Origin of the sequence: Streptacidiphilus cavernicola (genome assembly GCF_042510955.1) — a bacterium.
Lineage (GTDB): Bacteria > Actinomycetota > Actinomycetes > Streptomycetales > Streptomycetaceae > Streptacidiphilus > Streptacidiphilus cavernicola.
In genome coordinates, this window is the sequence record NZ_JBHFAB010000003.1 from 1 (window position 1) to 111,403 (window position 111,403).

Here is a 111,403-nt window from a genome sequence, read left to right on the forward strand (position 1 = left end):
GGCGATGGGTTGCAGGGGGACGTGGTGGGTGGTGTGGGGGGCGAAGCGGATGGTGGATCCGGCGGGGATGGCCAGGCGGGTGCCGTAGGCGGCGGCGCGGTCGAAGGCCAGGCGGGGGTTGGCTTCGAAGAAGTGGAAGTGGGAGGTGACGCTGATCGGGACCGGTGCGGTGTTGTGGACCGGCAGCCGCAGCACCGGCTCGACGGGTTCATAGCCGGTACCCGGGCCCGGCAGGGTGGCGCCGGGGGCCTCGGGGCCCAGCGACCCGGCACCGCCGAACGGGTCGTTGACCACACACAGACGGGTGCCGTCGTCGAAGACCGCCTCGACCTGCAACGTGGTCACCACGTCCACCACCCCCGGCAACACCTCCGCCGCCGACAGCACCCCGCGCCCGGCCTCGACTGCTTCCGCCAGCCGCAGCCCGTCCCGCGCCGCCTCGCAGACCGTGTCCGCGATCAACGCCGTCGCCTCGGGCACATTCAACCGCACCCCCCGCGCCCGCCGCGCCCGCGCCAACTCCGCCGCAGTGAACAACAACAACCGATCCCGCTCAGTAGGTGAAAGTCGCACAGTGCCTCTCCGGATCGAGTAGTGCCCGACTGACTGTCGGAGCCCAACTCTGTCACTGACTGAAAGTTCAGTCAAGAATCTGCGCTACCGCTCCAGCTCGGCGTCGATGGCGTCCCTGAGCAGTTGCCGGGCGTGCTCCAGTGGGATGGATCCGCTCAGCCAACGGATGCTGAGCCCCTCCAGTAGTGCGGTCAGCCGTTCCGCGGCGGCCGTGTGGTCGGGGGCGGTGCCGCCGGGGTGGGCTCGGCCGAACAGCTCGGCGGTCTCGTGCACCCAGCTTGTCGTGGTCTTGGTCAGGTCCTCGCGGAGGTCGGGCTCGAAGATCGCGCTGGCGCGCAACTCGCCCCAGGCGGTGCTGTTCTCGCGCACCTCGGGACTGTCCTGCAGTTCGAGCAGCAGCGCCTGTCGCAGGTCTTCGCGGGGGTCGAGCGGCCTGGTGTCGGGGTCGCGTTCGGCCGTGTAGCGGTCCGCCCGGTCGTTGATGAACTCCAGGGTCCGGCGCAGGATTCCGGCCCGGTCGGTGAAGTGGTAGTAGACCAGCGAGGTGGACACTCCTGCCTCCGCTGCCAGCTCGCCCACGCGCAGTCCGCGCACTCCGCGGCGGGTGATGACACGGGTGGCGGCTCTGAGTATTTCCGTTTGACGGTCCGACATGAGCCGAGACTGTACCGCTGGAGCTGCCGATCCTGACTCTCCTTTCAGAATCTTGACGCCTGCGCGGCTCGGCGAGCAGGTGTCTCCGGCCTGCCGGCCACACGCCCGATGGCAGTTACGCCCATTTGCCCGGTTCTTGAGGGATGGATCTCCACTCTGAAAGTATTGACTGAAGTTTCAGTTCGATGGAGGATGCGGGGCATCGAAGCATCAGAGCAACAGAGAAGAGTCGCCATGACGTTCCGTATGCCGGCCGAGTGGACTGAGCACGAGCGCTGCCTGATGGCCTGGCCGACCCGGCCCGAGCTGTGGGGCGCAGTCCTGGACGAGGTACGGCAGGAGTACGCGCAGGTGGCACGTGCTATCGCGCAGTTCGAGCCGGTGACCATGGTCGCCCGGCCAGGTCAGGGCGAGGACGCTCGGGCCCGTTGCGGCGATTCCGTCGAGGTCGTCGAGCTGCCGATCGACGACTCGTGGTTCCGCGACTCCGGGCCGATCTTCGTCCTGGACCAGGACGGCGGGCGCGCGGGTGTGGACTTCCGCTTCAACGCCTGGGGGGAGAAGCACTTCCCCTGGGACACCGACGACCGGATCTCCGCCGCGCTGCTGCAGCGGTTGGGCGTCCCGCGGATCGCCTCCTCGATGATCCTGGAGGGCGGCTCGATCACGGTCGACGGAGAGGGCACGCTGATCACCACCGAGCAGTGCCTGCTGCACCCCAACCGCAACCCGGGGATGACCAAGCAGCAGATCGAGTCGGAGCTGGTCGCCCGCCTCGGCGTCACCAAGGTCATCTGGCTGCCCTACGGCGGCCTGGAGGACGCCGAGACCGACGGGCACGTGGACGGCGTCTGCGCCTTCGTCGCGCCGGGCCGGGTCGTGGTCCAGTTGCCGAGCGATCCGGAGCACCCGGACTACGAGCGGATGCGCGCCAACCGCGCCGTACTGGAGGCCGCGACCGACGCGCGCGGCAACCGGTTGGAGATCGTCGACCTGCCGCAGAGCGCGTTCGTCGAGGTCGACGGGAAGCCCACGGAGGTCGGTTACCTCAACTTCTACGTCGCCAACGGCGGCGTTGTCGTGCCGGTCGCGGACATCGACGCCGACGCGGGGGCGCTCGCGGTCATCGCCGAGGCCTTCCCGGACCGCAAGGTCGTCGGGGTGCGGTCCCGGGTGATCGCCTTCGGCGGCGGGGGCGTTCACTGCATCACCCAGCAGATGCCGGTGGCAGTCCGTCCCACCACCTGACCGGAAGCTATATGACCAGCCGTCACCTGACCATCCGTCACTTGATCAGCCGTCATCCGACCGGACCCGTCGTCTGCCGGTGCTGCCCACCGGTCCCCGAACGAGCCCTCCCCGCCCCCGCCGTTGAGCACGGAAGAGAGCGCACCGATGGCAAGAATCCTCCCCCCGTCCGAGTCCCGTCGCCGTAGACCCCCGCGCCCTGACTCTCACCCCTCCCGCCGCCCCCGCCGCCCCCGCCGCCTCGCCGTAGCGTCCGCCGCCGCAGCGGCCCTCGCGCTGGCCGCTGCCTGTGCCGGGCCGCCCGCCGCGGCGCCCGGCGGCTCGGCCGCCGCCTACCGGCTCTCCGCCGGGACCCCCGCCGCCAAGGGTGACCTGGCCTCCTTCACCTGGGCGCTCTACGCGGAGCCGCCGACGCTGGACTACATCTACTCGTTCGACTACGAGCAGAACATGATCCTCTCGAACGTCTGCGAGAGCCTGCTGCGCTGGACGCCGCAGCTCAAGGAAGAACCCGGCCTGGCGCAGAAGGTGGAGACCCCCGACCCCACCACCTTCGTCTTCGACCTGCGCTCCGGCGTCCGCTTCCACGACGGCGGCGTGATGACCGCCGACGACGTGGTCTACAGCCTCAAGCGGCAGATGGACCCGGCGCTCGGCTCGTACTGGATCCAGTCCTTCCAGAACGTGGCGTCGGTGACGAAGACCGGCCCGCTTCAGGTCACCGTCAAGCTCAAGCGGCCCGACTCGCAGTTCCCCCAGTACATGGCCACCGCCGCGGGCGTCGTCGCCAGCGAGGCGGGGATCAAGGCCGCGGGCAAGAACTACGGCACCAGCGGAAGCCTCGACTGCACCGGCCCCTACCGGCTCGGCACCTGGACCAAGGGCCAGTCGGTCGAACTCGACCGCTTCGACGGCTACTGGGGCAGGCCCGCCAAGTCCGCCAAGGTCGTCTTCGACATCCTCACCGACCCCTCGGCCCTCACCAACGCGCTGCTCAGCGGCGAGGCGGACGGCAGCTACCTGGTCCCCACCGAGAGCTACAACCGGCTGCGCGGCAGCGGCGTCGGCACGCTCTACTTCGGCGAGGGCCTGACCACCGTCAATGTGAACGTCACCAGCCTGAAGGGCGCCCTCGGGGACGTCCGGGTGCGGCGGGCGCTCTCGATGGCGCTGGACCGGCCCGGGTTCGTCAAGGCAGGCCTGGCCGGCGTCGGCACGGTCAGCAACTCCGTCTCCCCGCGCGCCGCTTGGGACGCCGCCCCGCCCGCGGTGCAGAAGTCCGCGTTCGCCGACCTGCCCTCAGCGGACCAGGACCTGGCCCAGGCCAAGGCGCTGATCAAGGCGGCGGGCGCGACCGGAAAGACGGTGACCATCGCCACCAGCCCGATCGGCCAGGACGTCTCCCTGCTCGCCACCGCCGTCCAGGCCGCGGGCACCGAGATCGGACTGAACGTCACACTCAAGACCATCGCGCCGAACGCCTACACCGCGCTGTTCTCCGACCCCAAGGCCCGCGCCGGCCTGGACATGTTCCCGGAGACCTACTACCTCTCCATCACCGACCCGATGGACGTGCTGTCCAACTTCCAGAGCAGCGGCTTCCAGAACTACGCCGGGTACAGCAACCCCGCCTACGACAAGCTCGTCGAACAGGCCGACGCGACCTACGACCCGGCCGCGCGGCTCGCCGTCGAGGCCAAGCTGCAGAAGATCGCCGCCGACCAGGTGCTGTGGATGCCCGCCGCGGAGTGGCCCACGTCCGTCTTCCTCAACAAGCGGCTCACCGGCGCCCCCACCACCATCTCCTACCTGTACTACCCCTGGGCGGCGGACGTCGGGGCGGCGGACACAGCGTCCTCGGGCGCCGGGGCGGCGGGATGAGCTTCCTCAGGTTCGCCGCCCGCCGCCTGGCCGAGATGGTCGCGACCCTGCTGGGCGCCTCGTTCGTGATCTTCGGTGCGCTGTACCTGGCGCCAGGCAACCCGGCGAGCTTCCTGCTGTCCGGACGCTCCGCCACACCCGAGGCGGTCAAGGCCATCGACGACCAGTACCACCTGAACGACCCGTTCGTGGTGCAGTACCTGCGCTGGCTCGGCAATGTGCTGCACGGCGACTTCGGCCGCTCGATCGAATACCGCACCAGCGTCTCCAGCCTGCTCGCCGCCCGGCTGCCGAGCACCCTGCTGCTGGTCGCCATGGCCCTGCTGCTGGTCCTCGGCATCGGGCTGGCGCTGGGCTGGATCAGCTCCGTGCGCGGCGGCGCCACCGACTCCACCGTCCTGGTCGCCACCGCCTTCGCGGTCGGCACGCCCTCGTTCGTGGCCGCCGTGCTGCTGCAGGGGCTGTTCTCGGTCAAGCTGCACTGGTTCCCCAGCAGCGGCAGCGGCACCGGGTTCGTGCAGATGCTCTGGCACCTCACCCTGCCCGCGGTGGCGCTCGCCCTCTACCTGATCGGGATGCTGGCCCGGGTCACCCGCAGCGCCATGCTCGAAGCGATGGGCCACGAGCACGTCACCGTCGCCCGCAGCCGGGGCGTGCCGGAGAACCGGGTGATCCGCCGTCATGTGTTCCGCAACTCGCTGGGCACCGTGCTCACCATGGGCGGACTGATCGTCTCCACCCTGCTGATCTGCACCGTCCTGGTGGAGTCGGCCTTCAGCGTCAACGGCATCGGGCAGTTGCTCGACCTGTCCACGACCACCAAGGACTTTCCGGTGGTCCAAGCCATCTCCCTGATCATCGTCGGACTCTTCATGACCGTGAACCTCGTGGTCGACCTGCTGTATCCGCTGGTCGACCCCAGGGTCGCGCTGGGCGCGAGGGGGTCCGCCGGATGAGCACCGCACGTACCGTCCCCAGGAGCGCCGTCGAGGGCGCGGGTGTGCTGCCGCGCCGCCGGGTGCTGTCCCGGATCCGGACCGGCAATCCGCTGCTCCACCTGCTCTGCCTCGGCCTGGCCGGTGCGGTCGTGCTGGCCGCGCTGCTCGCCCCCTGGCTGGCGCCGCATCCGCCCAACGCCGTCGACCTCGGCAACGCCCTGGCCGGGCCGTCCGGCGCGCACCCGTTCGGCGTCGACGCCTCCGGCCGGGACACCCTCTCCCGGCTGGTCATCGGCGCCCGCACCTCGCTGCTCGGCCCGCTCGGCGTGGTGATCTTCTCCACCGTCGCCGGGGTCGCGGTCGGCGTCACCGCGGGCTGGCGCGGCGGCTGGCTGGACTCGCTGCTCTCCCGCGGCTCCGAACTGATCTTCGCGTTCCCCGGGCTGCTGCTCGCGATCCTGATCGTCTCCGTCTACGGGGACGGGCTCACCGCCCCCGTGGTCGCGCTCGGCGTCGCCTACCTCCCCTACGTCAGCCGGCTCACCCGCTCGCTGGTGCTGGCCGAACGCGAACGCCCCTACATCGAGGCCTACCGGGTCCAAGGGCACTCCGGCCTGCAGATCTGCCTGCGCCACGTCCTCCCCAACATCGCCCCGGTGGTGCTGGCCCAGTCCACCGTCAACTTCGGCTACGCCCTGATCGACCTGGCCGGCCTCTCCTTCCTCGGCCTCGGCGTCCCGCCGCTGACACCCGACTGGGGCCGGATGGTCTTCGACGGCGAGAGCGCCATCCAGAGCGGCTACCCGCTGTCGGCGGTGCTGCCCTGCGTCGCGATCGTGCTGACCGTGGTCGCCTTCAACGTCGTCGGCGAGCACTGGGCCGACCGGGTCGCCAGGAGGGACCGATGAACACCCTCGACATCCAGCAGTTGCGGCTGCGCCTGCCCGGAACCGCACGGCCCGTCCTGGACGGCGTCGACCTGACCGTCGCCGCCGAGGAGACCGTCGCCCTGGTCGGCGAGTCCGGCTCCGGCAAGACCCTCACCTCGCGCAGCGTGCTGCGGCTGCTGCCCAAGGGCGCCACCGCGCAGGGCAGCGTCCTGGTCGAGGGCGAGGACGTGCTGGCGATGACCCCGGCCCGGCTGCGCCGCCTGCGCACGCACACCGCGGCCATGATCTTCCAGGACCCCCGGGCGGCCATCAACCCGCTGCGCCGCATCGGCGACTTCCTCACCGAGAGCCTGCGCCTGGACGGCGGCACGGACGCGGCGGACGCCGACCGGCGCGCGGGCAGCATGCTCGAAGCCGTCGGCCTGACCGGGGGTGTACTGCGCCAGTACCCGGACCGGCTCTCCGGCGGCATGCTGCAACGGGTCATGATCGCCGCGGCGCTGATGGGCGACCCGGCGCTGATCCTCGCCGACGAGCCCACCACCGCGCTGGACGTCACCACCCAGGCCGAGGTGGTCGCCCTGCTGGGCGACCTGCAACGGCGCTTCGGCACCGGGTTGCTTTTCGTCACCCACGACCTGGGCCTGGCCGCGGCGATCAGTGACCGGGTGTATGTGATGTATGCCGGGCAGATCGCCGAGACCGGCCCGGCCGACACCCTGTTCAACCGTCCGCGCCATCCTTACACCGCGGCCCTGCTCGCCTCGACCCCGCGGTTGGACGCTCCGCGGTCGGATCTGGGCCCGGACGCTCCGCGGGGGAGCGGCTCCGGTGGGCGGTTCGCTGCGCGGCTCGCTGCGATCGAGGGTCAGCCGCCCAGCCTGCGCGAGGCGCTGGCCGGCTGCCCGTTCGCCCCCCGCTGCCGCTATGCGACGGCCGTCTGCACCGAGGAACTGCCGGAGCAGCTCCCGGTTGCGGGCGACCCGGTCCACCGCGTCGCCTGCCACCACAGCGACCAGGTCGCGGGCGGCGAGCCCCGATGAGCAGACCCGGCTTGGAGGCCGCCGACATGACCGACCCTCAGCCCCGGCCAGGGGCGGAGCCGCAGGCTGACCCTGGTCCGACGACACACATTGACCGACCGTCAGGGGATGCCGTCCTCCTCGACGTCGTCGGCCTGCACCGCGCCTACGGGAGCGTGCGGGCCGTGGACGACGTCTCGTTCACCCTCGCCGAGGGCGGCTCGCTGGGGATCGTCGGCGAGTCCGGCTCCGGCAAGACCACCACCGCCCGGATCATCGTCGGCCTGGAGCGCGCCGACTCCGGCCAGGTCCGCGTCCACGGCCGGGAGCGGGCCCCGGCCCGCGGCGCGGGACGCGGACACGCCCAGCGGCTGCGGCGGGCCCGCGAGATCCAGATGGTCTTCCAGGACCCGTTCCTTTCCCTGGACCCGCGCGTCAGCGTGGGCGCGGTGCTGCGGGAGACGCTGCGGCTGCACTTCCCGGGCGCCGACCACGCCCGGCGCACCGCGGAACTGCTCGACCAGGTGGGCCTGGGCGCCCGCGAGGCAGGAGCGCTGCCGCGGCAGCTCTCCGGCGGACAGCGCCAACGCGTCGCCATCGCCCGCGCGCTGGCGGTGGAGCCCGCGGTGCTGGTCCTGGACGAGGCGGTGGCGGCGCTGGACGTGTCGGTGCAGGCACAGATCCTCAATCTGCTCGCCGACATCCGCGCGCAGACCGGGATCGCGTACCTGTTCATCACCCACGACCTGGGCGTGGTGCGCTGCGTCACCGACGACGTCATCGTCATGCGCCGGGGCGGCGTGGTCGAGTCCGGGCGCACCGCGCGGGTCCTGGCGGAGCCTCAGCACCCTTACACCCGGCTGCTGCTGGACTCGGTGCCGCGACCCGGCTGGGACCCGAACCGCATCGCCGCGGCGCGGCGTGCGCTGTGACGGGTGTGCGCGCTGACCGCTGCGCGCGCCGTGTCCCGGTCTCAGCCCTGGGCCGCCGTGGCGGCTGTCGTGAGCCCGTGCACCAGGGTCCGGATCACCGCGGCCCCGTCCACCTCGGCGTTCAGCGACTTGATCGCGGCCAGTCCGTCCGCCGCGGCGGCGACGGCGTCACCGAGCGGCTGCGGGTCCAGGCCGTTGCCGAGTTCGTCCGCGAGCACCTGGAACAGCCGGACGAACGCGGCCCGCCAGCGCCGGTACTCGGCCTCCCAGACCGCGCGGACGCGCTCGTCGTTGACCGCGATCCAGTGCACCGCGGAGTACAGGCGGGCCAGGTCCGGGCCCTCGGTCTCGCCCAGGAACGCGATCACGCGCTCGGCCCGCTCGGCAAAGGGGCCGGGGGCGTCGACCATCTCCTCGACCGGCAGGATCCACTCCGGGCGGATGTCCTCGATGACCGCGACGACCAGGTCGGTGCGGTTCGCGAAGTGGTAGTGGCACATCCCGTGGGTCACCCCGCTGAGCGCGGCGACGTTCCGGGTGGTGAACGGGGTGTCCCCGGCCCCGCTCAGCAACGTCCTCGCCGCGGCGATCAGGCGCCTGCGCGTCTGCTCGCCCTTGGCGGAGGTCCGAGGCTTCGACGCCCGGACGACCCCGCCCGCGGCCGTACCGCCCTCAGCGCCGACGGCCCGGACCTCGCTCGAACTGGTAGCCACACGCCCAACTCTATCCGCAGCCCCGCCCCGACCAGGAAGCCGAGGCCGCACCGCCGCCGGAGCGTCGGTCACCGCGTTCCGGTCACGGGCGGACCAGGACTTTCAGGTGGGTGCGGGTGTCCATGCCCTGGTAGGCGTCGGCGACGTCGTCGAGGGCGAGCAGGGAGGGCAGCAGCGCCGGGTCCACCTCGCCGGGGAGCTTGACCAGGGTGCCGGCGGCCTGTAGCCGTGGGACATGCCCATCGCGCCCAGGCCGATCCGGCCGACCTCCAGGTCACCGAGGGTGATGTGCCTCTTCCTGCACTCCGCCGCCCACGAGGTCTTCACCGACTGGGCCGGCCAGGTCCGCGGCTGCGTCGCCCGTCTGCGCGCCCTGGCCGGGACCGACCCGGACGCCCCCGACCTGGCCCAGCTCGTCGGCGAACTCCTGCTCAAGAGCCCCGACTTCGCCAGACTGTGGGACCGCTACGAGGTCACCGGACGCAAGCTCGCCGCCAAGACCTTCCACCACCCCCGGGTCGGCACCCTCACCCTCGCCTTCCAGGGCATGGCCCTCGAAGGCACTCCCGGCCACCGCCTGGGCGTCTACACCGCGGAACCCGGCACCCCCGACCACGACGCCATGCTCCTGCTCGACATGCTCGCCCCGACCCCGCGGTCACAGCCCCCCGAACTCGCCGAGCCCTCCGGGCCCTCTGAACAGCAGAAGCGCTAGCAGACCAGCGCAGCACCCGCACCAGGCCGCCGACCGATGTCACATATCGAGTCGCCGACCGGTCCTCCAGGGGAACGGAACCCCGCAGCGAATCCCGCGGCGGGGCCGCCCAGCAACACTGTCCCCACAGAACGGAGATACGGGTGTTCGCCGCCTACGTCACGGTCACCATCCTCGGCGCGGTCTTCAACGGCGCCGCCGCCGTCACCTACCTGATCGGCCATGAATACCCCAAGACCCAGGCTGACATGAAGGGCCTGCCCCGGAAGTGGGTGCCGGTCCTGGGCACGCTGCTGGCGGCGGGCACCGTCGGGCTGCTGGCCGGATTCGCCGTCCCGCTGCTGGGAACCCTCGCCGCCGCCGGGCTCATCCTGTACTTCATCGGCGCGATCATCGCCCACCTGCGGGTGGGCTCCCGCAACATCGTGGGCGGCATCGTCTTCCTCGCCACCGCAGTGGCCGCCCTGATCCTGGGCCTGCTCCACCACTGACCCCGGCGGCCTAGTCCTCGGTGCCGAGTCCGAGGATGCGGATCAGGTCGATGGCCTCAAGGATGATCGGCTTCATCCGGTCCGGAAGGGTGAGCGCCGTCATGCCGGGGAGTACGGCGCGTCCGCCCAACTCGTCCTCGGTGGAGGTCAGTCCCTTGATGACGAGGTCGCCGGTCTCGGTGTCGAGCCACACACAGGCGGGACCGCCGAGTGGGTCCTGGCCGACCAGGTGAAGGGGCACGGGAGCCTCCTGGGTCGTGGCGGACGGACTGTATGTCTGAACGCTTCCGCAGGGCGGACGGTCCGTCAAGGGCGGGTAACGGGTGGCTTGGGGCGCTGCCCCTGCGCCCCTCTGCGCTCCCGTGCGCTCGACGTGCGAGGGGAGGGCTTCGGATCGCCGCTGCTCGGACGGGGGTAGATCCGTCGGCATTGGTCCAGACCTATTGACGCGCCCTGCCGCCCCTCCTACGATCCGGTTCGGCACAGCCCCCACATGTCCCCACCTCACCCAGAGCCGGGCGTCACGCCCCCACGCGTCGGTCATGTCCATGGCGCTCGGCGGGAAAGGGAGCGCAGCATGTTCCGTCGTAGGTCGCGTACTCCACGCCTGTCAGTGCCGGGTGACCTCCGCCCGGCTTCGGAGCCGGGTCGCCCCGAAGGCGACCCGGCCGGCCGCGCCAAGCACGGATCGACCGTCCTCAGACGTTCCCTGGCCGGGGTGAGCGCCACCGCCGTCATCGGCGCCGGTCTCGTCGCGGTCGGCTCCGGCGCGGCCGGGGCCGCCACCACCAACCTGGTGGCCAACCCCGGATTCGAGAGCGGACTCTCCGGCTGGACCTGCTCCAGCGGCTCCGGAGCGGCCGTCAGCAGCCCGGTCCACTCCGGCAGTTCCGCTCTCAAGGCCACGCCGACCGGTTCGGACAGCGCCCAGTGCAGCCAGACCGTCAGCGTGCAGCCCAACTCCGCGTACACGCTGAGCGCCTACGTCCAGGGCAGCTACGTCTACCTCGGCGCCACCGGCACCGGCGGCACCGACCCGTCCACCTGGACGCCGAGCAGTGCGTCGTACAGCCAGCTCAGCGTCGGCTTCACCACCGGGGCGAGCACCACCTCGGTGACCGTCTACCTGCACGGCTGGTACGCGCAGCCCGCCTACTACGCGGACGACGTGTCGCTCACCGGCCCCGGCGGCAGCACCCCGCCGCCGACCACCGCGCCGCCGACGACCACCCCGCCCACCACCGCGCCGCCGACCACGGCCCCGCCGACGACCACCCCGCCGACCACGGCCCCGCCGACCACCACGCCGCCCACGACCACCCCGCCCGGCAGTGACACCTGCGCCACCAAGCCCCGGCCGACCGGCAAGGTGCTCCAGGGCTACTGGGAGAACTGGGACGGCGCGCTGAACGGCGTGCACCCCGGCCTGGGCTGGATCCCCATCACCGACAGCCGCATCGCCGCGCACGGCTACAACGTCATCAACGCCGCCTTCCCGGTGATCCTCTCCGACGGCACCGTCGAGTGGCAGGACGGCATGGACACCAACGTCAAGGTCGCGACGCCTGCCGAGATGTGCCAGGCCAAGGCGGCCGGGGAGACGATCCTGATGTCGATCGGCGGTGCCACCGCGGGCATCGACCTGAGCTCCAGCGCCGTCGCCGACAAGTTCGTGGCGACCGTCGTCCCGATCCTCAAGAAGTACAACTTCGACGGGATCGACATCGACATCGAGACCGGCCTGACCGGCAGCGGCAACATCAACACGCTGTCCACCTCCCAGGCCAACCTGGAGCGCATCATCGACGGGGTCCTGTCCCAGATGCCCGCCGGCTTCGGCCTGACGATGGCCCCCGAGACCGCGTACGTCACCGGCGGAAGCATCACCTACGGATCGATCTGGGGCTCCTATCTCCCGATCATCAAGAAGTACGCCGACAACGGGCAGCTGTGGTGGCTGAACATGCAGTACTACAACGGCAGCATGTACGGCTGCTCCGGCGACTCCTACCAGGCCGGTACCGTCCAGGGCTTCACCGCGCAGACCACCTGCCTGAACAACGGACTGACCATCCAGGGCACCACCGTCAAGGTGCCGTACGACAAGCAGGTCCCCGGCCTGCCGGCCCAGCCCGGCGCGGGCGGCGGCTACATGGCGCCGAGCCTGGTCGGCCAGTCGTGGAACGCCTTCAGCGGTTCGCTGAAGGGGCTGATGACGTGGTCGATCAACTGGGACGGCTCCCTGGGCTGGACCTTCGGAAACAACGTCAAATCCCTCCAGGGCCGTTGACGCCCCCGCAGATTCCTCCTCGCTGATTCCTTCCCGCTGATCGAAGACACCCCTGTGGACGTACCGAGCCCGAACCCCCGGGCCCGGGTCGTCCACGGGGGTGTCTTCGTTGTGATCGCCTGCGGCGCTTGCGTTCTGACGGGTAATAAGTTTTTGTAAATCTTATTAACGAGATTCTTGCGCGGCCGGGGCCGAGGATGCTTCGATTAGTTAAACAGTCTTACTAGCGATTGACGGAGGCCCCCACCGCCATGTCATCGAACCGTATGCGCTTCGCTGTCGCAGCTGCCGCAGCTCTCGCGCTCGCCACCCCGCTCGCCATCGCGAACGCCGATGCCGCGACGACCCCCACCGCCGCCACGGCCGCCGCGCCGGCCGCCACCTCGTACACCGCGGCCGAGGTGCTGGCCGGTGTCAAGAAGAACTCGACATCCGCGACCCAGGTCAACACCAAGCCCCACATCAACACCCAGACCCGGGCCCAGAACGTGAACGTGTACCAGGTCGCGACCGGCGTCTACGCCTACACCTCCAGCATGGCCATCGACACCGACGGCAGCGACCCCGATCCCGATCCGGACCACCAGGGCGACACGACCTGGACGGACAGCAGCGGCAAGGCCCTCGGCGCGCACCACGTGCCGTTCTACGTGCTGGGCGACGACTGCTGGGACCGCACGTCCCCCTGTCCGCACTTCTACTACAAGGAACGCGGCATGTCGGGCCGGCAGTTCGCGCTGATGTTCTACAACGGCAAGGTGATCGGCTCGATCTTCGGCGACACGCAGACCGCGAACAACCAGACCACCTCGGACAACGACTCCCGCGAGCTGGGCGAGGCCTCGGTCAAGGCGGCCCAGCTGCTCGGCATCCCCAGCAGCGGCACCACCGGTGGGGTGGACAACGGCGTGACCGTGGTGATGTTCTCCGGCTCGTCCTGGGTCGTGAACGGCACCAACGCCACCCTGAACGACAACGCCCAGGCCCTGGTCCAGAAGGCCCTGGACAGCCTCGGCGCCAGCATGGCGGGCACGACTCCGCCCAGCTCTCCGCCGCCGTCCAGCCCCCCGCCGTCGACGACTCCGCCGACCGGCGGGAACAAGTCGTACGAGGCCGAGGCGGCGACCCTGGCCGGTGGCACGACCGTCACCCACTGCGCGCACTGCTCGGGCGGCGAGAAGATCAGCTACCTGGGCAACGGCGGCACCGCGACCTTCACCGGGATATCGGAGCCGACGGCGGGCAGCTACACCATGACCGTCTCCTTCATGAGCGTCGGTCAGGCCCGCACCGCTGTCGTCACCGTCAACGGCGTCAAGCAGACCGTCAGCTTCCCGGAGACCCCGGACTACAACACCGTGGTCACCAGGACCGTCACCGTGCAGCTCAAGGCGGGCAGCGGCAACACCATCGAGTTCTCCAACCCCTCGGCTGGAGCACCCAACCTCGACCGCATCGTCGTCTGAGCTCTGAGGTCTGAGCTCTGAGGTGTGACTGACAGTCATGGCCGGTGGCCTGCCCCGAACGGGCCGCCGGCCGTGACTGTCAGCCGGCGGCCCGCAGGTAGTGCGCCCAGTAGCCCTGCAGCTCGCCGTAGCCGGAGGCGAGTCGGCGGAACTCCGGCTCGTCGACCTGGTGCCCGTACGCCCGGGAGACGGCGCGGGCCATCTCCCGGTCGTAGCCGATGCGCTCCATCCGGCCGAGGCCGCGGATCAGCAGGAACGACGCCGACCAGGGGCCGATGCCGGGCAGTTCGAGGACGCGTTCGTGGACCGCGTCGTAGTCGCCGGTGCGGAGGAAGCCCTCGTCCAGCTCCAGCCAGCGGAGGATCGAGCCGTGCAGGAAGCCTGCCTTGCGCCGGTTGCCGATCAGGTCGGTCAGCTCGTCCTCGTCCAGGGCCGCCAGCTGCTCGGCGTCCGGGAAGGCCCACAGCACCCGCCCGTCCAGTTCGCTCCGATTGCCCACGGCTTCCACCAGCGACTGCTTCATGGCCCGCGCCACCGGCATCGGGACGCGCTGACACAGGATCGCCCAGCACAGCAGCTCGAACGGCGAAGGGAACTTGACCTGGTGGTAGCCGTGCAGCTGTTCGGTCACCCGGTGGAACGCCGGGTCGTGCCGGGCGGCGGCGTACAGCGCTGACAGGTCGTCGTCGAGGCCGAGGTGGAAGCCCAGCCGGTCGGCGGCGGAACTGGCGGTCGTCCCGTCGATCGGGGCGTCCGCCGTCAGCTCGCAGTCCAGGCCGGCGCCTCCGGCCGCGGCGGTGAGCCGGGCGGCCAGTGTGGTGGAGTTCTCGCGCAGGGCGAGCGTCAGTGCCGCCCCCGACGTGCCCTGCTGCCCGGTCATCGCCGGAAAGGAGCCGATGAAGGCGAGCGAGGCGCCGAAGTCGAAGGGCTGCCGTGCCGGGAGGCGCAGGCTGACGGTGTTGCTGCTGCTCATGGGGCTCTCCTCCAGAGGTGTCGATGCTTGCTGGAACCACCGTCGCGCTGAAACCTGACATCGCCCGTCAGGTTTTATCCTTGGTCCATGAAGGCCGACCGGCTGCTCTCGATCATGCTGCTGCTGCAGACCCGGGGCCGGGTCACGGCCGCGGAACTGGCTGAACGGCTGGAGGTCTCGGTCCGCACCGTCTACCGGGACATCGAGGCGCTCTCCAGCGCCGGTGTGCCGGTGTGGACCGAGCGCGGGCGCAACGGCGGCATCCGGCTGCTGGCGGGCTACCGCACCGACGTGACCGGACTGACCCATGACGAGGCACGGGCGCTGTTCGTGCTCACCGCCGACGGGACGCATGACGCGCTCGGCCTCGGCGGGGCCATCGACTCGGCGCTGCGCAAGGTCATGGCGGCGCTCCCCGCCCCGCACCGGGCGGACGCGGAACGCACCAGTGAACGCATCCTGGTCGATCCGGCCCGCTGGCGTGCCGCCGCCGCGTCCACGGCGGTCGAACTGGCCGAACTCCAGCAGGCCGTCTTCGCCGACCGCCGACTGGAGCTGGTGTACCACCACAGCGGCAGCACTGAGCCCGTCGGCTACACCGTCGACCCCTACGGCCTGGTCAGCAAGGCCGGGGTCTGGTACCTGGTGGCCGATCGGGACGGCGAGCCGCAGCTGTTCCGGGCGGACCGGGTGCGGTCCGCGGCGACCTCGGCCGAGCCGGTCCGCCGTCGCCGGGGCCAGGGCCTGGCCGAGGTCTGGTCCGACCTGCGCGAACAGGTCGAGCGCAGCACCGAGGAGGTGCTGGTCCGTTGCCTGGTCCGGAGCACCCGGCTGGACAGGTTCCTGCGGATCCAGGCCGCCAACCTGCTCGGCAGGCCCGAACGGCCGACCCCCGGCGCCGCGTGGGCGGCGCTGGACCTCGGCTTCCCCGCGCTGCCCGCGGTCCGCGCCCTGCTGGTCCACGGAGCCGACGTCGAGGTCCTCGACCCGCCCGAGGCCCGAGCCGAACTCGCGGCCGCAGCCGCCGAGGTCGCCGCCCTCTACCGAGGCTGAACGGCAAGCGCGGCTGAACGGCACGGACCGCGTCCCCGGCCGAGGAAACCTCCTCTGCCGGGGCCGCGGTCCGCTCGGGCTTGTTCGGGCCGATCGGGGCGTCAGGCCCGACCGCGCCGCCGGTGCCGTCCGGTCTGGTGCAGGACCAGGCCGGCCAGCAGCAGGGCCACAGCGGTCGCGGCCGACAGGACGGTCAGGCTGTCGTCGCCGCCGGTCCTGGCCAGGTCGCCGGAGCCGCCGCCGTGCGGGACCGGGGCCGGGAAGGTGTTGGTGACCTCGACGCTGTCACTGCCGTGCACCGTGACCGAGCCGTCGCTGCTCCCGCCGGAAGCGGTGTAGGAGACCTGGTCCCCGGCGGGCAGGTCCTTCTCGGTGACCTTGCAGAAGGCTCCCGCGGGCACCAGGACGGCGCGGCTCTCGCCGTCCTTCAGGCGGAACGCCCAGTCGTCCGGGGCCAGCTCCACCGGGCCCCGGACGGTGCTGCAGGCCAGCTCGAAGGAGTACGGACCGGCCGCGCCGTTCACCACGTGCTTGGTGACCGTGATCTGCCCGGCCGGGTAGGTGTTGGTGACGGTGATCCGGGCTGTGCCGCCCGCGCTGATCACGGCCGGGTCGTCGGCCGAGCCGTGGTCGACGGTGATCGTCGCCGCGCCCTCGCTGTCGGTCTCCTGGGCCCAGCAGCGGCTGTTCACTGGAAGCGGCTTGATGGTGACCGGCGTTCCCGGGGTCACCTGGTAGGTCTTGTGCAGCACGAGGTTGCTCGCGGACCCGTCGCCGTTCGGCAGGGCGCAGGAGACCTCGATCGGGAAGCTCTGCCCCCCGGCGTAGCCGGCCGCGGCCCCGTCCAGGGACTTCACCAGCTCCAGCGCGCCGAAGGCGAAGGTGTTGGCGACGGACACGGTCTGCACCGACTCGTTGCCGAGGCCGGGCTTGATGGTGACCTGTGCCGGGTTGGCCGCGGGGTGGTCGGTGCTGCCCCCGCGCGCGGAGGTCTCCCAGACCGAGCACTCGGCGCCGGCCGGGATGCCGGTCACCGTCTCCGGCTGCTTCGTGGTGACCCGGTAGTCCTGGTCCAGCACGGTCTGCCGCGGGTGGCCCTGTGGGCTGATGGTGCAGGTGACGTGGAAGGTGAACAGCACCCGCGACAGGGCCGCGCTGATCTGCCCGCTGGGCGCGGTGATCTTCTTCTCCAGCTTCAGCGAGCCGTAGGCCAGCGCCACGCCGACCTGGAGCGGCTCGTTCGGCTGGAGCACGCGGGGCGCTCCGGCCCGGTCGGTGGTCTCGTTGTGGGCGAAGGAGTTCCAGGCGATGGTGGGGTCGCCGTTGCGGGCGACGTCCAGCGGGGAACCGACTTCGGCCAGCTCACCGAGCCCGCTCGCCTGCCGTCGGCAGGCCCAATGGCTTCGACGGCGAGACCGTCAGTTTTGTTTCCGGTGCGTATCCAGGTGGCGTTTGGCCGCCTCCGCAGCCGCGGCATCCCGCACGCCGAGCCATCGCAGCTTCGGCGGCTCGGGAGACAGCCGGCGACGGTGCGCCTCCCAGCGAACACCGGCCCCGGCGAGTTGCAGTTCCCGGGAGAGCGCCGCGTCGTCGAGACGGGGCACGTTGCGCGCCCGGCCCTTGAGACGGCTGCCCACCGCCTGCTCGATCCAGGCTTCAAGCAGCTCCGGGTTGCGGTGGGAGGAGGCGCCGACGCCGGGGAACCTGCTGGGCAGGTCGGCGACGCCGGTCAGCCGACTTCGGCGCAGTGCCCCACGGGAACTGCCCCAGTACACATGGTTGCCCCGTACGCCGATCACATCGCGGATGCGGACGCGCCTGTTTCGGACAAGTCCCCGGATCACGATCTCCTCTGGCTGGCAGTGCACAGCCGCCCGCTCGGTGCGGACTGCCAGCACGAGCCCGAGCAACACCGCACCGCTGACGACCACGATCCGGGCGGCCAGTGCCAGGGGAGCCCCTGCTGTGAGGAGAACGGGTATCCCGCCCACCAAGAGCAGCACGGTGATCGCGGCCCCGTGTCGGGCCATCGGTTCGCGCTCCAGCCACAAGGCTTCCATCAGCGCTTTCTCTCAGTTTTAGGGACAGGTCGTGGCTGTCTCGCGACAAGCCGGGCCAGCATAGACCAGGTTTCTGCGCGGGCTCGAACGCCTCGGCGTCCGGCCCGAGCGAGGGCGGGTCACAGCCGAGTCGCCGTGCGGATCAGCCCGGCGAGGGCGAGGGAGCGGCTGTGCGCGGGCCAGGCGATGTGGGTGACGACGGGGGGTGCGTCGGTCAGGGGGACGGCGGTGTGCTCGGCCCACAGCCAGGCTCGGGCCGAGTCGGGGAAGACGGCCGCGGTGCGTCCGAGGGCGATCAGCTGGGCCAGTTGCGTCTGGTCGTGGATCTCGGGGCCAGGGCCGGGCGGGTAGACGCCGTTGCGGGACCAGCGGGCCAGCGGAAGATCGGGGATGTCGCCGACGTCGGCCAGGGACAGAGTCCTCCGCGCGGCGAGGGGGTGCCCGGCGGGCAGGACGGCGATCTGCCCCTCGGCCATCAGCTCCTCGCTGTCGAACCCGGCGAGGGAGTTGAACGGCGCGTGCATGAGCGCCACGTCAGCGCGGCCGTCGCGCAGCATCCCTTCCTGCTCGCAGGTGCCGCTCGGGAGCACCTCGATCTCGGCGGCGTCGGGCTCGGCCGCGTAGGCGTCGAGGAGCTTGTGCAGCAGCTCGTGGGACGCGCCGGCCTTCACCGCCAGCACCAGGCGGTTGCGGGGGCCGCCCGGACCGTCGGCGCCACCGGCGCCACCGGCGCCACCCGCGCTACCGGCGCCACCCGCGCGACGGGTGCGGCGAGCGGCAGCGGTGGTCGCGTCGAGGGCTGCGCGGCCCTCGTGCAGCAGCATCTCCCCGGCGCCGGTCAGGGATACGCCGCGGCGGTTGCGTTTCAGCAGACAGACGCCGAGGCGCCGTTCGAGCTGCTGGATCGCCCGGGACAGCGGCGGCTGGGCCATGCCGAGGCGCTCGGCGGCACGACCGAAGTGCAGCTCCTCCGCGACGGCCAGGAAGTACCTCAGCTCGCGGGTCTCCAAGGTGTCCATGGCCACAGCCTACCCCGGTGATACCTACCGGGTATGACAGGGCACTGTATCGGTATTGGCTGCGCCGCTCGTCCGCGAGCGAGCATCGACGGCATGAGCGAAACCATGAACAATGCACCCTCCGCGTCACCGACCGGCGGCACCTGGGCCCTGGGCGATCTGACCGTCACCCGCTTCGGCTACGGCGCCATGCAGCTCGCCGGACCCGGGGTGATGGGCCCGCCCGCCGACCACGACGGCGCGCTCGCCGTCCTGCGCGAGGCCGCCGGCCTCGGAATCACCCACATCGACACCGCCGGCGCCTACGGACCACGCGTCACCAACCAGCTGATCCGTGAAGCGCTGCACCCCTACCCCGCGTCGCTGCACATCGTGACCAAGGTCGGCGCGGTCCGCGACCAGCAGGGCGGCTGGATCCCCGCCCGGCAGTCCGAGGAACTGCGCAGCGCCGTCCGCGAGAACCTTGAGGACCTCGGCCTCGATGCGCTCGACGTGGTCAACCTCCGGCTCGGCGACGCTCAGGGCCCCCGGCCCGGCTCGCTCGCCGAGCCCTTCGAAACCCTCGTCGAACTCCAGCGGCAGGGCCTGATCCGGCACCTCGGCGTGAGCAATGCGACGGCCGAACAGGTCGCCGAGGCACAGGCGATCGCGCCGATCGTGTGCGTGCAGAACATGTACAACCTCGCCTACCGTCAGGACGACGAGCTGATCGACGAACTCGCCGAGAAGGGCATCGCCTACGTGCCCTTCTTCCCGCTCGGCGGCTTCACCCCGCTGCAGTCCACGGCGCTCTCCGCCGTGGCCACCCGGCTGGATGCGACGCCGATGTCGGTCGCCCTGGCCTGGTTGCTGCGGCGGTCGCCGAACATCCTGCTCATTCCCGGCACCTCGTCCGTGGCACACCTGCGCGAGAACGTCGCCGGCGCGGAACTCTCGCTCTCCGACGGGGAACTCGCCGAGCTGGACAAGATCGGCCACTAGGACGTGAGGGTTGGGGCTGATGCCGCCAAGGTCCTGACCGAGGTCAAGAACCGCGGGGTGAAGACATCCTGACGGTCGTCTGCGACGGTCTGACCGGCCGTCCGGGCGCGGTGAACACGGTCCGGCCCAGCGGCGGGACATCGGTCAGATCGAGGCTGCGAGCCCGTGCTCCAGAACGTGCGCGGCACGTCTGACGTCCGCGGCGATTGCTGCTCGTAGGTCCTTGGGGGAGGTGGTGTGTTCCAGGTGTCGGCAGGAGGCGTCGGCTTGGACTGGCCACAGGCCGGCCAATGCGGCTGCGGCGATGCGGAGTTCGGGGTCGTGTGTCGGCTTTCCGGTCCTTGCGGCCAGGGCTTCCCTGGCGGTGTCCGTGACGCGGCTGAGCAGGCGCAGGTAGTGGGCCTGGAGGGTTGGCGTGTCGCGGGCCATGGCTTCGAACCGGAGGGCTGTCTGTGCTGCCTGGGCCTCGTTGCCTTGGTCGGTGAGCCAGACGACCAGGTCGTCCAGAACTCCGTCCAGGATGACCAGCATGCCCTCGACCGCGCTACTGGCCGGGTTGACCAGCGCTGCTCGGAGCCTGTCCAGCAGAGGGTCCGGGATGTCGAAGATCAGTGACTCCTTCGACGGGAAGTAGTTGTAGACCGTGGCTGTCGCGACGCCGCACGCGCGGGCGATCTCGACGACCCTGACCTCGTCGAAGCCGCGCTCCATGGACATCCGTGTCGCGGTGTCGATCAGCAGCTCGCGAGTAGCGCGCTTGCGCAACTCTCGCCGTCCGACCGGGCCGGCGTCGTCTGCGACGGCGTGACGTCGCGCGGTCCAGTTCACCTGCTGGGCTGACATAACGGACACAGTAGTCGAACTATCCGAAATGGGATGTTAGGCTGAATCTATGAACTTGGAATGATTCCAAGTTTGAGGGCGGGGTCCTCCCGCACCTGACCAGGCCCTAAGGATCGGAGCACCTCATGTCGGATCTTGAGCGCAACAAGCAGGTCGTCGTGGACTACTACCAGACGGCGTTCGGCGGGAACCCGGAGAAGGCGATCGCGGACCACTTCGGACCGACCTACCGCCAGCACAACCCCGACGCCCAGGACGGCCCCGAGGCCTTCATCGGCTTCGTGCGCTGGTTGCGCGGCGAGTACCCGAACGTGCGGTTGAACATCAAGCGCGTCGTCGCCGAGGGCGACCTGGTCGCCACCCACTCCCACCTGGACCTGGAGCCGGGCAGTCCGGACAACCCCGGCCGCGCACTGGCGGACTTCTTCCGCCTGGAGAACGGCAAGGTCGTGGAGCACTGGGACGTGATTCAGGAGGTCCCGACGAAGTCCGCCAACGACAACGGCATGTTCTGACGACCGGGGTTGATCCCGGCCGCACCCCGGCGCAGACCGTGCGGCAGCAGTACCTGGCTTCGGCCACCGGGGACATGGACCTGTGGCGGTCGGTGGTGGCCGCGGACGTGGAGTGGACCGAGTCTGCGGGCTTCCCGCCGGCCGGTACCTACCGCACACCCGAGGGCACCGTCGACGGCGTCTTCACCAGGCTCGCTGACGAGTGGGACGACTGGACCACCCACGACGACACCTATGTCCATGTCACCGTTACGGTGGGACGGGGCGCCCGGCCGGTGCGGCGGGGCAGCCGGTGTCGTCCGGTTGCGGCGGCTCACTGACCAGCCGTCAGCTCGGTACCGGCGCGGCGCCAGGCGCCGTCTCGCAGCAGGCGCAGGCCGTTGAGGCCGACGATGACCGTGGAGCCCTCGTGGCCCAGCACACCGAGGGGCAGCGGCAGGTAACCGGCCAGGTCCCAGACCACCAGGCCGCTGATGAACACCGAGGCGATGACCAGGTTCTGCACCACGAGCTTGCGCGTGCGGCGGGACAGGGCGATCACGGTGGGGACGGTGGCGAGTTCGTCGCGGACGATGACCGCGTCGGCGGTCTCCAGGGCGAGGTCGGATCCGGCACGGCCCATGGCGATCCCGGTGTGCGCGGCGGCAAGCGCCGGGGCGTCGTTGACGCCGTCGCCGATGACCATCGTGCGGCGGCCCGCCCGCTCCTGCTCGGCCACGGCCGCGACCTTGTCCTGCGGCAGCAGCCCGGCGCGCACATCGGTGATGCCGACCTCGGCGGCCAGACGGGCGGCGGCACGGGGGTTGTCGCCGGTCAGAAGGGTCGGGGTCCGCCCGGTCAGGGCCCCCAGGCGGGCGACGGTCGCGGCGGCATCCGCCCGCAGCCGGTCGGCGATGCCGAGCACACCGACCGGGGCGCCGTCGAGCAGGACGACCACCGCGGTGTGCCCGCTGTCCTCCAGCTCGGCGGCGAGGACCGCGGCGCCCGCCTCCGTCCGGCCGTTGGTCTCCTCCAGCAAGCGGGCCGGTGCGCCGACAGCGACCTTGCGGCCGTCGATCGTGGCGGTCACACCGACACCGGGGGCGGAGGTGAAGTCCTCCGCAGTGGCCAGGTCGAGGCCGCGGGCACGGGCGGCGTCGACGACGGCGCGAGCGAGCGGGTGCTCGCTGTGGTGCTCCGCGGCGGCGGCGAGGGCAAGCAGGGTGTCCTCGGTCAGGCCGCTGGCGGCGAGCGGGCGCAGGTCCGTGACCCGCGGGGCGCCTTCGGTCAGGGTGCCGGTCTTGTCCAGCGCCACGGCCTGGACCTGGCTCAACTGCTCCATGACGACCGCGGACTTGACCAGCACGCCGTGCCGTCCGGCGTTGGCGATCGCGGAGAGCAGCGGCGGCATGGTGGCGAGTACGACGGCGCACGGCGAGGCGACGATCATGAACGTCATGGCGCGCAGCAGCGCGCCGGACAGGCCCGCGCCGAAGGCGAGCGGAATCGCGAAGACGAGCAGGGTGGCGGTGACCATGCCGATCGAGTAGCGCTGTTCGACCTTCTCGATGAACAGCTGCGTGGGGCCCTTGGTCTCCGAGGCCTCCTCGACCATGGCGACGATGCGGGCGATGACGGAGTCGGAGGCGTCCCGTTCGACCCTGACCCTCAGGGCGCCGGTGCTGTTGAGCGTTCCGGCGAAAACCTCGTCGCCCTCCTGCTTGGCGACCGGCAGCGGCTCGCCGGTGATGGTGGCCTGGTCGACGTCGCTCGCGCCGTCCAGCACACGGCCGTCGGCGCCGATCCGCTCACCTGGGCGGACCAGGACGGTGTCGCCGACCGCGAGCACCTCCGCGGCCACGGTCTCCTCGGTGCCGTCCTCCAGCAGACGGGTGGCCGTGGCGGGGGCGAGGTCGAGCAGGCCGTGCACGGAGTCGGCGGTGCGGGCGGTCGCGAGGGCCTCCAGCGCGCCGGAGGTGGCGAAGATGACGATCAGTAGCCCGCCGTCCATCACCTGCCCGATCGCCGCAGCGCCGAGCGCCGCGACGATCATCAGCAGGTCGACGTCGAGGGTCCTCTCTCGCAGCGCGGTCAGCCCCGCCCAGCCGGGCTCCCAGCCGCCGGCGGCGTAGCACAGTGCGTACAGCGGGCCCCACACCCAGGCGGTGACGCCGGTCAGCTGGAGCGGCAGCGCGACCGTGAGGAGCACCAGCGCGGCCAGTGCCCTGCGCGCCTCGGCCAGCGCCAGCACGCGCGTCTTGCGCCGCGGCGCGGCAGACGCAGCCGCTGGCGCTGGCGCGGCGGGGCGTTCAAGAAGGGTGGTCGACATGTGGGGCTCTTCCAAGCGGAGGGACAGGCTTCGACTCCGTCCACCACTATACGTGAATACTTGAATGCCTCTTCACGTGTTCTCGATAGGATGGACGCATGGGCCACGGGATGAACAACAGCAGCACCGCACGCGAGCGCCTCGACGCCGTCGGCGCGAGCGCCGTCGCCACCACGTTGCAGGCGCTCGCCACCCCGTCGCGCCTGCTGATCCTGGCCCAGCTCCAGGAGGGCCCCTGCGCCGCCACTGACCTCGCCGACGCCGTCGGCATGGAACGCTCAGCCTGCTCCCACCAGCTCCGGCTGCTGCGCAACCTCGGCCTGGTCAACTCTGAACGTCACGGCCGCTCGATCGTCTACTCCCTCTACGACAACCACGTCGCCGACCTCCTCGACCAGGCCCTCGGCCACGTCGAACACCTCCGCGCGCCAGGCGCCCACGGCAGCGAACCGGTGGACGTGATGCTGAACGCCGGTCGATGAGCTCGGCATTCAGCAGCGCGTTCCTCACTGACTGCCGCCGTCGGGTCTGCCTCCGTCGTCCGGTGGCACGGATTGAGCACGTGTAGAGGATGAGAAATGATGGGCAACGTTGAGATCTACTGAGAGTGATCTCAGCAGCTCAGCGACCACCTCGCCGCCGCATGTTGCAAGTCAGCGGTGGGGTCGAAGGTGGGGAGGGGGATGTCGGTGGCGACGCTGACGACGGTGGGGGCGACGGCGAGGTAGGCGGTGCCTTCGATCAGGCGCTTGCGCTGGGCGGGGGTGAGTTTGCTGTCGAGGTCGACGGCTGCGGCTTGGATGCCGGCGAGGTCGCCGTACTGGTCGATCAGCTTGGTGGCGGTCTTCTCGCCGATGCCGACGACGCCGGGGAGGCCGTCGCTGGGGTCGCCGCGGAGGACGGCGAAGTCGACGTACAGGGCGCCGGTGACGCCGTACTTCTCCGTCAGCACGGCGTCGTCGGTGAGTTGGAGCGTCCCGACGCTCTTGATCGGGTAGAGCACCCTGGCCTGCCGCGCGTCGTCGACGAGTTGGAACAGGTTCCCGGTCGCCGGATCTGCCAGATTCTCAAAATGCGATACCGGGCTTGACCTGCAAGGATTCAATCCTGCTCAGAGCTGTTGTCGGTGCGCGCGCGTCTATGCTGTTCCGCTGCTCCTCACAGTTCCTGAATGGGCTTTCAGTAGTGGCATCGGGAGTCGGACTCCTTCCTAACAGCGCCTTCGTTGATAGGCGCGATCAGTAGATGAACTCCGGTGAAGGGGTCGAGATGGGTGCTGAGGATCCTCGCCTTCTTGATTTGAGCGAAAGGGCGAGAATCCCGCTCAGGGTGAGACGCAAGCTACGCGCAAAGCAGGGGTCGCATACCACAGGTGTTTTGCTCTTCTCGGAACTGCGCGAGCCGGCCAAGGGGGTCGGCGGGGAATGGAGCGTTGTATCGATACGCGAGAACGAAACCTTGCACTGCATGTGCTCGCGGACGTCAAAGCGACCAAAGTTTGTACCGCTGGCACCAGGGCAACATCTCCTACGGCTCGGAGTAGCACGAACCAGTGGAGGGACATCGTTCAAACTGGCTATGGAAATCCCGGAAGGTGGAATTTTTGTGGCGATATGTGAGCCAATTCAGGCAAATGTATTCTATCGACGTAGTCCTCAATTCGACACTTGGTGGACTGGCATTATTTGATAAGAGCTCTTAATGCGATCTGGCGGAGCGGTTCGGGTGAGCCGTAACCGGTAGACGATTGAGCCGTTCGTGATGGCGTGAGTGTCAAGCCGTGGCTCGTGGACGACGAGTTGTGGCGATGGTCGAGCCGGTGCTGCCCTCATGGCCAGAGCGGTCACCGGGTGGACCTGACCACTTTGGCAGACAGTCCGACTATGGCCTCGATCGTGCCGTTGACCTCCATGCATGAGCAAAAACATGTGACCGCGCGGGCAGCTAAAGTCGAGCAGGGTGGTCGGCTGGACGCGGGACCTTGTCAGAGTTCTGGCGCCTGAGAATCGATTTTCGAGTGCCGGGAGATGATCTACCGGTGGGCCTTCTTGCCAGGCATGCGACTTTCATCAATACCCCCGAGATGCGGCCAACCTCGGCGATTCCCTCCTCCGTGTCGACGAGGCTGGTGAGGACATCCGATCCGTCGAATCGGACGACCTTCACCCGAACATCGAGCGCTTCGCCGCCCGCGAGGGCCTGACCGTTCAGTGGATTCCCGACTGACCGCGCCCTGAACCGGACCGCCTCGCCGGACGCCCCTGGGCGCCACGGTCTCCCGGTGCGGGTCAGTGGTGGTGCCCTTCGGGGTGGTCGGTCGGGTGGTCGCTGTGGCTGTGGTCTGGGTGCGCGCTGTGGGAGCCGTGCTGATCCTCGACGGGCGCCTGACCGTGATCGTGAGGGTGATCGTGGTCGTGGGTGTGGTCGACGTCGGGTGAGCCGCCCATCATGGCGAGCATCTCGCGGCCCCCGGTGCGCAGGAACCGCGCCAGCAGGGCTGCGGCCAGCAGCAGGAAGGCGATGTTGAGGAAGGTGGTGTAGTTCCAGCTCACCCCGTCCATGGGGATCTTGGCGGTGGCCTGGTCGGGGATCAGGCCGAGCCCGCCGAAGGCGAGCTCCACGACGTAGCCGGCGATGACCATGGCGGTGTAGAACATGGCGGTCAGGAAGAGGGTCATGCGCCAGCCGTAGTACTTCTTGTAGATGCTGAGGATGGGCAGGATCAGCAGGTCGGCGAAGATGAACGCGACGACGCCGCCGAAGCTGATGCCGCCCTTCCACAGCACCACTGCCAGCGGGACGTTGCCGATCGAGCAGACGAAGGACACCACCGCGACCAGGGGGCCGATGATCGGGCCCCAGAGCTTGGACGCCAGGGGGTGGCCGTCGAAGAAGAAGGTGCGCCAGAAGCTGTCGGGGACCCAAGCGGCGATGGCTCCGGCGATGAGCAGGCCGATCACCAGGTCGCGCAGGATCGCGGCCCACTCCATGACGAAGACGTGGGCGACCGAGGTGTAGCCCTCGCGGGAGAACAGCCGACGGGCGAAGGAGCCCTCGCCCTTGACGGACATGTCCATCGCCGCGTGGCCCTCCATGGACCCGGCGGCCCCGCGGTCGGCCTGCCCGCGGGCTTCGCGCAGGAGCTTATCGCGCAGGAAGATCCGGAACAGCACTGCCAGGACCACGATCATGATGGGTCCGCCGACGAACTCGGCGGCGGTGAACTGCCAGCCCATCAGCAGCGCCAGGATCACACCGAGTTCGACCACCAGGTTGGTCGAGGCGATCTCGAAGGCCATGGCGGCGGTGAAGTTCGCGCCTTTGCGGAACAGCGAGCGCGCCAGCGCGGCGGCGGCGTAGGAGCACGAGGAGGAGGCCGCACCCAGCAGCGAGGCCAGCGCCAGCGTGCGGGGGTGGTCATCGCCCAGCAGGCGGATGATCGTGGAGCGGCGCACCACGGCCTGCACGACCGCGGACAGGGCGAAGCCCAGGATCAGGGCCCAGGTGATCTCCCAGGTCATCGAGCCGGTGATGGACAGTGCGTGCCAGATCGCGTGCATTGTCGCCCCTGGATGGTGTCGTGAGCCTGGTCGTGCCGGTCAGGAACAGCAACGAAAATACCCCCTGGGGGTATTTCTATAGTCGGACAAGCGGGCCGGGGTGCTGTCGTTCGGGCAGTGCCCCGGCCCGCATGGTGTCAGCTCACGTGCACGGTGATGGCGGTGGTGTGGAGTTGGCCGGCGGTCTGGAACTGGAGGAACAGCCGCCAGCTGCCGGGCTTGGCGAGTTCGGCGTGGAAGGCGAGGGTCGGGCCGCCGTGGTCACTGGTCACCGCGGTGGTGGGGTGCAGGTGCGCGAACGCACTGTCCTCGGCGTGGAAGGCGGTGAGGTGGGCGTAGGTGTCAAGGTAGGGCTGAAGGTCGGTGACGGGCTTGCCGCCCCGGGTGACGGTGACGGTCAGCGGGTGGGCCATGCCGGCCATCAGGTCACCGGTCAGGGTGACGGTGTAGCCGTCGACAGTGGTGCTGGTGGAGGCGGCCGGCAGGGCGGTGTCCATCGGCATGCCGGGGACGGTGACGGTGCGGCTCAGCACGTAGTTGGTGCCCTTGCCCGCGCCGGTATCGGGGGTGAAGGTGGCGAACAGTCGCCAGGTCCCGGCGGTCAGGGCGGCCAGCGGTGCGGTCCAGGTTCCGTCGGAGGCCATGGTCGGGTGGACGTGCTGGAACCCGGTCAGATCCGAGCGGATCGCGTAGAAGTGCAGCTTCTTGGTCTGGTCGACGGTGAAGCCGGTGACGGGCTTGCCGTCCGGGCCGGTGATCGTGAACCGGTAGCCGGACGCCTTGCCTGCGGGCAGCGTCGTGGTGGTGGAGGTCAGGGTGTAGCCGTTGCTGGTGGCGGCCAGGCCGTCGCCGGTGGACATCGCGCCCATGCCGCTCATCAAGGGCATCGGGGTGGCGGTGCCGGTGGCGGACATCGACGGCACGGCGCTGGTGCTGTCCATGCCCGGCATGGCGGGCATGGACGAGGAGGAGCCGCAGGCGACCACGGTCAACGCGAGCGCGCCGCCGGTCAAGGTGGCGGCCAGCAGGCGGCGGGTGGGCAGGGCGAACGAGGACATGGCGGTGGTCTTTCGGGTGGGCCGCCACAGCAGCGGCGGCGCGCGGAAGTCGGGCAGGAACCAGACCCGGAGCCCTTGCTGGCAAGGGTCCGGTGGTCCTGTCAGGTCCGCGCGATGCACACCCGCAGCAGTATCTGCCGCCCAGCGCCCGGTGGACCGCCCCGCCTGGCCCGCATGAAGGGGCCGAGGACACCGGCCTCGAGCAGTGCCGCGAACACCACCACCAGGGCCAGGGCCACCAGCGAGGCGGGAGAGACGTCGAGGTGGTCGCGGGTTCCGGTGGACAGGCATAGCCCGTTCATCGCGCCCATACCGCTTGCGCTCGCGCGCGGGACCAGCACCGTGCTACCGGCAACCGACTTGCTCAACACCGGTGTGGCGGCCATCGGCTGGACGGACATGGGCTGGACTGCGGGAAGGGTGGCGCTCGCGGCGTCGTGGCAGTCGCCCGTCGCGGAGGTCGGGGCGCCGTGCATGAGGAACATCCCGACCAGTACCGCCAGGACAGCCAGCATTCGGGCCGCGCCCGTTCGCCGCTGCCTGCGCTCGTCCACGGCCGCCGATCCCCTTCTGCCCCTCGCACACGCCCTTCCCAGGAACCTACCAGGCACTTCGGAACCACCGGGACGGTGCGGACCCGGTGCCCGCGGTCCGATGAGGTGGTGGATCACGCGGTTGCCGCAGACGTGGTTGGTGCCGGGTCGCGTAGTTGTCCGCTGCGGGCCAGGGTCGCGACGCCGGCCGCGCCCAGGACGCCGACCGTGGTCAGCGCGAGCCAGGGCAGGCGCGGATGGCCGGCGCGGACCGCGGTGTCCCACAGGGCGCCGGTGGCGATGTTGCCCACGGTGATGCCGACCCCGGAGACCGTGTTGTACAGGCCGTAGTAGGTGGCCACGAGCCTGCCGCCAGCCAGACGCACGATTGTGTCTATCTCGAACGTGTAGACGAGCGCGGCCCCCCGAGCCAGCCCGATGACCATCAGGCAATAAGCTGGCAACACCGGCACAACCGGGACGGGCAAGGGAGCGGCCGGCGGCGAATCGCAGCAGCAACCGCATCCTGATCATGTGGGCCTCCCGCCCCTCTACAGTGGGTCGTTGCTCGTCTGGCGGAGAGCCTGGCAGTTGACCGTTGTCGCCCCCGGTCCCGAAGTTGTTGTGGATGCTGTGGTTCTGGGGCCGGTGGATACTCTCGCTATCGGAGACTAGGACGGACCCGGTCGGCACCTGATCGAGCAGAGCTCTGATCCACAGCCGGTGCCGCCGACCGTGGCTGCCGCCGAGCAGCTTCCCCAGGTCGGATTCGTTGTTGATTCAGCCGCTCTGGCCGATGCGAGAACGCTCGACGGCTGGAACCAAATCACGACGACTTGTTGGACGGCTCCGTGCCATCCGAACGCGGTGCTGCGTTAGCTTGCGAGCAGAGGCAGACGCCATCCCGTCCCAGGTTCTTGCTCGGGTCGGTGTCGTGCCCCGCAGGCCGGGTCTGGCGACGTCTTCATCAGTCATGGCTGGCCTCAGCTGCTTCGGGGGGTCTGTTGCAACTTGGCCAGTCGCGTGAGAATGCGCCTCGGGAGCTCCGTGCCCTTGTGTGTCACGAGATCTGCGACTTGGCGTCGGCGAGGGTGTCGAGGAGGCGCTTGACCGGAGTTCCGAGGCCCCAGCGGTCGGTGAGTTCTTCGAGGGTGACGGGGTCGAGGGGTTCGGTGGGGAGCGCGGGGTCGAAGGTGGGGAGGGGGATGTCGGTGGCGACGCTGACGACGGTGGGGGCGACGGCGAGGTAGGCGGCGCCTTCGATCAGGCGCTTGCGCTGGGCGGGGGTGAGTTTGCTGTCGAGGTCGACGGCGGCGGCTTGGATGCCGGCGAGGTCGCCGTACTGGGCGATGAGCTTGGTGGCGGTCTTCTCGCCGATGCCGACGACGCCGGGGAGGCCGTCGCTGGGGTCGCCGCGGAGGACGGCGAAGTCGACGTACTGGGCGCCGTTCACGCCGTACTTCTCCACCAGTAGCGCGTCGTCGGTGATCTGCAGGGTCCCCACGCCCTTGATCGGGTACAGGACCTGTACGCCCCGCGCGTCGTCCACCAGTTGGAACAGGTCCCGGTCGCCGGTGACGACGTCGACCGGGCCCGGGTGGTGGGTGGCGAGGGTGCCGATGACGTCGTCGGCCTCGTAGTCGGGGACGCCGACGCGGGCGATGCCGAGGGCGTCGAGGACCGCGGCGATGACCGGGACCTGGGGGGAGAGGGTGTCCGGGATCTCCTCCTGGCCCTCGGTGTCGGGTTCGGCGGCGAGCCGGTGGGTCTTGTAGGTGGGGATCAGGTCCACCCGCCACTGCGGCCGCCAGTCCGCGTCCCAGCAGGCGACCAGGTGGTCCGGGTGGTGGTCCTGGATCAGCCGGGTGATGAACTCCAGCAGCCCGCGGACGGCGTTGACCGGCTGCCCGTCCGGGGAGCGGACCGAGTCGGGGACGCCGAAGTAGGCGCGGAAGTAGAGGCTGGCGGTGTCCAGCAGCATCAACCGGGGCTGGTTCGACGACGGGGCAACGGGCGTGGTCGCGGTCATGCTGGGCATCATCCCGTACGGGTGTGACAACGCCCCCCATTGACCTTTCTTGACACTCATTTCGGGTCGAACCAAGCTGAGGGGCGCTGTCCCCGAACGAAGATCGTCCCCTCAGGAGGGCCCCATGGCCTGGACCGCCGCCGATGTGCCCGACCAGACCGGACGGGTCGCCCTGGTCACCGGGGCCAACACCGGCCTCGGCCTGGAGACCGCCACCGTGCTCGCACAGCAGGGCGCGACCGTGGTCCTGGCCTGCCGGAACACGGCGAAGGCCGAGGCGGCGGCGAAGCAGATCGGCGGCGACACCCGGCTGCTCGCCCTGGACCTGGCTTCGCTGGCCTCGGTACGGGCGGCGGCGGCCGAGGCGCACCAGCGCTTCGACCGGCTGGACCTGCTGATCAACAACGCCGGGGTGATGATCCCGCCGCACCAGCGCACCGCCGACGGCTTCGAGCTCCAGTTCGGCACCAACCACCTGGGCCACTTCGCCCTCACCGGGCTGCTGCTCGACCTGCTCCGGGACACCGAGGGCTCGCGCGTGGTGGTCGTCAGCAGCCTGGCCCACAAGCGGGCCAGGTCCGGGATCAATTTCGACGACCTGCAGTCCGAGCGCCACTACAGCCGGATGGGCGCCTACGTGCAGTCCAAAATGGCCAACCTGATGTTCATGTACGCGCTGCAGCGCCGCCTGGCCGGCTCCGACGCGAGGACCATCGCCCTGGCCGCCCACCCGGGCTTCTCGGCCACCGAGCTGACCCGCTATGTCCCCGGCCCGCTGCAGTCGCTGAACACCCTGGTCGGGACCCCCTTCGCGCAGCCCCCGGCGCTGGGCGCGCTGCCGGCGCTGCGGGCGGCCACCGACCCGTCGGCGATGGGGGCGCACTACTACGGTCCCGACGGTCCGTTCGAAACCAGGGGGCTCCCGGTGCTCAAGGCGAGTATCGCGGTCGCGCACAACCGCGCCGCGCAGGAGCGGCTGTGGGCCGTCTCGGAGGCGCTGACCGGGGTGACCTTCGCGGTCTGAGTAGCTGTCAGCCCGAGGTGCTGCGCCGTAGTGCTGCCAGGCCGTCAGTGCCGTCAGGTGCTGTCGGGCAGGCTGCCCAGGTATTCCGGCGGGACGGTGTCGGTGAGCCAGACGCCGTTGGCACTGACCCGGAACCGGTGGCCGTCCGCGGCCATCCGGGCGGCGTCCACGGTCAGGACGACCGGACGGCCCCGGCGGGCGCCGACCCGGACGGCGGTCCCGGCGTCGGGGGAGAGGTGGACGTCGTGCCGCTGCATCGGGCGCAGTCCCTCGCGCCGGATGGTGTCCAGCACGCTCGGATGGGTGCCGTGGAAGAGCAGTGCGGGCGGTTCCGCGTCGGTGTAGCCGAGCTCGACCGGCACGCTGTGGCCCTGGCTGGCCCGGATCCGGCTGCCGCTGCCGTCGAAGGCGAACCGCTTCTTGTCGTTCTCGGCGACTACCTGGTCGAGTTCGGCCCGGCTCATCGGCCGCCCGTGCGCGGCGAGCGCGTCCAGCAGCACCGGTACGTCGACCCAGCCGGCCGCATCGAGAGTGATGCCGACGGCGCCCGGGTTGTGACGGAGGATCAGCGAGAGGAACTTCGATCTCTTCACCGACCGCTTGCCGCGGTCGGGCTCGTGGGTGTGTGTCTCAGACATGCTCGGGACGATAGCGCCGGGGCCGCGCGGCCGTCCTCTGACTTTCCACTCAACCGCGGGCGGCGGTTCAACCGCGGGCGGCGGCGATCAGCGCCTCGGCCAGCCGCAGGTCCGTCCCCTGCTCCGGGTGCCACTGCACGGCCAGCATGAATCCGTCCGCCCGGACATCGGCCCGTTCGAACGCCTCGACCGTGCCGTCCGGGTGGTGCGCGCTCGCGGTCAGGCCCGCGCCCAGGCGGCGGACGGCCTGGTGGTGGTAGGTGGGGACGTCCACGGCGGCGGTGCCGAGCAGTTCCGCCAGCCGGGTGCCGGGGACGGCGGTGACCGGGTGGCCTGCGTAGGCGCCGTGGGTGGGGGAGTGGCCCTCGTGGCCGACCGCGTCGGGCAGGTGCTGGACCAGGTCGCCGCCGCAGGCCACGTTCAGCAGCTGCATGCCGCGACAGATGCCGAGCAGCGGCAGCCCGCGTTCCAGCGCGGCGGCGACCAGGGCCAGCTCCCAGGCGTCCCGTTCCGGCGTCGGCGGGTCGGTGCGCGGGTGGGGTTCCGCGCCGTAGCGGGACGGGTCGACGTCCGGGCCGCCGCTGACGACCAGTCCGTCCAGCCGGGCCACCACGGCGGCGGCGACGTCCGGATCGTCCGGCGGCAGCAGGGCGGCGATGCCGCCGGAGGACTGGATCAGGCCGGCGTACTCGACCGGCAGCAGGGCGGCGCGCTGCTTGGTCCAGACTCCCCAGTCGGCGGGCACGAGGTAGGTGGTCACACCGATGAGCGGACGGGCCAGGAACGGGGACGGGGACGGGGACACGGAGCGGACCTCCCGGAGGATGCGGCAACGGACGGGCAAAGCGCGGGTGCGGGCCGCGGGTGCGAGCGCGGGTGCGGAGCGCGGATGCGGACGGACGTGGTGCCGGTAGCGACGCGGGCCGGGCGGCAGCCGACTCGCGGACGACCCGCTGGGTCAGGCCAGGAACCCGCGGAGCAGGGCCGCCGTTCCGGCCAGGTGTTCGCGCATCACCGCGCGGGCCCGGTCCGGCTCGCCGCCGAGGATCGCGGCGACCAGCTCACGGTGCTGCCGCTCGCTGTGTTCGAGGTTGGGCGGCAGCAGCGGGATGCCGCCGAGCAGGTCGTTGACGGTGGCGCGGACTCCGGCGTACTGGGTGGCGACCGAGACCGAGCCGCACAGTTCGGCGATGGCGAGGTGCAGCAGGGTGTCCTGGCGGCGGTAGCCGTCGAGCGGGGCGGCCGAGGTCGCGGCCAGGCAGTCGCGCAGCCGCTGCGCCGCCGACGGGTCCAGCTGTCGTGCGGCCTGGCGGGCGGCGCAGAGTTCGGCGGCGCCGACCTCCAGCACCTCGCGGAACAGCAGGGTGTCCTCCAGCCGGTCGCCGAGCAGTTCGGCCCGCCGGCGCAGCTCGGTACCGTCGGCCGCGGCGGGTCCGGCCCCCGGGCCGACGTCGGGACGGCGGACGAAGGCGCCGCCGTAGCGACCGCGGCGGACCTCCAGCAGCTCGGCGTCCTGCAGCACCTTCAGCGCCTCGCGCAGGGTGACCCGGCTGACCTGGAGCCGTTCGGCGAGGTCCCGTTCCGGGGGCAGCCGCTCGCCTTCGGGCACCAGGCCGAGCCGGATCAGCTGCAGCAGTCGCTGAACCGTTTCCTCAAAGGTGTTCCCCGAACGCACCGGCCGCAGCACCGCCCCCAGCGGATCCCCCTCCGCCACGTCGCCCGGCACGCCCGTCGCCTCGCCCGCTTCGCTCATCGATCCCCCTTCCCTTTCAATGGTACAAGGACATACCTTTGACTCGCTCGGCAGCCCGTAGCATGCATGACAGCAGTCGGAGGCAAGCCCGTGACAGACCGTCAACCCCCGCTCAGTGTCCCGGAGCTGCGCCGCATGATCGCGGCCGGGGAGATCCACACCGTTGCCCTCGCCTTCACCGACATGCAGGGCAGGCTCCAGGGCAAGCGCTTCGCCGCCGGATTCTTCCTGGACGACGTGCTCGCCCACGGCGGCGAGGGCTGCGCCTACCTGCTCGCCGTGGACGTCGAACTGAACACCGTGGACGGCTATCCGATGGCCTCCTGGGACACCGGCTACGGCGACTTCGCCCTGGTCCCCGACCTGGCCACGCTGCGGCTCACCCCCTGGCAGCCCGGCACCGCCCTGGTCACCGCCGACCTCGCCTGGCTGGACGGCAGCCCGGTCCCGGCCTCGCCCCGGCAGATCCTGCGCCGCCAGCTGGACCGGCTCGCCGAACGCGGCCTCAGCGCCTGGGTCGGCACCGAGCTGGAGTTCATCGTCTTCAAGGACACCTACGAGGACGCCTGGGACCGCGGCTACCGCGGACTGACCCCGGCGAACCAGTACAACGCCGACTACTCCCTCCTCGCCACCGCCCGGATCGAACCGCTGCTGGCCCGGATCCGCAACGAGATGGGCGCGGCCGGGATGGTGGTCGAGTCGGCGAAGGGCGAGTGCAACCTCGGCCAGCACGAGATCGCCTTCCGCTACGACGAGGCGCTGACCACCTGCGACCAGCACAGCGTCTACAAGACCGGGGCCAAGGAGATCGCGGCGCAGGAGGGCCAGTCGCTGACCTTCATGGCCAAGTACAACGAGCGCGAGGGCAACAGCTGCCACGTCCACCTCTCGCTCCGCAACGCCGAGGGCCGACCGGCCTTCGCCGCGGCGGACGGCGGGATGGCTCCGCTGATGCGGCACTTCCTGGCCGGTCAGCTGGCCGCGATGCGCGAGCTGACGCTGCTCTACGCGCCCAACATCAACTCCTACAAGCGCTTCCGCCCCGGCTCCTTCGCCCCGACCGCGGTCGCCTGGGGCCGGGACAACCGCACCTGCTCGCTCCGCGTGGTCGGCCACGGCCCCTCGCTGCGCTTCGAGAACCGCGCCCCCGGCGGGGACGTCAACCCGTACCTCGCCGTGGCGGCGATGGTCGCGGCCGGGCTGCACGGCGTCGAACACGAGCTTGAGCTGCCTGAACCCTGCACCGGCAACGCCTACGACGCCGACTACGACCACCTCCCGGGCACCCTGCGCGAGGCGGCCGGGCTCTGGTCCGGCAGCAAGCTCGCCGAGGAGGCCTTCGGCAGCGACGTGGTGCGGCACTACCTGCGGATGGCCGAGGTCGAGCAGGACGCCTACGACACCGCCGTCACCGACTGGGAGCGGTTCCGCTCCTTCGAGCGAATGTGAGCCCCCAGCAGATGACCCACGAGCCGCCGACCCACGAGCCGTCAGCCCACGAGCCGCCGACCTACAGTCCGCCGACCTACAGTCCGCCGACCGAAAGTCCGCTGACCGTGCTCAACCCGGCCACCGAGGAGGTGGTCGCCACCGTCCCCGCCACCACCGCGGACCAGGTGGACGCCGCCGTCGCCCGCGCCGCCAAGGCGCAGCAGAGCTGGGCCGCCCTCGCCCCGGCCGACCGCGCCCGGCTGCTGCGCCGCTTTGCCGACGCGGTGGACGGCGCACTGGACGAACTGGCCGCGCTGGAGGTGCGCCAGGCCGGGCACACCGTCGGCAACGCCCGCTGGGAGGCTGGCAACGTCCGCGACCTGCTGGAGTACGCCGCGGGCGGGGTCGAACGGCTGACCGGGCGACAGATCCCGGTGTCCGGCGGCCTGGACGTCACCTTCCATGAGCCGCTCGGCGTGGTCGCCGTGATCGCGCCCTGGAACTTCCCGATGCCGATCGCCGCCTGGGGCTTCGCCCCGGCCCTGGCGGCCGGCAACGCGGTGCTGCTGAAACCGGCCGAGACCACCCCGCTGACCGCGCTGCGGCTGGCCGACCTCGCCCTCGCCGCCGGGCTGCCCGAAGGCCTGTTCCAGGTGCTGCCCGGGTACGGGCCGGTCACCGGACGGGCGCTGGTGGACCACCCGGGCGTGCGGAAGGTGGTCTTCACCGGCTCCACCGCGGTCGGCAAGGAGATCATGGCCCGCTGCGCCGGGCAGTTGAAGCGGGTCACCCTGGAACTCGGCGGCAAGAGCCCCAACCTGGTCTTCGCCGACGCCGACCTGGCCCGTGCCGCCGCCACCGCGCCGATGGCCTTCCTGGACAACGCCGGGCAGGACTGCTGCGCCCGGACCAGGATCCTGGTCCAGCGCGAGGTCTACGACGACTTCCTGGCGCTGCTCGCCCCGGCCCTGGCCGCGGTCCGGGTCGGCGACCCGGCCGATCCGGCGACCGAGATGGGCCCGCTGATCTCCGCGGTCCAACGGGAGCGGGTGCGCGGCTACCTGACGTCTGATCAGCGGGTGGTGGCGCGGGGTGAGGCCCCGTCAGGGCCGGGCTTCTGGCTCCCGCCGACGCTGCTCGCCCCGGACGACCCGGACAGCCCGGCCGCGACCGAGGAGATCTTCGGCCCGGTCGCCGTGGTCCTCCCGTTCACCGACGAGGCGGACGCGCTGCGGCTGGCCAACGGCACCCGCTACGGGCTGTCGGGCTCGATCTGGACCCGCGACCTGGGCCGGGCGATGCGTCTTGCCCGCGGCGTCGAGGCGGGCAACCTGTCGGTGAACTCGCACAGCTCGGTCCGCTACTGGACGCCCTTCGGCGGCTTCGGCGAATCGGGCCTGGGCCGTGAGCTGGGCCCGGACGCGCTGACCCACTTCACCGAGACCAAGAACGTCTTCTTTTCCACCGAGGAGTAGCAGAGCCGTGAGCAGCAACGAAGAATCCATCTGCCGCCGCCTGGTCGGCCGCACCGCCGTGGTCACCGGCGCCGGCAGCGGCATCGGCCTGGCCACCGCCCGTCGGCTGGCGAGCGAGGGCGCCCACGTCGTCTGCGGCGACGTGGACGAGACCGCGGGCAAGGCCGCCGCCGAGGAGGTCGGCGGGCTGTTCGCCAAGGTCGACGTGACTGACGCCGAGCAGGTCGAGGCCCTGTTCAAGGCCGCGTTCGACACCTACGGCAGCGTCGACGTCGCCTTCAACAACGCCGGGATCTCGCCGCCCGACGACGACTCGATCCTGACCACCGGGCTCGACGCCTGGCGCCGGGTCCAGGAGGTCAACCTGACCTCGGTCTTCCTCTGCTGCAAGGCGGCGCTGCCGTACATGCAGCGGCAGGGGCGGGGCTCGATCATCAACACCGCCAGCTTCGTCGCGGTGATGGGGGCGGCGACCTCGCAGATCTCGTACACCGCGTCCAAGGGCGGGGTGCTGGCGATGTCCCGGGAGCTGGGCGTGCAGTTCGCCCGCGAGGGCATCCGGGTGAACGCGCTGTGCCCGGGGCCGGTGGACACCCCGCTGCTGCGCGAGCTGTTCGCCAAGGACCCGGAGCGCGCGGCCCGGCGGCTGGTGCACATCCCGCTGGGACGGTTCGCCCGCCCGGAGGAGATCGCCGCCGCGGTGGCCTTCCTGGCCAGCGACGACTCGTCGTTCATGACGGCCAACGAGTTTCTGGTGGACGGCGGCATCGGCGGAGCCTACGTGACCCCGATGTAGCCGACGCAACGACGTAGCCGACGCAACCCCGGCGCGGACGGGACCCCCTTCGGCCCAACCTCCGGCCCGACCGGATCGGAGCGCGGGCGGGGTCGCTCATGAGTACGGGTGCCACCTTCCACACGTCAATCTCAGCCGATCCTCAGAACCGGTTGATCGCACGTTTATCGAATTGGCCGTAGATTGCGGCTGTGAGTACGACGACCCCGGCCGGCTGGTACCCGGACCCCAAGCCCCTTGACCCTGCCCACCCCGGTCAGCGCTGGTGGAACGGTTCCGAATGGACCGTCAGCACCAAGCCCGACGAGGTGCTGCCCGCTGTCCCGGCCAAACGGCCCCGCCCCCGGCGGGCCACCGTCGTGGCCGGTACGGTGGCGGCCCTGGTCGGCCTCGGCGTCGGCAGCCTGACCACCTACCTGATCATGGACAACAACAAGTCGAGCAGCAATGCCTCCGCACCCTCCCAGCGCTTCGGGTCGGGCAACGGCCAGCTCGGCGGCGGCACCGGCGGCGAGGGCGGCAACGGCGGCTCCGGCGGCTCCCAGGGCGGCGGCTCCGGCGGCCTCCCCGGCACCGGCGGCGGCTCAGGCGGCAGCGGGGGTTCCGGCGGCAGCGGCGGCAATGGCGGCTCCGGCGGCCTCCCCGGCAACGGGGGCAACAGCACCACCGCGCTGGACCTGATCGACGGCGTCTCGCTGCCCATCCCCAGCGGCTGGACCGGCGGCACCACCCAGGACGGCTACGCCTCCCTCTACGTCGGCCAGTACACCTGCGCCCAGTCCAGCAACGGCTGCACCCTCGGCGGCGCCAACACGGCGACCCTGAAGGCCTCGGTCAGCGCCGGCGCCAAGGCCGCCGCCGAGGCCGACATCGCCGGTGCGGTGAAGGACGCCTACGGCGACATCACCGGACACCAGCAGCTGGAGTCCCAGGCGGTCACCGTGGCCGGCCGCTCCGGCTACCTGATCCGCTGGAAGGTCGACGCCAAGGTCGGCAACAGCGGCACGGTGGAGACCGTGGTCTTCCCGACCAGCGACAACAAGTCCCTGGTCGCCCTGCACATGGGCTTCGACACCGCGGCCAAGGCGCCCGCGGTCTCGGTGATGGACACCATCGTCTCCGGCATCGCCGACGTCGACACCGCGAGCCTGGGCGGCGGCAGCGGCGCGAGCGGCTCCGGCGGAACGAGCGGCAGCAACTCCTGACCACGCCTTCCTCCCCGCAGACGAGAGCCCCCGCCGAAGTCCTTCGGCGGGGGCTCTCGTCGGTACGGCCGCCCGTGCCGCCACCAGAGCGAGAGTTCAGAGGAAGGTCATGCCCTCGCCGCGGTAGGTCGGCACCGTCTCCACGATCCGGTCGCCCTCGATCAGCCGCAGTTCGGCGAAGCGCTCGCACAGCTCCCCGGCCTTGGCGTGCCGGAACCACACCTTGTCGCCGATCAGCAGATCGTCCGCGGCCGAGCCCAGCAGCGGCGTCTGCACCTCGCCCGCGCCCTCCTGCGGGTCGTAGCGCAGCCCCTCCGGCAGGTAGGGGACGGGGGAGCGGTCCGCCCCGGCCGCGCCCGACGCCGGGTAGCCGCCGCCGAGCACCGTCACCACGCCCACCCCGGGCCGCCGTACCACCGGCTGCGCGAACAGCGCCGCCGGACGGCCGGTGAACGACCGGTAGTTGTCGAACAGCCGGGGGACGTAGAGGCCGGAGCCGGCCGCGACCTCGGTCACCGAGGCCTCCGCGACGGTGCTCTCCACGCTGCCGGTGCCGCCGCCGTTGACGTACTCCAGGTCGGCGACGCGCCGGACCGCGGCCACCACGTCGGCGCGGCGCTGCGCCAGCTCGGCGCGGGCCTTGCGCTGCATGGCCTGGATCGCCCGGGACCGGAACGGGCGCCCGGCGATCCGGTCGCCCACGCCCGCGATGTGCCCCTCGTACGCCATCAGGCCGACCACCCGGAAGCCGGGACGGTTCTGCACCAGCCCGGCGAACGCCGCCAGCGCCTCGGGGGTGCGCAGCGGGGAGCGCCGGGCGCCGACCCGGACCCGTCCGCCGAACAGCTGCAGCGCGGTGTCCAGCTCCAGGCAGACCCGGATCTCCTCGGTCCCCGCTCCGTGCGCGGCGTCGATCAGGTCGAGCTGGGCCGGGTCGTCCACCAGTACCGAGACCGCCCCGGCCAGCTTGGGGTCGGCCGCCAGCTCGGCGTATCCGGCCCGGTCGGCGGAGGGGTAGGCGAGCAGGATGTCGTCGAAGCCGGCTCTGGCCAGCCAGATCGACTCGGCCAGGGTGAAGCTCATGATCCCCTGGAAGCCGTCCGTCCGGAGCACCCGCTCCAGCAGGGCCCGGCAGCGCACCGACTTGCTGGCCACCCGGATCGGCTTGCCGCCCGCGCGTCGGACCAGGTCCTGGGCGTTCGCGTCGAAGGCTTCCAGGTCCACGATCGCCAGCGGGGCGTCGAGGCCGACGGTGGCGCGGTCGTAGCGGGCGCGGTCTGCGGAGGGTGTCACCATGCGCGAAGACTGCCACACCGCGCCTACCTGTCGGTAGGGGGACCCGGCCCGATCGACTAGGCTCGCCGGGTGCAGCGCAAGAACATCCCCGACCCGGGGTTCTCGGGTGACGACGGTGCGGCGGACCCCCGGCTCGCGGAGGCGCTGGCCCGGCACGCCGCGCAGCCCTCGGCGGACACCGAGCGGCAACTGCTCGACGCGCTGGTCGGCGCCCGGCTGATGGTCCCGATCGTGGCGATCCTCGGCGAGGCCGAGACCGGCGCCGACGGCCTGACGCACGAGAAGTCCAGCGACATGGCCGTCCCGACCGTGCAGACCCCGGACGGACGCCGCGGCCTGCCCGCCTTCACCTCTCTGGACGCGCTGGCCCGCTGGCGCGCGGACGCCCGCCCCGCGCCGGTCCCGGCCGCGCAGGCGGTCCGGGCGGCCTGGTCGGAGCAGGCCGACGCGCTGCTGATCGACCTGGCCGGTCCCGCCTTCTACGAACTGTCGGGCGCGGCCATGCGCGCGGTGGCCGAGGGCAGGGCCCGGATCGACCCGCTGCGCGACCCGGAGGTCGCCGAGGCGGTGCGCGGAGTGCTGGCGCGGCACCCCGAGGTACTGCGGGCGCATCTGCTCCCCAGCGCGGAGACGGACGCGCTGCTGGCGCTGATCCCGGACCCGGCCGCCGACCCGGCCGGGCTCGGCCGGTCGGTCCAGCGGCTGGCCGCGGCGCTGGCCGAGCACGAGCTGCTGCGGATCCGGCTGGACCGCGGCCTGGACCTGGCCGTCGTGCCCGCCTCCAGGGCGGAGCCGGCCGAGCCGCTGTACGCCCGCTGAGCCGGACCTGACGGGCCGCTGACGCCGCCTCAACCCTCAACCCTCACCCTAAGCTAGAGCTTCAGCCGACCGTCTCCGCCGCGGCCTTGGCCACCGACTCGACCAGGGTGATGCCCTGGCTCTCGGACAGATTGCCGTCGGAGAGCACGGAGATCAGTAGCTGGTGGCCGTCGTGGTCGACCAGCCCGGTGCTGTTGATCACCCACAGCCCGGTGGCGGAGCGGGGCAGCCAGCCGTTCTTGAGCTGGTAGTCGCCGGTGGCCGCGGCGCTGACGCCCCAGCGCTGGTCGGTCTCGACCTGGCGGAGCAGGCCCTGGACGTACTCCCGGGAGGCGGCGTCCAGCAGCGAGGAGCCGGTGAACACCTGGCGCAGCAGCTTCACCTGGTCCGCCGCGGTGGTCGTGGTCAGACCCCAGTAGTCGTCGGTGCCGCCCTGGGTCGAGCCGAGCCCGAAGCGCTTGTTGGCGGCGTCCAGGCCGCTGTGTGCGCCGATGGCGAGGTAGAGGCTGTTCGCGGCGTCGTTGTCGCTGTTCTCGATCATGCTGGTGGCCAGCGCGCGCTGGGAGGTGCTGAGTCCGCCCTGCCCCTGGGTCTGCAGCAGCAGGGTGGCCAGGATGTCCAGCTTGACGATGCTGGCGGTGACGAAGGAGTGTCCGGCCGCGCCGTAGTCCAGCGAGGCTCCGGTGGTCAGGTCGACCACGGAGACCGAGGCGTTGCCCGAGGCCCGCGCCACCGCGTCCTTCAGTGCGTCCATGCCGTCTCCCGAATCGGTCGGACGCGTGGAGGCGGGCGCGCTCGGCGTCGCGGTCACCGTAGCCGACGGGGCGCCGGTGGGCGAGAGGGTGGCGGACGGGGTGGGCGAGGCGCTGCCGGGGGACGGCGCGGCCACCGCCGACCCGGCGCCCGAGCCGGTCGCCGCCGCCGAGGTCGACGCCCGCGCCGAGCCGCCGTGCACCGCCAGCGTCGTCGTCCCGGCCACCGCCAGCACCCCGGCGACCGTGCAGATGACGGCGGTCCGGGGCCGGACGCGGTGGTCGGTCCCCTCGCGCGGCCGTGCCGCGAATCTGCTCCACATGCACCGGCACGTTAGGCAGCGTTCCTCTGACCGCCCTAGGAGCAGCCTGGCCGTTCCCTGGCAACCGCCGCCGGGGCTGTCGCCGGGATGGCGTCCCGGTCAGCCGTAGACCGGGCCGGTGAACTTCTCGCCGGGGCCGGTGCCCGGGGCGTCCGGGACCAGCGAGGCCTCGCGGAAGGCGAGCTGAAGCGACTTCAGCCCGTCCCGGAGCGGGGCGGCGTGGTAGGTGCTGAGGTCCGGCGCGGCGGCGGTGAGCAGCCCGGCCAGGGCGTTGATCAGCTTGCGCGCCTCGTCCAGGTCCTTGTGCTGCTCGCCGTCCTCGGCCAGGCCCAGGTTGACCGCCGCCGCGCTCAGCAGGTGCACGGCGGTGGTGGTGATCAGCTCCACGGCCGGCACGTCGGCGATGTCCCGGGTCAGGTCGTCGATGTCGGGGGTCTCGGGCTGGGTGGTCATCTGGGGCTCGCCTCGCTGGTCCTGGCTGATCATGGATGTCGGTCCGACTGTTCTGTCCGAGAGTCTGCCCGAAGCTTGCCGAACCGGGGAATTCTGCGCTACGCCGGAACGCTGCTATGGTTGGACACTGACCGGCCAGGTCGTCATGCCCGTGGGGTGTGGTGCCAGGCCCGCAAGTGGAGGCTCCTTCTCCCACCCGCATCGACCCCCGGGTCGTCGGGTTCCGGTCCGGTGGTTCACGCCTACCAGCGTGACACCACCCAGCGCGTACCGCGGACACTCAGCTCCGCAGCAGCGTGCCCGGTTTCCGTGGAGCCCCGCCTGTGTGTCATGCGGGGCTTTTTTCGTGCCCGCGGTGAAACGCCCGGCGCGTTGTTCCCACCGCGGTACGAATGAAGTCCTGTATGGCGGTAAACCAGTCCGCATAACGCGGCTGCCGGGTCGGCAGCCGCGAGGTGCAACCGAGGAGGATCCATCAGCACTGAGCCCCGCATCAACGACCGGATTCGCGTCCCTGAGGTGCGACTCGTCGGTCCCAGCGGCGAGCAGGTCGGCATCGTGCCGCTTGCCAAGGCCCTGGAACTTGCGCAGGAGTACGACCTGGACCTGGTCGAGGTCGCGGCGACCGCCCGGCCGCCGGTGTGCAAGCTCATGGACTACGGCAAGTTCAAGTACGAGTCCGCCATGAAGGCCCGTGAGGCGCGCAAGAACCAGGCGCACACGGTCATCAAGGAGATGAAGCTCCGGCCGAAGATCGACCCGCACGACTACGACACCAAGAAGGGTCACGTCGTCCGGTTCCTCAAGCAGGGTGACAAGGTCAAGATCACGATCATGTTCCGCGGTCGTGAGCAGTCCCGCCCCGAGCTCGGCTTCCGGCTGTTGCAGCGCCTCGCCTCGGACGTGGAGGAGTTGGGCTTCATCGAGTCCAACCCCAAGCAGGACGGCCGAAACATGATCATGGTGCTCGGCCCGCACAAGAAGAAGACCGAGGCCATGGCCGAGGCCCGCGAGGCAGCCGCCGCGCGCAAGGCCGAGCGTCAGGGCCGCCCGGCCGACGACGAGGACGTCCTCTCGGCCGACGAAGCCCCCGAGGCCGACGAGCCGCAGGAGCTCGACGACGCAGCGGAGGCCGCCGACGAGGCTGCCGCCGATGCCGACGTCGCCCCCGCGGACGCCGAGGTCGCGGACAACCAGGAGGTGGCGGCCAGCTAGGCTGCCACGTCCGCCCGGCCCCCCGGCACCCGCCGGAGGGCCCTGGAGAACCACAGCGCTCCCGCTCGCGCCCCGGCGCACGGGCGGGCAGCGGACCGACGAGGAGAGTACGGCGACATGCCGAAGAACAAGACGCACTCCGGTGCCAGCAAGCGCTTCAAGATCACTGGCTCCGGCAAGGTGCTGCGCCAGCGCGCCGGCCGCCGTCACCTGCTCGAGCACAAGTCGTCCACGCTGACCCGTCGCCTGGCCGGCACGGTCGAGGTGTCCCCGGCTGACGTCAAGAAGGTCAAGAAGCTTCTCGGCAAGTGATCCTGCGCCCTGCGCAGCCGATCCCCTCGAACCATTCGTCACCGGACCGCGTGAGACTGACCGCGGTCCTCATCAAGGAGTAACAACGTGGCACGCGTCAAGCGGGCAGTAAACGCCCACAAGAAGCGCCGGGTCGTCCTCGAGCGCGCCAGCGGTTACCGCGGCCAGCGCTCGCGCCTGTACCGCAAGGCGAAGGAGCAGCTGCTGCACTCCTTCACCTACAACTACAACGACCGGAAGAAGCGCAAGGGCGACTTCCGTCAGCTGTGGATCCAGCGCATCAACGCCGCGGCGCGTGCCAACGGCATGACGTACAACCGCCTGATCCAGGGTCTGAAGCTGGCCAACGTCGAGATCGACCGGAAGATGCTGGCCGAGCTGGCCGTGCACGACGCCGGCGCCTTCGCCACGCTGGTCGAGGTCGCGCAGAAGGCCCTCCCGGCCGACGTGAACGCGCCCCGCGTCGCCGCCGACGCCGCCTGAGCAGTCGACTCCGTCGCCGTGCTGTGAGCTGGACCCGCAGGGAATGACGCCCTGCGGGTCCAGTGTCGTTTTCAGCCCAGCCCACCCGAAGTGAGAACCGCGATGCCCCAGCAGCCGTCCCCCGAGCTCACCTCGCTGCGCTCGACCCGGGTCAGCGCCGCCCGCCGGCTCTCCCGCCGCGCCCAGCGCGGCAAGGAGCGCCGCTTCGTCGCCGAGGGCCCGCAGGCGGTCCGCGAGGCCGTGGCCCACGGGACGCTGCCCGGCGGCGAGCACGCCGTGGTGGAGATCTACACCACCGCCGAGGCCGCCGAGCGGCACCCGGAGCTGCTGGACCACGCCCGTGCCGCCCGGATCCCGGTGCTCACCGCGACCGACGAGGTGATCGAGGCGGTCTGCCAGACCGTCACCCCGCAGGGCATCGCCGCCGTCTGCCGCTTCGTCGACACCGGCTTCGAGCAGGTGCTGGCCGCCCGGCCGCGGCTGGTCGCGGTGCTCGCGCACGTCCGCGACCCCGGCAACGCCGGGACGGTGCTGCGCACCGCCGACGCCGCCGGCGCGGACGCGGTGGTGCTCACCGACGGCTCGGTGGACCTCTACAACCCCAAGGCGGTCCGGGCCTCGGTCGGCAGCCTCTACCACCTCCCGGTCGCGGTCGGGGTCCCGGTGGAGCTGGCGGTCAAGGGCCTGCGCGACGCCGGGGTGCGGATCCTGGCGGCGGACGGCGCGGGCGCCCGCGACCTCGACGCCGAGCTGGACGACGGCGCCCTGGGCGGGCCCACCGCCTGGGTCTTCGGCAACGAGGCCTGGGGCCTGCCGGAGGCCACCCGCGCACTGGCGGACGAGGTGGTGCGGGTCCCGATCCACGGACACGCCGAGAGCCTGAATCTCGCCACGGCCGCCGCCGTGTGCCTCTACGCCTCCGCGCGCGCCCAACGCGCCTCCGGCGGGTGCCGCGAGCAGCCGGTCATTCGCTAGGGTGACCGGAGGATCGCGGGTGACGGCGGGATCCGGAGGGAGGGCGGTCATGACCGACACGCGGCAGGCCGGCGTGGTCGTTCCGACTGCCGTGCCCCGGGGCGCCGGGGTCGGCCTGGGCTGGCTCGATCCGGAGGAGCTCCCGGACGGCCTGGTGGTGGCCGACGCCGACCAGCGGGTGGTCTGCTTCAACGCCGCGGCGGTGCGGATCAGCGGCATCCCGGCCGCGCTCGCCCTGGGTCGGACCCTGGCCGAGGCGCTGCCGCTGGAGGACCTGGAGGGCCGACGCTGGTGGCAGCTCACCGACCCCTACGGCGGCCTGCGGATACGCACCCGTCAGCCCGAGCGCAACCTGCTGCTGCCCGGCGGCCGGGAGGTCCTGGTCTCGGCCCGCTACCTGCGCGCCGACGGCGGCACCGGGCCGGTCACCCGGGTGGTGGTCACCCTGCGCGGCACCGAGGCCAGGCGGCGTACCGAGCGCAGCCACGCCGAGCTGATCGCCACCGTCGCCCATGAGCTGCGCAGCCCGCTGACCAGCGTCAAGGGCTTCACCGCGACCCTGCTGCAGAAGTGGGAGCGGTTCACCGACGACCAGAAGAAGCTGATGCTGGAGACGGTCGACGCCGACGCCAACCGGGTCACCCGGCTGATCGCCGAGCTGCTCGACATCTCCAGGATCGACGCCGGACGGCTGGAGGTCCGGCGGCAGAAGGTCGACCTCCCGGCCGCGATCCGGCACCACGTGGACGGCAAGATCGCCGCGGGCACCGCGCCGGAGCGCTTCGTGGTGCAGGTCCACGAGCCGCTGCCGCCGCTGTGGGCGGACGCGGACAAGGTGGACCAGGTGCTGGGCAACCTGCTGGAAAACGCGGTGCGGCACGGTGAGGGAACTGTCACCATCGAGGTCCGGTCCGAGCAGGCGGTCCTCGCCTCCGGCCAGCTCCGGGAGGTGACGGCGGTGACGGTCTCGGACCAGGGCCCCGGCATCCCCGAGGAATCGATTCCGCGGGTCTTCACCCGGTTCTGGCGCGGCAGCAAGCGCGGCGGGACCGGCCTCGGCCTCTACATCGTCAAGGGCATCGTCGAGGCGCACGGCGGCAGCATCGCGGTGGACCGGATGCCCGAGGGCGGCGCCAGGTTCCGATTCGTGCTGCCCGCGGGCCTGCCCGAGTTCATGCTCTGAGCCGCGCGGGCGTCGTCACCTCCAGAACCTCAGTAGACTCGTCCACTGGCGTGGTGCGATGCCACATACCCGCACGATCCACGCAGGAGCACGGGAAGAGAGAGATGTCCGCACCGAACAAGTCCTATGACCCGGTCGAGGTAGAGGCGTTGAAGCCGGAAGAGATCGAGCGCCTGCGCGACGCGGCCCTGGCCGCGTTCACCGCCGCCGGCGACCTCGCCGCGCTGCAGGAGGCCAAGGTCGCCCACACCGGTGACCGCTCCCCGCTGGCCCTCGCCAACCGGGAGATCGGCGCGCTGCCCCCGCAGGCCAAGGCCGAGGCCGGCAAGCGGGTCGGCCAGGCCCGCGGCGCCGTCAACAAGGCGCTGGCCGAGCGCCGGGTCGAGCTGGAGGCCGAGCGGGACGCCCGCGTGCTCACCGAGGAGGCCGTGGACGTCACCCTCCCGTACGACCGCGCCCCGCGCGGCGGCCGGCACCCGCTGACCACGCTCTCCGAGCGGCTCGGCGACATCTTCACGTCGATGGGCTACGCCATCGCCGAGGGTCCCGAGGTCGAGGCCGAGTGGCTGAACTTCGACGCCCTCAACATGGGCCCGGACCACCCCGCGCGCTCCACCCAGGACACCTTCTTCCTGCGCGACTCCGCGGGCGAGCCGACCGACGGCGTGGTGCTCCGGACGCACACCTCGGGCGTGCAGATCCGCTCGATGCTGGCCGCCTCCGAGCCGCCGATCTACGTGATCTGCCCCGGCCGGGTGTTCCGCTCGGACGAGCTGGACGCCACCCACACCCCGGTCTTCAGCCAGATCGAGCTGCTGGCCGTGGACGAGGGCCTGACCATGGCGGACCTCAAGGGCACCCTGGACCACATGGTGGTGTCGCTGTTCGGCGCGGGGATGGCGACGCGGCTGCGTCCGAACTACTTCCCGTTCACCGAGCCGTCCGCCGAGATGGACATGGTGTGCTTCTCCTGCCGCGGCGAGTCCGTCGGCAACCCGGACCGCCCCTGCCGGACCTGCTCCTCCGAGGGCTGGATCGAGCTGGGCGGCTGCGGGATGGTCAACCCCCGGGTGCTGGTCGCCTGCGGGATCGACCCCAACCGGTACAGCGGCTTCGCGTTCGGCTTCGGCATCGAGCGCCTGCTGATGTTCCGCCACAACGTCGAAGACATGCGAGACATCGTGGAGGGTGACGTGCGCTTCACCCTTCCGTTCGGGATGGAGATCTGATGCGCGTCCCGCTTTCCTGGCTGCGGGAGTACGTCGACCTGCCCGCGGGTGAGACCGGCCGTGACGTGGCCGACCGGCTGGTCCGGGCTGGCCTGGAGGTCGAGACCGTCGAGCAGGTCGGCGCCGACCTCAAGGGCCCGCTGGTGGTGGGTCGCGTCCTCGCCATCGAGGAGCTGACCGGCTTCAAGAAGCCCATCCGCTACTGCCAGGTCGACGTCGGCGACGCGAACGGCCACGGCGGCCCGCAGAACATCGTCTGCGGCGCCCGGAACTTCGCGGTCGGCGACAAGGTGGTCGTGGTGCTGCCCGGCGCCGTCCTGCCCGGACCGTTCCCGATCGCCGCCCGGCAGACCTACGGCCACACCTCCGAGGGCATGATCTGCTCCGCCCGCGAGCTGGGCATGGGCGACGACCACGACGGCATCATCGTGCTGCCGCCCGAGTTCGAGCCCGGCACCGACGCGGTCGAGCTGCTGGAGCTGGTCGACGAGGTGCTGGACATCGCGGTCACCGCCGACCGCGGCTACTGCCTGTCGGTGCGCGGCGTGGCCCGCGAGGCCGCCATCGCCTACGGGCTGCCGCTGAGCGACCCGGCGCTGCTGGACGTCCCCCCGGCCAACTCCTACGGCCCGCTGGTCAAGGTCGAGGACCCGTTCGGCTGCGACCGCTTCGTGGCCCGCGGCGTCACCGGCGTCGACCCGACCGCGCTGTCCCCGCTGTGGATGCAGCGGCGGATCCAGAAGGCCGGGATGCGCCCGATCTCGCTGGCCGTCGACATCACCAACTACGTGATGCTGGAGCTCGGCCAGCCGCTGCACGCCTACGACCGCAGCCGGATCGACGGTGCGATCACCGTCCGCCGCGCCCTGGCCGGGGAGAAGCTGCGCACGCTGGACGGCGTGGAGCGCACCCTCGACCCCGAGGACCTGCTGATCTGCGACAACTCCGGGCCGATCGGCCTGGCCGGGGTGATGGGCGGCGCGGGCACCGAGATCGCCACCGCGGTCGAGGATCCGGAGACCGGCCGGATCACCGGCACCACCGAGATCGTGGTCGAGGCCGCGCACTTCGCGCCGGTCTCGATCGCCCGCAGCGTCCGCCGGCACAAGCTGCCGTCCGAGGCCGCCAAGCGCTTCGAGCGCGGGGTGGACCCGGAGGCGGGCAAGGCTGCCGCACAGCGCGCGGTGGACCTGCTGGTCCTGGTCGCGGGCGGGACGGCGGAGGCCGGGGTCACCGACATCGCCGCCGCGCACCCGGTGCACAGCATCACCATCAGCGCCGACCACCCCGACCGGGTGGCCGGGCAGGAGTACGGCCGGGAGACCGTGGTCCGCCGGCTGCAGGAGGTCGGCTGCACCGTCGCGGGCGGGGACGTCCTGGTGGTCACCCCGCCGAGCTGGCGGCCCGACCTGACCGACCCCAACGACCTCGCCGAGGAGGTCATCCGGCTGGAGGGCTACGAGGAGCTGCCCTCCACGCTGCCGCAGGTCCCGGCCGGGCGCGGGCTCACCGAGGCCCAGCGGCTGCGGCGCAGGACCGGTCTTGCGCTGGCCGGGGCCGGCTACGTCGAGGTGCTGAACTACCCGTTCCTCGGCGAGACGGCCCTGGACGCGCTCGGCCTGGAGCCGGACGACGACCGTCGGAGGACGGTCACGCTCGCCAACCCCATCTCCGACGAGGAGCCGTCGCTGCGCACCACGCTGCTGCCGGGCCTGCTCGCGGCGCTGCGCCGGAACGTCGGCCGGGGCGCGGTGGACGTGGCGCTGTTCGAGCAGGGCCTGGTGTTCCGGGTCGACGGCACCGACCAGAAGGCGCTGTTCCAGGCGCCCCGGCTGCCGGTCGACCGCCGTCCCACCGACGAGGAGATCGCGCTGCTGAACGCGGCGCTGCCGCGTCAGCCGCACCGCGTCGCCACCGTCCTCGCGGGCTCCCGCGAGCCCGACGGCTGGTGGGGCCAGAGCCGCGCGGCGACCTGGGCCGACGCGGTCGAGTCGGCCCGTACCGTGGCCGCCGCCGCGGGCGTGGAGCTGACGGTCCGCCAGGCGCAGCACGCGCCCTGGCACCCGGGCCGCTGCGCCGCGCTGTACGTGGGCGACCGGCTGGTCGGCCACGCCGGTGAGCTGCACCCGCGCACGGTCAAGGCGCTGCACCTGCCGGAGCGCACCTGCGCGATGGAGTTGGACGTCGACCTGCTCACCGCCGATGGGGTGCGCCAGGCCGAGGGGCCGAGGATCTCCGGCTTCCCGGTCGCCACCCAGGACGTCGCGCTGGTGGTCGCCGACTCCGTCCCGGCCGCCGAGGTCGAGGCGGCGCTGCGGGCCGGCGCCGGCCCGCTGCTGGAGTCGCTGCGGCTGTTCGACGTCTACACCGGCGAGCAGCTCGGCGCGGACCGGAAGTCGCTGGCCTACGCGCTGCGCTTCCGCGCCGCCGACCGGACGCTGACCGCGGAGGAGGCGACCGCGGCCCGTGAGGCCGCCATCGCCGAGGCGGTGGCCCGCACCGGGGCGGCCCTGCGCGGCTGACGGACAGTCTGGAGCCCGGACGATCGGCGGCCTGCCACCCCCCGGACGGGGGGTGGCAGGCCGCCGCCGGTTTGAGCGGGCCGCTCCGGCGACAGGATGCAGGGCAGAGGGCCGAGCGCCGCCGTCCGGCCCTGTCCCGTGCTCAGGTTCCGTGCTTCGGTTCCGTGCTCCAGGAGGTCGAACGCCGACATGCCCGACGCCCCGATACGCCTGTCCCGCGAGGTCCGAGACGCCGTGGAGCGCGGGCGTCCGGTGGTCGCGCTGGAGTCGACGATCATCTCGCACGGGCTGCCGCGCCCGCGCAACCTGGCGGTGGCACAGGAGTTGGAGGCGGCCGTCCGGGAGGGCGGGGCGGTGCCGGCCACCATCGCGGTGCTGGACGGGGTGGCCCGGGTCGGCCTCGGCAAGGGCGGCCTTGAGCGGGTCGCCGAGGACACCGGGATGCGCAAGCTGGGCTTCCGGGACCTGGCCCCGGCCGTGGCCCTCGGCGCGAGCGGGGCGACCACGGTGTCGGCGACCGCCTTTCTGGCCCATGCGGCGGGAATCGCGGTGTTCGCCACCGGCGGCCTCGGCGGCGTGCACCGCGACTGGGTGACGCTGCAGGACGAGTCGGCGGACCTGGGGCTGCTGGCCCGGGTGCCGGTCACCGTGGTCTGCGCCGGGGTGAAGTCCATCCTGGACGTACCGGCCACGCTGCAGCGGCTGGAGACCCTCAACGTGGGCGTGGTCGGCTACCGGACCGCCGAGTTCCCCGGCTTCTACCTGCGCTCGTCCGGGCTGCCGGTGGACTGGACCGTGGACAGCCCGGAGCAGGTCGCGGCGCTGATGCGGGCCCGCTGGCAGCTGAACACCGACCTGACCGCGCTGATCGTGGCCAACCCGGTGCCGGAGCGGCAGCAGTTGGACCCGGCGCTGCACGACCGGGTGCTGGCCGAGGCGCTGGCCGCGGCCGGCAGGGCCGGGGTGACCGGACAGGCCGTCACCCCGTTCCTGCTCGGCTACCTGGTGGAGCACACCGGCGGGGCCTCGCTGGAGGCCAACCTCGCCGCGGTGCGCGGCAATGTCGCGCTGGCGGCGAAGATCGCCCGCAGCCACGCCGCACTGCGCTGATGGCGGCCGAGCCGTCCGTCCCGTCCGTCCCCGGGCTGCTGGTCGTCGGCGACCTGGTCACCGACGTGGTCGCGCTGCACGCCACCCCGCTCACCGCGGACACCGACACCGCGGCCGGGATCGCCCTGCGGCCGGGCGGGTCGGCCGCCAACACGGCCGCCTGGGCCGCCCGCGCGGTTGACGGCGGATCCGAACGGGTGACGCTGCTGTCCCGGGTGGGCGAGGACTCCGCCGACTGGCACCGGGACGCGCTCGAACGCGTCGGCGTGCGCCCCTGCCTGCGGGTGGACCGGGAGCGGCCGACGGCGGTGGTGATCGTGCTGGTGAACGCGGCGGGGGAGCGCACCTTCGTCACCGACCGGGGCGCCAGCGGGGCGCTCGGCCCGGCGGACTGGGACGACGCGCTGCTGGACCGGGTCGGTCGGCTGCACCTCTCCGGCTACCTGCTGTTCGGTGCGCCGGGACGAGCGCTCGCGGCGCAGGCCGTGGTCCGGGCGGCGGCGCGCGGCATCGCGGTCAGCGTGGACCCGGCGTCGGTCGGCTTCCTGCGCGAGCACGGCCCGTCCCGGTTCCTCGACCTGCTCGGCGGGGTGGAGCTGCTGCTGCCCAACCTGGACGAGGCGCGGGAGCTGACCGGGGTTACCGACCCCGAGGACGCGGCGCGGGCGCTGAGCGCCCGGTGCCACTGCGTGGTGGCGCTGAAGCTCGGCGCGGCCGGGGCGCTGGTCGCCGACCACGGCACGCTGCTGGGTGCGGTGCCGGGCCTGCCGACCGCGCCGCTGGACAGCACCGGCGCGGGCGACGCCTTCGCCGGCGGGCTGCTGGCCGCGAGGCTCGCGGGCGCGGACTGGCTGGAGGCGGCGGCAGCGGGGTGCCGCGCGGGCGCCCACGCGGTCGGCCTGGTCGGCGGCAGGCCGCCGGCGCGGTGAGCCCTGCCGGGGCCCTGGTGGAAGCCGCACCGGAGGCAGGCCCCTGGCGCGGTGAGCCCTGCGGGAGCCCGGCCGAAGGTCAACCGGCGTGCTGGGCCGCTCGCGGCGCGTCCGCTTCCGCGCCGGGGCTGTCGTCGCGGCCTGCGCTGCTGTCGCTGTCGTCGGCCGTGATCGGGGCGGACCGGCCACGGATGATCCCCCAGCCGACGAGCAGGGCGGCGACCACGGTGAGGGTGAGACCGGCGACGGTGGCTGCTTGCTGGAACTCCGCGGTCTGCCGGGCGGTCCAGTGCGAGGCGGCGAGGTCGCCGGTGAACAGTGCGGCGAGAACCGTGCCGGTGACGGCGATGCCGATGCCCGAGGTGACCTCGGAGGCGGTGTCGACCAGGGCCGCGCCGATCGTGGTCCGCTCCTTCGGCAGCCCGCGCAGCACATTGGTCCCGGCGGCCACGCCGACCACCCGCATCCCCGCTGCCACCAGCACCAGGGCGAGCGCGACCCAGACATAGCCGAACCGGCCCAGCAGGCTGTAGACGGCGAGCCCGCCGACCACCGCCGCGGCACTGATCGCCGCGGCCCGTTCGAGGCCGACCCGCTCGACGAACGGACTGACCAGCGAGCCGCCCGCGATCAGGACGACCACCTGCGGCAGCATCCCGACCGCGGCCAGCGCGGGCGACCAGCCCCAGTCGAGCTGCAGCTGCAGCGTCACCAGGTAGCCGAGCCCGGCGGTGGCCAGCCCGGTCGCCGCCTTGAACGCCAGACCGCTGGAGACCAGCGGACGGGCGACCAGCCTGAGGTCGAGCAGCGGGTGCCGGGCCGAACGCTCGCGGAGGACGAAGAGGACCGCCGCGGGTACGGCCGCCGCGGTGACCGCCCACGGGACCCACGAGCCCGTGCCCGCATCGACGAACAGCGTGGGCGCGACCAGCGCGAGCACGATCGCCGCGGTGCCCAGGACCGCGCCCGCGACGTCCACCGGATCGCGGTGCAGTTCGTCCGCGGCGTCCGCGGCGATGCCGAACCGGATCCCGATCATCGCCAGCACCGCGACCGGCACGTTCACCAGCAGCAGGACCTGCCAGGGCGCGACCGCGAGCACGAGGCCGCCCGCGGTCGGGCCGATCGCCAGCCCGACCAGGCCCACGGTCGAGATCAGGGTGATCGCCCTGACCCGCAGGCCGTCCGCGCCGAACAGCCGGAAGGCCAGCGCCATCGACCCCGGGGTCGTCATCGCGGCGGCGACCCCCGTCGCCGCCCGGACCGCGATCAGCTGTTCCGCTGTGCTGACGAAGGCGGTCGCCAGGCTCGCCACGCCCAGCAGGGCCAGCCCGATGAGCATGGTCCGCCGTCGGCCGAAGCGGTCGGCGACCGCGCCGAAGGCCAGCATCAGCCCGCCGAACACCACTGCGTACGCGCCGGTCACCCACTGCAGCGCGGTGGTCGAGGCATGCAGCTCGCGTCCGATGGTGGGCAGCGCGACATTCAGGATCGAGTTGTCCAGCATCTCGAAGAGGAACACCGCGGACAGTCCGGCCAGGGCCAACCACGCCTCCCGCAGCGAGCGGGGGGAGCGGGCCGGGTCGGTGGCGGCGTCCACAATGGCTGTGGTCTGTTCTGGGGAGGACATACCACTAGGTTAAGTGACTAAGTTTAGTTGCGCAAGGAAGTGAGGACCGGATGCCCAGGACCAGCGAGCGAGGCGGCCCGCAGACGCGCGCGAGGATCTCGGAGGTCGCGGGTCGGCTGTTCCTCGACCGCGGATTCGACGCGGTGACGGTCGCCGAGATCGCCCGGGAGGCCGGGGTGTCGAGCGTGACGGTCTTCAACCACTTCCCGCGCAAGGAGGACCTCTATCTGGACCGGGCCGACGACGCCGTCGAGCTGCTGCGCTCGGCGGTGCGCGACCGCGCCCCCGGCACCGACGTGCTGGCGTCGCTGCGCGACGCGACCCTCGGCCTGGTCGAGGAGCGCCATCCGCTCTCCGGCCTCAATGACCGCTCGGTCTCCTTCTTCCGGACCGTCGCGGCGTCGTCGGCCCTGGTCGCGCGGGCGCGGGAGATCGCCGCCGAGCTCCAGCGGATCCTGGCCGAGGAGCTCGACCGCGACCCGGCCTTCACCGGCGAAGGGGCGCTGCTCGCCGCCTTCTTCATCGCCGGTTACGGCACCGTGCTGCTGGAGACCGCGCGCCGCCGCATCGCCGGGGAGCCGCCGAGCGCGGTGGCGGACGACCACCGCGCGCGCCTGGAGCGGCTGTTCAGCGCCCTCCGCGGCGGGGTGCTGCCCCGCGGGTGACCGTCAGCGCGCCCAGGGTCAGCGTGCCCAGGCCAGGACCGAGCGGTTGAGGGTGGCGTGGAAGCCGCCGCCGTCGGACAGCGCGCGCTGTTCGGCGAGCAGGGCCTCGGCCTGGTGCTCCGTCAGGCTCCCTGCCGCGCAGGCGCGTTCGGCGGCACGACGGAGCGAGATGATCAGATCCAGCTCGTCCAGGCCGGTGTAGACCGCGAGTTCGACCTCGACCCGGATCGCGCCGAAGCCGGCGCCGACCAGCAGCCGGCGCAGCTGCCGGCCGATGTCGCGCTGCGCGATCTGTGCCCCGACCTGGGCGGACACCGCCGCCGCGGCCTCCCGCAGGGAGGAGGCCAGGGTGAACGAGGACCAGTCGGGCTCGCACACGCCGAGGACCCCGCCGGGGCGCAGCACCCGGCGGGCCTCGGCCAGCACCGCGGCCGGGTCGGCGACGTGCTGGAGCACCCGCTCGATCCGGCAGGCGTCGAACACCCCGGCCCGGAACGGCAGTCGGGCCCCGTCCGCCTGGGCCAGCCGGGCCGGGAGGTCGTCGTCGGTCAGTCGGGAGTGGCTGGCCTGCAGCATCACCGCGCTGCTGTCGATGCCGAAGGCCACCGCGCCGTCCTCCTCCAGCCGGGCCAGCTCGTGGCCCGAGCCGCAGCCGAGGTCGAGCACCCGGTGGCCGGGGCGGATCGGCAGGCCCTGCTGCAGGCGCAGCTTGGGGGCGTGCAGGCCGGTGTGGGCGTGGTCGAGGTAGTCGACCAGCTCCTGCGGGCGGGGGCTGGCGTCGACGTCGGAGAAGGCGCTCATGGCGGAAGGCTCCTCTGCGGGGGCCCAGGCGGACGGCCCTCGCGGGGCTGCTTCCCGGTGGTTTTCGCCCACCCCTGACCCGCCAGTCGCGTTGCAGCGGATTATGCCGGGCGGAGCGCGGTCGCGGGGGATACTTTGACACTCCTTGAGTGCGCAAGCATCTGTTAGGCTGCCGGGCATGAGCGACGTGAGCGAGGAGATGAGCGAGGCGCTGGCGGTGTCGCTGCGGCTGGTCCGGGCCCAGGCGGCGCTGGTCAGGCGGTTCGACGCGACCCTGTCCGGGCTGCACGGCGTCAGCTTCGCCGACCTGGCGGTGCTGCGGCAGCTCGGACGGGCGCCCGGCGGCCGGATGCGCCGGGTGGACCTGGCGAACGCGCTGGGGATGTCCGCGTCCGGGGTGACCCGGGGCCTGATCCCGCTGGAGCGGATCGGCCTGGTGGTCCGCGAGCCCGACCCGCGTGACGCCCGGGTCGCCTACGCGGCGCTGACCGGCACCGGACGCGAGCGGCTGGCCCAGATGCTGGCCGCCGCCGAGGAGGTCGCGGCCGACGTCTTCGCCGGCGGGGTCTGGTCCGACGGCGGCCTCGGACAGCTGTCCGCGCTGCTGGAGGCGCTCGCCGGGAAGGAATCGGCGGGCCTGCGGAGTGGTTGACCTGGCAGGGTCGCAGGGATCGCGGAGAAGGGCGGAGCGGGTGACGGGACTGGCCGAGGTGACGGCGCTGCACTACCTCACCCCGCTGCGCACCGGCGGCTCCGTCCCCGGCGTGGTGGAGACCGACGACCTGGGCACCTACGTGGTGAAGTTCACCGGTGCGGCGCAGGGCCGCAAGGCGCTGGTCGCCGAGGTGATCGTGGGGGAGCTGGGGCGGCGGCTCGGGCTGCCGGTGCCGGAGCTGGTGCTGGTCCGGTTCGACCCCCGGGTCGCCGAGGAGGAGCCGGATCCGGAGGTGCAGGACATCCTGCGCGGCAGCACGGGGCTCAACCTGGGCATGGACTTCCTGCCCGGCGCGCACGACTTCGCCCCGCTGCGGCAGCCGCCGCAGGTCGCGGTGACCCCGGCCGAGGCCGGGCGGGTGGTCTGGTTCGACGCCCTGGTCGGCAATGTGGACCGGACCGTGCACAGCCCCAACCTGATGGTCTGGCACGGCCGGCTCCGGCTGATCGACCACGGCGCGGCGCTGATCTTCCATCACCGCTGGTCCGGCGCGGACGAGGCGGTGGCCCGGCGCTACCCGATGACCGAGCACGCGCTCGGCGGCTTCGCCCCGGACGTCCCGGCCGCCGACGCCGCGCTCGCGCCGCTGGTCACCGCGGCGCTGCTGCGCGAGGTGGTCGGCCTGGTCCCGGACGCCTGGCTGGCCGACGAGCCCGGATTCGACACCCCGGAGCAGCAGCGCGAGGCCTATGTCGCGCACCTGGCCGCCCGCGCCGCCCGCTCCGCCGAGTGGCTGCCGGAGGGCTTCGCCGACGCCGGGGAACTGGCCAGGGCCGAGGCCGCCAGGACCGCCGCGACCCTGGCCGGGCGGCCCGCCTGGCTCCAGCACGTACGGGGCTGACCCGGGCACGGTACGGGGCTGGCCCGGCCTGGTGCGCCGGAGCCCCGGCGGGTTAGGTTCGGGCCCATGCGGATCTGTGTGCTGGGAGCGGGAGCGGTCGGCGGTCTGATCGGGGCGCGGCTGGCGGCAGCCGGAACGGAGGTCTCGGCGCTGGCGCGCGGGGCGACGCTGGCCTCGCTGCGCGCGCACGGCTGGCGGCTGGAGCAGCCGGACGGCGGCCTGCTCACCGCGCCGGTGCCGGCCACCGGCGACCCGGCCGAACTGGGCGTCCAGGACCTGGTGGTGCTCGCGGTGAAGGCACATGCGCTGGAGGCCGCGCTGCCGGTGCTGGCGCCGCTGGTCGGCCCGGACACCGCCGTGGTCGCCGCGATGAACGGGGTGCCCTGGTGGTTCTTCGAGGGCTTCGGCGGCCCCTGCGCCGGCCGGCGGCTGGCGAGCGTGGACCCGGACGGGCGGATCGCCGCCACCGTCCCGGTCGGCAACACCGTCGGCTGCGTGGTGCACCTCAGCGCCAGCACCCCGGAGCCGGGCCTGGTCCGGCACCACGGCGGCGGCCGGCTGATCCTCGGTGAGCCGGACGGCGCGGAGTCGCCCCGGGTCCGCGAGCTGGCAGCGCTGTTCGCCGCGGCCGGGTTCGAGGCCGAGGTGTCCACCGAGATCCAGCACGGCGTCTGGTACAAGCTCTGGGGCAACATGACCATGAACCCGGTCTCCGCCCTCACCGGCGCGACCGGGGACCTGATCCTGGACGACGAACTGGTCATGGCCTTCTGCCACGACGCGATGCGGGAGGCCGCCGCGATCGGCGAGCGGATCGGCTGCCCGATCGCCGAACGCCCCGAGGACCGCAGCCAGGTCACCCGCAAGCTCGGCCTGACCCGCACCTCGATGCTGCAGGACGCCGAGGCCGGACGGCGGTTGGAGCTGGACGCGCTGGTCGGCGCGGTGCGCGAGATCGGCGGCCTGGTCGGCGTGCCGACCCCGAACATCGACGCGCTGCTCGGGCTGACCCGGCTCAGCGCCCGGGTCCGCGGCCTGCTCTGAGCCTGTCCTGACGGGACGTTAGCGGACCGGGTAACGGGGTACGCGCTGCGGCAGACGTCAACCAGGACGCACTGTCGAATGGGGTGTAACCAGTCATGCTGCTGCTCGGACTGCTGATCGTGGCCGTCGCGGTCGCCTTCGCGATCGTGGTGACCGCGGACAACCTCGGCGGAGGGCCGCACTACTCGGTGCGCCTCTTCGACCACCATCTCGCCAACGTCAACACACTCGGCGCGTTCCTGGCCGGGATAGCGCTGACCCTGCTGCTCTGCCTCGGCCTGCTGATGCTGACGGCGGGCGCCCGGCGCGAGCGCCGGCGCAGCTCCGAGCTGCGCGCCGCCCGGCGCGAGCGCAAGGCCGCGGCCAAGGCCGACACCGGCGGCGGGTTCGCCGACCCGGTCGAGGGGGACGCGGACACCGTGGCGAGCCCGGTGCTCACCAAGCGCCGTCTGCACACGCCCAACCTGTTCAGCCGCTGACCGCGGCCGGTCCGCCCGGTCCCGGCGGCCCGCTCCGTCCCGGTGGTGCGCTTGGGGCGTACGGGACGGGGTAGGCGGAACGCATGAGCGAGGCACTGGTGGAGAACGACCCCGGGCACATCGATCCGGAGGACATGGCGGCGATCGTGGCCGCCCTCGACGGCATCGCCGTCGGGGCGGCTCCGACCAGGGAGCACCCGGCCGAGGACGCGGACGACTGGACCCTCTGCCTGCACTGGCTGCAGCAGGGGCCGGTGTCCGCCGACACCGAGGCCGCGCTGCCCTTGGTGCTGGCCCGGGTCCGCGAGCACTACGCCCTGCACCGGCGCACCCCGCCGGTCCGGCTGGACGTGCACGGTCCTGACGGCGGTGTGCTGCTGTCGGTCAGTGCGGGATCGCGTTGATGACCTCGTGCGCGCCCTGCCGCAGCAGCGTCGCGGCCACCGAGGTGCCCAGCGCGTGCGCGTTGCGGTCCCACTCGTGGGCGTCCAGCACGGTCTTGCCGTCGGCGCTGAACACCCGGGCGCGGAGCGAGAGCCGGCCGTCGAACTCGGTGGTGGCGTAGGCCGCGATCGGCGAGTTGCAGTGCCCCTGCAGCACGTGCAGCAGCATCCGCTCGGCGGTGGTCTGCCGGTAGGTCTCCGCGTCGTTGAGCGCGCCGACCGCCTCGATCACCCGCTCGTCCCCGGCCCGGCACTGCAGCACCAGGGTGCCGGAGCCGACCGCGGGCATCATCTGCTCCACGTCCAGGATCTGGGTGATCCGGTCGGCCAGGCCGATCCGCTCCAGCCCGGAGACGGCCAGCAGCACCGCGTCCACCTCGCCCGCGTCCAGTTTCGCCAGTCGGCTGTTGGCGTTGCCGCGGAACGGCACCGGCTCCAGCTCCGGGTAGCGCTGTGCCAGTTGGGCGATCCGGCGGACCGAGGAGGTGCCGATCCTGGTGCCGGCGGGCAGGTCGGCGAGGGTGGCGCCGCCGAGCCGGGCGCCGGGGTGGCCGACCGGCAGCACCAGCGCGTCGCGCAGGTCGTCCCGCTTGAGGTAGGCGGCGAACTGCGTCCCGGCCGGGACCGGGCGGTCGCCGGGGACGTCCTTGACGCAGTGCACCGCCAGGTCGACGGCGCCGGACAGCAGCGCCTCGTCGATCTCCCGGGTGAACGCGCCCTTGCCGCCGAGCTCCACCAGCGCACCGGACCAGCGGTCGCCCGAGGTGGTGAACGGCACCACCTCGGTGGCCGTCCCCGGGTGCGCGGCGGCGAGTTCGGCGCGCACCCGGCGCACCTGGGCCAGCGACATCGGGGACGAACGCGCACCGATGCGGATCAGTTGAGGATCTGACATGGAATCAGGGTAGGGGGTACCCGCGGCGGCCCCGGTAGCGCCCCGGTGGTGCGCCGGATCAGTACTGGTAGAACCCCCGGCCGGACTTGCGTCCGAGCAGGCCGGCGTCGACCATCCGCTGCAGCAGCGGCGGCGCGGAGAACAGCGGCTCCTTGTACTCGTGGTACATCGACTCGGCGATGGAGACGATGGTGTCCAGGCCGATCAGGTCGCACAGCCGCAGCGGGCCCATCGGGTGGGCGCAGCCGGCCTCCATGCCCTTGTCGATGTCCTCGGCCGTGGCGACGCCGGACTCGAACATCCGGACCGCGGACAGCAGATAGGGCACCAGCAGCGCGTTCACCACGAATCCGGCCCGGTCCCTGGCCCGGATCGGCTCCTTGGCCAGCACCTCGCGGGCGAAGGCCTCGGCCCGGGTGACCGTCTCGGCCGAGGTGGTCAGCGTCGGGATCACCTCGACCAGCTTCTGCACCGGCGCCGGGTTGAAGAAGTGGACGCCGAGGACCTGCTCCGGGCGCGAGGTCGCCGAGGCGAGCTTGACGATCGGGATGGAGGAGGTGTTGGACGCCAGGATCGCGTCGCGCCGCTCCACCACCTGGTCCAGCGTCCGGAAGATCGCGGTCTTGACGTCCTCGCGCTCGGCGACCGCCTCGATCACCAGGTCGCGGTCGGCGAAGTCGGCCAGGTCGGTGGTGAACGAGATCCGGGCCAGCGCCTCGTCCCGGTCGGCCTCGGCGAGCTTGCCGCGGCGGACCGCGGTGTCCAGCGAGCCGGTGAGCCGGGTGCGGCCGATCTCCAGCGCCTCGCCGTTCGCCTCGGATACCTTGACCTCCAGGCCCGCCCGCGCGAACACCTCGGCGATCCCCGACCCCATCAGGCCGCAGCCGACGACCCCTACCCGCACGATGTCGCTCACGTCACTGTCCTCACGTCTCGGATCTTCCGGGGTCCTGTGATCTTTCGGCCCGACGTTACCCCGCAGGAGTATCGTCCCGGTAGCGCGATTGCATGAATGTGCCTTCCTTCGTATAGTTATCCCGAAGCGGAGGAGGAGTCATGGCACATCCCGCCAAGGCGTTCAGAGCAGCGGTGGCCGGGGCGAGCGGGTACGCGGGCGGCGAGGTGCTGCGCCTGCTGCTGTCCCACCCGCGGATCGAGATCGGCGCGCTCACCGGCGGCTCCAACGCCGGGGCCCGCCTCGGCGAGCTGCAGCCGCACCTGCTGCCGCTCGCCGACCGGGTGCTCCAGCCCACCGACCCGGCCACGCTGGCCGGCCACGACATCGTCTTCCTCGGCCTGCCGCACGGCCAGTCCGCGGCCGTCGCCGAGCAGCTGGGCGAGGACGTACTGGTCGTCGACTGCGGCGCCGACTTCCGGCTCAAGGACCCGGCCGACTGGGAGAAGTTCTACGGCTCCCCGCACGCGGGCACCTGGCCGTACGGGCTGCCCGAGCTGCCCGGCGCCAGGGCGGCGCTCAAGGGCAGCGCCCGGATCGCAGTGCCCGGCTGCTACCCCACCGCGGTCACCCTGGCGCTGCTCCCCGCGTACACCGCCGGGCTGGCCGAGCCCGAGGCGGTGGTGGTCGCCGCCTCCGGCACCTCGGGCGCGGGCAAGGCCGCCAGGACGCACCTGCTGGGCAGCGAGGTGATGGGCAGCATGAGCCCCTACGGCGTCGGCGGCGTGCACCGGCACACCCCGGAGATGACCCAGAACCTCTCCCTCGCCGCGGGGGAGCGGGTCGCGGTCTCGTTCACCCCGACCCTGGCCCCGATGTCCCGGGGCATCCTCGCCACCTGCAGCGTCAAGGCCCGCCCCGGCGTCACCGCCCGGCAGGTCCGCGACGCCTACACCGCCGCCTACGCCGCCGAGCCCTTCGCGCACCTGCTGCCCGAGGGCCAGTGGCCCGCCACCGCCTCGGTCCTCGGCTCCAACCACGCCCTGGTGCAGGTCGCACTGGACCAGGGCGTGGGCCGGATCACCGTGGTCAGCGCCATCGACAACCTGGTCAAGGGCACCGCCGGCGGCGCCGTCCAGAGCATGAACATCGCCCTCGGCCTCCCCGAGGAACTCGGCCTTCCGCAGACTGGAGTCGCACCGTGACGAACCACCTCCCCGGCGTCGGCGTCACGGCGGCCAAGGGCTTCCGCGCCGCCGGCGTCACCGCGGGCATCAAGGCCTCCGGCAGCCCGGACCTGGCCCTGGTCGTCAACGACGGGCCCTCGCTGGCCGCGGCCGGCGTCTTCACCTCCAACCGGGTCAAGGCCGCCCCGGTGCTCTGGTCCGAGCAGGTGCTGAAGGACGGCCACCTCTCCGCCGTCGTCCTCAACTCCGGTGGCGCCAACGCCTGCACCGGCCCGCTCGGGTTCCAGGACACCCACGCCACCGCCGAGAAGGTCGCCGAGACGCTGGGCCTCAACGCGGCCGACGTCGCGGTCGCCTCCACCGGCCTGATCGGGGTCCGGCTGCCGATGGAGCTGCTGCTCCCCGGCGTCGAGCTGGCCGCCGCCGAGCTGGCCGAGGACGGCGGCGAGGCCGCCGCCGTCGCCATCAAGACCACCGACACCGTGCACAAGACCGCCGTCGCGGCCCATCCGGACGGCTGGACCGTCGGCGGCATGGCCAAGGGCGCCGGAATGCTCGCCCCCGGCCTGGCCACCATGCTGGTCGTACTCACCACCGACGCCGCGGTGGACGCCGCCGACCTGGACGCCGCGCTGCGCGCCGCCACCAGGACCACCTTCGACCGGGTCGACTCCGACGGCTGCATGTCCACCAACGACACCGTGCTGCTGCTGGCCTCCGCCGCCAGCGGGGTGACGCCCGGTCAGGACGCCTTCGCCGAGGCCGTCCGCACGGTCTGCGCCGACCTCGCGCTGCAACTGGTCGGCGACGCCGAGGGGGCCAGCAAGGACGTCAGGATCGACGTGGTCAACGCCGCCACCGAGGCCGACGCGGTCGAGGTCGCCCGCAGCATCGCCCGCAACAACCTGCTCAAGTGCGCCATCCACGGCGAGGACCCCAACTGGGGCCGGGTGCTGGCCGCCATCGGCACCACCGCCGCCGCCTTCGACCCGGACGCCCTGGACGTCGCCATCAACGGCGTCTGGGTCTGCCGCGGCGGCAGCGTCGGCGAGGACCGCGACCTGGTCAGCATGAAGGACCGCCAGGTGGTCGTCACCGCCGACCTGAATGCCGGCTCCGACCGGGCCACGGTCTGGACCAACGACCTCACCGCCGACTACGTCCACGAGAACAGCGCCTACTCCAGCTGAAGGGGCCCCACGGCCGTGCACATCGCACCCACGGGCGAACAGGCCCGCAACAACACCGCGCTCCCCAAGGCGCTCACCCTGGTCGAGGCGCTGCCCTGGCTGGAGCGCTTCCACGGCAAGACCGTCGTGATCAAGTTCGGCGGCAACGCCATGGTCGACGAGTCGCTCAAGGCCGCCTTCGCCCAGGACGTGGTCTTCCTGCGCTACGCCGGGCTGCGCCCGGTCATCGTGCACGGCGGCGGCCCGCAGATCAACACCCAGCTGGAGAAGCTCGGCCTGACCTCCTCCTTCACCGCGGGGCTGCGGGTGACCACCCCGGAGACCATGGACGTGGTCCGGATGGTGCTGGCCGGGCAGGTCCAGCGCGAGCTGGTCGGCCTGCTCAACGAGCACGGCCCGTTCGCGGTCGGGATGACCGGCGAGGACGCCCACACCATGACCGCGGTCAAGCGCTACGCGGACGTCGACGGCGAGCAGGTCGACATCGGCCTGGTCGGCGACATCGCCCACGTCGAGCCGGGGGCGGTCCACGCGCTGCTCGACAACGGGCGCATCCCGGTCATCTCCTCCATCGCCCGCAGCAACGACGGCCACGTCTACAACATCAACGCCGACACCGCCGCCGCCGCGATGGCGATGGCGCTGGACGCCGAGATGCTGGTGGTGCTCACCGACGTCGAGGGCCTCTACGCCGACTGGCCCGCCAGCGACGCTGTGATCAGCCACCTCACCGTGAGCGAGTTGGAGAAGCTGCTGCCGACCCTGGCCAGCGGCATGCTCCCGAAGATGGAGGGCTGCCTGCGCGCGGTCCGGGCGGGCGTCGGCACGGCCCGGGTACTCGACGGCCGGGTCCAGCACAGCCTGCTGCTGGAGATCTTCACCGACGAGGGCATCGGCACCATGGTCGTGCCCGACGCCGACAACGACGACACCGATCCGATCATCACCGGGGGGCTCGCATGACCGGCAACCAGGAACTCACCCAGCGCTGGCAGCACACGCTGATGAACAACTTCGGCACCCCGCGGATCCCGCTGGTCCGCGGCGAGGGCGTGCACCTCTGGGACGCCGACGGCAAGCGCTACACCGACTTCCTCGGCGGCATCGCGGTCAACGCCCTCGGCACCGCCCACCCGGCGATCGTCGCCGCGGTCACCGAGCAGATCAGCACCCTGGGCCACATCTCCAACTTCTTCCTGGCCGAGCCCACGGTCCGGCTCGCCGAGCGGCTGGTGGCCCTCTCCGGGCGGCAGGACGGCCGGGTCTACTTCTCCAACTCCGGCGCCGAGGCCAACGAGGCCGCCTTCAAGATCGGCCGGCTCACCGGCCGCACCCACATGGTCTCCGCCCACGGCGGCTTCCACGGCCGGACCATGGGCGCGCTGGCGCTCACCGCCCAGCCCGGCAAGCAGGACCCGTTCCGCCCGCTGCCCGGCGACGTCAGCCACGTCCCGTTCGGGGACGTCGAGGCGCTGCGGGCCGCGGTCAGCACCGACACCGCGCTGGTGGTGCTGGAGCCGATGCAGGGCGAGAACGGCGTGGTCGTCCCCCCGGCCGGCTACCTGCGCGCGGCCCGGGAGATCACCCGCGCCACCGGCACCCTGCTGGTCCTGGACGAGATCCAGACCGGCATCGGCCGCACCGGCCACTGGTTCGCCCACCAGGCCGAGGAGGGCGTCGACCCGGACCTGGTCACCCTGGCCAAGGGCCTCGGCGGCGGGCTGCCGATCGGCGCCACCCTCGCCTTCGGCGACGCCGCCGAACTGCTGCACCCCGGCCACCACGGCAGCACCTTCTCCGGCAACCCAGTGGTCTGCGCTGCCGCCAACGCGGTGCTCGACACCATCGAGCGCGAAGGCCTGCTGGACCAGGCCGCCAAGGTCGGCGAACGGCTCAGGGCCGGCATCGAGGCCATCGGCGACCCGCTGGTGGACCACGTCCGCGGCGCCGGGCTGCTGCTCGGCATCGTGCTCACCCGGCCGCTGTCGGCCCCGCTCCAGGCCGCCGCCCAGCGGGCCGGATTCCTGGTCAACGCCGCCGTTCCGGACGCGGTCCGGCTGGCGCCGCCGCTGATCATCACCGAGCGCGACGTCGACGCGCTGCTCGCGGTGCTCCCCGGCATCCTGCGATCCGTACGAGAGGCCGGCTGACCCACCATGGCCGATCACCAGCCCCCGCCCGCCACCGGCCCGCTGTTCCAGCTGCCGCAGACCCGGACCGCGCGGCACCGGCGGATCGTGGACCTGCTGACCCGTCAGCCCATCCGGTCGCAGAGCCAGTTGGCCAAACTGCTCGCGGACGACGGCCTCGCGGTCACCCAGGCCACGCTCTCCCGGGACCTGGACGAGCTGGGGGCTGTGAAGATCCGCAGCCAGGACGGCGCGCTGATCTACGCGGTCCCGGCCGAGGGCGGGGACCGCACCCCGCAGGCGCCGATGGGGGAGTCGGCCAACGAGGGCCGGCTGGCCCGGCTCGCCGCCGAGCTGATGGTCTCCGCCACCGCCTCGGGCAACCTGGTGGTGCTCCGCACCCCGCCCGGCGCGGCCCAGTTCCTGGCGTCGGCGATCGACCAGTCCGGCATCCACGAGATCATCGGCACCATCGCCGGGGACGACACCGTGCTGCTGATCAGCCGGGACCCGGACGGCGGCCAGGCCCTGGCGGAGCACCTGCTGCGGCTGGCCCAGTCCTGAGCGCCCGCCCGACCCCGGCACGCTGGGTGACCGATTGACGCCACTGCGCGCCCTCTTCCATACTGGCGCGAGCGCGAGGCGAGGGGGAAGCCATGGCGGTCAACAGCCGAGGACTGCTCGGGGGAGCAGCGGCGCTCACGGTGACGGCACTGCTGGCGGCATGCGGTGGCGGTGGCGGGTCCCCGGGCCCGGTGGCGGCCACCCTGCCCAAGCCGAGCACCTCGCCGCCGACCTATCTGACGGACGCCCAGTACGCCGCGCAGCTCGCCGCGATCGACAAGCCGGTCTCGGCCGCGCTCGCGAAGATCGCCGCGGGCGGCGGCTGGTCCACACTGACCGCCACCTCGACGGCGGCCAGCGGCGCGGCCGAGAAGCTCAAGGAACTGGCGGTGTCGGACGCGCAGAGCGACGACAACTCGACCCTGTCCCAGGACCTGCTGGCCCTCTCCACCGACCTCAACGCCCTGAACTCGGGCTCCGACGGCGAGGGCGACAAGGCCTGCGCGGCCGCGGTGCCCGGGGTGCAGGTCGGCCGGACGGCGAGCGTCACCGCGCTCGCCGCGGACGTCGGCAGGCTGGCCGCGTCCGGCCGGGCCACCGGGCTGACCGTGCCGAAGTTCCCCAAGCAGCAGAACCGCACCCTGGCCACCGGCACCTACCTGCGGAACACCGACTGCACCGGGAACGGCAAGCTGACCATCGAGAACGGCAGCAGTGGCAGTGCGGTGGTCACCCTGAAGCGCAACGGGGCCCGGTCGTTCGCGGTCTACCTGCGCAAGAACGGCAAGTTCACGGTCAAGGGCGTGCGCGACGGCAGCTACACCGTCTACTTCGCGACCGGCACCGACTGGGACGCCAAGCACCGGGGCTTCACCACCGGCTGCGACTACGAGAAGTTCGACAAGTCGCTGAGCTTCACCACCAAGTACACCTCGTCGTACGTCGAGTACACCACCTACACGATCAGCCTCTACGGCGTCGTCGGCGGCACCGCGAGCACCACCGGCGTCCCGCCGAACCAGTTCCCGGCCCCCTGAGCCGCCGCTGACCTCTCCGACCCGCGCCGACGCGGCCCGGTTGGCATTCCATGCGGAGTAGTGCATAATTATGCCTGTCGCTGCATGGTTGCCCGCGTCTCGCGTGAGCACTGGTGTTGAGGGAGAGAGACATGGCTGAGCGCGTCGTACTTGCCTACTCGGGCGGTCTGGACACGTCCGTGTGCATCGGTTGGATCGCCGAGGAGACCGGCGCCGAGGTCATCGCCGTCGCGGTGGACGTCGGCCAGGGCGGCGAGGACCTGGACGCCATCCGGCAGCGCGCGCTGGACTGCGGCGCGGTCGAGGCCGAGGTCGCCGACGCCCGCCAGGAGTTCGCGGACGAGTACTGCCTGCCCGCGCTCAAGGCCAACGCCCTCTACCAGGGCCAGTACCCGCTGGTGTCCGCGCTCTCGCGGCCGGTCATCGTCAAGCACCTGGTCGCCGCCGCGCAGAAGCACGGCGCGTCCACGGTCGCCCACGGCTGCACCGGCAAGGGCAACGACCAGGTCCGGTTCGAGGTCGGGATCAACTCCCTGGCCCCCGGCCTCAAGTGCATCGCCCCGGTCCGCGACTACGCGATGACCCGGGACAAGGCGATCGCCTTCGCCGAGGCCAAGAACCTCCCCATCGTCACCACCAAGAAGAACCCCTACTCGATCGACCAGAACGTCTTCGGCCGCGCGGTCGAGACCGGCTTCCTCGAGGACATCTGGAACGCCCCGATCGAGGACGTCTACGAGTACACCCAGAACCCGGCCGACCCGCGCGAGGCCGACGAGGTCGTCATCTCCTTCGAGGCCGGCGTCCCGGTCGCGATCGACGGCCGCAAGGTGACCGTGCTCCAGGCCATCGAGGAGCTGAACAAGCGGGCCGGCGCCCAGGGCATCGGCCGGCTGGACATGGTCGAGGACCGCCTGGTCGGCATCAAGTCCCGGGAGATCTACGAGGCCCCCGGCGCGATCGCGCTGATCACCGCGCACCAGGCGCTGGAGAACGTCACCGTCGAGCGCGAGCTGGCCCGCTACAAGCGGCAGGTCGAGCAGCGCTGGGCCGAGCTGGTCTACGACGGCCTGTGGTTCTCGCCGCTCAAGCGCGCCCTGGACGGCTTCGTCAACGAGGCCAACCAGAGCGTCACCGGCGACATCCGGATGGCCATGCACGGCGGGCGCGCGGTCGTGAACGGCCGGGCCTCGCAGAAGTCGCTCTACGACTTCAACCTCGCCACCTACGACACCGGCGACACCTTCGACCAGTCGCTGTCCAAGGGCTTCATCGAGATCTTCGGCATGTCCTCCAAGATCGCCGCCAAGCGGGACCTGCAGGGCTGATCGACGATGAGCGGCAACAAGACGAACAACGACAACCTGCGGCTCTGGGGCGCCCGCTTCGCCGACGGCCCGTCGGAGGCACTGGCGGCGCTCTCCGCCTCGGTCCACTTCGACTGGCGGCTGGCCCCGTACGACATCGCCGGATCCCGGGCCCACGCCAAGGTGCTGCACCGGGCCGGTCACCTCAGCGCGGACGAGCTCTCCCGGATGCTGGACGGCCTGGACCTGCTCCTCGCCGACGTCGAGTCGGGCGCCTTCACCGGCACCGTCGCCGACGAGGACGTGCACACCGCGCTGGAGCGCGGCCTGCTGGAGCGCCTCGGCGCGGAGCTGGGCGGCAAGCTGCGGGCCGGCCGCTCCCGCAACGACCAGATCGCCACCCTGGGCCGGCTGTTCCTCCGGGACCACGCCCGGATCATCGGCGGCCTGGTGCTGGACCTCCAGCAGGCCCTGGTCGGCCTCGCCGAGAGCCACCCGGACACCGCCATGCCGGGTCGGACGCACCTCCAGCACGCCCAGCCGGTGCTGTTCGCGCACCATGTGCTGGCCCACGTCCAGGCGCTGGGCCGGGACGCCGAGCGGCTGCGCCAGTGGGACGTCCGCACCGCCGTCTCCGGCTACGGCTCCGGCGCGCTGGCCGGCTCCTCGCTGGGGCTCGACCCGGAGTTCGTCGCCGCCGAGCTGGGCTTCGAGGGCGGCTCGGCCGGCAACTCGATCGACGGCACCGCGTCCCGGGACTACGTGGCCGAGTTCGCCTTCGTCACCGCGATGATCGGGATCAACCTCTCCCGGATCGCCGAGGAGGTGATCATCTGGAACACCCGTGAGTTCGGCTTCATCACCCTGCACGACGCCTTCTCCACCGGCTCCTCGATCATGCCGCAGAAGAAGAACCCGGACATCGCCGAGCTGGCCCGGGGCAAGTCGGGGCGCCTGATCGGCAATCTGACCGGGCTGCTGGCCACCCTCAAGGCGCTGCCGCTCGCCTACAACCGGGATCTGCAGGAGGACAAGGAGCCGGTCTTCGACTCCTGCGACACCCTGGAGGTGCTGCTGCCCGCCTTCACCGGGATGATGGCCACGCTGACCGTGCACGACGAGCGGCTGGAGGAGCTGGCCCCGGCCGGCTTCTCGCTGGCCACGGACATCGCCGAATGGCTGGTCAAGCAGGGCACCCCGTTCCGGGTGGCGCACGAGGTGGCCGGCGCCTGCGTGAAGTTCTGCGAGCCGCGCGGCCTTGAGCTGTCCGACCTGACGGACGCCCAGTTCGCGGAGATCTCACCGGCGCTGACGCCCGGGGTGCGCGAGGTGCTCACCGTGCACGGCGCGATCGCCTCCCGGGACGGCCGGGGCGGCACCGCGCCCTCCGCGGTCGCGGTGCAGCTCGCCGAGGTCAAGGCGGACCTCGCGGTCCAGCAGCAGTGGGTCGAAGCCGCGCGCTGACCGGCAGTCAGACCAGCAGGGGCCGGGATCGGAACGTCGATCCCGGCCCCTGCTGCGAGCAGTGACCTAGATCCACCAGGATGCAGTGACAAAGATCACCGGGGCCCGGACGGTGTCACCCGTGCGGGTGGAGCCGTGGCCGGTGCGGATCCGGGGCAGGGCGTTTCGGCGTCGTCGGCAGGGACCGTTCGCCACCCGCCCCCCGGGAGAGCCCTTGACACCCACCGCCGCGGATCCCGCCCTGCGCCACGCCTTCCTCGGCCTGCTCCGCGGCCTGGCCGGGGCCCACGGCCTGGATCCGGAGGATCTGGAGCAGCGGGTCTGGCTGCGGGCCGCGGCCGAGGCGCGGGTCTCCCGGCCGGAGTCCCGGCTGCGGGCGCTCACCCTCCAGGAGTTCCGCCTCGCCCTGGCAGAGGAGGCCGAGTACGCCGCGGCGCGCCGGGCGGCCGGGCCCGGCGGCGTTCCGGCCGAGCCGGAGCCGCTCGCCCTCGCCGCCGAGCAGGCACGGGAGTTGCGCCGCGCGGTGGCCCGGCTGCCGTCCCGCTGCCCGGCGCTGATGACCGCCCTGCTGGAGTCGCCGCCGTTCAGCTACCGGGAGTTGGCCGAGGAACTGGCGATGCCGCGCGGCAGCATCGGCCCGACCCGCTCCCGCTGCCTCGGCTGCCTCCGGCGGCTGCTCGCGGATCGACGGGGCAGCCGCGGCCATAGCGGCGATTTGACCGGAATTCAACCGGATTTTGACCGTCGTTCAACCACGCCCCGGGCGCCGGGTGGCGGACCCGGGGAGGTGCGCCGAGAATTCGAGGATTGGGAAGGGTGAGCGCATGGGTAGTGGGCCCTAAACGTACGCCCGGTCCCGACGGCTCTCCGTCGGCACCGACCCACCTCCGGTCAGGGCAACCCGGTCGCATCCCCTCATCCTCGCGGCCGGGGTACACAAGAAAGGGAGGAACGCGCGCATGGGCATGAGCGTGACCACCTCGATCGCCACCGAGGACGAAGCAGAACGGATTCTCAAGCTCCAGTACCTCTGCTACCAGAGCGAAGCAGAACTCTACGGTGACTGGGCCATCGACCCCCTCACCCAGACCCTCGACAGCCTCCGCACCGAGCTGAAGGAGCACCACGTCCTGGTCGCCCGCCTGGGCGACGAGGTCGTGGGCAGCGTCCGCGGCTGGGTCGACAGCGACGGCGTGGGCCGGATAGGCCGGCTCTGCGTCCACCCCCGGATGCAGCGGCACGGACTGGGCTCCCGGCTGGTCCGCAGCATGGAGCAGACGCTGGCCGCCGGCGACGCGTCGGTGCGCTCGTTCCGCCTGTTCAGCGGGCACCGCAGCATCGGCAACCTGCGGCTCTACCAGCGCCTCGGCTACCGGCAGACCGACGTGGAGCAGGTCACCGGCAGCCTCAGCTTCATCGCCCTGGAGAAGCAGGTGGAACAGCACCTGGCCGCGACCGGCTGAACCGTCCGCGTGCGCGTCCGTCGCCCCCGCCCCGCCGCCCCCGGACGGCAGGGCGGGGGCGACCGGTCTGTCCGGGTGATTTCCCATACCGCCCCCGGTTCGGGCACGGTGTGGCGCAGCGAATCGGAGGGGTGACGGCAGCGCCCTTCCTGGAGCATGATCGTTCCATCAGCCCCGCCGAGGAGCGGCGACAGGCAGGAGCCCGTTGATGACGTCCACCTTTCCCGAGATCTCGATCAGCACCGATCGGCTGGTGCTACGAGCGTTCGAACCGGAGGACGTCCCCGCGCTGACCGATCTGATGAGCGACGAACTGGTCCGCACCTGGACCACCGTGCCGCTGTCCTACTCCGCCGAGGACGCCCGCGGCTGGATCGCCCTCGGCGCCCCCGCCGAGCGGGCCCAGGGCCGGGGCATCGTGCTCGCCGTCCACGAGTTCCTGACCCAGCGCCTGGTCGGCTGCGTCCGGCTGCGCCGGACCGACTGGCGGCTGCGCGCCACCGAGGCGACGGTCGCGGTCGGGCCTTGGGCCCGCGGCGAGGGCTACGCCGCGGAGGCCCTGCTCGGGGTCGCCCACTGGCTGTTCGAGGACCAGAAGTTCGAACGCCTGGAGCTGCGCACCGCGGCCGGGAACACCGCCGCCCAGCTGGTGGCCCAGAAGATCGGCTGCATCAGCGAGGGCGTGCTGCGCAGCGCCTGGATCGTCAGGGACGGGGACGCGGCCGGTCAGGGCCGCAGCGACCTGATCCTGTGGAGCCTGCTGCCGGAGGATCTGGACGGCCTCGCTCCGAACTGGTGACCGGACCCGATACGCTCGCCCGGCGTAGACGCTCCAATTCATCGAGCGGCGTGACGAACCACGAAGAGGGGGAGCAGCCTCGATGGCTGACCGGGTCACGGTGATCGGCTGGGACGGTTCGCCGCTCTCGCAGACGGCACAGGCCGCGCTGGACGCGGCGACACTCGTCGCGGGCGGGACGTACCAGTTGCAGAACCTGAGAATCCCCGCAGGGGCCGACCGGATGGCCCTCGGCAGCGTCGAGCTGGTCGCCCGGCGGGTCGCCGACCACCGCGGCGCCGCGGTGGTGGTCGCCGAGGGCGATCCGGGCTTCTTCGGCGTGGTGCGGACCCTGCGCCGGCCCGAGCACGGTCTTGAGCTGGAGGTGCTGCCGGCGGTCTCCTCGGTCGCCGCGGCCTTCGCCCGGGCCGGGATGCCCTGGGACGACGCCCAGGTGGTCAGCACCCACGGGCGCGGCCTCCGACGGGCCGTCAACGTCTGCCGGGCGCACGCCAAGGTCGCGGTGCTGACCGCGCCCGGCGCCGGGCCGTCCGAGCTGGCGCTGATGATGCGGGACGTGCCGCGCACCTTCGTGGTCTGCGAGGCGATGGGCACCTCCGACGAGAACATCACCGTGCTCACCTCGGACCGGGTCCCGGACCACCTCTGGCGCGACCCCAACGTGGTGCTGGTGATCGGCGGCAGCCCGCGCGAGCCGGTCCCGCCGTCCGGCTGGATGGCCGGGCGCCCGCTCGACTTCCCCGGCCACGACCGCGGCTGGGCCCTGGAGAGCCAGCCGGGCGGCGCCCGCTCCTACAGCGAACTCCCGGCCGCGGTAAGGGCCCTGGTCCTGGCCAGGCTCGGCCCGCGCCCCGGCGACCTGCTCTGGGACGTCGCCGCGGGCACCGGCAGCATCGCCCTGGACGCGGTCCGGGCCGGCGCCGCCGTCATCGCGGTCGACCAGGACGAGGACGCCTGCTCCCGGTTGGACGCCGAGGCCCGCAGGCACGGCCTGGAACTGCAGGTGGTGCACGGCACGGCTCCGGCCGCGCTGGCCGACCTGCCGGAGCCGGACGTGGTGCTGGTCCGCGGCGGCGCGGAGATCCTGCGCGACTGCCTCGGCCGACGGCCGGAACGCGTGGTCGCCCTGCCCGGGACGCTGCAGGAGGTGGAGGAGGTCCGCCGGGCCTTCGCCGAGGTCCGCTACACCGTGGACGGCACCCTGCTGCACGCGTCTCCGCTGGTCGAACACACGCTGCGGGCCGCCGCGCCGGTGTTCGTGCTGTGGGGCAACCGCTGATCCAGCGGCCGGCCTGAGACCCCGTCGGGGGCCCGGCGGATGCCCGCTGTTCGAGACCGCCGCCCGGGTTGTCACAGGCGGCCGGTAGGCTGACGCCTGGTTCTCGCGAGCCGGACGCCGTCTCTGTCGAACGTGGCGCAGGCCACATCGGGAGTGCGCGTACGGGTTCGCATCCGGGCCGGACGAACCGGGAGAATGCCGGTATGTCCGGGGTCGATCGTGCCGGTTGCCCCGGTTCAGTCGTTGTTGTTGGGAGCAGACCGGTGCCTGCCGGTCCGTCACAGCGAGGCGAGGACCGGAACGATGGGTGCTGCGGTCCTTGATCGCGCCGCCAAGGACGCCGCGCGGCCCTGGAAGGAGCCAGTGACATGAGCGATACCGGCCACGTCCCTACGGGGGGGCTGACCGAGCCGCCGCTCGCCACGACCGTGGAGCCGACCCCGCCCGGGGCGACGCCCCCGGGCGGCGAGCAGCCCGTCCGCGACCCCTTCGGTGCCGACCCGTCCCAGGGACACGGCCAGGTCTACGCCCCGGCCTTCGAGACCCCCGGGTACCAGGCTTCCGGGTACGAGAGCCCGGCCTACGGCACGTCGACCTACCAGACCGGGGCCTTCGAGGCCCCGGGGTACGAGCAGGGCGGCTACCCGGCGGAGACGCCGGCGCCCGGCCCGGCCCGGCCCGCCTACACCTTCCTCGACCTGCCCGACGAGGAGGACGAGGACGAACTGCTGATGCCCGGTCCGACCGGCTCCTGGAGCGAGCCGGTCCAGCGCGAAGCGGCGCAGTCGGCCGCGCCGGTCCTGCCGGAGCAGCAGCGGGCCGAGGACTCCGCGGCAGTCGGCTCGGGGCCGGCCGGCTTCGCGTCTGCCGAGTTCGGTTCCGACTCCGGGTCGGCTCCGGCCGAGCCCGTGGGCGAGCCGGTCCCGCCGTCCTGGCCGACGCTCACCCCGCCCGCGGCGCCCGCCCCGGCGGAGCCGGCGGCCGGGGCTGCGGCGCAGCAGCCCGCCGCGGCCCAGCCGGTCGCCGCCGAGCAGTCGGCAGCCGCACCGCGGCGCCCGCTGCACGCCGGACCGCCCATCCCCGACCCGTCCCTGATGACCGGCCAGGTTCCGGTGCGCTCGCTGGCCGACCGCGGCCCGTCCGGCCGCGGCGACTCGCCGTTCACCGTCCCGGCCCCGCCGACGCCGCCGTACGGCGTGCCCTCGACCCCCACCGGCCAGCACCCGGGCCCGGAGTACCTGGACCAGCCGGACGACCGCGGTTCGGCGCTGCGCACGGCGGTCGAGACCGCGCAGGCGGCGGAGCCCGGGCCGCCCGCGGCGCTGGTCGCCCCGACCGTCCCGCCGCAGATGCCCTCCCCGGAGAGCACCCTCGGCGCGAACGCCGCGGAGCCCGCGACCCCCGCGGTCACGGAGACGGCCGCTCCTGCCGAGGCCGCTCCTGCGCAGGCGGTGGCCGAAGCCGTGGCCCTGCCCGAGACGGAGACGGTGGCGCCCGAGGCCGGGAGCACGGCTGAGCCGGAACCGGTCGTGGAGCAGGCGGTCGGCGCGCTGCCCGCCGCGCTGCCGCTGGAACAGGCCGCCGAGGTGCCGGTGGAACAGGCCGCCGAGCCGGTGGCCGAAGCGACGCCGGTCGCGCCGCAGCAGCCCGAACCGGCCATCCCGGCCCAGGGGAGCGGTGCCCACTCCGGTGGGACCAGCCGGATCTCTGCCTTCATGGCAGCTCCGATGTCCCGTCACCTGATCCTCCCGGAGGAGCCCGCAGCGGCTCCGGCGGACCCGGTCGCCACGGCACCGGCCAGTGCCGCCCCCGAGTCGCCCGGCTTCGAGCCGGACCACACCTCCCTCGGCACCGGCGAGTTGGCCCTGGACCCCCAGGCCACCGCCCACCCGACCGAAACCCCTGACGTTCTCGACACCACGTCTCCCGAGACCGCCGCAGTCGACGCCCCCGACGCACCGGAATCCGCCCTGGTCACCGCTGCGACGGCCCCGACCACGCAGGACGCCACCGTGCAGGCCCCCGCAGAGCCGACCACCGCACAGGACGCCACCGATCCGGACGCCGCCACCCAGGCCCCCGGGCCCGTCGCCGACGCGGATCCGTCGCCCCTGGCCGCCGAGGCCGACGCCGTCGCCGTGGCCGCGCAGGCCCCCGCGCAGGCCCCCGCGCCGCAGGCCGAGGACCGTCCCCCTGTCGAGCCGGAAGCCGAACCCGCCGAGTTTCCGGTACCTCAGCCCGTGATGGAGCCCCTCGTGCAGCCCTCCACGCAGTCCGCCGCCATAGAACTCGCTGCCCCGGCCCCGGCGGAGCCCTCCGCCCCCGTCGAGCCGTCCGCCGCAGCGGACCACCCCGACGTAGCAGAAAACCCCGCCGCAGCGGACCCCCCCGCCCCCGGCTACGACGACGACATGCGGGACGCCGTCCACCGGGTGATGCGCGAGCGCCGGGACATCCGCAACGGCTTCCGTCCCGACCCGATCCCGCACGAGGTGCTGATCCGGGTGCTGGAGGCGGCGCACACCGCGCCCAGCGTCGGCTACTCCCAGCCCTGGGACTTCGTGGTGATCCGCTCCGCGAAGACCCGGGCCCGGATGCACGAGCTGGCGGAGCGTCAGCGCGAGGCCTACGCGGCGTCACTTCCCAAGGGCCGGGCCAAGCAGTTCAAGGAACTGAAGATCGAGGCCATCGTCGAGACCCCGGTCAACATCGTGGTCACCGCCGACCGCACCCGCGGCGGCCGGCACACCCTGGGCCGGCACACCCAGCCGCAGATGGCCCCGTACTCGGCCGCCCTCGCGGTGGAGAACCTCTGGCTCGCGGCCCGCGCCGAGGGCCTCGGCATCGGCTGGGTCAGCTTCTTCGACGAGCAGGAGATGGTCCGCGAACTGGGCCTGCCCGAGCACCTGGACGTGGTCGCCTACCTCTGCGTCGGCTACGTCAACGAGTTCCCGGTCGAACCCGAGCTGGCGCAGGCCGGCTGGGCCAAGAAGCGCCCGCTGTCCTGGGTGGTGCACGAGGAGACCTACGGCCGCCGCGCGCTCCCCGGCGAGGAGCCGCACAGCGTGCTCCAGGAGACCCTGCGCGGGATCAGGCCGCTGGACGCCAAGGCGCTCGGCGAGGCCTGGGACCGGCAGAAGCGGATGACCAAGCCGGCCGGCTCGCTCGGCATGCTGGAGATAATCTCCGCGCAGCTCTGCGGCCTCTCCCGGAAGTGCCCGCCGCCGATCCCCGAGCCCGCCTGCGTGGCGGTCTTCGCGGGTGACCACGGCGTGCACGCGCAGGGCGTCACCCACTGGCCGCAGGAGGTCACCGCGCAGATGGTGGCGAACTTCCTCTCCGGCGGCGCGGTGGTCAACGCCTTCGCCGCCCAGGTCGGCGCCGAGGTCTGCGTGGTGGACGTGGGCGTGGCCTCCGAGCTGCCCCCGGCCGTCGAGTCCGGCCGTACCACCGGCCTGCTGCCGCGCAAGGTGCGCCCCGGCACCGCCGACATGACCGTCGAGCCGGCGATGACCCGCGAGGAGGCGCTGCGCGCGGTCGAGGTCGGCATCGAGACCGCCCGCGACCTGGTCGCGGCCGGCAACAAGGCGCTGATCACCGGTGACATGGGGATCGCCAACACCACCGCCGCCGCCGCGCTGATCTGCGTCTTCACCGGCGAGGACCCGTCCGTGGTGACCGGCCGCGGCACCGGCATCGACGACGAGACCCACGCCCGCAAGGTCTCCGTGGTCCGCACCGCGCTCGACCTGCACCGGCCGGACCCGGCCGACCCGATCGGCGTCCTGGCCGCGGTCGGCGGCCTGGAGCACGCGGCCCTGGCCGGCTTCCTGCTGGGCGCGGCCAGCCTGCGCACCCCGGTGATCCTGGACGGGGTGATCGCCGGCTCCGCCGCGCTGGTCGCCAAGGCGATCGCCCCCGAGGTGCTGGCCGCGTGCGTGGCCGGGCACAGGTCGGCCGAGCCGGGGCACAAGGCGGCCCTCGCCAAGCTCGGACTGCGTCCGCTGATCGACCTCGACCTGCGGCTCGGCGAGGGGACGGGCGCGCTGCTGGCCCTCCCCCTGGTCCAGTCCGCTGCGCGGGCGATGCACGACGTTGCTACGTTCGACTCAGCCGGGGTCACCGAGAAGCACTGACGCCCGGCGCCGCCGTGGCTCGCGTTCGCGCAGTTCCCCGCGCCCCCAGAAGGTGCAGCTGACCGCAGGCTGCACCCCCTCAGGGGCGCGGGGAACCGCGCGAACGGCAACCACCCCCAACCCGCACACCGACGCCCCCCAGGAGCCACCGCATGCCTGCCGACGACGCCCCCCCGCCGTACCCGGTGGGCCTCCGCCTGGAGCACCGCCGCGTCGTCGTCCTCGGCGGCGGAACCGTCGCCCAACGCCGCCTCCCCGCTCTCCTGGCCGCCGGCGCCGACGTCCACCTGATAGCCCCGGACACCACCCCCGCCGTGCAGGCGATGGCCGACGCCGCTGAACTGACCTGGCACCGCCGCCGCTACACCGCGGGCGACCTCGCCGACGCCTGGTACGTCCTGGTCGCCACCGACGACCCGGCGACCAACGCCGCCGCCTCCGCCGAGGCCGAGACGCACCGCGTCTTCTGCGCCCGCAGCGACGACGCCTCCGCCGCCACCGCCTGGACCCCGGCCACCGGCCGCCAGGACGGCACCACCGTCGCGGTCCTCTCCGGCGACCCGCGCCGCTCCGCCGCGCTGCGCGACGCCGTGGTCAACGGCCTGCGCGACGGCAGCCTCGCCGCGGCCCACCACCGCGGCCGGACCCCCGGCGTCGCCCTGGTCGGCGGCGGCCCCGGCGACCCGGACCTGATCACCGTCCGCGGTCGCCGTCTGCTGGCCGAGGCGGACGTGGTGATCGCCGACCGGCTGGCCCCGCGCGAACTGCTGGACCAACTGCCGCCGCAGGTCGAGGTGATCGACGCGTCCAAGATCCCCTACGGCCGGTTCATGGCCCAGGAGGCGATCAACGACGCGTTGATCCAGCACGCCAGGGCCGGGAAGTTCGTGGTCCGGCTCAAGGGCGGCGACCCCTACGTCTTCGGCCGCGGCATGGAGGAGCTGATCGCCTGCACCGAGGCGGGCGTCCCGGTCACCGTCGTCCCCGGCATCTCCAGCTCCATCAGCGTGCCCGCCGCCGCCGGGATCCCGGTCACCCATCGCGGCGTGACCCATGAGTTCAGTGTGGTCTCCGGCCATGTCGCCCCGGAGGACCCGCGCTCCCTGGTCGACTGGGACGCCGCCGCCAGGATGCGCGGCACCCTGGTCCTGCTGATGGCGGTGGAGCGGATCGGCGCCATCGCCGCCGCCCTGATCGCGGGCGGACGCGCCGCCGAGACGCCGGTCGCCGTGGTCCAGGAGGGCACCACCGCCGCCCAGCGCCGGGTGGACGCCACCCTGGCGACCGTCGCCGCCGTGGTCGAGGCCGAGCGGATCCGCCCCCCGGCGGTCGTGGTGGTCGGCGACGTGGTGGCGGTCAACACCGCCGCCTTGGCACACCGGGACTGAGAGGGCAGGATCGACCCGTGGCCGAGCTCATCACGATCGAAGACCCGGAGGACCCGCGGCTGCGCGACTACCTCGCGCTGACCGACGTGGAGCTGCGCCGACGGCGCGAGCCCGCGGAGGGCCTGTTCATCGCCGAGGGCGAGAAGGTGATCCGGCGCGCCCGCCAGGCCGGCTACCGGATGCGCTCGATGCTGCTCTCGTCCAAGTGGATCGACGTCATGCACGACGTCATCGACGAGGTCCCGGCCCCGGTCTACGCGGTGGCGCCGGAGCTGGCCGAGCAGGTCACCGGCTACCACGTGCACCGCGGCGCGCTCGCCTCGATGCAGCGCCGCCCGCTGCCGGAGGTGGACGGCCTGCTGGCTGGCGCCCGCCGGATCGCGGTGCTGGAGGGGCTGACCGACCACGCCAACCTCGGCGCGGTCTACCGTAGCGCCGCGGCGCTCGGGGTGGACGCGGTGCTGCTCTCGCCGGACTGCGCCGACCCGCTCTACCGACGGGCCGTCAAGGTCTCGATGGGGGCGGTGTTCAGCGTCCCCTACGCGGTGCTGGGGTCCTGGCCGCAGGATCTGGAGAAGGTCCGCAGCGCGGGCTTCGCCGTCCTGGCGCTGACCCCGCACCAGGACGCGGTGCCGCTGGCCGAGGTGTCCCCCGAGCGGCTCCGGCACAGCGCGGTGATGCTCGGCTCCGAGGGCCACGGGCTCTCGCCGGAGGCGCTGCGGGCCGCCGACGAGTGGGTCCGGATCCCGATGTCGCACGGCATCGACTCGCTCAACATCGCCGCCGCCGCGGCCATCTCCTTCTACGCCCTGGCCGGCCTGGCCGAGGACTGACCGGGCCCGGTCTCGGAGCACCGGTCCCGCACCGGGCTTCCGGGGAACGGGGTTGACGCCGGGTCAGCCCTGCTGCCCGGCCACCGTCCCGGTGCCGGGCCAGGTCTCGCTCATGGTTCCGTCGGCGAGCGGGACATAGCGGGTGGTGCTGGCCGGGCGGTTGCCGGAGGCCGCGGTGTGCTCCTCGCGGAGCACCGCGCCGTCCGCGATCTGCCAGCTGCCGGTCGCCAGCGGCTCGCCGGTGGACGCGTGCGAGGCCAGCAGAACCGGTTCTGCACCCGGGGTGGGCGAGAGTCCGAACAGCTCCACCAGGTCCTCGGGGACCGAACCGTCCCGACGGGTCAGCACCACGACCGCCGCCGCCGCGCCCCGGTAGCGGGCCGGGAGCACCGTGGTCAGGGTGACCGGCCCGGAGACGTCGTCGGTCGAGCGGCCGGACCTGAGCAGCACGGTCGAGCCGTCGCTCGGGTCGGTGTAGCCGCGGTCGGCCCAGTCCGGGCTGACCTCCCCGGCCGCCGTGGGCACCCCGATCAGCCCCTGCCCGGCCGCCGCCGCCGGAGCGCCGTCGACCGCCGGGACGGTGGCGTTGCCGGACGGCGGCGCGGAGTCGGACGCCGGGGCGGAGCCGGGCGCGGTGGCGTTGCCGGGGGCCGGGGCCACTGCGCCCGGGGTGCGGCCCAGGCCGCGGGAGTCGCGGTCCTCGCAGCCCTGGGCGGCGGCGATGGCCAGGGCCACGGCCACGGTGACGGTGATGAAGACGATCAGCCGCTGGCGCAGCAGCCGCCGGGACGGCCGTCCACCTGGCCGCGGCGCCGGGCGGGCACCCGGCGGCGGGGTGCGCTGGCCCTGCGGCGGCCGGGGCTGCTTGGCGGTCGGCGGGGGAGTGTCGGGCTGCGGCTGCCGCATGGTCGGCGGCATCGGCCGCCGCCCGCCCGGACGCAGCGGCGGTCGCCCGTCGACCCCGGCCCGCCCGCCCTGCGAGCCGTGCTGCCGCTCTCCGGCACGGTCCCCGAGCCGCCCGCCGGGACGGCTCCCGGTCCGCTCGCCCGCCCGCTCGCCGCTCCGCTCGCCAGGACGGCTCCCGGCCCGCTGCTCGCCCGCCCGCTCACCGCTGCGCTCGCCAGGGCGGCCCCCGGTCCGTTCCCCAGGCCGCGCAGGCCGACCGGTCCCGGCCTGCTGCCCCGCACCGGCCCGCACCCCGGACCCCGTCGGCGCCTGCGGCCGTGGCAGCTGGCTCAGTCCGATCGCCGTGCCACGGGCCGTCAGCTCCCGCAGCCGGTCGTGCAGTTGGACCGTGGTCGGCCGGTCGGCCGCCTCCTTGGCCAGACAGGCCCGGATCACCTGGACCAGCGCCCCCGGCACCCCGCTGAGGTCCGGCTCCTCGTGCACCACCCGGTAGAGCATCACCTCGGAGGTGCCGGAGCCGAACGGCGAGTCCCCGGTCGCCGCGTAGGCCAGCGTCGTGCCCAGCGCGAACACGTCCGTCGCGCTGGTCACCGCGATGCCGCGGACCTGCTCGGGGGCCAGGAAGCCGGGCGAGCCGACCGCCGTGCCGACGTGGGTCAGCGTGCTGGCCCCGGTGGACCAGGCGATGCCGAAGTCGATGATGCGCGGTCCCTTGGGGGACAGCAGGATGTTGGACGGCTTGAGGTCGCGGTGCACCACCCCGGCCTCGTGCACCTGCACCAGGCCGTCGGCCAGCGCCGCGCCGATCGCGGTCACCTCGGGCCACGGCAGCGGCCCCTCGTCGCCGACCCGCTTGTAGAGCGAGGGCCCGGGGACGTAGGCGGTGGCCAGCCAGGGCCGCTCCGCGGCGATGTCGGAGTCCACCAGCCGGGCGATGCAGCCGCCCCTGATCCGCGCCGCCGCCGAGACCTCGCGGGCGAAGCGGGTGCGGAACTCCTGGTCCTCGGCCAGCTCCGAGCGGATCAGCTTCAGCGCGACCTTCTGGCCCTTGCGGTCCGAGCCGAGGTAGACCACGCCCATGCCGCCGGTGCCGAGCCGCCGGTGCAGGCGATACGGGCCGACGACGCGCGGGTCCTCCCGCCGGAGCCGCATCATCGCCACATTTCCGTCCCGCCGTCAGGTCCCCGTGCCGGGGCGTGATCTGCTTGCCAGCCGACAGCTTACGGACTGCTGTGGGCGGTGTGCTGATACGCAACGCCTGGGAGGTCCGTGGGATTGTCTGACTTGCCGTCTCAGGGGCTGACCCTGATACCCCCCCGCCCCCTCCCTCCGCCTTCGGTAGTACGTCGCAGGTACCACGGTCCTCCTCCGGGATGCCGTACGGACGGTCCCGGGGCATGACGCCCGGACGGGGGTGCGGACCGTAGTTTTGTACCGGTGGTGGGCGGGCAGCTCGTCCCCCGAGGTACCCCGCCCACCGCTCCCGGCGCCGAGACCGGACGACGAACCATGACGAGAGTGGGATTCCAGGCCATGTCCGTGTACACGGGAGGACCCGTACGACGCCGTCGCCCGTCCGTCCGCTCCGGCGAGACCAGGAACCCGCTGGTGGCCCTGGCCATCGCGCTCCCCGTCGCGGCCCTGCTGGCGTTCGCCTTCGGCGGCTGGTCGCAGTTCGCGGTGCAGGCCAGCTCGGTCGTGCACCTGATGGGACGCTGACCCGGCGTCACCCCCCTTTGCTGGGCGTCGCGTCCGGACTGTCGGTGAGGGCAGCCCGGACGCGCCGCTCGCGGCAGCGGCACCGCCGACGCATGAAGCCGACGGTGTCGGCGAACGACGAAGAGGGCCCGTCCGATGCTCCGGACGGGCCCTCGACTGCTGTGCGCGATACTGGGATTGAACCAGTGACCTCTTCCGTGTCAGGGAAGCGCTCTCCCGCTGAGCTAATCGCGCGGGGGTAAGGCGGTTGCGGCAACTGCGTGCGCGATACTGGGATTGAACCAGTGACCTCTTCCGTGTCAGGGAAGCGCTCTCCCGCTGAGCTAATCGCGCGGGACACATCCGGGTGGTGCGGACCTCCGAAGAGGCGGTGCGCGATACTGGGATTGAACCAGTGACCTCTTCCGTGTCAGGGAAGCGCTCTCCCGCTGAGCTAATCGCGCGGGTTGCCCCGTGCGGCGGACCACACGGAACCACGGAACCTTGTTGAGGTGGAGACGGGATTTGAACCCGTGTACACGGCTTTGCAGGCCGTTGCCTCGCCTCTCGGCCACTCCACCGAGTGGGAGTCCACCCGCGACTCCCATCCGAGCGGATGACGGGATTCGAACCCGCGACCCTCACCTTGGCAAGGTGATGCTCTACCACTGAGCCACATCCGCGTGATCACCGGTTTTCCCGGCGACGTGTTGAACTTTAGCGGATTCCGGGCCCAGCTCAAATTCCGTTCCCCGCGGAGGCGCCGCCGTCACCTGTGCAATGACCTGCGATCCCGGTCCGCACAAGCGTTTCCCCCGCTCAGAACTAGACTCGGCGCGCGGCGACCCCGCCGCCCGCCCGCACAGAATCACGAGCGCCCAGTGACCCAGTCCCTGCCCCGACTCACTCCGATGGCCCGGTTCGACGGACGGATCGCGACCGGGCTGCTCGACGTCACCGACGACCCGGCGGCGCTGGACAGCTCGGGGTTCTGGGCCGTGGTGGCCGACTTCGAGGGCCGGACCACCTGCGCCCGCTTCGCCCACGTCCGGCCCGCGTCGACCCCGCCCGCGCCCGGGGCCTGGCGCGGCCCGGCCCGGGACGCCTGGGACAGCTCGCTGGACCGGGCCGGCTACACCGACGGCGTCCGCCGGATCCGCGAGCGGATCGCCGCGGGCGAGGTCTACCAGGCCAACCTCTGCCGCGTGCTCTCCGCCCCGCTGCCGGACCCGGAGCACGGCTCCGACGTGGACGCCCTCACCGCCCGCCTCGCCCACGGCAATCCGGCCCCCTACGCGGGCACGGTGCGGCTCCCGGCGCACGGCGTGGAGGTCGCCACCGCCTCGCCCGAACTGTTCCTGGAACGCCGCGGCGGCCGGATCCGCTCAGGGCCGATCAAGGGCACCGGCCGGACCGAGGCCGACCTGCTGGAGAAGGACTACGCCGAGAACGTGATGATCGTCGACCTGGTCCGCAACGACCTCGGCCGGGTCTGCGCCACCGGCAGCGTCACCGTCCCCGACCTCTGCGCGGTGGAGAAGCACCCCGGGCTGGTGCACCTGGTCTCCACGGTCGAGGGGGACCTGCGCGCGGACACCGGCTGGCCGGAGCTGATGGCCGCGGCCTTCCCGCCCGGGTCGGTCACCGGCGCGCCCAAGTCCAGTGCGCTGCGCATCATCCGGGAGCTGGAGACGGCCCCGCGCGGCCCCTACTGCGGTGCGGTCGGCTGGGTCGACGCCGACCGCCGCGAGGCCCGGCTCGCCGTCGGCATCCGCACCTTCTGGATCGACCGGGACGACCCGGCCGGGCCGCGGCTGCGCTTCGGCAGCGGGGCCGGGATCACCTGGGGGTCCGACCCGGAACGCGAATGGGACGAGACCGAACTGAAGGCCGCCCGGCTGCTCGCGATAGCGTCTGACCCACCGTCCGGACCGGGGCGGTAGGCAGCAGGACAGCGTAGAAACGGAGCACCATCGTGCGGATCTGGGTCAACGGCGCGCTGCAGGACTCCGCCGACGCCACCGTCTCCGTCCTCGACCACGGGATCACCGTGGGCGACGGGATCTTCGAGACGGTCAAGGCCGTGGACGGCGTGCCGTTCGCGCTCGGCCGGCACCTCGACCGGCTGGAGCGCTCGGCCCGCGGCCTCGGCCTGCCCGCGCCGGACCGCGAGCTGGTCCGGCGGGCCTGCGCCGAGGTGCTGGCCGCCAACCCGATGCCGCTCGGCCGGCTCCGGATCACCTACACCGGCGGCCTGGCCCCGCTCGGCTCGGACCGCGGCGACAGCGGCCCCAGCCTGATCGTCGCCCTGGGCGGGACCACCCGCCGCCCGGACACCGCCGCGGTGGTCACCGTCCCGTGGACCCGCAACGAGCACAGCGCGGTGGCCGGCCTGAAGACCACCTCCTACGCCGAGAACGTGGTGGCGCTGGCCCGCGCGCACGAGTACGGCGCCTCCGAGGCGGTCTTCGGCAACACCGGCGGACGGCTCTGCGAGGGCACCGGGTCGAACATCTTCGTGGTGCTGGACGGGCGGCTGCTGACCCCGCCGCTCACCTCCGGCTGCCTGGCCGGGATCACCCGGGCGCTGGCGCTGCAGTGGCTGGACGCGGAGGAGGCCGACCTCCCGCTGACCGTGCTGGAGGAGGCCGAGGAGGTCTTCCTGACCGGCACCCTGCGGGACATCCAGGGAGTCTCCCGGGTGGACGACCGCGACCTCCCCGGCGCGCCGGGCCCGGTCACCGCCAAGGCCATGGCCGTCTTCGCGGAGCGCTCCGCGGCCGACCTGGAGCCGTGACCCGGATGACCACCACCATCCGCCCGTCCGGCCCGGAGACCGCGACGCCGGGCGGGGGCCGTCGCCGCGCCTACGCGGTCTGCGTCAACGGCCGCGTGGTCGGCGGCCTGACCGTGGCCGCGGACGGCGGCGCGGGCGCGCGCGGCGGCACCGTCAGCGAGCTGGTCATCGACCGCCGGGACCGGGGCCGGGGCCGGGGCATCGTCGCCGGGCTCGCCGCCGAGGAGGTGCTCCGGGCCTGGGGCTGCACCAGCGCGAACGCCTGGGTGCCCGCGGGAACGGGCGAGGAGGCCGGTCTCGGCCTGGCCCGCACCCTCGGCTACACCCTGCGCTCGGCCAACCTCCGCAAGGCCCTCCCGGCCCTGCCCCCGGCGCTTCCGGCCGGCAGCGCCGGACGGCCGATGCGGGACGACGAGTACCGGCCCTGGCTCGCCGCCGAGAGCTGGAACCATGTGGCCGCCCTGGTCGCCCACGGCCTCACCTCGGCGCAGGCCGAGGCCAGGACCGCCGCGAGCCACGCCGCCGTGCTCCCGGACGGCCCCGCCTCCCCGGACACGCTGCTGCGGGTGCTGGAGGCCGACGGCGAGCCGGTCGGCAGCGTCTGGGTGCACACCCGGCAGCGCACCCTGCCCGACGGCAGCCCACTGGCCTGGGTGTTCGACATCGTGGTGGACCAGGCGCGGCGCGGGCGCGGCCACGGCAGGACGCTGATGCTGCTGGCCGAGCGCGAGTGCCTCGCCCACGACGTGCACCACCTGGGCCTCAACGTCTTCGCCGACAACCGGACCGCCCGCTCGCTCTACGCCTCGCTCGGCTACGTCCCGTACCGGCACGTGCTGCACAAGCAGCTGTAGTCGGCGCAAGCCCGTCCAGGTCGGCGCCGGTCAGGCGCCCAGCAGGGCGGTGATGCGCTCGCGCAGGCCCTCCTGGCTCTGGCCGCCGTCCAGCCGGACCCCGGCGACCAGGTAGGTGGGCGTCCCGGTCACGCCGATGGCCTTGCCCTCGGCGTGGTCGGCGTCCACCACCAGCATGTGCCGGCCGTCGATCAGCGCGGTGTCCATCTCCTCGGCGTCCAGGCCCAGCTCCCGGGCCAGGTCGACCAGCAGCGCCTCGCCGCGGCGGTCCAGCTCCGCGGTCCTGGCCAGCACCGCTTCGACGTACGGCCAGCCCCGGCCCTGTGCGAACGCCTCCTCGGCGGCCTGGGCGGCGGCGAAGGCGTGCTTGTGCTTGTCCAGCGGGAAGTGCCGCAGCACGATCTCCAGCCGGTCGCCGTAGGCCTCGCGCAGCGCACGGACGTCGTCCAGGGCGGTGGCGCAGTCGGGGCACTGCAGTTCGCACCAGAACTCGACACGGGGGAGGGAACTATCGCTCATGCCCGTCAGTCTCCCATTACAGGCAGGATGGTAGTGAGGACAGCAGCGAGGGACGGAGTGGGCCGATGACCGCGATCGTGTGCCTGGCACTCTCGGCAGCCGCGGTGGTGATCGCCGTGCTGCGCGGCACCAGGGGACGGTTCCGCTCGGCGCTGCGCTGGGCCGCCGTCGCGCTGGTCCCGACCGGCCTCTACCTGACCGGCCTGATCACCGTGTTCGACCGGATCGGCCGTGCGCTCGGCGACTGGGCCGCGCACCTGGTGTTCGACCCCAAGGTGTGGACCGGGGTGGTGATGCTCGGCGCGGCGGCGCTGCTGCTGCTCGCCACCGGGATCCGCCGCGGACGGGCGCTGAAGCCGAGTGAGCCCGCGGCGGAGGCCAAGGGCCGCACCGCGCCGCCGGCGGTCAAGGGCCGCACCGCGCCGCCTGCGGTCGCGGCGAAGAAGCCGTACAGGGAGGACGACTTCTCCGACATCGAGGAGATCCTCAAGCGGCGCGGTCTCTAGCTCCGGAGCTACCTGGCCGCGGCCTCGGTCAGCGCGTCCGGGGATTCCGCCGCGGTCCGCTGCCGGGCCCGGTAGGCGGCGACGTGCATCCGGTTGCCGCAGGTCCTGCTGTCGCAGTAGCGGCGGGACCGGTTGCGGCTGAGGTCGACGAAGACCCGGGCGCAGTCGGGGGCCTCGCAGCGGCGCAGCCGCTCCCGCTCGCCCGCCACCACGATGAACGCCAGCGCCATCCCGGCCTCCACCGCCAGGTGGTCGGCCAGCGCCGCGCAGGGCGCGAAGAAGTGCATGTGCCAGTCGTGGCCGTCGTGGTCGGTCAGCCGGGGGGTCGACCCGGCCTGCGCGACCAGGGTGTTCACCAGTTCGGCGGCGGCCTGGGTGGACCGGGCCAGGAACACCGCGCGGAACTGGGTACGGACCCGGCGCACCGCGTCCAGGTCGTCCGTGCCGAGCGTGCCCACCTCGCTGATCTCGTGGCGGACCACGAAGTCGCGCAGCGCGGCCAGGTCCGGCAGCCCCTCCTGCCCCGCCGCCTCGGGGGCGGTGTTGAGCAGGTCCACGAGTACGTCGAGAGCGCACTGCGTGTCGTGGGTGATCAGCACGTGAGACTCCCTGTGGTGTCCGGCCGGGTTGGCGGCGACTCTACCGCCGCCCGCCCCGCCGTAGGGGGCGGACATGCGCCGGGACACGCGGGAGCCGCCGCGGTTCCGGTGGGGACTCGCGGCGGCTCTCGTGTGCGGGGTGCGCCCGGTTGCTGCGCTGTGTCGTACGTCCGTGCCCCCGAGTAGCACGGCTGCGCACGGTCGAAGGGATGGAGGGTTCAGCTCTCCGCGAGGATGTGCGAGAGCTCTCGGTCGAGGTCGAAGTGACGGTGCTCGGTGCCCGGGGGCACCGCGGCATCGGTTCGCTTGAGGAAGGACTCCAGCGCACGCGCCGGGGCTTCCAGCAGGGCTTCTCCTTCCGGAGAGCTCAGGGCGATGCAGACGACTCCTTGTCCGTGGCTGCGGGAGGGCCAGACACGGACGTCACCGGTCCCGGTCGGCCGATGCAGCCCCTCCGCGAGGAGGTCACGGGCGAAGACCCAGTCGACGGTCTCGTCTGCGCCCGTGTGGAAGGTGGCGTGCACGGCATAGGGGTCGGCGGTGTCGTAGCGCAGGCCCGCGGGGACGGGCAGTGATGACTCGCTCGACACGATGAGGCGCAGGTGCAGCTCGCAGCTGACCGTGGTGTTCATAAGCGCCAGGGCCTTTCGCTCAGTGTGCGCTCGGGGATCGCACGTCGGCGAACGGACCATCCCACCTCGGCGACCGGTGTAAACCCCTCTGTCCCGATTAGTGCGTACCTGGTACCCCTTACGGCTCAGCACTCACAGCCGTCACAGGAGTCGGCAGAAGGTGTGTCGAACCTGTGTACAGGCGGTGTCGGAGGGGTTGGATCCGGTCATCCGGGGTGTCCGGAGCAGCCTCTCGGATGCGGTAAAGTTTTGCCAGCGGCACAGCAGGTGGTGCCGCCGAGGAAACATCCCGCGCGATTAGCTCAGTGGGAGAGCGCTCCGTTCACACCGGAGAGGTCGCTGGTTCGAACCCAGCATTGCGCACGACGGCGAAGAAATAGCACTGGTGTTTGCTAGTGTTCTCTCCGTTGCCCCGCCCCGCGCGATTAGCTCAGTGGGAGAGCGCTCCGTTCACACCGGAGAGGTCGCTGGTTCGAACCCAGCATTGCGCACCAGGATCCGAACCGGCTGGACCGACCGGCTCAGGCCGCCCGGTCCACCTGCCGCCGCAGCGGCCAGGAGGTGTCCACCGCCTCCGGCGAGCCGCTCCTGGCGAACCACTGCTGCAGGCCCCGTGCCTGTGCCGCGTGCCACACCGCCTGCCGCAGATGCAGCTCCGCCGGGCTCAGCGCCCCGAGCCGGGCCTCGAAGCGCCCGCCTATCGCCCGGACCAGCCCCAGCGCCGCCGTCGCGTCCGCCGCCGCGTCGTGCGCCGTGCCCAGCTCCACCCCGTAGTGCGCGCACAGGTCGGTCAGCGTGCGGCGGCCCTTGCGGTAGCGGTCCAGGTGCTTGTCCAGCACCCGCGGGTCCACCACCAGCAGCGGGGCGCTCGCCGCGTACGACGCCAGCGAGCTGCCCCGGTGCCGGCGCAGCTCCCGGTCCAGCAGGGTCAGGTCGTACGGCGCGTTCATGATGACCAGCGGCAGGCCGACCCGAGCGGTTTCGGCCAGTGCCAGCGCGACCTCCTCCACCACCACCCGCGGCGGACGCCCGTTCCGCCGGGCCCAGGCGTCGGTCAGGCCGTGCACCGCGGTCGCGCCGGCCGGGATCGGCAGCCCCGGGTCGGCCACCCACGCGCGGCGGCGGACCGGCCCGTCCGGGGCGTCCTGGACCACCAGCGCCGCCGTCACTATCCGGTCATGCTCGACGTCGACCCCGGTGGTCTCGGTGTCGAAGGAAGCCAGTGGCCCCTCGTACCAGAACGTCATGGCTGCCTCCTCCGACAGGTGGTCACGCTGAGGTGATACCCCGTCACCTACCGCGCGCAACCCTGCCGCGAGCTGCGGATCCACAACCGCCGGGGACAACCTGTTTCGCCGTGCATCCCGGCGGACACAACACAAGTGACGGCCCGTCCGGTCCGGACCGAGGGCCGCCGGTCGACGGGGAAGACGGCGGCGATGGCGCTGACACAACCCGAACCGGCCACGCCATCCGAGGGGTGGAGCGGAGCCGGGCCGGGACAACCGATGCGAGGTCAACTCGCGGTCACCTCCTGCATGGAGACCCTCCAGGTGGGCTATCTGCACGCGGTCGCCGCGGCGGCCGGCTGCGCGCTGTCCTCGCCGTTCCCGGACAACGGGATCGACTGGCACGTCAGCCACGGCAGCACCGAGCACACCGCGGACGACGAGGCCACCGTCAAGGTGCAGCTCAAGTGCACCTACCAGATCCCGCCGGATCCGCCGGGGCCGTACTTCAGCTTCACCCTCGACAACGACCACCTGCGCAAACTCGCCCACGCCCGGGTCGCGGTGCACAAGGTCCTGGTGGTGATGCTCGTCCCGCGGACGGTGGACGAGTGGCTGCTGGCCCGGCCGGACCGGCTGGAGCTGCGGCACTGCTGTTACTGGGTCAACCTGGCGGGGCACCCGGTGACCGGGAAGCGCCGGACGAATGTCCGGATCCCGACGGAGCAGGTCTTCGACGATCGCGCGCTGTGCGCCATCATGGCGCGAGTGGGAGCGGGCGAACGCCCTTGAGCGACCGCACGGGCTCCGGGCCGACTCACGACCGTCTCCAGCCAGGAGGGAATGACGTGACAGCCATCCGGCGCGACACCCAGGGCATGACCTCGGTGGACTCCGGCTCGGGGCGTGACGCGGTCCGGGCCGGGGGCGGGCACAGCCGGCCCGAGGACGGCCGGTCCGACGAAGGACCGCTGCCCGACCCGGCGAGGGTCGACCCCGATGTGCTCTGCACCCTGCTGGCCCGGCACGGCTGGCAGCGCCGCGGCGGCGCCCGCGGCCACTACACCCGGTGGACCCCGCCGGACGACCTGGAGCCGGATACCAGCCTGCTGATCCCGGCCGACCGCGGCTTCGACGACAGCGCCGACCTGCTGGACGAGGCGGTCGCCGCGCTCTCCCGCTCCGGCGTCCCCTCCGCCCGCGCGGTCCTGGCCTCGCTGCTGGTCCCCGGCGACGAGATCCACTGGCGCCGGGACGTCCCCGGCGTCGGCGGGGCGGTGCCCTGGGGCGCGGAGGAGGAACTGCGGGCCGCCGCCAGCGCGATGCTCTCGGCCGCGGCCAAGGCCGGGCACACCCGCGCCGCCTACTACGGCGCCCGGCTGGACGCCCAGGCCGCCGACTTCCTGGAACGGGTGCTGGTGGTCGCCCCCGGCACCGGCGCCGGGCTGCTCACCGCCTACGCCCCGGCGCCGGAGGACCGGCAGACCACGACCACCCTGGTCCGGGCCCTTGAGGTGACCCGCGACGCGATCGACCTGCAGCGCGCCACCGGCCGCCCGGACGCCTTCGACGACGGGGTCCGGCTCGGCGTCAGCCGGGAGCTGGTCGGCTCGCTGGTGCAGCTGGTCCGCGGCAGCGAGGGGGCCGAGATCGCGCTGTCCTGGGCCGCCTCGGTCGGGCCGCCGCGCGGCTTCGTCAACCGCCCGCTGCTGCTGGAGTTCTCGCCCGGCGACCTGCCGGTGCTGGAGGCCGCCGCCGAACGGCTGGAGCGCAGCGAGCCCCCGGTCGCGGTGGAGCTGACCGGCGCGGTGGTCCGGCTGAAACGGGCCGTTCCCGGCGGCGAGGGCCAGATCCGGCTGCGGGTGCTGACCGGCGCCGAGGTGGACGAGGTCCGGGTCCGGCTGGCCGAGAACGACTACCGGACCGCGGCCGAGGCGCACCTGGGCGGACTGCCGGTGCGGATCCGCGGCCGGCTCGAACGCAAGGGCGGCTTCCGCAGGCTCGCCGACCCGGCCGGGGTGGAGGCGGTCCGGCTGGACGCGGCCGAGCGGGACCGGCTGCTCAAGGCCCTGCGGCTGCGCGCCGGACGTGCGGCCGGGCCGGACGACGCGGAGGGCTGAGACCGGGCCCGGCCGCCCGCGCAAGGAGCTCCGGACTCTCGGTACCATCGTCACCGCAGCAGTCGCTGCTCAGGATCTTGCCGAGAGTCAGGAGAGTCCGGTGTCGGACGTCCGTGTGGTCATCAGTCGCGAACCCGATCGGGAAGAGCGCGTGGTGACGACGGGCACCACGGCGGCGGACCTCTTCCCCGGCGAGCGCGCGGTCGTCGCGGTCCGCATCGGCGGCGAGCTGAAGGACCTGGCCCACGTCCTGGCCGAGGGCGACGAGGTCGAGCCGGTCGCCGTGGACAGCCCGGACGGGCTGTCCATCCTGCGCCACTCCACCGCGCACATCATGGCCCAGGCCGTGCAGGAGCTGTTCCCCGAGGCCAAGCTGGGCATCGGCCCGCCGGTCAAGGACGGCTTCTACTACGACTTCGACGTGGACAAGCCGTTCACCCCGGAGGACCTCAAGGCCATCGAGAAGAAGATGACCGAGATCATCAAGCGCGGGCAGCGGTTCTCCCGCCGGGTGGTCACCGACGAGGCGGCCCGGGTCGAACTGGCCGACGAGCCCTACAAGCTGGAGCTGATCGGGCTCAAGGGCGGCGCCACCGGCGAGGACGGCGCGGACGTCGAGGTGGGCGGCGCGGAGCTGACCATCTACGACAACCTGGACCCGAAGACCGGCGACCTGTGCTGGCGCGACCTGTGCCGCGGCCCGCACCTGCCGTCCACCCGGGTCCCGGCGTTCAAGCTGATGCGCAACGCCGCCGCGTACTGGCGCGGCAGCGAGAAGAACCCGATGCTGCAGCGCATCTACGGGACCGCCTGGGCGACCAAGGACGACCTCAAGGCGCACCTGGACTTCCTGGAGGAGGCCGCCAAGCGCGACCACCGCAAGCTCGGCGCCGAGCTCGACCTCTTCTCCGTCCCGGACGAGATCGGCTCCGGCCTCGCGGTGTTCCACCCCAAGGGCGGCATCATGCGCCGCTCGATGGAGGACTACTCGCGCAAGCGGCACGAGCAGGAGAACTACGAGTTCGTCTACACCCCGCACGCCACCAAGGGTGCGCTGTTCGAGAAGTCGGGCCACCTGGACTGGTACGCCGACGGCATGTACCCGCCGATGCAGCTCGACGAGGGGGTGGACTACTACCTCAAGCCGATGAACTGCCCGATGCACAACCTGATCTTCGATGCGCGGGGCCGCTCGTACCGCGAACTGCCGCTGCGGCTGTTCGAGTTCGGCACGGTCTACCGCTACGAGAAGTCCGGCGTGGTGCACGGGCTGACCCGGGCCCGCGGCTTCACCCAGGACGACGCGCACATCTACTGCACCAGGGAGCAGATGGCGGAGGAGCTGGACTCGCTGCTCACCTTCGTGCTCGGCCTGCTGCGGGACTACGGGCTGACCGACTTCTACCTGGAGCTCTCCACCAAGGACCCGGAGAAGTTCGTCGGCAGCGACGAGGTCTGGGAGGAGGCGACCGAGATCCTGCGCCAGGCCGCCGAGAAGCAGGGGCTCCCGCTGACCCCCGACCCGGGCGGCGCGGCCTTCTACGGCCCGAAGATCTCGGTGCAGGCCCGCGACGCCATCGGCCGGACCTGGCAGATGTCCACCATCCAGCTGGACTTCAACCTGCCCGAGCGGTTCGACCTGCAGTACACCGCGGCCGACGGCTCGCGGCAGCGGCCGGTGATGATCCACCGGGCGCTGTTCGGCTCGATCGAGCGGTTCTTCGCGGTGCTGCTGGAGCACTACGCCGGCGCGATGCCGCCGTGGCTGGCGCCGGTCCAGGCGGTGGGCATCCCGATCGGCGACGCCCACGTCGAGTACCTCCAGGAGTTCGCCGCCGAGGCGAAGGCCAAGGGGCTGCGGGTGGAGGTGGACGCCTCGTCCGACCGGATGCAGAAGAAGATCCGCAACCAGCAGAAGCTGAAGGTCCCGTTCATGGTCATCGCCGGTGACGAGGACGTCGCCAACGGCGCCGTCAGCTTCCGCTACCGCAACGGCGAGCAGAAGAACGGCATCCCGCGGGACCAGGCGCTGGCGGAGATCCTGGAGGCCGTGGAGAGCCGCGCCCAGGTGTGACGCCGGAGCAGCGCTGGGGGCGCGCTCGGGGGGCGGGTTCATCCATGAGCCCGCCCCCCGTGCGCGGCGGGTCAGCGCCTATGCTGATCGACATGACGACGGAGCCGCAGCAGCAGGACGGAGCAGGTGTGCCGGACGGCTTCGGCCGCCTGTGGACCCCGCACCGGATGGCCTACATCAAGGGCGAGAACAAGCCCACCGGCCCCGAGCCGACCGACGGCTGCCCGTTCTGCGCGATCCCGGCGATGTCGGACGAGGACGGGCTGATCCTGCGCCGGGCCGGCCACGCCTACGCCGTGCTCAACCTGTACCCGTACAACGGCGGGCACCTGATGGCCGTCCCGTACCGGCACGTCGCCGACTACACCGAGCTGACGCCGGAGGAGACCGCGGACGTCGCCGAGCTCACCAAGCAGGCGATGACCGCGCTGCGGGCGGCGTCCGGTGCGCAGGGCTTCAACATCGGCCTGAACCAGGGCGCGATCGCCGGCGCCGGCATCGCCGCGCACCTGCACCAGCACGTGGTGCCCCGGTGGGGCGGCGACACCAACTTCATGCCGATCATCGGGCAGACCCGGATCCTGCCGCAGATACTGGCGGACACCCGCAAGGTGCTGCTGGACGCCTGGCCCGACGCGTCCTGACTAGACGTCGTACTCGTCCACCCGGCTGGGCCGGCCGCCCTGGACCTCGGCGCCCAGGATCTGCGCGCGGAACTTGAACCGGTCCACGTCCACGTCGTGGTCGGCCAGGAACTGGATCGTCGCCTGGTGCACCGCGCGCAGCACCGGCAGCGCCAGCTGGAGCGCGTCGTCGGCCATGAAGCGGTTGCTCCACGGGGTGTTCGCCCAGGCGGAGCGCAGCCCGAACGGCTCCGGCAGCTTGAGGGTGCCGCCCAGCCAGTCCAGCATCGACTGGCCGAAGGGCCAGGTGAAGGGGGCGCGCAGGGCCAGCCGGACCACCTCGTCGGAGGTCATGATCGGCTGGTGGACGGTGCGCTCCTCCCAGAACTTGCCGGTCTTGGCTACCTGCTTCTCCTCGGGCTTGGCCTTCTTGTCGAACATGGGCGCCATCGGGCCCATCGCGTAGCCGGTCATCTCCACCCGCAGGATGTGGTCCAGCAGGGTCGCCTTGATCAGCAGCGAGACCACCAACTTGCCGTTCCAGAGCACGGTCTGGGCGCCCAGGTAGTGCCGCAGGTTCTGGCCCAGGGTGTTGTCGTTGGCCAGGTCGGCGATCGCCGCGGGGCGCATCCGGTGGCCGTCCATCCTGTCGGCGCCGTAGGCCCGGCCGATCTCGTCGGCGCCCGGGGGTATCGACTCCACCACCCAGTGGCCCACCTTCATCTGCGGGATGCCGTTGTCCGCCATGGTGGTGCGGGTCATCAGCTTGAGCCGGTCCTCGATCTTCCGGACCACGTCCCAGGGGTGGAAGGCGCGTATCTCGGTGACGCCCTCGCGCGGGTCCAGGTTCTCGGCCAGGGTCCACGAGCCCCAGCGCACGCCCATCTCCAGTATTCCCTTGGGCCCGGCGTAGTGGGCGACGTTGGTGTCCTGCTCGTCGGCCAGCGCCTCCAGGCCCTTGCGCAGCTCCTCGGCCCTGGCGTCGCCGGGGCCGATCGGCACCGCGTCGCGGACGATCGGGCCGACGCCGCTGCCGTCCAGCACCGCGTTCCAGCGCTCGCGCAGCTGCTCCGCGGTGCGCAGGCAGAAGCGGAACGCGATGAACCAGCCGAGCACCGGGACCAGCATCATCACCCGGACGTAGAGGCCCGCGTAGCCGTGCGCGAACGGCCGCCAGGCGAACAGCACGGCCAGCAGCACCACCACGGTCATCACCGCGCCCCCGTACAGCGAGCGCCGCTCGGGGCTGCTCCGGCGGCGCACCTCGAAGGCGAGCAGCCAGAGCAGGAAGCCGGGCAGGAACAGCACCCCGGTCAGCAGGGCGACCACGGTGAGCCGCTTGTCGCGCTCGTGCCGCAGCGCCTCGGCGGCCACGCAGTGCTCGACCACCAGCCGCGGATCGGTGCCGATGGAGGGGACCAGGGGTTTGCGCTCGGCGCCCAGGGTGCGCTTCATCACCGCCCGGCAGAAGGCCTCGCCGAGGTTGGCGGTGAACAGGACGAAGTGGCCGTCCTTGTGGTTGGTGGCCTCGTGGATCCCGGTGAGGTCGGTGACCTTGGCGTCGCGGTACGCCAGCGTCGAGAGCGAAGCGGTGACGGCGGTGTGCGGTGCGTCGGTGCGCGGGATCTGCGGCCAGACCACGGGGTCCCCTCCCATCGGCGGTATCCGGCGTCCGCTGAACGGGCGTCAGAAGGCCGGAGCAGCCAGGATATCGCCGCAGATCACCCCGCGTCAGTCCATTACCCGTCAGAACCCGGGCGCAGGCGCGCCGCCACCGCGTCCGGCATCGGCTCGTGCCGTGCGTAGGAGCGGGTGAAGTCGCCCGCGCCGTGTGCCAGTTGCCGCAGGTCGACGGCGTAGCGGACCAGCTCCAGCTCGGGCGCCTCGGCCCGGACCAGGGTTCGGCCGACGCCCACGGGTTCGGTTCCCTGGACCCGGCCGCGCCGGGCCGACAGGTCGCCGAGCACCGCGCCCACGTACTCGTCGGCGACCAGCACCCGCAGCGCGGCGACCGGTTCCAGCAGCCGGACCCCGGCTTCGGTGGCGGCCTCGCGCAGCGCCAGCGCGCCCGCGGTCTGGAACGCGGCGTCGGAGGAGTCGACCGAGTGCGCCTTGCCGTCGACCAGGGTGACCCGGACGTGCACCACCGGGTAGTCGGCGCTGACGCCCCGGGCCAGCTGGGCCCGGACGCCCTTCTCGACCGAGGGGATGAACTGCCGCGGCACGGACCCGCCGACCACCCGGTCGACGAACTCGAAGCCGGCCCCGGTCGGCAGCGGCTCCACCTCGATCTCGCAGATGGCGAACTGGCCGTGCCCGCCGGACTGCTTGACGTGCCGTCCGCGTCCGCGGCCCGGCCCGGCGAAGGTCTCCCGCAGCGGGACGGTGTAGGGGACCCGGTCGACCTGGACCCCGCAGCGGGTGCGCAGCCGCTCCAGCAGCACGTCGGCGTGGGCCTCGCCGAGGCACCACAGCACCAGCTGGTGGGTGTCCGGGTTCTGCTCCAGGCGCAGGGTGGGGTCCTCGGCGACGATCCGGGCCAGGCCCTGCGACAGCTTGTCCTCGTCGGTCCTGCTGTGCGCCTCGACCGCGACCGGCAGCAGCGGTTCCGGCATCTGCCAGGGGGCCACCAGCAGCGGTTCGGCCGGGGCGGAGAGGGTGTCGCCGGTGCGGGCCCCGGTCAGCTTGGCGACGCAGACGATGTCGCCCGCGCAGGCCTCGGCGACCTGGTGCTGGACCCGGCCGAACGGCGAGGACAGCGCGCCGACCCGCTCGTCGGTGTCGTGGTCGTCCTGGTGGTCGCCCTCGGCCGGGCCGTGCCCGGAGACGTGCACCGGCTGGTCCGGCTGCAGCGTCCCGGAGAACACCCGGACCAGGCTGAGCCGGCCGACGTACTGGTCGCCGCTGGTGCGGACCACCTCGGCGGCCAGCGGCCCGTCCGGGTCGCAGGCCAGCGGCGGACGGCTGCGGCCGTCCGGTGCGGTGGCGTCGGGCAGCGGGCGCTCGGCGGGGGAGGGGAAGCCGGCGGTGACCAGTTCCAGCAGCTCGATGCTGCCGAGGCCCTCGCGGGAGCCCTCCAGCGGCAGCGCCGAGGCCAGCACCGGGTGGAACGCGCCGCGGGCGACCGCCCGTTCCAGGTCGTCGACCAGGGTCTTGGCGTCGATCTCGGCCCCGGCGAGGTAGCGGTCCATCAGCGCCTCGTCCTCGCTCTCGGCGATGACCGCCTCGATCAGCCGGTCCCTGGCCGCCGCGGCGGCGCCGGCCGGTTCGGCGTCGGGGGCGCGTTCGACCCGGTGCCCGTCGGCGTAGTCGTAGCAGCCGCCGCTGAGCAGCGCGTGCAGACCGGAGATCCGCGGCCGTCCGTCCGGGCCCTCGGGGCCGTGGTTGACCGGCAGGTGCAGCGGCAGCACGGCCTCCGGGTTGTCGCCGCCGAAGGCCTCCCGGCACAGCTCGACAGTGGCCGCGAAGTCCGCCTGCGGGGCGTCCAGCTTGGTCACCACCAGGGCCCTGGGCATGCCGACCGCGGCGCACTCGGCCCAGAGCAGCCGGGTCGCGCCGTCGATCCCGTCGGTGGCGGCGACCACGAACAGGGCGGCGTCGGCAGCCCGCAGCCCGGCCCGCAGCTCGCCGGTGAAGTCGGCGTAGCCGGGGGTGTCCAGCAGGTTGATCCGGGTGCCCGCGTGCTCCAGCGGCACCAGCGACAGCTGCACCGAGCGCTGCTGCCGGTGCTCGATCTCGTCGTAGTCGGAGACGGTGGTGCCGTCCTGCACCCGCCCGGCCCGGGTCAGCGCCCCGGTGGCCAGGGCCAGGCTCTCGGCCAGGGTGGTCTTCCCCGCGCCGCTGTGGCCGACCAGGACCACGTTCCGCAGTGAGCGGATCCGCTGTTCCCGGTCGGCCGCGGGAGCCCTTCCGGCGGCTCCCGCACGGCCGTTCGTCCTGTCGCCCATGACTGCTCTCCTCCCGCGCGCACTCCAGTGGTCGCCACGGTGGCCCGCGCAGAGTGGATGGAGGGTCACCCGCGGTGAGTTCGAGCCTGTCACCGGCGGGCCGCGAGGTCCATAGCAGCCGCACCGGCGGCGTGCCCGGCCCCGAGCGGCGGTTCCGCCACGGATACGATGTCCCCGCCCGGGACCGAACGCGTCCCCGGCTGTCGGCGGAGCCAGATCGGAGCGGTCGGAAGGCCCATGCTCAACAAATACGCGCGAGCTTTCTTCACCCGGGTGCTCACCCCCTTCGCGGCGTTCCTGCTGCGGATCGGGGTCAGCCCGGACGCGGTGACCCTGGTCGGAACGGGCGGGGTGGTCGCGGGCGCGCTGGTGTTCTTCCCCCGGGGCAGTTTCTTCTGGGGCACGCTGGTGATCACCGCCTTCGTCTTCTCGGACCTGGTCGACGGCAACATGGCCCGCCAGGCCGGGACCAGCAGCGTCTGGGGTGCCTTCCTGGACTCCACCCTGGACCGGGTCGCCGACTCGGCGGTCTTCGCCGGGATCGCGCTCTGGTACGCGGGCAAGGGCGACAACCTGCTGCTCTGCGCGGTGGCGGTGTTCTGCCTGGCCAGCGGACAGGTGGTGTCGTACACCAAGGCGCGGGCCGAGAGCCTGGGCCTCAAGTGCGACGTCCAGGGGCTGGTGGAGCGGGCCGAGCGGCTGGTGGTGACGCTGGTGCTGGCCGGGCTGGCCGGGCTGCACCAGTTCGGCGTGCCCTACATCGACTGGCTGCTGCCGATCGCGCTGTGGCTGATCGCGGTGGGCAGCCTGATCACCGTGTTCCAGCGGGTGCTCACGGTCCGCAGGGAGGCCGCCGAGGCCGTCGCGGCCGGGGAGGGCGGGCTGTGAGCGGAATCGGCGACCAGCTCACCTACGCCGCCTACGCGGCCGGCTGGGGCGCGGTGAAGCGGCTGCCCGAGTCGGCGGCCAACGGACTGTTCCAGCGGATCGCGGACACCGTCGCGAAGCGCCGGGGCAAGAGCGTGCTGCGTCTTGAGGCCAACCTGCGCCGGGTCCGCCCGGACGCCTCGGACGCCGAACTCGCCGAGCTGGTCCGGGCCGGGATGCGCAGCTACCTGCGCTACTGGTGCGAGTCGTTCCGGATGCCGGTGTGGAGCCGGGAGCGGGTCAAGGCCTCGTTCGAGCCGGAGTTCGTCGAGCGGCTGGACGCGGCGATGGCCTCGGGCCGGGGCGCGGTGCTGGCGCTGCCGCACATGGGCAACTGGGACCTGGCCGGGGCCTGGGTGGTGGTCCGCGGCTACCCCTTCGCCACGGTCGCCGAGCGGCTGAGGCCGGAGAAGCTGTTCGATCGCTTCGTCGCCTACCGCGAGGGCCTGGGGATGGAGGTGCTGCCGCTCACCGGCGGCGCCAACACCCTTGCCACGCTGGCCAAGCGGCTGCGCGAGGGCGGCCTGGTCTGCCTGGTCGGCGACCGCGACCTGTCCGCCTCCGGGGTGGACGTGGACTTCCTGGGCGAGGCCGCCAGGATGCCGGCCGGGCCCGCGGTGCTGGCGGTGCAGACCGGGGCGGCGCTGCTCCCGGTCACCCTCTGGTACGACGGCACCCCGGTGATGAAGGGCCGGGTGCACGAGGAGGTCGCCGTCCCCGGGACCGGCAGCAAGCGGGAGAAGGCCGCGACGATGACCCAGGCGCTGGCCGACGTCTGGTCCGAAGGGGTGCGCGAGCACCCGCAGGACTGGCACATGCTGCAGCGCTTCTGGCTCGCCGACGTCGACCCGGCCCGGCTCGCCGCGAGCACCCGGCCCGCACCCGAGGAGACCGTGCAGTGAGGATCGGCATCGTCTGCCCCTACGCCTGGGACGTCCCCGGCGGCGTCCAGTTCCACATCAGGGACCTGGCCGAGCACCTGATCGCGCTCGGCCACGAGGTCTCGGTGCTGGCCCCGGCCGACGACGAGCTGCCGGTCCCGCCCTACGTGGTGTCCGCGGGCCGGGCGGTGCCGGTGCCCTACAACGGCTCGGTGGCCCGGCTGAGCTTCGGCCTGCTGTCCGCCGCGCGGGTCCGCCGCTGGCTGCACGACGGCCGCTTCGACGTGCTGCACGTGCACGAGCCGGTCTCGCCGAGCCTGTCGATGCTGGCCTGCTGGGCCGCCGACGGGCCGATCGTGGCGACCTTCCACACCTCCAACCCGCGCTCCCGCGCCATGGTCGCGGCCGAACCGCTGCTGCAGCCGGCGCTGGAGAAGATCAGCGCCCGGATCGCGGTCAGCGAGTACGCCCGGCGCACCCTGGTCGAGCACTTCGGCGGCGACGCCGTGGTCATCCCCAACGGCGTCGACGTCGGCTTCTTCGCCGACGCCGAGCCGCGCCCGGAGTGGTCCGGCGGCACCATCGGCTTCGTCGGCCGGATCAACGAGCCGCGCAAGGGCCTGCCGACGCTGCTGGAGGCGCTGCCCCGGATCATCGCCGCGCGCCCCGGCGTACGGCTGCTGGTGGCCGGGAAGGGCGACGAGGAGGAGGCGGTCAAGGGGCTGCCGCCCGAGGTCAGGTCCAGGATCGAGTTCCTCGGCATGGTCACCGACCATGAGAAGGCCTCGCTGCTGCGCAGCGTCGACGTCTACGTCGCGCCCAACACCGGCGGCGAGAGCTTCGGCATCATCCTGGTCGAGGCGATGTCCGCGGGCGCCCCGGTGCTGGCCAGCGACCTGGACGCGTTCCGGCAGGTGCTGGACGGGGGAGCGGCCGGCGAGCTGTTCCCGGTCGAGGACGCGGAGGCGCTGGCCGCCGCCGCGATCCGGCTGCTCGGCGACCCGGACCGGCTGGCCGCGCTGCGCGCGTCCGGCGCCGCGCACGTCCGCCGGTTCGACTGGGAGACCGTCGGCGCGGACATCCTCTCCGTCTACGAGACGGTCACCACCGGCGCCGCCGCCCTCGTGGACGCGGACCCGGGCGGCGGCTGGCGCGCCCGCCTCGGCCTGGCCAGGGACACCACCCTCTAAGCTAAGCCGCTGTGAGCATCTGGATCTGGATCGTCCTCGCCGTCGTCGTGATCGGCCTCTACCTGAGCTGGACCGCGGGACGGCTGGACCGGCTGCACGCGCGGATCGACGCCGCGCGGGCCGGCCTGGACGCGCAGCTGCTGCGCCGCTCGGCGACCACCCTGGAGCTGGCCACGTCCACGCTGCTGGACCCGGCCTCCTCGATCGTGCTCTACCAGGCCGCGCACGCCGCGCGCACCGCGGACGAGGAGCGGCGCGAGGTCGCCGAGAGCGAGCTGAGCCAGGCGCTGCGGGCGGTCTTCGGCGAGCCTCAGCAGGTCAAGGAGCTGCGCGCGGTGCCGGGCGGCGACGACCTGGTGGCCGACCTGGCGTCGGCGACCCGGCGGGCGCCGATGGCGCGGACCTTCCACAACGACTCGGTCCGGGCCGCGCGGGCGGTGCGCAGGCACCGGGTGGTGCGGCTGTTCCGCCTCGCCGGACACGCCCCGTTCCCGCTCACCTTCGAGATGGACGACGAGGCCCCGGCCGCGCTCACCCGCGCCTGACACCACACGCCCCGCGTGACACGCACCACTGCGGAGTATCGGCGCAGGCCCAGGTGGACCGGGTGGAGCATCGGCTAGGGTCGATACAGGCCTACCATTGGGCTTATCGCACCGTGTCCGTGTCTTCAGTGAGGTCATTCGTGTCCACCAACACCCCGGCTCCCAGCAGCAACCCCGCGGTCGGCACCGCCCGCGTCAAGCGCGGCATGGCCGAGCAGCTCAAGGGCGGCGTGATCATGGACGTCGTCAACGCCGAGCAGGCGAAGATCGCCGAGGACGCCGGCGCCGTGGCGGTCATGGCCCTGGAGCGGGTCCCGGCCGACATCCGCAAGGACGGCGGCGTGGCGCGCATGTCCGACCCGGACATGATCGACGGCATCATCAGCGCGGTCTCCATCCCGGTCATGGCCAAGTCCCGGATCGGCCACATCGTCGAGGCGCAGATCCTGCAGTCGCTCGGCGTCGACTACATCGACGAGTCCGAGGTGCTGACCCCGGCCGACGAGGTCAACCACAGCGACAAGTGGGCGTTCACCACCCCCTTCGTCTGCGGCGCCACCAACCTGGGCGAGGCGCTGCGCCGGATCGCCGAGGGTGCGGCCATGATCCGCTCCAAGGGCGAGGCCGGCACCGGCAACGTGGTCGAGGCGGTCCGCCACATGCGGCAGATCCGCGGCGACATCGGCAAGCTGCGCGCTCTGGACAACAACGAGCTCTACGCCGCCGCCAAGGAGCTGCGCGCCCCGTACGAGCTGGTCGCCGAGGTCGCCGAGCTGGGCAAGCTCCCGGTGGTGCTGTTCTCCGCGGGCGGGGTGGCCACCCCGGCCGACGCCGCGCTGATGATGCACCTGGGCGCCGAGGGCGTCTTCGTCGGCTCCGGCATCTTCAAGTCCGGCGACCCGGCCAAGCGCGCCGAGGCCATCGTCAAGGCCACCACCTTCTGGGACGACCCCAAGGTCATCGCGGACGTCTCGCGCGGCCTGGGCGAGGCCATGGTCGGCATCAACTGCGACACCCTCCCCGAGACCGAGCGCTACGCCAACCGCGGCTGGTAGCACGCCCCACGGGTGGGGAGCGCGGGCCTGCGGGCCGGTGCTCCCCACCTTCCTCGTTCCGCCCCAGAGTTCCGAAGCCCCCAGAGTTCCGAAGAGGTCTCCGCTGTGAAGAGTTCACCTGTCATCGGGGTGCTCGCCCTGCAGGGCGACGTGCGGGAGCACGCCCTGGCCCTGGTCGAGGCGGACGCCGTGGCCCGCCCGGTCCGCCGTCCGGAGGAACTCGCGGAGATCGACGCGCTGGTCATCCCCGGCGGCGAGTCCACCACGATGTCCAAGCTGGCGCTGCTCTTCGGCCTGATGGACCCGCTGCGGGCCCGGGTCGCGGCCGGGATGCCGGTGTACGGCTCCTGCGCCGGCATGATCATGCTGGCCGACAAGATCCTGGACGGCCGGGACGACCAGCAGTCGGTCGGCGGCATCGACATGACCGTGCGCCGCAACGCCTTCGGTCGGCAGAACGAGTCGTTCGAGCAGGACGTCGACTTCCGCGGCCTGGACGGCGGCCCGGTGCACGGGATCTTCATCCGGGCGCCCTGGGTCGAGTCGGTCGGCCAGGGCGTGCAGGTGCTGGCCGACCTGGGCGACCAGCGCGTGGTCGCGGTGCGTCAGGGCCCGCTGCTGGCCACCTCGTTCCACCCGGAACTGAGCGGCGACAGCCGGGTGCACCGGTACTTCGTGGACATGGTCCGCAACGCGTAGGATCTCCCCTGTTCATTTCTTTGGTGTTGCGTATTGAAGGAGCTACTCGATGTCCGGCCACTCCAAATGGGCTACCACCAAGCACAAGAAGGCCGCCATCGACGCGAAGCGCGGCAAGCTCTTCGCCAAGATGATCAAGAACATCGAGGTGGCGGCCCGCACCGGCGGCGGTGACCCGGCCGGCAACCCGACGCTCTACGACGCCATCCAGAAGGCCAAGAAGAGCTCGGTGCCGATCGACAACATCAACCGCGCGGTCAAGCGCGGCTCCGGTGCCGAGGCCGGCGGCGCCGACTACTCCACGATCATGTACGAGGGCTACGGCCCCAACGGCGTCGCGGTGCTGATCGAGTGTCTGACCGACAACCGCAACCGCGCCGCCTCCGACGTGCGGGTGGCGATGACCCGCAACGGCGGCTCGATGGCCGACCCCGGCTCGGTCTCCTACATGTTCAACCGCAAGGGCGTCATCGTCGTTGCCAAGGGCGACAAGCTCGACGAGGACACCGTCCTGGACGCGGTCCTGGACGCGGGCGCCGAGGAGGTCAACGACCTCGGCGAGAACTTCGAGGTGATCAGCGAGGCCACCGACATGGTCGCGGTCCGCACCGCGCTCCAGGAGGCCGGGATCGACTACGACTCCGCCGACGCCAGCTTCGTCCCCAGCGTGCAGGTCGAGTTGGACGCCGACGGCGCCCGCAAGATCTTCAAGCTGATCGACGCACTGGAGGACAGCGACGACGTGCAGAACGTCTTCGCCAACTTCGACCTCTCCGCCGAGGCCGCCGCGGAGCTGGACGAGGAGGAGTAGGACCGCCGTACCCGCCGCCCGGCATCCCCCGCGGGTGCCGGGCGGCGGCATGTCCGGGGCGGGGTTGTCGGCGGGGAGCGATAGCCTCACCACGCAGGTGTTCTGCGCGGGTGTTCGGTTCGATCGGGAGGATGGCGGCGCGTGCGCGTACTGGGGGTGGACCCGGGGCTGACCCGCTGCGGCGTCGGCGTGGTGGACGGCGAGGCGGGCCGCTCGCTGCGGATGGTCGCCTGCGGCGTGGTCCGCACCCCCGCCGACGAGGACGTGGCGCACCGGCTGCTGAAGATCGAGCAGGGCCTGGAGCTGTGGTTCGACCAGCACCGGCCCGAACTCGTCGCGGTGGAACGGGTCTTCGCCCAGCACAACGTCCGCACGGTGATGGGCACCGCGCAGGCCAGCGCGGTCGCCATGCTCTGCGCCACCCGCCGCGGCATCCCGGTCACCCTGCACACCCCCAGCGAGGTCAAGGCCGCTGTCACCGGCAACGGCCGGGCCGACAAGGCACAGGTCGGGGCGATGGTCACCCGGCTGCTGCGGCTGGACGCACCGCCCAAGCCGGCCGACGCCGCCGACGCGCTGGCGCTGGCCATCTGCCACATCTGGCGCGGCGCGGCCACCGACCGGATCGCCGCCGCGGTCGCCCGTACCGCCCCGGCCGCCGCCCGCACCGCCGCTCCCCGCACCGCCGCTCCCCGCACCGCCGCTGCCAGCGTGGCCGGGTCGGGCGTCCCGACCGGCCGCCGTCCCAAGGAGTACCGCCGATGATCGCCTTCGTCAGTGGCCCGGTGGCCGCCCTCGGCCCCGCCTCGGCCGTGATCGAGGTCGGCGGGGTCGGCATGCTGGTCCAGTGCGCGCCCGCGGTGCTGGCCCCGCTGCGGATCGGCGAGGAGGCCCGGCTGGCCACCTCCCTGGTGGTGCGTGAGGACTCACTCACCCTCTACGGCTTCGTCGACGACGACGAGCGGCAGACCTTCGAACTGCTGCAGACCGCCAGCGGCATCGGCCCCAAGGTGGCCCAGGCCATGCTGGCCGTGCACAGCCCGGACGCGCTGCGCACCGCCGTCCTGCGCGGCGACGCCAAGGCGCTCACCGCCGTGCCCGGGATCGGCCCCAAGGGCGCGCAGAAGCTGCTGATCGAGCTCAAGGACCGGCTCGGCGCGCCCACCGGCGCCGGGGTCGGCCGCCAGCGCGCCGTCGCGGCCGGGCCCGCGCCCTGGTCCGAGCAGCTGCACGCGGCCCTGGTCGGCCTCGGCTTCGCCCCGCGCGAGGCCGAGGACGCCGTGGTCGCGGTCACCCCCGAGGCCGAGGCCCAGGCCAAGCCCGACATCTCGGCCCTGCTCCGCAGCGCCCTCCGAACCCGCAACCGCACCCGCTGAGGACCGCCGCCGTGAACCCCTATGACGAACCCTCAGCCCCCGGCGCCGGGCCCGGCCTCTCGCCGGTCTCGGCCGGGGCGGACGGCGAGGACCGCGCGGTCGAGGCCGCGCTGCGCCCCAGGGACCTGGACGAGTTCATCGGCCAGGAGCGGGTCCGTGAGCAGCTCTCGCTGGTGCTCCAGGCGGCCCGGCATCGCGCCGCCACCCCGGACCACGTGCTGCTCAGCGGTCCGCCCGGACTCGGCAAGACCACCCTGGCGATGATCATCGCGGCCGAGCTGAACGCCCCGATCCGGATCACCTCGGGCCCCGCCATCCAGCACGCCGGAGACCTCGCCGCGATCCTCTCCTCGCTGACCGAGGGCGAGGTGCTGTTCCTGGACGAGATCCATCGGATGTCCCGGCCGGCCGAGGAGATGCTCTACATGGCGATGGAGGACTTCCGGGTCGACGTCATCGTCGGCAAGGGCCCGGGGGCCACCGCCATCCCGCTGGAGCTGCCGCCGTTCACCCTGGTCGGCGCGACCACCAGGGCCGGGCTGCTGCCGCCGCCGCTGCGGGACCGGTTCGGCTTCACCGGCCACATGGAGTTCTACGCCCCGGCCGAGCTGGAGCGGGTGATCCACCGCTCGGCCCGGCTGCTGGACGTGCAGATCGACGCCGACGCCGCCGCGGAGATCGCCGGGCGCTCCCGCGGCACCCCCCGGATCGCCAACCGGCTGCTGCGCAGGGTCCGCGACTACGCCCAGGTCAGGCATGACGGCCTGGTCAACCAGGAGATCGCCGCGGCGGCCCTGGCGGTGTACGAGGTGGACGCCCGCGGCCTGGACCGGTTGGACCGCGCGGTGCTGCACGCCCTGCTCAAGCTGTTCGGCGGCGGCCCGGTCGGCCTGTCCACGCTGGCGGTGGCGGTGGGGGAGGAGAGCGAGACGGTCGAGGAGGTCGCCGAGCCGTTCCTTGTCCGCGAGGGCCTGCTGGCCCGGACCCCGCGCGGCCGGATCGCCACCGCCGCGGCCTGGGCGCACCTCGGGATCACCCCCCCGCAGGCCCCTCCGCACGCCGCTCTGCCGACCCAGCAGGAGCTGTTCCGGACCGGCTCCGAGGGCGGCTCGGAGGAATGATCGGACGGACAGGTGTGCGCGAGGCTCGCGTTTCATGGAACCGGGGTGACATGCTCTACGTTGTCCGTCCACGGTGGGTCGCCTAGACTCCGCCCTTGCCACCCCCATCAGAACGTGGCAGTCCGCCCCCCATGACAGGCCGCTTCCCCTGCGGCCTCGCAAAGGATCAGTCAGTCATGAGTTCCTCCTCTCTCCTCATCGTCATGGTCGTCATGATGGGGGCCATGTTCATGATGACCCGCTCTGCCAAGAAGAAGCAGGCAGCGGCGTCCGAGATGCGCAACAAGATGGAGCCCGGCTCCGGTGTGCGCACCATCGGCGGCATGTACGCCCTGGTCAAGGCCGTGAACGACGACTCCGTCGAGCTTGAGGTCGCCCCCGGCGTGCACGCGATCTACTCCAAGAGCGCCGTCGCGGTCGTGCTGGACGGCGCCGAGTACAACCGCATCGTCCACGGTGACGAGCCCGAGGACGACGAGGTCGACGGCGACGCCGAGGCCGAGGACCTGACCGCGGGCGAGACCGAGGCCCCGATCGCGCTCGACAAGGCCCCCAGCCTGGAAAAGCCGGTCGACGCCCCCGCGGACGAGACCGGGGCGGCGGCCGAGACGGCCGCGGAGGAGCCCGTGGCAGACAAGGGCGTCAGCGCCAAGTAGCCTGCCCCCAACGGCATACGTTCCGGAGGCTCCGCCTCCGGGTCGGCTTCACCCGACCGCTGCGTCGTGGCCGTGCCCACCCCCTGTCCGCCGGGACCCCGGCGGTGGTGGCGCGTCCCACCCACGGCATGGACAGAGAGAATCGAGAAGGTGGCATCACCGAAATCCCGTCCGCGTGACGGATACCCGGGGCGTGCGCTGAGTCTGGTCCTGGTGGCCGTCGTGGCCCTGGTGGGCATCATGTTCGCCACCGGGAACACCACGCCGCACCTCGGCATCGACCTCAAGGGCGGCACCAGCATCACGGCACAGGCGGCCCCGCCGCCCGGAAAGCCGGCCAGCGCGGTCAACTCCACCAGCCTCAACGAGACCGTGGCGATCCTGAACAAGCGGTTCAACGCCTTCGGTGTCTCCGAGGCCCAGGTGCAGACCGAGGGCAGCAAGAACATCGTGGTGACGCTGCCTGCCGGGACCGACCCCACGACGGCCGAGGAGCAGATCACCAAGTCCGCGGTGATGTACTTCCGCCCGGTGATCGCCACAGCCTTCTCCGGGACCGCTCCGGCCGCCGCGCCCACCCCCACCGCCTCGGGCTCCGCCACCGCGACTCCCTCCGCCACCGCGACCGGTTCCACGGTCGCGACCGCGCCGTCCAGCGCGGCCACCCCGACCGCGGCCAAGACCCAGGGCGACGCCGTCACCGGCGACCTCAAGGCGGCCAGCACGGCCAGCGCCACCGCGGCAGGCACGCCGTCGGCCGCCGCGACGGTCGCCCCGTCGACCCCGGCTGCGCCGCCGGCGGCCGGCACCGCCACCATCGCCGGCTCGCAGCAGGGCAGCCCCCCGTCCGACATCGCCACCCAGTTCAACAACCTGGACTGCTCCAAGGCCGCGCAGCGGAAGGACTACCAGCTCTCGGAGACCGGCAATACCGTCGCCTGCTCCTCGGACGGCAGCGCCGGCTGGATCAAGTACGCGCTCGGCCCGGTCGCCGTGCCCGGCACCGACATCAGCAACGCCTCGGCCGGCCTGAGCCAGCAGACCGGGCAGTGGCAGGTGGACCTCGGCTTCAACGGCTCGGGCAACGCGAAGTTCGGCAAGGTCACCACCCAGCTGTCCGGCAACTCGGCCAAGCCGCCGACCAACCAGTTCGCGATCGTGCTCGACGGCGCGGTGGTGTCCGCCCCGTCGGTCAACACCCCGATCCTCGGCGGCCAGGCGCAGATCACCGGCAACTTCGACCAGAAGTCCGCCAACGACCTTGCCACCGTGCTGAACGCCGGTGCCATCCCGCTGACGCTCACCCTGCCGGACGTCACCACCGTCTCGCCCGAGCTCGGCGGCAGCCAGCTCACCGCCGGGATGGTCTCCGGCGCGATCGGCCTGGCCCTGGTGGTGCTCTACTCGCTGCTGTACTACCGCGGCCTCGGCCTGGTGGCCATCGCCGGCCTGATGGTCTCGGCGGCGCTGACCTACTCGCTGATGTGCCTGCTCGGTGCGGGGATCCAGTTCACCCTGAACCTGCCGGCGGTCTGCGGCGCCATCGTGGCCATCGGTATCACCGCGGACTCCTTCGTCGTCTACTTCGAGAGAATCCGCGACGAACTCCGGCACGGCACCTCGCTGCGCCCGGCCGTGCAGCGGGCCTGGCCCAAGGCCCGGCGCACCATCCTGGTCGCGGACTTCGTGTCCTTCCTGGCCGCCGCGGTGCTGTACTTCTTCACCGTCGGCAAGGTCCAGGGCTTCGCGTTCACGCTGGGCCTGACCACCCTGCTCGACGTCGTGGTGATCTTCCTCTTCACCAAGCCGTTGATCACGCTGCTGGCCCGCCGCCGGTTCTTCGCCGACGGCCACCCCATGTCGGGGCTCGACCCCAAGCGCCTCGGCGTGCGACCGCCGCTGCGCGGTGGCCGTCGGCCGCTCCCCGCCGCCCCGAAGGAGGCTTGAGCAGATGTCGCGTTTCGGCAACTTCGGCCACCGGCTGTACACCGGTGAGGTCGGCTTCGACTTCGTCGGCCGCCGTAAGCTCTGGGTGATCATCTCCGGGGTGATCCTGCTGGCCGCCGTGCTCGGCCTCGGGCTGCGCGGACTGAACCTCGGCATCGAGTTCAAGGGCGGCCAGATCTACACGATCACCAAGCCCGGAATCAGCGTCAGCCAAGCCCAGACCGCCGCCGACAAGATCACCGGCGACAACACGCCGCTGGTGCAGTCGGCGAAGAGCTCCAAGGGCGAGCAGATCACGATCCAGATCAGCACCGGGGAGAAAAAGAGCACCCAGGAGATGGTCAACGGGCTGTCGACCGAACTGGGTGTCCCGGCCGGGTCGATCAGCACCCAGGAGATCGGCGCCAGCTGGGGCAAGGACATCAGCCAGAAGGCGCTCTACGGTCTGATCGCCTTCATGATCCTGGTGACGCTCTACCTCGCCGTCGCCTTCGAGTGGCGACTAGCGGTCGGCGCCCTGGTCGCGCTGCTGCACGACCTGGTGATCACCGTCGGCGTCTACGCCCTGCTGGGCTTCAGCGTCACCTCCGGCACGGTGATCGGCTTCCTGACCGTCCTCGGCTACTCGCTGTACGACACGGTCGTGGTCTTCGACGGCCTCAAGGACGCCACCAAGTCCCTGGGCAGCCAGACCAGGCTGAACTACAGCGACGCGGCCAACCGCTCGCTGAACAGCACCCTGGTCCGGTCGGTCAACACCACGATCCTGGCGCTGCTGCCGGTCGCCGCGCTGCTGTTCATCGGCGGCGGGCTGCTCGGCGCCGGGACGCTGAACGACATCTCGCTCGCCCTGTTCGTCGGCCTGAGCGCCGGCGCCTACTCCTCGATCTGCGTCGCCACCCCGCTGGTGGCCTGGCTCAAGGAGAAGCAGCCGGAGAACATCGCGCTGGCCAAGAAGGTCGCCCTGCGCAAGGCCGCCGACGCCAAGGCCGAGGCCGCCGGCCTCACCGTGGCCAAGGACGACGACCCCCAGGACGTCGACGAGGACGACGAGGGGAACATCCCCGTCGGCAGCGGCAGCGGAACCGTCACGTCGACCGGCGTCCGCCGCCAGCCGACCAACCGCAGCCGCAGCGACCGCCGGTCCACCGGCCGGCGCAAGTGACCGAGAGGCAGCAGACCGTATGAGCACCGACGACCTGGCCGCGCGCCTGGCCGCCCGGATCCGCGACGTCCCCGACTACCCCAAGCCCGGAGTGGTCTTCAAGGACATCGCACCGCTGCTGGACGACGCCGAGGCCTTCGCCGGCCTGGTCGACCACCTGGCGGAGCGGGCCAGGGCGCTGGGCGCGACCAAGGTCGTCGGGCTTGAGGCGCGCGGCTTCATCCTGGCCGCTCCGGCCGCCTACGCGGCCGGGGCGGGCTTCGTCCCGGTCCGCAAGGAGGGCAAGCTCCCGGGCGCCCTGCACCGGCAGTCCTACGACCTGGAGTACGGCTCCGCGGTGGTGGAGGTCCAGCAGGACGCCTTCACCCCCGGTGAGCGGGTGCTGGTGGTCGACGACGTGCTCGCCACCGGCGGCACCGTCGAGGCCTCGCTCGACCTGGTCCGCCGGGCCGGGGCGGAGCTGGCCGGGGTGGTGGTGCTGATGGAGCTGGGCTTCCTCGGCGGCCGTGAGCGCCTCGCCCCGCACCTGGGCGGCGCACCGCTGGAAGCGATCATCGCGATCTGAGGCACGTTCCGACGAGGCGGCTCCCGGCACCGGCCGGGGGCCGCCTCCGTCGTACCCGGCGATTCGATCTCTTACGATCGACGCCAGAGGTATGCGGGGCGGAGTG

The 111,403-nt window shown here is 72.4% G+C and carries 104 protein-coding genes, 7 tRNA genes, 3 pseudogenes and 1 riboswitch; of the genes and pseudogenes, 76 read left to right on the forward strand and 38 right to left on the reverse strand.

The window, feature by feature from the left end:
- Positions 1–573, reverse strand: a 573-nt coding sequence (gene ureA, locus ACEZDE_RS04300) for an urease subunit gamma (RefSeq protein WP_380532388.1), incomplete at its 3' end; no start/stop codon positions are given.
- 84 nt (positions 574–657) lie between these two features.
- Positions 658–1,227: a TetR/AcrR family transcriptional regulator gene (locus ACEZDE_RS04305; protein WP_380532391.1), complete on the reverse strand. Its 570-nt coding sequence runs from the start codon at positions 1,225–1,227 to the stop codon at positions 658–660.
- A 234-nt stretch (positions 1,228–1,461) separates the two neighbouring features.
- Here ACEZDE_RS04305 and ACEZDE_RS04310 point away from each other — a divergent pair, with 234 nt between their 5' ends.
- The 6 genes from ACEZDE_RS04310 (at position 1,462) to ACEZDE_RS04335 (ending at position 8,138) form a co-directional block, all read left to right on the forward strand.
- The gene (locus ACEZDE_RS04310) at positions 1,462–2,475 is read left to right on the forward strand and encodes an agmatine deiminase family protein (protein WP_380532393.1); all 1,014 of its coding nucleotides are present in this window, start codon (positions 1,462–1,464) and stop codon (positions 2,473–2,475) included.
- Positions 2,476–2,622: 147 nt separating this feature from the next.
- Positions 2,623–4,356: an ABC transporter substrate-binding protein gene (locus ACEZDE_RS04315; protein ID WP_380532396.1), complete on the forward strand. Its 1,734-nt coding sequence runs from the start codon at positions 2,623–2,625 to the stop codon at positions 4,354–4,356.
- Positions 4,353–5,312 carry an ABC transporter permease gene (locus tag ACEZDE_RS04320; RefSeq protein ID WP_380532399.1) on the forward strand — a complete coding sequence of 320 codons (960 nt, stop codon included), beginning with the start codon at positions 4,353–4,355 and terminating at the stop codon, positions 5,310–5,312. Before ACEZDE_RS04315 ends, ACEZDE_RS04320 begins: the two co-directional genes overlap by 4 nt.
- The gene (locus ACEZDE_RS04325) at positions 5,309–6,202 is read left to right on the forward strand and encodes an ABC transporter permease (protein ID WP_380532402.1); all 894 of its coding nucleotides are present in this window, start codon (positions 5,309–5,311) and stop codon (positions 6,200–6,202) included. The genes ACEZDE_RS04320 and ACEZDE_RS04325 overlap by 4 nt, the downstream gene beginning before the upstream one ends.
- On the forward strand, positions 6,199–7,227 hold the full coding sequence (locus tag ACEZDE_RS04330; RefSeq protein ID WP_380532405.1) for an ABC transporter ATP-binding protein: 1,029 nt from the start codon (positions 6,199–6,201) through the stop codon (positions 7,225–7,227). Before ACEZDE_RS04325 ends, ACEZDE_RS04330 begins: the two co-directional genes overlap by 4 nt.
- Positions 7,228–7,391: 164 nt before the next feature.
- Positions 7,392–8,138: an ABC transporter ATP-binding protein gene (locus tag ACEZDE_RS04335; RefSeq protein ID WP_380532408.1), complete on the forward strand. Its 747-nt coding sequence runs from the start codon at positions 7,392–7,394 to the stop codon at positions 8,136–8,138.
- 41 nt (positions 8,139–8,179) lie between these two features.
- Here ACEZDE_RS04335 and ACEZDE_RS04340 read toward each other — a convergent pair whose 3' ends face one another.
- Positions 8,180–8,851: a TetR/AcrR family transcriptional regulator gene (locus tag ACEZDE_RS04340; protein ID WP_380532411.1), complete on the reverse strand. Its 672-nt coding sequence runs from the start codon at positions 8,849–8,851 to the stop codon at positions 8,180–8,182.
- Between the two features lie 292 nt (positions 8,852–9,143).
- On the opposite strand from ACEZDE_RS04340, the pseudogene ACEZDE_RS04345 reads away from it, so the two are divergent.
- Positions 9,144–9,566 (forward strand): annotated as a pseudogene (locus tag ACEZDE_RS04345) (MmyB family transcriptional regulator); the annotation flags it as partial.
- Positions 9,567–9,709: 143 nt separating this feature from the next.
- Entirely contained in the window at positions 9,710–10,057 is a 348-nt protein-coding gene (locus tag ACEZDE_RS04350) for a DoxX family protein (RefSeq protein ID WP_380532414.1), read from the forward strand.
- A gap of 10 nt (positions 10,058–10,067) precedes the next feature.
- Here the strand turns inward: ACEZDE_RS04350 and ACEZDE_RS04355 are convergent, their stop codons facing one another.
- The gene (locus tag ACEZDE_RS04355) at positions 10,068–10,298 is read right to left on the reverse strand and encodes a hypothetical protein (protein ID WP_380532416.1); all 231 of its coding nucleotides are present in this window, start codon (positions 10,296–10,298) and stop codon (positions 10,068–10,070) included.
- Positions 10,299–10,634: 336 nt separating this feature from the next.
- Here ACEZDE_RS04355 and ACEZDE_RS33735 point away from each other — a divergent pair, with 336 nt between their 5' ends.
- Both ACEZDE_RS33735 and ACEZDE_RS04370 read left to right on the forward strand, forming a co-directional pair.
- On the forward strand, positions 10,635–12,347 hold the full coding sequence (locus ACEZDE_RS33735; RefSeq protein ID WP_449341699.1) for a carbohydrate binding domain-containing protein: 1,713 nt from the start codon (positions 10,635–10,637) through the stop codon (positions 12,345–12,347).
- 251 nt (positions 12,348–12,598) lie between these two features.
- Positions 12,599–13,813, forward strand: a complete 1,215-nt coding sequence (locus ACEZDE_RS04370) for a glycoside hydrolase family 75 protein (protein WP_380532419.1) — start codon at positions 12,599–12,601, stop codon at positions 13,811–13,813.
- Between the two features lie 79 nt (positions 13,814–13,892).
- Here the strand turns inward: ACEZDE_RS04370 and ACEZDE_RS04375 are convergent, their stop codons facing one another.
- A complete protein-coding gene (locus ACEZDE_RS04375) occupies positions 13,893–14,786 on the reverse strand; it encodes a DNA-3-methyladenine glycosylase family protein (RefSeq protein ID WP_380532422.1) in 894 nt (297 codons plus the stop codon).
- A gap of 87 nt (positions 14,787–14,873) precedes the next feature.
- Here ACEZDE_RS04375 and ACEZDE_RS04380 point away from each other — a divergent pair, with 87 nt between their 5' ends.
- Positions 14,874–15,839, forward strand: coding sequence for a helix-turn-helix transcriptional regulator (locus ACEZDE_RS04380; protein WP_380532425.1), 966 nt, complete (start codon positions 14,874–14,876; stop codon positions 15,837–15,839).
- Between the two features lie 101 nt (positions 15,840–15,940).
- On the opposite strand, the gene ACEZDE_RS04385 is transcribed toward ACEZDE_RS04380, so the two are convergent.
- From ACEZDE_RS04385 to ACEZDE_RS04395, 3 genes are all read right to left on the reverse strand, one after another.
- The gene (locus tag ACEZDE_RS04385) at positions 15,941–17,092 is read right to left on the reverse strand and encodes a DUF5979 domain-containing protein (protein ID WP_380532428.1); all 1,152 of its coding nucleotides are present in this window, start codon (positions 17,090–17,092) and stop codon (positions 15,941–15,943) included.
- A 165-nt stretch (positions 17,093–17,257) separates the two neighbouring features.
- Complete coding sequence (locus ACEZDE_RS04390; protein ID WP_380532431.1) at positions 17,258–17,899, reverse strand: hypothetical protein; 642 nt, start codon at positions 17,897–17,899, stop codon at positions 17,258–17,260.
- A 119-nt stretch (positions 17,900–18,018) separates the two neighbouring features.
- Positions 18,019–18,918, reverse strand: a complete 900-nt coding sequence (locus ACEZDE_RS04395; protein ID WP_380532434.1) for a LysR family transcriptional regulator — start codon at positions 18,916–18,918, stop codon at positions 18,019–18,021.
- Positions 18,919–19,011: 93 nt separating this feature from the next.
- On the opposite strand from ACEZDE_RS04395, the gene ACEZDE_RS04400 reads away from it, so the two are divergent.
- Positions 19,012–19,899 (forward strand): aldo/keto reductase family oxidoreductase, encoded by an 888-nt coding sequence (locus ACEZDE_RS04400; RefSeq protein WP_380532437.1) that lies wholly within the window; start codon positions 19,012–19,014, stop codon positions 19,897–19,899.
- A 144-nt stretch (positions 19,900–20,043) separates the two neighbouring features.
- On the opposite strand, the gene ACEZDE_RS04405 is transcribed toward ACEZDE_RS04400, so the two are convergent.
- Positions 20,044–20,742 carry a TetR/AcrR family transcriptional regulator gene (locus tag ACEZDE_RS04405; protein WP_380532440.1) on the reverse strand — a complete coding sequence of 233 codons (699 nt, stop codon included), beginning with the start codon at positions 20,740–20,742 and terminating at the stop codon, positions 20,044–20,046.
- A 125-nt stretch (positions 20,743–20,867) separates the two neighbouring features.
- Between ACEZDE_RS04405 and ACEZDE_RS04410 the strand changes: the two genes are divergently transcribed.
- Both ACEZDE_RS04410 and ACEZDE_RS04415 read left to right on the forward strand, forming a co-directional pair.
- Positions 20,868–21,257 (forward strand): nuclear transport factor 2 family protein, encoded by a 390-nt coding sequence (locus ACEZDE_RS04410; protein ID WP_380532443.1) that lies wholly within the window; start codon positions 20,868–20,870, stop codon positions 21,255–21,257.
- A 38-nt stretch (positions 21,258–21,295) separates the two neighbouring features.
- A complete protein-coding gene (locus tag ACEZDE_RS04415; RefSeq protein WP_380532446.1) occupies positions 21,296–21,577 on the forward strand; it encodes a hypothetical protein in 282 nt (93 codons plus the stop codon).
- On the opposite strand, the gene ACEZDE_RS04420 is transcribed toward ACEZDE_RS04415, so the two are convergent.
- Positions 21,571–23,565, reverse strand: a complete 1,995-nt coding sequence (locus ACEZDE_RS04420) for a heavy metal translocating P-type ATPase (RefSeq protein ID WP_380532449.1) — start codon at positions 23,563–23,565, stop codon at positions 21,571–21,573. The genes ACEZDE_RS04415 and ACEZDE_RS04420 overlap by 7 nt on opposite strands.
- Before the next feature lie 98 nt (positions 23,566–23,663).
- Between ACEZDE_RS04420 and ACEZDE_RS04425 the strand changes: the two genes are divergently transcribed.
- Positions 23,664–24,047 (forward strand): ArsR/SmtB family transcription factor, encoded by a 384-nt coding sequence (locus ACEZDE_RS04425; RefSeq protein ID WP_380532452.1) that lies wholly within the window; start codon positions 23,664–23,666, stop codon positions 24,045–24,047.
- Between the two features lie 131 nt (positions 24,048–24,178).
- Here ACEZDE_RS04425 and ACEZDE_RS04430 read toward each other — a convergent pair.
- The 6 genes and pseudogenes from ACEZDE_RS04430 to ACEZDE_RS04455 all read right to left on the reverse strand — a co-directional run.
- Positions 24,179–24,622, reverse strand: a pseudogene (locus tag ACEZDE_RS04430) (5'-3' exonuclease H3TH domain-containing protein); the annotation flags it as partial.
- 1,231 nt (positions 24,623–25,853) lie between these two features.
- Positions 25,854–27,125 (reverse strand): permease, encoded by a 1,272-nt coding sequence (locus tag ACEZDE_RS04435; protein ID WP_380532455.1) that lies wholly within the window; start codon positions 27,123–27,125, stop codon positions 25,854–25,856.
- Between the two features lie 137 nt (positions 27,126–27,262).
- The gene (locus ACEZDE_RS04440; protein ID WP_380532458.1) at positions 27,263–28,183 is read right to left on the reverse strand and encodes a hypothetical protein; all 921 of its coding nucleotides are present in this window, start codon (positions 28,181–28,183) and stop codon (positions 27,263–27,265) included.
- Positions 28,184–28,284: 101 nt separating this feature from the next.
- A complete protein-coding gene (locus ACEZDE_RS04445; RefSeq protein WP_380532461.1) occupies positions 28,285–28,737 on the reverse strand; it encodes a hypothetical protein in 453 nt (150 codons plus the stop codon).
- A 113-nt stretch (positions 28,738–28,850) separates the two neighbouring features.
- Positions 28,851–29,102, reverse strand: a complete 252-nt coding sequence (locus tag ACEZDE_RS04450; protein WP_380532464.1) for a hypothetical protein — start codon at positions 29,100–29,102, stop codon at positions 28,851–28,853.
- 674 nt (positions 29,103–29,776) lie between these two features.
- A complete protein-coding gene (locus tag ACEZDE_RS04455; RefSeq protein ID WP_380532466.1) occupies positions 29,777–30,745 on the reverse strand; it encodes a 5'-3' exonuclease in 969 nt (322 codons plus the stop codon).
- Positions 30,746–30,869: 124 nt separating this feature from the next.
- Between ACEZDE_RS04455 and ACEZDE_RS04460 the strand changes: the two genes are divergently transcribed.
- On the forward strand, positions 30,870–31,769 hold the full coding sequence (locus ACEZDE_RS04460; protein ID WP_380532469.1) for an oxidoreductase: 900 nt from the start codon (positions 30,870–30,872) through the stop codon (positions 31,767–31,769).
- 53 nt (positions 31,770–31,822) lie between these two features.
- Here the strand turns inward: ACEZDE_RS04460 and ACEZDE_RS04465 are convergent, their stop codons facing one another.
- From ACEZDE_RS04465 to ACEZDE_RS04475, 3 genes are all read right to left on the reverse strand, one after another.
- The gene (locus ACEZDE_RS04465; RefSeq protein WP_380532472.1) at positions 31,823–32,407 is read right to left on the reverse strand and encodes an RNA 2'-phosphotransferase; all 585 of its coding nucleotides are present in this window, start codon (positions 32,405–32,407) and stop codon (positions 31,823–31,825) included.
- 67 nt (positions 32,408–32,474) lie between these two features.
- Positions 32,475–33,188, reverse strand: coding sequence for a gamma-glutamyl-gamma-aminobutyrate hydrolase family protein (locus tag ACEZDE_RS04470; RefSeq protein WP_380533329.1), 714 nt, complete (start codon positions 33,186–33,188; stop codon positions 32,475–32,477).
- A gap of 177 nt (positions 33,189–33,365) precedes the next feature.
- Positions 33,366–34,160: a FadR/GntR family transcriptional regulator gene (locus tag ACEZDE_RS04475; RefSeq protein ID WP_380532475.1), complete on the reverse strand. Its 795-nt coding sequence runs from the start codon at positions 34,158–34,160 to the stop codon at positions 33,366–33,368.
- Between the two features lie 90 nt (positions 34,161–34,250).
- Here ACEZDE_RS04475 and ACEZDE_RS04480 point away from each other — a divergent pair, with 90 nt between their 5' ends.
- From ACEZDE_RS04480 to ACEZDE_RS04495, 4 genes are all read left to right on the forward strand, one after another.
- Positions 34,251–35,612: a glutamine synthetase family protein gene (locus ACEZDE_RS04480; RefSeq protein ID WP_380532477.1), complete on the forward strand. Its 1,362-nt coding sequence runs from the start codon at positions 34,251–34,253 to the stop codon at positions 35,610–35,612.
- 11 nt (positions 35,613–35,623) lie between these two features.
- Complete coding sequence (locus ACEZDE_RS04485) at positions 35,624–37,069, forward strand: aldehyde dehydrogenase family protein (RefSeq protein WP_380532480.1); 1,446 nt, start codon at positions 35,624–35,626, stop codon at positions 37,067–37,069.
- A 7-nt stretch (positions 37,070–37,076) separates the two neighbouring features.
- Positions 37,077–37,865: a 3-oxoacyl-ACP reductase gene (locus tag ACEZDE_RS04490; protein ID WP_380532483.1), complete on the forward strand. Its 789-nt coding sequence runs from the start codon at positions 37,077–37,079 to the stop codon at positions 37,863–37,865.
- Positions 37,866–38,056: 191 nt separating this feature from the next.
- Positions 38,057–39,070, forward strand: a complete 1,014-nt coding sequence (locus ACEZDE_RS04495; RefSeq protein WP_380532486.1) for a DUF2510 domain-containing protein — start codon at positions 38,057–38,059, stop codon at positions 39,068–39,070.
- A 96-nt stretch (positions 39,071–39,166) separates the two neighbouring features.
- Here ACEZDE_RS04495 and ACEZDE_RS04500 read toward each other — a convergent pair whose 3' ends face one another.
- Positions 39,167–40,366 carry an amino acid deaminase/aldolase gene (locus tag ACEZDE_RS04500; protein ID WP_380532489.1) on the reverse strand — a complete coding sequence of 400 codons (1,200 nt, stop codon included), beginning with the start codon at positions 40,364–40,366 and terminating at the stop codon, positions 39,167–39,169.
- A gap of 69 nt (positions 40,367–40,435) precedes the next feature.
- Here ACEZDE_RS04500 and ACEZDE_RS04505 point away from each other — a divergent pair, with 69 nt between their 5' ends.
- A complete protein-coding gene (locus ACEZDE_RS04505) occupies positions 40,436–41,185 on the forward strand; it encodes an SseB family protein (RefSeq protein ID WP_380532492.1) in 750 nt (249 codons plus the stop codon).
- 61 nt (positions 41,186–41,246) lie between these two features.
- On the opposite strand, the gene ACEZDE_RS04510 is transcribed toward ACEZDE_RS04505, so the two are convergent.
- A complete protein-coding gene (locus ACEZDE_RS04510; RefSeq protein WP_380532495.1) occupies positions 41,247–42,260 on the reverse strand; it encodes a serine hydrolase in 1,014 nt (337 codons plus the stop codon).
- Between the two features lie 99 nt (positions 42,261–42,359).
- Positions 42,360–42,713: a DUF1844 domain-containing protein gene (locus tag ACEZDE_RS04515; RefSeq protein WP_380532498.1), complete on the reverse strand. Its 354-nt coding sequence runs from the start codon at positions 42,711–42,713 to the stop codon at positions 42,360–42,362.
- A 474-nt stretch (positions 42,714–43,187) separates the two neighbouring features.
- Between ACEZDE_RS04515 and infC the strand changes: the two genes are divergently transcribed.
- The 9 genes from infC (at position 43,188) to ACEZDE_RS04560 (ending at position 52,671) form a co-directional block, all read left to right on the forward strand.
- Complete coding sequence (gene infC / locus ACEZDE_RS04520; protein ID WP_380533331.1) at positions 43,188–43,928, forward strand: translation initiation factor IF-3; 741 nt, start codon at positions 43,188–43,190, stop codon at positions 43,926–43,928.
- Positions 43,929–44,045: 117 nt separating this feature from the next.
- Positions 44,046–44,240: a 50S ribosomal protein L35 gene (gene rpmI, locus ACEZDE_RS04525; protein ID WP_380532501.1), complete on the forward strand. Its 195-nt coding sequence runs from the start codon at positions 44,046–44,048 to the stop codon at positions 44,238–44,240.
- An 87-nt stretch (positions 44,241–44,327) separates the two neighbouring features.
- Entirely contained in the window at positions 44,328–44,723 is a 396-nt protein-coding gene (rplT, locus tag ACEZDE_RS04530; protein ID WP_380532503.1) for a 50S ribosomal protein L20, read from the forward strand.
- Positions 44,724–44,825: 102 nt separating this feature from the next.
- Positions 44,826–45,698, forward strand: a complete 873-nt coding sequence (locus ACEZDE_RS04535) for a TrmH family RNA methyltransferase (RefSeq protein WP_380532506.1) — start codon at positions 44,826–44,828, stop codon at positions 45,696–45,698.
- Between the two features lie 49 nt (positions 45,699–45,747).
- A complete protein-coding gene (locus ACEZDE_RS04540) occupies positions 45,748–46,881 on the forward strand; it encodes a sensor histidine kinase (protein ID WP_380532509.1) in 1,134 nt (377 codons plus the stop codon).
- A 104-nt stretch (positions 46,882–46,985) separates the two neighbouring features.
- Positions 46,986–48,110: a phenylalanine--tRNA ligase subunit alpha gene (pheS, locus tag ACEZDE_RS04545; RefSeq protein ID WP_380532513.1), complete on the forward strand. Its 1,125-nt coding sequence runs from the start codon at positions 46,986–46,988 to the stop codon at positions 48,108–48,110.
- A complete protein-coding gene (gene pheT, locus ACEZDE_RS04550; protein ID WP_380532515.1) occupies positions 48,110–50,632 on the forward strand; it encodes a phenylalanine--tRNA ligase subunit beta in 2,523 nt (840 codons plus the stop codon). The genes pheS and pheT overlap by 1 nt, the downstream gene beginning before the upstream one ends.
- A gap of 189 nt (positions 50,633–50,821) precedes the next feature.
- Positions 50,822–51,742, forward strand: coding sequence for a pseudouridine-5'-phosphate glycosidase (locus ACEZDE_RS04555; protein ID WP_380532517.1), 921 nt, complete (start codon positions 50,822–50,824; stop codon positions 51,740–51,742).
- The gene (locus tag ACEZDE_RS04560; RefSeq protein WP_380532519.1) at positions 51,742–52,671 is read left to right on the forward strand and encodes a carbohydrate kinase family protein; all 930 of its coding nucleotides are present in this window, start codon (positions 51,742–51,744) and stop codon (positions 52,669–52,671) included. The genes ACEZDE_RS04555 and ACEZDE_RS04560 overlap by 1 nt, the downstream gene beginning before the upstream one ends.
- 79 nt (positions 52,672–52,750) lie before the next feature.
- Here ACEZDE_RS04560 and ACEZDE_RS04565 read toward each other — a convergent pair whose 3' ends face one another.
- Positions 52,751–54,301 (reverse strand): MFS transporter, encoded by a 1,551-nt coding sequence (locus ACEZDE_RS04565; protein WP_380532521.1) that lies wholly within the window; start codon positions 54,299–54,301, stop codon positions 52,751–52,753.
- Between the two features lie 50 nt (positions 54,302–54,351).
- Here ACEZDE_RS04565 and ACEZDE_RS04570 point away from each other — a divergent pair, with 50 nt between their 5' ends.
- Positions 54,352–54,966 (forward strand): TetR/AcrR family transcriptional regulator, encoded by a 615-nt coding sequence (locus tag ACEZDE_RS04570; RefSeq protein WP_380532524.1) that lies wholly within the window; start codon positions 54,352–54,354, stop codon positions 54,964–54,966.
- 18 nt (positions 54,967–54,984) lie between these two features.
- Here ACEZDE_RS04570 and ACEZDE_RS04575 read toward each other — a convergent pair whose 3' ends face one another.
- Positions 54,985–55,767, reverse strand: a complete 783-nt coding sequence (locus tag ACEZDE_RS04575) for a methyltransferase domain-containing protein (RefSeq protein WP_380532527.1) — start codon at positions 55,765–55,767, stop codon at positions 54,985–54,987.
- Positions 55,768–55,782: 15 nt separating this feature from the next.
- Positions 55,783–55,867: riboswitch (ZMP/ZTP riboswitch) on the reverse strand.
- Between the two features lie 78 nt (positions 55,868–55,945).
- Between ACEZDE_RS04575 and ACEZDE_RS04580 the strand changes: the two genes are divergently transcribed.
- The 5 genes from ACEZDE_RS04580 to ACEZDE_RS04600 all read left to right on the forward strand — a co-directional run bounded on the left by ACEZDE_RS04580 (position 55,946) and on the right by ACEZDE_RS04600 (position 59,250).
- Positions 55,946–56,419: a MarR family winged helix-turn-helix transcriptional regulator gene (locus tag ACEZDE_RS04580; RefSeq protein WP_380532530.1), complete on the forward strand. Its 474-nt coding sequence runs from the start codon at positions 55,946–55,948 to the stop codon at positions 56,417–56,419.
- A 40-nt stretch (positions 56,420–56,459) separates the two neighbouring features.
- A complete protein-coding gene (locus ACEZDE_RS04585) occupies positions 56,460–57,323 on the forward strand; it encodes a HipA family kinase (RefSeq protein WP_380532533.1) in 864 nt (287 codons plus the stop codon).
- A gap of 66 nt (positions 57,324–57,389) precedes the next feature.
- A complete protein-coding gene (locus ACEZDE_RS04590; protein WP_380532536.1) occupies positions 57,390–58,367 on the forward strand; it encodes a 2-dehydropantoate 2-reductase in 978 nt (325 codons plus the stop codon).
- A gap of 95 nt (positions 58,368–58,462) precedes the next feature.
- A complete protein-coding gene (locus ACEZDE_RS04595) occupies positions 58,463–58,846 on the forward strand; it encodes a hypothetical protein (protein ID WP_380532539.1) in 384 nt (127 codons plus the stop codon).
- Positions 58,847–58,929: 83 nt separating this feature from the next.
- The gene (locus ACEZDE_RS04600; RefSeq protein WP_380532543.1) at positions 58,930–59,250 is read left to right on the forward strand and encodes a hypothetical protein; all 321 of its coding nucleotides are present in this window, start codon (positions 58,930–58,932) and stop codon (positions 59,248–59,250) included.
- Here the strand turns inward: ACEZDE_RS04600 and hemC are convergent.
- Entirely contained in the window at positions 59,231–60,184 is a 954-nt protein-coding gene (hemC, locus tag ACEZDE_RS04605; protein ID WP_380532546.1) for a hydroxymethylbilane synthase, read from the reverse strand. The two genes, ACEZDE_RS04600 and hemC, sit on opposite strands and share 20 nt — an antisense overlap.
- Positions 60,185–60,242: 58 nt before the next feature.
- On the reverse strand, positions 60,243–61,100 hold the full coding sequence (locus ACEZDE_RS04610; protein ID WP_380532548.1) for a 3-hydroxybutyryl-CoA dehydrogenase: 858 nt from the start codon (positions 61,098–61,100) through the stop codon (positions 60,243–60,245).
- A gap of 140 nt (positions 61,101–61,240) precedes the next feature.
- On the opposite strand from ACEZDE_RS04610, the gene argC reads away from it, so the two are divergent.
- The 15 genes from argC to ACEZDE_RS04685 all read left to right on the forward strand — a co-directional run bounded on the left by argC (position 61,241) and on the right by ACEZDE_RS04685 (position 79,855).
- Positions 61,241–62,284 carry an N-acetyl-gamma-glutamyl-phosphate reductase gene (gene argC / locus ACEZDE_RS04615; RefSeq protein WP_380532550.1) on the forward strand — a complete coding sequence of 348 codons (1,044 nt, stop codon included), beginning with the start codon at positions 61,241–61,243 and terminating at the stop codon, positions 62,282–62,284.
- Positions 62,281–63,456 carry a bifunctional glutamate N-acetyltransferase/amino-acid acetyltransferase ArgJ gene (gene argJ, locus ACEZDE_RS04620; protein WP_380532553.1) on the forward strand — a complete coding sequence of 392 codons (1,176 nt, stop codon included), beginning with the start codon at positions 62,281–62,283 and terminating at the stop codon, positions 63,454–63,456. Before argC ends, argJ begins: the two co-directional genes overlap by 4 nt.
- Before the next feature lie 15 nt (positions 63,457–63,471).
- Complete coding sequence (gene argB, locus ACEZDE_RS04625; protein ID WP_380532555.1) at positions 63,472–64,419, forward strand: acetylglutamate kinase; 948 nt, start codon at positions 63,472–63,474, stop codon at positions 64,417–64,419.
- Complete coding sequence (locus ACEZDE_RS04630; RefSeq protein WP_380532557.1) at positions 64,416–65,606, forward strand: acetylornithine transaminase; 1,191 nt, start codon at positions 64,416–64,418, stop codon at positions 65,604–65,606. Before argB ends, ACEZDE_RS04630 begins: the two co-directional genes overlap by 4 nt.
- Before the next feature lie 6 nt (positions 65,607–65,612).
- Positions 65,613–66,149, forward strand: coding sequence for an arginine repressor (locus tag ACEZDE_RS04635; RefSeq protein ID WP_380532560.1), 537 nt, complete (start codon positions 65,613–65,615; stop codon positions 66,147–66,149).
- A gap of 92 nt (positions 66,150–66,241) precedes the next feature.
- On the forward strand, positions 66,242–67,186 hold the full coding sequence (locus tag ACEZDE_RS04640) for a hypothetical protein (protein WP_380532563.1): 945 nt from the start codon (positions 66,242–66,244) through the stop codon (positions 67,184–67,186).
- A gap of 131 nt (positions 67,187–67,317) precedes the next feature.
- Positions 67,318–68,514, forward strand: coding sequence for an argininosuccinate synthase (locus tag ACEZDE_RS04645; RefSeq protein WP_380532565.1), 1,197 nt, complete (start codon positions 67,318–67,320; stop codon positions 68,512–68,514).
- A 6-nt stretch (positions 68,515–68,520) separates the two neighbouring features.
- A complete protein-coding gene (gene argH, locus ACEZDE_RS04650; RefSeq protein WP_380532568.1) occupies positions 68,521–69,957 on the forward strand; it encodes an argininosuccinate lyase in 1,437 nt (478 codons plus the stop codon).
- A 214-nt stretch (positions 69,958–70,171) separates the two neighbouring features.
- Complete coding sequence (locus ACEZDE_RS04655) at positions 70,172–70,777, forward strand: RNA polymerase sigma factor (RefSeq protein ID WP_380532570.1); 606 nt, start codon at positions 70,172–70,174, stop codon at positions 70,775–70,777.
- Between the two features lie 139 nt (positions 70,778–70,916).
- Positions 70,917–71,420, forward strand: a complete 504-nt coding sequence (locus tag ACEZDE_RS04660) for a GNAT family N-acetyltransferase (protein WP_380532572.1) — start codon at positions 70,917–70,919, stop codon at positions 71,418–71,420.
- A gap of 208 nt (positions 71,421–71,628) precedes the next feature.
- A complete protein-coding gene (locus tag ACEZDE_RS04665) occupies positions 71,629–72,219 on the forward strand; it encodes a GNAT family N-acetyltransferase (RefSeq protein ID WP_380532575.1) in 591 nt (196 codons plus the stop codon).
- Between the two features lie 82 nt (positions 72,220–72,301).
- Positions 72,302–73,498, forward strand: a complete 1,197-nt coding sequence (gene cbiE / locus ACEZDE_RS04670; RefSeq protein ID WP_380532577.1) for a precorrin-6y C5,15-methyltransferase (decarboxylating) subunit CbiE — start codon at positions 72,302–72,304, stop codon at positions 73,496–73,498.
- A gap of 368 nt (positions 73,499–73,866) precedes the next feature.
- Positions 73,867–77,634 (forward strand): nicotinate-nucleotide--dimethylbenzimidazole phosphoribosyltransferase, encoded by a 3,768-nt coding sequence (gene cobT / locus ACEZDE_RS04675; RefSeq protein ID WP_380532580.1) that lies wholly within the window; start codon positions 73,867–73,869, stop codon positions 77,632–77,634.
- Positions 77,635–77,786: 152 nt separating this feature from the next.
- On the forward strand, positions 77,787–79,022 hold the full coding sequence (cobA, locus tag ACEZDE_RS04680; RefSeq protein WP_380532583.1) for a uroporphyrinogen-III C-methyltransferase: 1,236 nt from the start codon (positions 77,787–77,789) through the stop codon (positions 79,020–79,022).
- 17 nt (positions 79,023–79,039) lie between these two features.
- Positions 79,040–79,855 carry a TrmH family RNA methyltransferase gene (locus ACEZDE_RS04685; RefSeq protein ID WP_380532585.1) on the forward strand — a complete coding sequence of 272 codons (816 nt, stop codon included), beginning with the start codon at positions 79,040–79,042 and terminating at the stop codon, positions 79,853–79,855.
- Between the two features lie 810 nt (positions 79,856–80,665).
- On the opposite strand, the pseudogene ACEZDE_RS04690 reads toward ACEZDE_RS04685, so the two are convergent.
- Positions 80,666–81,922, reverse strand: a pseudogene (locus tag ACEZDE_RS04690) (protein kinase domain-containing protein); the annotation flags it as partial.
- A gap of 372 nt (positions 81,923–82,294) precedes the next feature.
- On the opposite strand from ACEZDE_RS04690, the gene ACEZDE_RS04695 reads away from it, so the two are divergent.
- Positions 82,295–82,480, forward strand: coding sequence for a hypothetical protein (locus ACEZDE_RS04695; protein ID WP_380532587.1), 186 nt, complete (start codon positions 82,295–82,297; stop codon positions 82,478–82,480).
- Between the two features lie 162 nt (positions 82,481–82,642).
- Here ACEZDE_RS04695 and ACEZDE_RS04700 read toward each other — a convergent pair.
- From ACEZDE_RS04700 to ACEZDE_RS04720, 5 genes are all read right to left on the reverse strand, one after another.
- Positions 82,643–82,714: transfer RNA gene (locus ACEZDE_RS04700), tRNA-Val, on the reverse strand.
- 27 nt (positions 82,715–82,741) lie between these two features.
- A tRNA-Val gene (locus ACEZDE_RS04705) sits at positions 82,742–82,813 on the reverse strand.
- Positions 82,814–82,851: 38 nt separating this feature from the next.
- Positions 82,852–82,923: transfer RNA gene (locus tag ACEZDE_RS04710), tRNA-Val, on the reverse strand.
- Positions 82,924–82,969: 46 nt separating this feature from the next.
- A tRNA-Cys gene (locus ACEZDE_RS04715) sits at positions 82,970–83,040 on the reverse strand.
- 30 nt (positions 83,041–83,070) lie between these two features.
- A tRNA-Gly gene (locus ACEZDE_RS04720) sits at positions 83,071–83,142 on the reverse strand.
- Positions 83,143–83,370: 228 nt separating this feature from the next.
- Here ACEZDE_RS04720 and ACEZDE_RS04725 point away from each other — a divergent pair.
- Genes ACEZDE_RS04725 through ACEZDE_RS04735 form a run of 3 tightly spaced genes read left to right on the forward strand, consistent with a single transcriptional unit; the run spans position 83,371 to position 86,110 of the window.
- Positions 83,371–84,402 carry a chorismate-binding protein gene (locus tag ACEZDE_RS04725; protein WP_380532590.1) on the forward strand — a complete coding sequence of 344 codons (1,032 nt, stop codon included), beginning with the start codon at positions 83,371–83,373 and terminating at the stop codon, positions 84,400–84,402.
- A gap of 32 nt (positions 84,403–84,434) precedes the next feature.
- Positions 84,435–85,256 carry an aminotransferase class IV gene (locus ACEZDE_RS04730; protein ID WP_380532593.1) on the forward strand — a complete coding sequence of 274 codons (822 nt, stop codon included), beginning with the start codon at positions 84,435–84,437 and terminating at the stop codon, positions 85,254–85,256.
- A 5-nt stretch (positions 85,257–85,261) separates the two neighbouring features.
- Positions 85,262–86,110, forward strand: coding sequence for a GNAT family N-acetyltransferase (locus ACEZDE_RS04735; protein WP_380532595.1), 849 nt, complete (start codon positions 85,262–85,264; stop codon positions 86,108–86,110).
- 30 nt (positions 86,111–86,140) lie between these two features.
- On the opposite strand, the gene ACEZDE_RS04740 is transcribed toward ACEZDE_RS04735, so the two are convergent.
- A complete protein-coding gene (locus tag ACEZDE_RS04740) occupies positions 86,141–86,629 on the reverse strand; it encodes a DsbA family protein (protein WP_380532598.1) in 489 nt (162 codons plus the stop codon).
- 65 nt (positions 86,630–86,694) lie between these two features.
- Between ACEZDE_RS04740 and ACEZDE_RS04745 the strand changes: the two genes are divergently transcribed.
- Positions 86,695–87,135 (forward strand): hypothetical protein, encoded by a 441-nt coding sequence (locus ACEZDE_RS04745; RefSeq protein WP_380532600.1) that lies wholly within the window; start codon positions 86,695–86,697, stop codon positions 87,133–87,135.
- 8 nt (positions 87,136–87,143) lie between these two features.
- On the opposite strand, the gene ACEZDE_RS04750 is transcribed toward ACEZDE_RS04745, so the two are convergent.
- Entirely contained in the window at positions 87,144–87,734 is a 591-nt protein-coding gene (locus ACEZDE_RS04750; RefSeq protein ID WP_380532603.1) for a CGNR zinc finger domain-containing protein, read from the reverse strand.
- 218 nt (positions 87,735–87,952) lie between these two features.
- Positions 87,953–88,366 (reverse strand): SsgA family sporulation/cell division regulator, encoded by a 414-nt coding sequence (locus ACEZDE_RS04755; protein WP_034091203.1) that lies wholly within the window; start codon positions 88,364–88,366, stop codon positions 87,953–87,955.
- A 291-nt stretch (positions 88,367–88,657) separates the two neighbouring features.
- Here ACEZDE_RS04755 and ACEZDE_RS04760 point away from each other — a divergent pair.
- A tRNA-Val gene (locus tag ACEZDE_RS04760) sits at positions 88,658–88,729 on the forward strand.
- Between the two features lie 56 nt (positions 88,730–88,785).
- Positions 88,786–88,860, forward strand: a tRNA-Val gene (locus ACEZDE_RS04765).
- A gap of 27 nt (positions 88,861–88,887) precedes the next feature.
- On the opposite strand, the gene ACEZDE_RS04770 is transcribed toward ACEZDE_RS04765, so the two are convergent.
- Positions 88,888–89,613: an exonuclease domain-containing protein gene (locus tag ACEZDE_RS04770; RefSeq protein WP_380532606.1), complete on the reverse strand. Its 726-nt coding sequence runs from the start codon at positions 89,611–89,613 to the stop codon at positions 88,888–88,890.
- A gap of 192 nt (positions 89,614–89,805) precedes the next feature.
- On the opposite strand from ACEZDE_RS04770, the gene ACEZDE_RS04775 reads away from it, so the two are divergent.
- The 4 genes from ACEZDE_RS04775 (at position 89,806) to ACEZDE_RS04790 (ending at position 94,433) form a co-directional block, all read left to right on the forward strand.
- Complete coding sequence (locus ACEZDE_RS04775) at positions 89,806–90,387, forward strand: DUF4365 domain-containing protein (RefSeq protein ID WP_380532609.1); 582 nt, start codon at positions 89,806–89,808, stop codon at positions 90,385–90,387.
- A gap of 56 nt (positions 90,388–90,443) precedes the next feature.
- Complete coding sequence (locus tag ACEZDE_RS04780) at positions 90,444–91,715, forward strand: hypothetical protein (protein WP_380532612.1); 1,272 nt, start codon at positions 90,444–90,446, stop codon at positions 91,713–91,715.
- Between the two features lie 100 nt (positions 91,716–91,815).
- Positions 91,816–93,789, forward strand: coding sequence for a threonine--tRNA ligase (gene thrS / locus ACEZDE_RS04785; RefSeq protein WP_380532615.1), 1,974 nt, complete (start codon positions 91,816–91,818; stop codon positions 93,787–93,789).
- Positions 93,790–93,869: 80 nt separating this feature from the next.
- The gene (locus tag ACEZDE_RS04790; protein WP_380533332.1) at positions 93,870–94,433 is read left to right on the forward strand and encodes an HIT family protein; all 564 of its coding nucleotides are present in this window, start codon (positions 93,870–93,872) and stop codon (positions 94,431–94,433) included.
- On the opposite strand, the gene ACEZDE_RS04795 is transcribed toward ACEZDE_RS04790, so the two are convergent.
- Together ACEZDE_RS04795 and ACEZDE_RS04800 are read right to left on the reverse strand one after the other, a co-directional pair.
- Entirely contained in the window at positions 94,434–96,068 is a 1,635-nt protein-coding gene (locus ACEZDE_RS04795) for a hypothetical protein (protein ID WP_380532618.1), read from the reverse strand.
- Positions 96,069–96,151: 83 nt separating this feature from the next.
- Positions 96,152–98,359, reverse strand: coding sequence for an elongation factor G-like protein EF-G2 (locus tag ACEZDE_RS04800; RefSeq protein ID WP_380532621.1), 2,208 nt, complete (start codon positions 98,357–98,359; stop codon positions 96,152–96,154).
- A gap of 237 nt (positions 98,360–98,596) precedes the next feature.
- On the opposite strand from ACEZDE_RS04800, the gene pgsA reads away from it, so the two are divergent.
- The 14 genes from pgsA to ACEZDE_RS04870 all read left to right on the forward strand — a co-directional run bounded on the left by pgsA (position 98,597) and on the right by ACEZDE_RS04870 (position 111,297).
- The gene (gene pgsA, locus ACEZDE_RS04805; protein ID WP_380532623.1) at positions 98,597–99,247 is read left to right on the forward strand and encodes a phosphatidylinositol phosphate synthase; all 651 of its coding nucleotides are present in this window, start codon (positions 98,597–98,599) and stop codon (positions 99,245–99,247) included.
- A 5-nt stretch (positions 99,248–99,252) separates the two neighbouring features.
- Entirely contained in the window at positions 99,253–100,188 is a 936-nt protein-coding gene (locus ACEZDE_RS04810; RefSeq protein ID WP_380533334.1) for a phosphatidylinositol mannoside acyltransferase, read from the forward strand.
- Positions 100,185–101,357, forward strand: coding sequence for a glycosyltransferase family 4 protein (locus ACEZDE_RS04815; RefSeq protein WP_380532625.1), 1,173 nt, complete (start codon positions 100,185–100,187; stop codon positions 101,355–101,357). The genes ACEZDE_RS04810 and ACEZDE_RS04815 overlap by 4 nt, the downstream gene beginning before the upstream one ends.
- Before the next feature lie 11 nt (positions 101,358–101,368).
- Positions 101,369–101,902, forward strand: a complete 534-nt coding sequence (locus tag ACEZDE_RS04820) for a hypothetical protein (RefSeq protein WP_380532626.1) — start codon at positions 101,369–101,371, stop codon at positions 101,900–101,902.
- Between the two features lie 140 nt (positions 101,903–102,042).
- Entirely contained in the window at positions 102,043–102,957 is a 915-nt protein-coding gene (gene pdxS, locus ACEZDE_RS04825; RefSeq protein WP_380532629.1) for a pyridoxal 5'-phosphate synthase lyase subunit PdxS, read from the forward strand.
- A gap of 105 nt (positions 102,958–103,062) precedes the next feature.
- Complete coding sequence (gene pdxT / locus ACEZDE_RS04830) at positions 103,063–103,656, forward strand: pyridoxal 5'-phosphate synthase glutaminase subunit PdxT (protein WP_380532632.1); 594 nt, start codon at positions 103,063–103,065, stop codon at positions 103,654–103,656.
- 49 nt (positions 103,657–103,705) lie between these two features.
- Positions 103,706–104,467, forward strand: coding sequence for a YebC/PmpR family DNA-binding transcriptional regulator (locus ACEZDE_RS04835; RefSeq protein WP_380532634.1), 762 nt, complete (start codon positions 103,706–103,708; stop codon positions 104,465–104,467).
- A gap of 141 nt (positions 104,468–104,608) precedes the next feature.
- Positions 104,609–105,232 (forward strand): crossover junction endodeoxyribonuclease RuvC, encoded by a 624-nt coding sequence (gene ruvC / locus ACEZDE_RS04840; RefSeq protein WP_380532636.1) that lies wholly within the window; start codon positions 104,609–104,611, stop codon positions 105,230–105,232.
- Positions 105,229–105,843, forward strand: a complete 615-nt coding sequence (gene ruvA / locus ACEZDE_RS04845; RefSeq protein WP_380532638.1) for a Holliday junction branch migration protein RuvA — start codon at positions 105,229–105,231, stop codon at positions 105,841–105,843. Before ruvC ends, ruvA begins: the two co-directional genes overlap by 4 nt.
- A gap of 11 nt (positions 105,844–105,854) precedes the next feature.
- Positions 105,855–106,964, forward strand: coding sequence for a Holliday junction branch migration DNA helicase RuvB (ruvB, locus tag ACEZDE_RS04850; RefSeq protein ID WP_380532640.1), 1,110 nt, complete (start codon positions 105,855–105,857; stop codon positions 106,962–106,964).
- Between the two features lie 176 nt (positions 106,965–107,140).
- On the forward strand, positions 107,141–107,620 hold the full coding sequence (gene yajC, locus ACEZDE_RS04855; RefSeq protein WP_380532643.1) for a preprotein translocase subunit YajC: 480 nt from the start codon (positions 107,141–107,143) through the stop codon (positions 107,618–107,620).
- A 213-nt stretch (positions 107,621–107,833) separates the two neighbouring features.
- Positions 107,834–109,567 carry a protein translocase subunit SecD gene (gene secD / locus ACEZDE_RS04860; RefSeq protein ID WP_380532646.1) on the forward strand — a complete coding sequence of 578 codons (1,734 nt, stop codon included), beginning with the start codon at positions 107,834–107,836 and terminating at the stop codon, positions 109,565–109,567.
- Between the two features lie 4 nt (positions 109,568–109,571).
- The gene (gene secF, locus ACEZDE_RS04865; RefSeq protein WP_380532648.1) at positions 109,572–110,732 is read left to right on the forward strand and encodes a protein translocase subunit SecF; all 1,161 of its coding nucleotides are present in this window, start codon (positions 109,572–109,574) and stop codon (positions 110,730–110,732) included.
- A 19-nt stretch (positions 110,733–110,751) separates the two neighbouring features.
- Positions 110,752–111,297 (forward strand): adenine phosphoribosyltransferase, encoded by a 546-nt coding sequence (locus tag ACEZDE_RS04870; protein WP_380532651.1) that lies wholly within the window; start codon positions 110,752–110,754, stop codon positions 111,295–111,297.
- Positions 111,298–111,403 lie beyond the last annotated feature (106 nt).

What these genes read in the sequence shown, in the direction of transcription:
- ACEZDE_RS04305 (WP_380532391.1), bottom strand. Translation starts at nt 1,227, where the DNA reads ATGTCGGACCGTCAAACGGAAATACTCAGAGCCGCCACCCGTGTCATC.
- ACEZDE_RS04310 (WP_380532393.1), top strand. Translation starts at nt 1,462, where the DNA reads ATGACGTTCCGTATGCCGGCCGAGTGGACTGAGCACGAGCGCTGCCTG.
- ACEZDE_RS04315 (WP_380532396.1), top strand. Translation starts at nt 2,623, where the DNA reads ATGGCAAGAATCCTCCCCCCGTCCGAGTCCCGTCGCCGTAGACCCCCG.
- ACEZDE_RS04320 (WP_380532399.1), top strand. Translation starts at nt 4,353, where the DNA reads ATGAGCTTCCTCAGGTTCGCCGCCCGCCGCCTGGCCGAGATGGTCGCG.
- ACEZDE_RS04325 (WP_380532402.1), top strand. Translation starts at nt 5,309, where the DNA reads ATGAGCACCGCACGTACCGTCCCCAGGAGCGCCGTCGAGGGCGCGGGT.
- ACEZDE_RS04330 (WP_380532405.1), top strand. Translation starts at nt 6,199, where the DNA reads ATGAACACCCTCGACATCCAGCAGTTGCGGCTGCGCCTGCCCGGAACC.
- ACEZDE_RS33735 (WP_449341699.1), top strand. Translation starts at nt 10,635, where the DNA reads ATGTTCCGTCGTAGGTCGCGTACTCCACGCCTGTCAGTGCCGGGTGAC.
- ACEZDE_RS04370 (WP_380532419.1), top strand. Translation starts at nt 12,599, where the DNA reads ATGTCATCGAACCGTATGCGCTTCGCTGTCGCAGCTGCCGCAGCTCTC.
- ACEZDE_RS04375 (WP_380532422.1), bottom strand. Translation starts at nt 14,786, where the DNA reads ATGAGCAGCAGCAACACCGTCAGCCTGCGCCTCCCGGCACGGCAGCCC.
- ACEZDE_RS04380 (WP_380532425.1), top strand. Translation starts at nt 14,874, where the DNA reads ATGAAGGCCGACCGGCTGCTCTCGATCATGCTGCTGCTGCAGACCCGG.
- ACEZDE_RS04390 (WP_380532431.1), bottom strand. Translation starts at nt 17,899, where the DNA reads ATGGAAGCCTTGTGGCTGGAGCGCGAACCGATGGCCCGACACGGGGCC.
- ACEZDE_RS04395 (WP_380532434.1), bottom strand. Translation starts at nt 18,918, where the DNA reads ATGGACACCTTGGAGACCCGCGAGCTGAGGTACTTCCTGGCCGTCGCG.
- ACEZDE_RS04400 (WP_380532437.1), top strand. Translation starts at nt 19,012, where the DNA reads ATGAGCGAAACCATGAACAATGCACCCTCCGCGTCACCGACCGGCGGC.
- ACEZDE_RS04405 (WP_380532440.1), bottom strand. Translation starts at nt 20,742, where the DNA reads ATGTCAGCCCAGCAGGTGAACTGGACCGCGCGACGTCACGCCGTCGCA.
- ACEZDE_RS04410 (WP_380532443.1), top strand. Translation starts at nt 20,868, where the DNA reads ATGTCGGATCTTGAGCGCAACAAGCAGGTCGTCGTGGACTACTACCAG.
- ACEZDE_RS04420 (WP_380532449.1), bottom strand. Translation starts at nt 23,565, where the DNA reads ATGTCGACCACCCTTCTTGAACGCCCCGCCGCGCCAGCGCCAGCGGCT.
- ACEZDE_RS04425 (WP_380532452.1), top strand. Translation starts at nt 23,664, where the DNA reads ATGGGCCACGGGATGAACAACAGCAGCACCGCACGCGAGCGCCTCGAC.
- ACEZDE_RS04435 (WP_380532455.1), bottom strand. Translation starts at nt 27,125, where the DNA reads ATGCACGCGATCTGGCACGCACTGTCCATCACCGGCTCGATGACCTGG.
- ACEZDE_RS04440 (WP_380532458.1), bottom strand. Translation starts at nt 28,183, where the DNA reads ATGTCCTCGTTCGCCCTGCCCACCCGCCGCCTGCTGGCCGCCACCTTG.
- ACEZDE_RS04455 (WP_380532466.1), bottom strand. Translation starts at nt 30,745, where the DNA reads ATGACCGCGACCACGCCCGTTGCCCCGTCGTCGAACCAGCCCCGGTTG.
- ACEZDE_RS04460 (WP_380532469.1), top strand. Translation starts at nt 30,870, where the DNA reads ATGGCCTGGACCGCCGCCGATGTGCCCGACCAGACCGGACGGGTCGCC.
- ACEZDE_RS04465 (WP_380532472.1), bottom strand. Translation starts at nt 32,407, where the DNA reads ATGTCTGAGACACACACCCACGAGCCCGACCGCGGCAAGCGGTCGGTG.
- ACEZDE_RS04475 (WP_380532475.1), bottom strand. Translation starts at nt 34,160, where the DNA reads ATGAGCGAAGCGGGCGAGGCGACGGGCGTGCCGGGCGACGTGGCGGAG.
- ACEZDE_RS04485 (WP_380532480.1), top strand. Translation starts at nt 35,624, where the DNA reads ATGACCCACGAGCCGCCGACCCACGAGCCGTCAGCCCACGAGCCGCCG.
- ACEZDE_RS04500 (WP_380532489.1), bottom strand. Translation starts at nt 40,366, where the DNA reads ATGGTGACACCCTCCGCAGACCGCGCCCGCTACGACCGCGCCACCGTC.
- ACEZDE_RS04510 (WP_380532495.1), bottom strand. Translation starts at nt 42,260, where the DNA reads ATGTGGAGCAGATTCGCGGCACGGCCGCGCGAGGGGACCGACCACCGC.
- ACEZDE_RS04515 (WP_380532498.1), bottom strand. Translation starts at nt 42,713, where the DNA reads ATGACCACCCAGCCCGAGACCCCCGACATCGACGACCTGACCCGGGAC.
- rpmI (WP_380532501.1), top strand. Translation starts at nt 44,046, where the DNA reads ATGCCGAAGAACAAGACGCACTCCGGTGCCAGCAAGCGCTTCAAGATC.
- ACEZDE_RS04535 (WP_380532506.1), top strand. Translation starts at nt 44,826, where the DNA reads ATGCCCCAGCAGCCGTCCCCCGAGCTCACCTCGCTGCGCTCGACCCGG.
- ACEZDE_RS04540 (WP_380532509.1), top strand. Translation starts at nt 45,748, where the DNA reads ATGACCGACACGCGGCAGGCCGGCGTGGTCGTTCCGACTGCCGTGCCC.
- pheS (WP_380532513.1), top strand. Translation starts at nt 46,986, where the DNA reads ATGTCCGCACCGAACAAGTCCTATGACCCGGTCGAGGTAGAGGCGTTG.
- pheT (WP_380532515.1), top strand. Translation starts at nt 48,110, where the DNA reads ATGCGCGTCCCGCTTTCCTGGCTGCGGGAGTACGTCGACCTGCCCGCG.
- ACEZDE_RS04555 (WP_380532517.1), top strand. Translation starts at nt 50,822, where the DNA reads ATGCCCGACGCCCCGATACGCCTGTCCCGCGAGGTCCGAGACGCCGTG.
- ACEZDE_RS04560 (WP_380532519.1), top strand. Translation starts at nt 51,742, where the DNA reads ATGGCGGCCGAGCCGTCCGTCCCGTCCGTCCCCGGGCTGCTGGTCGTC.
- ACEZDE_RS04565 (WP_380532521.1), bottom strand. Translation starts at nt 54,301, where the DNA reads ATGTCCTCCCCAGAACAGACCACAGCCATTGTGGACGCCGCCACCGAC.
- ACEZDE_RS04570 (WP_380532524.1), top strand. Translation starts at nt 54,352, where the DNA reads ATGCCCAGGACCAGCGAGCGAGGCGGCCCGCAGACGCGCGCGAGGATC.
- ACEZDE_RS04575 (WP_380532527.1), bottom strand. Translation starts at nt 55,767, where the DNA reads ATGAGCGCCTTCTCCGACGTCGACGCCAGCCCCCGCCCGCAGGAGCTG.
- ACEZDE_RS04580 (WP_380532530.1), top strand. Translation starts at nt 55,946, where the DNA reads ATGAGCGACGTGAGCGAGGAGATGAGCGAGGCGCTGGCGGTGTCGCTG.
- ACEZDE_RS04590 (WP_380532536.1), top strand. Translation starts at nt 57,390, where the DNA reads ATGCGGATCTGTGTGCTGGGAGCGGGAGCGGTCGGCGGTCTGATCGGG.
- ACEZDE_RS04595 (WP_380532539.1), top strand. Translation starts at nt 58,463, where the DNA reads ATGCTGCTGCTCGGACTGCTGATCGTGGCCGTCGCGGTCGCCTTCGCG.
- ACEZDE_RS04600 (WP_380532543.1), top strand. Translation starts at nt 58,930, where the DNA reads ATGAGCGAGGCACTGGTGGAGAACGACCCCGGGCACATCGATCCGGAG.
- hemC (WP_380532546.1), bottom strand. Translation starts at nt 60,184, where the DNA reads ATGTCAGATCCTCAACTGATCCGCATCGGTGCGCGTTCGTCCCCGATG.
- argC (WP_380532550.1), top strand. Translation starts at nt 61,241, where the DNA reads ATGGCACATCCCGCCAAGGCGTTCAGAGCAGCGGTGGCCGGGGCGAGC.
- ACEZDE_RS04630 (WP_380532557.1), top strand. Translation starts at nt 64,416, where the DNA reads ATGACCGGCAACCAGGAACTCACCCAGCGCTGGCAGCACACGCTGATG.
- ACEZDE_RS04635 (WP_380532560.1), top strand. Translation starts at nt 65,613, where the DNA reads ATGGCCGATCACCAGCCCCCGCCCGCCACCGGCCCGCTGTTCCAGCTG.
- ACEZDE_RS04640 (WP_380532563.1), top strand. Translation starts at nt 66,242, where the DNA reads ATGGCGGTCAACAGCCGAGGACTGCTCGGGGGAGCAGCGGCGCTCACG.
- ACEZDE_RS04645 (WP_380532565.1), top strand. Translation starts at nt 67,318, where the DNA reads ATGGCTGAGCGCGTCGTACTTGCCTACTCGGGCGGTCTGGACACGTCC.
- argH (WP_380532568.1), top strand. Translation starts at nt 68,521, where the DNA reads ATGAGCGGCAACAAGACGAACAACGACAACCTGCGGCTCTGGGGCGCC.
- ACEZDE_RS04660 (WP_380532572.1), top strand. Translation starts at nt 70,917, where the DNA reads ATGGGCATGAGCGTGACCACCTCGATCGCCACCGAGGACGAAGCAGAA.
- ACEZDE_RS04665 (WP_380532575.1), top strand. Translation starts at nt 71,629, where the DNA reads ATGACGTCCACCTTTCCCGAGATCTCGATCAGCACCGATCGGCTGGTG.
- cbiE (WP_380532577.1), top strand. Translation starts at nt 72,302, where the DNA reads ATGGCTGACCGGGTCACGGTGATCGGCTGGGACGGTTCGCCGCTCTCG.
- cobT (WP_380532580.1), top strand. Translation starts at nt 73,867, where the DNA reads ATGAGCGATACCGGCCACGTCCCTACGGGGGGGCTGACCGAGCCGCCG.
- cobA (WP_380532583.1), top strand. Translation starts at nt 77,787, where the DNA reads ATGCCTGCCGACGACGCCCCCCCGCCGTACCCGGTGGGCCTCCGCCTG.
- ACEZDE_RS04695 (WP_380532587.1), top strand. Translation starts at nt 82,295, where the DNA reads ATGTCCGTGTACACGGGAGGACCCGTACGACGCCGTCGCCCGTCCGTC.
- ACEZDE_RS04725 (WP_380532590.1), top strand. Translation starts at nt 83,371, where the DNA reads ATGGCCCGGTTCGACGGACGGATCGCGACCGGGCTGCTCGACGTCACC.
- ACEZDE_RS04735 (WP_380532595.1), top strand. Translation starts at nt 85,262, where the DNA reads ATGACCACCACCATCCGCCCGTCCGGCCCGGAGACCGCGACGCCGGGC.
- ACEZDE_RS04740 (WP_380532598.1), bottom strand. Translation starts at nt 86,629, where the DNA reads ATGAGCGATAGTTCCCTCCCCCGTGTCGAGTTCTGGTGCGAACTGCAG.
- ACEZDE_RS04745 (WP_380532600.1), top strand. Translation starts at nt 86,695, where the DNA reads ATGACCGCGATCGTGTGCCTGGCACTCTCGGCAGCCGCGGTGGTGATC.
- ACEZDE_RS04755 (WP_034091203.1), bottom strand. Translation starts at nt 88,366, where the DNA reads ATGAACACCACGGTCAGCTGCGAGCTGCACCTGCGCCTCATCGTGTCG.
- ACEZDE_RS04770 (WP_380532606.1), bottom strand. Translation starts at nt 89,613, where the DNA reads ATGACGTTCTGGTACGAGGGGCCACTGGCTTCCTTCGACACCGAGACC.
- ACEZDE_RS04775 (WP_380532609.1), top strand. Translation starts at nt 89,806, where the DNA reads ATGGCGCTGACACAACCCGAACCGGCCACGCCATCCGAGGGGTGGAGC.
- ACEZDE_RS04790 (WP_380533332.1), top strand. Translation starts at nt 93,870, where the DNA reads ATGCTGATCGACATGACGACGGAGCCGCAGCAGCAGGACGGAGCAGGT.
- ACEZDE_RS04795 (WP_380532618.1), bottom strand. Translation starts at nt 96,068, where the DNA reads ATGGGAGGGGACCCCGTGGTCTGGCCGCAGATCCCGCGCACCGACGCA.
- ACEZDE_RS04800 (WP_380532621.1), bottom strand. Translation starts at nt 98,359, where the DNA reads ATGGGCGACAGGACGAACGGCCGTGCGGGAGCCGCCGGAAGGGCTCCC.
- pgsA (WP_380532623.1), top strand. Translation starts at nt 98,597, where the DNA reads ATGCTCAACAAATACGCGCGAGCTTTCTTCACCCGGGTGCTCACCCCC.
- ACEZDE_RS04835 (WP_380532634.1), top strand. Translation starts at nt 103,706, where the DNA reads ATGTCCGGCCACTCCAAATGGGCTACCACCAAGCACAAGAAGGCCGCC.
- ruvA (WP_380532638.1), top strand. Translation starts at nt 105,229, where the DNA reads ATGATCGCCTTCGTCAGTGGCCCGGTGGCCGCCCTCGGCCCCGCCTCG.
- yajC (WP_380532643.1), top strand. Translation starts at nt 107,141, where the DNA reads ATGAGTTCCTCCTCTCTCCTCATCGTCATGGTCGTCATGATGGGGGCC.
- secF (WP_380532648.1), top strand. Translation starts at nt 109,572, where the DNA reads ATGTCGCGTTTCGGCAACTTCGGCCACCGGCTGTACACCGGTGAGGTC.
- ACEZDE_RS04870 (WP_380532651.1), top strand. Translation starts at nt 110,752, where the DNA reads ATGAGCACCGACGACCTGGCCGCGCGCCTGGCCGCCCGGATCCGCGAC.